The organism is Klebsiella sp. PK18, assembly GCF_057784655.1.
The window spans coordinates 1,996,993-2,112,335 of record NZ_CM173493.1 but is presented as its reverse complement, the minus strand read 5'-3'; the positions used below and the strand labels follow the sequence as shown (position 1 = coordinate 2,112,335).

Sequence of the window (115,343 nt, the reverse complement as noted above, 5' to 3'; positions counted from 1 at the left end):
GCTTCACGTCCCGCTTCGGCTGCTCAACCTTTTTCTCCGGCTTGGGCTTCGGTTTAGGTTTGGGCTTCGGCTTCGGTTCCGGTTTATGGATCACCACCGGCGCCTCTTTCGGCGGTTCAGGCACCACCTCGGGTTCCGGCTCAGGATCAGGTTCGACAACGGGCTCCACGACTGGCTGTGCCGCCGGGGGCGGCTCAAGATCGGCCGGCGCGACCATCGTAATCTCAATCGGCTGCGTCGGAGAAGGCTGTTCAATAACCTGATGTACCGAGGTATAAAGCAGCCCCGCCACAACGGCACCGTGGATAGCCACGGACAGCAGCGTTGGCCACGGGAAGCGGCGAGGTAAATCAAGGGTCATTGCGCTCATAGTCGTTTCTGTTGAAAAATGATGCTCCGATTTTAAATGCAAATAGCAATCATATTCAATAAGGCGTCTTAACCTGAGTCAATTTTTGCCACCATTTGCAGAAAAAAGCCGCGTCGGCAGCGCATTCGACACCGGTATGCATCTTTGCATTGCAGTCCAGGGCGGTTTAACTTAACGTAATTCGCCTGATTATTGATAAGGAGCTTTGCCGTGCTTTACGTTATCTACGCTGAAGATATCGCCGATTCTCTGGAAAAGCGGCTCTCGGTTCGCCCTGCGCATCTCGCGCGTCTGCAACTCTTACACGATGAAGGCCGGCTGCTTACCGCCGGGCCAATGCCGGCCGTTGACAGCAACGAACCGGGCGCAGCAGGGTTCAGCGGCTCAACGGTGATTGCCGAGTTTGAGTCGCTGGAAGCGGCGCAGTCCTGGGCCAATGATGATCCGTATATTGCGGCTGGCGTCTACCGCCAGGTCTCTGTTAAGCCTTATAAGAAAGTGTTTTGATAAATATTCCCTGCTATTTTTCTGGTTAGCCATAAAAAGACACCAGGCCATCAGATTAAAGGGCGCATTTTGGTACACAACATTAAAATGCCGCCCTTTTCCATCACGCGAAAAGTTTGGCTGTTCTCTCACTGACATGTCCTGTACAGGGTCAGATCCCCTCTCCTGCCTCAACATCGACGCCTAACGCAACGCCTCACCATCCCTGCATTAATATGAAAAGCCCCCGCTGTCCGGCGGGGGCCTCTGATCGTTATCGCTGATCCAATTATCTGTTACTTATCGAGCGCATAGGCAATCACGTAGTCACCGCGATCCGGCGACTGGCGGGCTCCACCGGCGGAAATCAGAATGTATTGTTTGCCGGTCTTCGGCGAAACATAGCTGATGGGTCCCCCCTGGCTTCCTACCGGAAGACGGGCTTTCCAGACTTCTTCACCCGTAGATGAATCGAAGGCGCGCAGGTAGTAGTCCTGGGTTCCGGCAATGAACACCAGGCCGCCCTGAGTTGCCAGGGTTCCACCCAGCGTCGGCATACCGATCGGCATCTGAGCACGCATTTTTATGCCAAACGGACCGGTATCCTGGACGGTACCGACCGGCACCTGCCAGACGATTTTCTGTGTTTTCAGGTCAATCGCGGACAGCGTACCAAACGGCGGTTTCTGACATGGGATCCCCAGCGGCGACATGAAACGGTTTTTGTTGACCGAGTACGGTGTTCCTTTCATCGGGACCGCCCCCATCCCGGCGTTCACCGCTTCACCACCGGTGTTAGCCACCGCGCTTTGTGGGTCCTGCTTAATCAGCTGCACCCACAGACCCAGACGCATATCATTGACGAAGATATAGTGGTTGTTCGGATCGGTAGACAGGCTGCCCCAGTTCATTCCTCCCAAAGAGCCCGGGAAGCTGAGGGAAACATCGGTCCCCGGCATGGTGTACAGCCCGTCATAACGCATCGATTTGAAGCTGATACGACAGACCAGCTGATCAAACGGCGTTGCCCCCCACATATCAGATTCTTTCAGGGTTTCCGCCCCAATCTGCGGCATCCCAACAGAGCGCGGCTGCGTCGCCGGATACTGTTCATTGGGGATATCAGCCGGTTTCACCGGGACCTCTTTCACTTCGGTAAGCGGTTGACCCGTCAGGCGATCAAGTACATAGATTTGACCCGCTTTGGTCCCCACCACCACGGCGGGTTTGTTGCCCTCTTTGGTCGGGAAATCGACCAGGCTTGGCTGCATCGGGACATCGAAGTCCCACAGATCGTTACGCACGGTCTTGTATACCCACTTCTCTTTCCCGGTGGTCGCATCCAGCGCCAGGATTGAAGTGGCGTATTTGTGATCGCCCTGAATACGGTCTGCGCCCCACAGGTCAACAGAGGAGCTCCCCATCGGAATAAAGAGGGTATTCATCGACGCATCCCAGGACATGGGCGCCCAGGAGTTAGCGGAACTGCGTTTGTAATGTTCCCCCGGTTGCAGAACATGATTGGGATCCGGATTACGCGGATCAAATGCCCAGCGCTGCTGGCCGGTAATCACGTCATAACCGCGCACCACGCCGCCAGGCATGTCAGTACTGACGTTATCCGCCACGCGGCCTCCAACCACCACCGTGGTGCCAGCCAGCGTCGGGGCTGAAGTCAACACATAGCTTGGATCTGCCGCTGCGCCCATCCCTTCTCGCAGATTCACGCTGCCGTTCGTCCCGAAGTCCGGGCAGAATTGGCCGTTATCTGCGTCTAAGGCGATCAATCTGTCATCAATCGTATTCATCAGGATGCGACGCTGGCATGCTGCACCTGGCGCGACCTGTGCCGGCAGAACCGGTGTGGAGCCTGCCACAGTGGGCTGCGTCAGTGGCTTCGTCGCATCAAAATACGCCAGGCCTCGGCAGCGCATCCAGATGGCGGATTTCGCATTAATTTCCGCTCTCCAGATCTCTTTTCCACTATCAGCATCGACGGCGATCACATTGTTATGCGGGGTACAGAGGAAAACACGATCGCCTACCTGCAGCGGTGTTTGCTGATCTTCTGCGCCATTGCCATCCGGGCTTAACGGGGTGTCGCCAGTATGGAAGGTCCAGACGGGTTTCAGGTTTTTTACATTGTCACGCGTGATCTGGTCCAACGCCACAAAGCGGCTACCGCCGGCAGTATTGCCGTAGTGGTCCCAGTTTTGCTGTTTAGCGTCTTCTTTTACCGGCACCAGCGGTAATTTCTCGCCGCTGAACGCCACTGTGGGATGGGGCTGAAACATCTGAACAAAGGTGACGCCCATGGCGATAACCAGAACAACGCAGACCCCCCATACCCCTTTGGTGCTGTAAGGCTTTCCTTCATGCTTACGTAGCGCAGGCCAGGTGGCCGCCGCCAGCAGCATCAACCCGGCGGGTACCATCAAACGGGAAACGAGCGGCCAGAAGTCGAAGCCGGCATCAAACAGTGCCCAAATCAGGGTACCCACGAATACCAGAGCAAACAGCCACACCGCGGACGACCTGCGGCGGAAAAACTGAATCGCGGCGAGCAGGGTAATAACCCCGGCAATAAGGAAATACCAGCTTCCCCCAGGGAAACCAGTTTATAACCGCCGATGACAAAGAACAGGCCTGTCGCAAGCAGTATCACGCCGACCAGCAGGCACCACAGGCCTAACCAGCCGGATGAGCGGGGATTCGTATCTGACATAATAACTCTCCTGATAACACCATGAAATAAAACTATTTCTTATTTAACTATCGATGTTTTCCCCGCAGTAAGCCAAACGGCATAAATGAAGCATAATGCCGGGATAGAAAATGGCGATAAAGCATCGATGTCGGGAATTATATTTAATTGTTAATAAATTGTGTAAGTCCGTTATGTAAGATCTTGTATTTTATTTATTTATTGATTGTTTTTTGCTCGACACTATTGTGATAAGCTAAAAAAACGCCAGGAAGAATTAAAAGGGAATGACTACAAAAAATAAATAACACAGAATAATATATCGACATTTATTCGTTTCACATCGACATTAGATTGGATAAATGCCTAATTTATGGTTATTGCTCTTTTTTACATTGACTGGATAAGCATGTTGATGCGGGTAATTTATCCCTGCCGATATTAAGCCATGGAATAAACGGGGATTAATGTCCGGTTTTCGCAAGGTACTGAACCGGTCTTAAACAACCTTCCTGCATTCAGGCTCGCGGTGATTTCTCTCCCCCGGAAAATAACCCCGCAATGATATAACCACACACAATATACTGACATGGCCCAATAAAAATCTCACCGTCAGGTTAAAATTGCCGATGATCATTTTTTAACTTCTATTAATTGCCTTGCGTAAAGTTCACGCTGCGTTACTGTAGGGTTATTCGTGCTTGATTAAAAATTTTGAAAGGGAATAACAAATGTTTTCAATAAGACTTCCCTCTTTTTAAGCTACCCTTTGTGTACTTGCCCATTTTGAGGAATTTTTTGTGAACGTTCTGAAAAAAACAGCATTTCTTTCTCTGCTTGCCTTATATATCCCTGTATCACAAGCTGCGGCGACGGAATATAACCTGGATCCGCAGCACACGTCGGTGGTTATTGCCTGGAACCATTTCGGTTTCTCTAACCCTACCGCCTATATCTCTGATGTTTCAGGGAAATTATCTTTTGACAAAGAAAATCCTGAAAAATCTTCTGTTAGCGTTACTCTGCCGGTAAAAACCATTGACACGCATGTCAAAGCGTTAACCGATGAATTTTTAGGCAAAGAATACTTTGATGTCAAAACGTTTCCCGAGGCTACTTTCCGGAGTACCAAAGTGGAAAGCAAGGGCGACAATAAATATGATGTCGAAGGTAACCTGACCATTAAAGGCATCACCAAACCGGTAGTTCTGCATGCAACCCTCAATAAGCAGGACATGCATCCAATGGTGAAAAAAGAGGCGATTGGATTTGATGCAACAGGGGTAATCAAACGTTCAGACTTCAAGCTTGATAAGTATGTGCCCGCGGTAAGTGATAACGTGACCATCACTTTATCCACTGAAGCCTATGCAAAATAAAGTAATGCACGCGTAATAGCGTGCATTTTATTCAGGCGCGTTATCCAGACAACCGTTCTGAAAGGCAAACAAACAGGCGCAGATTATTTAAGACCAGGAGCGGCACGCTTAGCCTCATGCGCCATGATCTGACTGCGCCTGTTTCATCATTCTTCTCAACTTACTTCAGGCTGCATCTGCTGGCCAGTGTGGGCATGCATTCGACAGCGCCGCACCTGTCTGGGTAACAATAAATACTGCATGGCAATTAATTCCTGTGGCGGCAGGAATAGGTTCTGCCTGAAACAAACCGCCCGGAATAACGTGACATGCCTATTTTAATGAGACGTGAAAGCAAGCCAGGCGCAAACTGTCGTTGCACCGCAGTCGAGCAAAATAATGATGTCAAGATGGCAATGATAACGATAATTCAGCGCAGGGCTGAGAAAACGACAACGGCACCGCGTACGGTGCCGTTAGCCTGCTCGCTTAACAGTCGGGAAAAATAAACAGCAGAGCATGACGCTGCCGTTTCACCAGTCCCTTCCTGATAGCAAGGATCCGCATATTGCGGCGCGATTGGGCTTCCAGCCAGCGCGCTTTACGGCGATTCACCTGTCTCAGCATGCGCCAGCGCCCTACTTCCGTTCTACTACGCTTCATTGCAACGACTCTACGAGTGAAAACAGCCTCCATTATAAACCTCTGCCAGCAACTGACTACCGCTTTCGCTGCGTTTTTATTTGCCAGAAAAATACTGATGCGTAAACTCATCACATAACGTCATTCAAAAGGATTTTACATCTATGACAACCTTTTACACGGTGGTGAACTGGCTGGTCATTCTGGGGTACTGGCTGTTGATCGCCGGTGTAACATTACGAATTCTAATGAAACGCCGCGCTGTCCCGTCCGCCATGGCATGGTTGCTGATCATTTATATCCTGCCGCTGGTGGGGATTATCGCCTATCTCTCCTTTGGCGAACTGCATCTCGGCAAACGCCGGGCGGAACGCGCCAGGGCGATGTGGCCCTCGACGGCCAAGTGGTTAAACGACCTCAAAGCCTGCAAACATATCTTCGCGGAAGATAACAGCCCGGTGGCAGAATCCCTGTTCAAGCTGTGTGAACGGCGTCAGGGCATTGGTGGCGTAAAAGGCAACCAGCTGCAGCTGCTGACGGAATCTGATGACGTGATGCAGGCTCTGATCCGCGATATTCAACTGGCCCGCCACAATATCGAGATGGTCTTTTATATCTGGCAGCCAGGCGGTATGGCCGACAGCGTCGCCGAATCGCTGATGGCCGCCGCGCGTCGTGGGGTTCACTGTCGGCTAATGCTCGATTCTGCGGGCAGCGTGGCCTTTTTCCGCAGCCCATGGGCGGCGATGATGCGTAACGCCGGTATTGAAGTCGTCGAGGCCCTCAAAGTTAACCTGATGCGTGTGTTCCTGCGCCGGATGGATTTGCGTCAACATCGCAAGATGGTGATGATCGATAACTATATTGCCTATACCGGCAGCATGAATATGGTCGATCCGCGCTACTTTAAGCAGGACTCGGGGGTCGGCCAGTGGATTGACCTGATGGCGCGGATGGAAGGCCCGGTGGCGACCTCGATGGGCATCGTCTACTCCTGCGACTGGGAAATCGAAACCGGAAAGCGCATTCTGCCGCCACCACCGGACGTCAATATCATGCCGTTCGAAGAGGCCAGCGGGCATACCATCCACACGATCGCCTCCGGCCCGGGCTTTCCGGAAGATCTGATCCATCAGGCGCTCCTCACCGCCGCCTACGCGGCGAAAGAGCATCTGATCATGACGACACCTTACTTCGTGCCCAGCGACGACCTGCTGCACGCAATCTGTACCGCCGCCCAGCGCGGTGTCGACGTGAGTATTATTTTACCGCGCAAGAACGATTCACTGCTGGTGGGCTGGGCCAGCCGGGCCTTTTTCACCGAGCTGCTGGCGGCCGGGGTCAAAATTTATCAGTTTGAAGGCGGATTGTTGCATACCAAGAGCGTGCTGGTGGATGGCGAACTGAGCCTGGTGGGGACGGTGAATCTGGATATGCGCAGCCTGTGGCTCAATTTTGAGATTACGCTGGTCATTGATGACGCCGGTTTTGGCAGCGATCTGGCGGCGGTCCAGGATGACTATATCTCGCGTTCGCGCCTGCTTGACGCCCGTCGTTGGCTAAAACGACCGCTCTGGCAGCGGATCGTCGAGCGACTGTTTTACTTCTTCAGCCCGTTGCTGTAAAACGTGCCCATCAGATACCGAATGAGTAGCAATCATGGATATGGATTTAAACAACCGCCTGACCGAAGACGAAACGCTTGAGCAGGCTTACGATATCTTCCTCGAGCTGGCGGCCGACAACCTCGACCCGGCGGACATCATTCTGTTTAACCTGCAGTTTGAAGAGCGCGGGGGCGCCGAACTGTTCGACCCGTCCGCAGACTGGGAAGAGCATGTGGATTACGATCTGAATCCGGATTTCTTCGCCGAAGTGGTGATTGGCCTGGCGGATACCGATGGCGGGGAAATTAATGACATTTTCGCCCGTGTTCTGCTGTGCCGCGAAAAAGATCATAAGCTGTGTCATATTTTGTGGCGTGAATAACGCTCACTATCCAGTGAAAAGCCTGCCGCGGTTCACCCGGCAGGCTTTTTTTATGCTGGCAGCTTATTTCGGCAACGCATGGCCGCAGGCGTGACAAAAACGGGCGTTATCGTCATGGTCGCCCTGCTGGCACTGCGGACACAGGCGACGCTGACGCCGACGGTTCAGGGCGCTGGTCATATGGGTAGTGATAAGCCCGGTCGGTATCGCAATAATGGAGTAGCCGATCAGGATGAGGATCGACGCCAGAATGCGGCCCAGTGGGGTATGCGGGGTGATATCGCCATAGCCAACGGTGGTGATGGTCACGATGGCCCAATAGACCGAGGCGTTGAGCGTTGTAAAGCCGTACTCCGGCCCCTCGATCAAATACATTAGCGAACCGAAAATTACCATCACAATGGCGATAAACGAATAGAACAGAACCAGCTGGTGACGCGCACTGACGATTGCTCGCCAGAACACGTTGAGCGAAGGCATAAAGCGCAACAGTTTGAGAATACGCAGCGCGCGGATCGCTCGCATTGCTCGCCAGGCAAAGACATAATTCAGACTAATCTCCGGCCACAGCCACATCACATACAGCGGCAAAATCGTCGCCAGGTCAATCAGTCCCCAAAAGCTAAAAATATAGTGGAGCGGATTGGGCCAGGTGGCGATACGCAGCAGGTACTCCACGGTAAAAACCGCGGTCACCAGCAGCTCCAGCCAGACGAAAACATGCCATTCATCTAATGTCAGATGATATTGCGTGCCCAGCCCCGACTCGATAAAAATCACCAGCACGCTGAGCAAGGCGAAAAGTCCGCACAGCCCTTCGAAGCGGCGGCCGGAACGTCGGTTCTGATCGAAAAGTAAATGATAAAGCCGCAGACGAGCGGCAGAAAGCATACCCACTTCGTTAACCTCGCAAAAAAAAGGGCTGACCTGCGTCAGCCCCTGAGATTATAACGGGTCTACCTTAAGGCAGGAAACCGCATGGCGGAAACTGCCCTCCAGTACCGGGCGGGTTTTCGCACACTCTGGCCCGGCGAGCGGGCAGCGGGTGCGGAACACGCAGCCCGACGGAGGGTTAATTGGCGAGGGTAATTCGCCCTCCAGCAACTGAATAGTTTTCGCTTTCTCGAGATCAGGATCGGGGATCGGTACCGCCGACATCAGCGCTTTGGTATAGGGATGCAGCGGATTATGATACACCTCGTCGTAGGTGCCCAGCTCCACCGCATGGCCCAGATACATCACCAGGACGCGGTCGGAGATATGTTTAACCACCGCCAGATCGTGGGCGATAAATATCAGCGACAGCCCCATCTCACGCTGCAGCTGCTGCAGCAGATTGACCACCTGAGCCTGAATCGACACGTCAAGCGCAGATACTGGCTCATCGCAGATAATCAGCTTCGGCTCAAGGATCAACGCCCGCGCGATGCCGATACGCTGGCACTGACCGCCGGAGAACTCATGCGGATAGCGGTTGATCAGGTTAGGCAGCAACCCGACCTTCATCATCATCGCTTTGACGCGATCGCGAACTTCCTGACGCGACATCTTCGGATGATAGGTGCGCAGCGGTTCAGCGATAATCTCCCCGATGGTCATGCGCGGATTCAGCGAGGCCAGCGGATCCTGGAAGATCATCTGGATATCGCTGCGCACATCGCGCCACTCTTCCTGCTTCATACCCAGCAGATCTTTCCCAAGCCAGGCCACTTTGCCATCGGTCGCTTTCACCAGGCCAATAATGGCGCGGGCGAAGGTCGATTTGCCGCAGCCTGACTCCCCTACCACACCGAGGGTTTCCCCCTCATAGAGGCGCAACGTCACGCCATCCACTGCTTTCAGCGTTTTCGACGGCTGCCAGAACCACTGCTTGCCATCTTTGATATCGAAGTGCACCTTCAGGTCGGCAATTTCAAGCAGGACTTTTCGTTGTTCAGTTACGGCGTTCATAGCAGATCCCCCACCGGTTTAAAGCAGGCGCGCAGGCGGCCTGGCGCGAACGACTCCAGCGGCGGTGCGCTGCTACACTGCTCCATGGCGTGCGGGCAGCGCGGCTGGAATGGACAGCCTTTCGGCAATCGCAGCAGGTTTGGCGGGTTGCCAGGGATGGTTAACAACGCATCGCCCTCGGCATCCAGACGAGGAACTGCATTCAACAGGCCAATAGAGTATGGATGTGACGGTTGATAGAAGACATCGCGCGCCTGACCGTACTCCATGGTGCGCCCGGCGTACATCACCAGCACTTTATCGCAGATCCCGGCCACCACCCCGAGGTCGTGGGTGATCATGATGATTGCCGTATTGAATTCGCGTTTAAGCTCATTCAACAGCGTCATGATCTGCGCCTGCACGGTGACGTCCAGCGCGGTGGTGGGTTCATCCGCAATCAGCAGCCGCGGCCGACACAGCAGCGCCATGGCAATCATCACGCGCTGGCGCATCCCGCCGGAAAACTCGTGCGGAAACATCTTCATGCGCTTGCGCGCTTCCGGCATTTTTACCGCATCGAGCATCTTCACCGACTCTTCAAACGCTTCGGCTTTGCTCAGTCCTTTATGCAACATCAGGACTTCCATTAACTGCTCGCCCACCCGCATATACGGGTTAAGAGAGGTCATCGGATCCTGGAAAATCATCGAGATTTGCTCGGCGCGCAGTTTGTTCAGTTCACGCTCGGGCAAATTGAGGATCTGCCGACCGTTAAAGGTGGCGGATCCTCCGATGCGGCCGTTGGCCGCCAGCAGCCCCATCAGAGCGAAGGCGGTTTGCGATTTACCGGAGCCAGATTCGCCCACAATGCCGAGCGTCTCGCCCGCCTGCAGGGTGAAGTTCAGGTCATTGACGGCGGTGACATCGCCATCCGGCGTTTTAAAGGTGACGCGGAGATCTTTCACGTCCAGCAGCAGGCCGCTGTGACTCTGCGCTTGCGGCGCCTTTGCCGTTTCAATCATGGTCATGGCAGCGCTCCTTAGCGGTCTTTCGGGTCGAGGGCATCACGCAGACCATCGCCGATAAAGTTGAAACAGAACAGGGTCACCACCAGGAAACCCGCCGGGAACAGCAGCAGCCAGGGCGAGACTTCCATTGAGTTGGCGCCATCGCTGAGCAATGCTCCCCAACTGCTGAGCGGCTCCTGGGTTCCCAGCCCGAGGAAGCTGAGGAAGGATTCGAAGAGGATCATGCTGGGGACCAGCAGCGAGGCGTACACTACCACCACCCCCAGTACGTTGGGGACGATATGGCGCAGCACGATGCTGGCCGTGGAGACCCCACCGACCTGCGCGGCTTCGATAAACTCTTTACGCTTCAGGCTCAAGGTCTGTCCGCGCACGATACGCGCCATATCCAGCCAGGAAACCATGCCGATGGCAACAAAGATTAGCAGGATATTCTGACCAAAAAAGGTCACCAGCAGGATGACGAAGAACATAAACGGGAAGGAGTTAAGGATCTCCAGCAGACGCATCATCACCGAATCCACTTTGCCGCCGAGATAACCGGAAAGCGAACCGTACAGCGTGCCGAGGATCACCGCCACCAGCGCCGCTGCCACCCCGACCATCAGCGAAATACGCCCGCCGATCGCCACGCGCACCAGCAGGTCGCGCCCGGAGGAGTCGGTTCCGAAGTAGTGGCCTGAAGCCATATCCGGGGCATTGGACATCATGCCCCAGTCGGTATCGAAGTAGGAGAACGACGACACCATTGGCGCAAAGGTGACAAACAGCGCAATAAGCACCAGCATGATCAGGCTGGTCACCGCGGCGCGGTTGTGCATAAAGCGGCGACGCGCATCCTGCCAGAGGCTACGCCCCTCCACTTCCAGCTTCTCACTGAAGTTTTCCAGCGCCTCGCTATTTTTCTTACTTAACATCATGGCGAACTCCGGCTTCAGTAGCGAATCTTCGGATCGATAACGGCGTACAGCACGTCAACGATGGCGTTGAACAGGATAGTCAGGGCGCCAACGAGGATCGTCAGGCTCAGCACCAGCGAGTAGTCGCGGTTAAGCGCCCCGTTAACGAACAGCTGGCCGATCCCCGGCAGGCCGTAAATGGTTTCAATGACCATTGAGCCGGTGATGATGCCCACGAAAGCTGGCCCCATATAGGAGAGCACCGGCAGCAGCGCCGGCTTCAGCGCATGGCGCAAAATAATGCGGCGCATCGGCAGCCCTTTTGCCCGCGCGGTGCGGATAAAGTTAGAGTGCAACACTTCTATCATCGAGCCGCGGGTGATACGGGCGATACTGGCGATATAGGCCAGGGAAAGCGCCACCATCGGCAGGATCATAAATTTCAGCGCTCCGCCGTTCCAGCCGCCGCCCGGCAGCCAGTGCAGGGTAATGGCAAAAATCATCACCAGCAGCGGCGCCACCACAAAGCTCGGAATAACCACGCCGGTCATGGCTACCCCCATCACCGCGTAGTCCCATCGGGTGTTTTGCTTCAGAGCGGCTATCACCCCGGCGGCTACGCCGATCACCACCGCGAGTAAAAAGGCGGCGAAGCCCAGTTTCGCAGAAACCGGGAAGCTGGCGGCCACCAGATCGTTGACCGAATAATCTTTGTATTTAAAGGAAGGACCAAAATCGCCATGCGCCAGTTGCTTCAGATAATTGAAGTACTGCGTCATGATAGGGTCGTTTAAATGGTATTTTGCTTCAATATTCGCCATGACTTCCGGCGGCAGGGTGCGCTCCCCGGTAAAAGGACTTCCCGGTGCCAGACGCATCATGAAGAATGAGATGGTAATAAGAATAAATAGCGTCGGAATCGCTTCCAGACAGCGACGTAAGATAAATTTTAACATTGCCCGTACCTTCTGGCGTGTGCCTTTGCACTGCTCTCAAATAAGACACGATGGAGCGAGCACAGGCCCGCCCCACGTATTGCCATTAATGTTTGATAACGTAGAGATCTTTGGTATAGACGTTATCCATCGGGTCTTTACCGGTATAGCCCCCAACCCACGGTTTCACCAGGCGGGCGTTGACGTAGTAATAGACCGGTACGATCGCGCTGTCTTTGTCCAGCTGCTGTTCCGCTTTCGCATAGGCTGCCGTACGCTGCGCTTCATCAGACGCTTTTACGGATTCAGCCATAATCTTGTCGAACGCCGGGCTCTTATAGTGCGCAGTGTTCATTGAGCTGTCAGAAAGCATGGTATTCAGGAAGGAAGTTGGCTCGTTATAGTCGGCGCACCAGCCTGCGCGTGCCACGTCATAGGTGCCCTGGTGACGGGTATCGAGGAATGTTTTCCACTCCTGGTTAACCAGCTTCACGTCAATGCCCAGGTTTTTACGCCACAGCGAGGCGGCGGCAATCGCCAGCTTCTTGTGCAAATCGGAGGTGTTATAAAGCAGGTTAAAGGTCAACGGTTTATCCGCGGTATAGCCGGCTTCGGCCAGCAGTTTCTTCGCTTCTTCGTTGCGTTTTTCCTGCGACCACGTAAACCATTCCGGCTCGCTCAGCTTCGCGCCATCGGTGTACGGCGGCGTGTAGCCGTAGGCCGGCAGATCGCCCTGTCCTTTCACTTTATTAGCAATAATGTCGCGATCCAGACCCAGCTTCAGCGCGGTACGGACGCGTACGTCGGTAAACGGCGCTTTCTGGTTGTTGATTTCGTAATAATAGGTACACAGATACGGGTCGACGTGCAGCTCGTTGGGGATCTCTTTTTTCAGCTTCTGGAAGAGTTCGATCGGCAGCTGGTTATAGGTCATGTCCAGTTCACCGCTGCGATAGCGGTTAACATAGGTCACTTCGGAAGAGGTCGGCAGCCAGGTAACGGTGTTAATGACGGTTTTAGCATTATCCCAGTAGTGCGGGTTGCGCTCCATCACGATACGTTCGTTGACCACCCAGTCTTTCAGAGTATACGCCCCGTTGGTGACGATATTGCCAGGCTGTGTCCATTTCTCGCCAAATTTTTCAATAGCCGGTTTGTAGACAGGAGACATCGCCGGGTTAACCAGCAGCTTATAAAAATAAGGGACTGGCTCGCTGAGGGTAACTTCCAGCGTGTGGTCGTCAATGGCTTTTACGCCCAGTTCGCTCGGCGCTTTCTTGCCATCAATGATGTCGTCGACGTTAACGATATGACCATATTGCGGATAGCTGGCATAAGGAGAAGCGGTTTTCGGATCCACCAGACGCTGCCAGCTGTAGACGAAGTCCTGAGCAGTAACCGGCTCGCCGTTAGACCATTTCGCATCTTTACGCAGATGGAAGGTCCAGACTTTAAAATCTTTATTATCCCAGCTCTCTGCTACGCCAGGGATCGGGTGGCCATCTTTCGGCGAAGTATTCAGCAAGCCTTCGAAGAGGTCGCGGCTAATATTGGCCTCGGGTACCCCTTCAATTTTATTCGGGTCCAGTGATTGCGGCTCAGCGCCGCTATTTCGCACCAGCGTTTGCTTATCCGACAACTGCACACCGGCCGGGACATCCGCTGCCATAGCCATATTGCCGGCAAGCAGTGCGGATAGCACTCCCGCGGCGATCAAACGTTTTTTAGTGATGATGGTCATTGTGTTGTAACTCCAGTCATTATAATTACTGGTTTTTTAACCAGCCTGTTTTTTTCCCGTTTGCGGGGATCTGTCCAACGCAGGAGCGTTTGCGATTGGCAGATTGCTATCACCGACTTATTTATTACGACCGCTCGAACGGCAGCCTTAACGTCGATTCTTTGCCCCCTCGCTGGAGGGCAGTTCCGGCGCAGTGAGATTATTAATAATAATTCTCATTTACGCATATAATTCAGCAGACGATAACGGCGGAAATTACCAAAAGGTAAACACCTCCGCCAATGCAATTTGCAAATATGTTACCGGATTCTCTTTTATCGCCGATATTGCCCGCGATGCTCAAGATCTTCGCGGACTACCGACAAAAAAATATCATTGTTAATCATAGTGATATGATTTTTTAATCGCGTTGAGAATCGAGTATCGGCTAAAAGATGCTTTTTTGTACAAAAATTTAACAACAGGTTACTTTTTAGCACATTCATCTACTGCCTTGTTAAAATTACTAATATCATTTCGATGATCCGACAGCAAGTGCCAGAGAATGATGTGAAGAAAATAACATCGCAGGCAGGAAGAGCGTGAGGGGAAAACAATGAACAAAAACAGATATCTTAATGAAAAATATGGATTTAAAGATATTATCGCAAAACGTTATCTCAACAGCCGATCTCGCGCTGGTTAATAGGTTTTGCTAATAATCGCGCAAGCGCGAAGTGAAGCCTCCACGCTTGCATGGTGTTCCTCTAATTAAGCAGTCCGGGGAACAGCGCTTTAATACCGGTTACGATAAACTCGATCCCCAGGGCCATCAGCAGCAACCCCATGATACGGGTGATGACGTTGATTCCCGTCTGTCCCAGCAGACGAACCAGCCACGGCGCCATTCGGAAAATGCCCCAGCAGCAAAGAGCGAATACCGCTATCGCCAGTGAGAACCCGACCAGGTGCACCCAGGAATGATATCGGGTGCCCCAGACAATAGTTGAACTGATTGCCCCCGGTCCGGCCATTAAGGGGAGCGCGAGAGGCACGACGCCGATGCTCTCCCGGACCGCCGTCTCCGATTTCTCCTGCTTGTTCTGCTTATCTTCGCCGAGCTTGCCGCTGATCATCGACATCGCAATGGTCACCACCAGGATGCCGCCGGCAATGCGGAAGGAATCAATCGAGATGCCAAAAATCTGCAGAATGCCATCGCCGAGAAACAACGACGTCAGGAGGATGATCGCCACCGACAGGTTTGCGGTCAGGTTGGTCTTGTTGCGCACCGCTGCCGGTTGGTAGCTGGTCATACTGATAAACACCGGAATGATGCCGACCGGGTTGACCAGGGCAAATAAGCCAATGAAAAACTTGAAATAGGTAGCAAAATCGAACAGTGGTTGAGTCACAATGGGCTCCGCAGCATCATCAAAATTGGCGGTTGACTATTAACAGCATAAAATAACTGCGCGAAACATACGCTTTTTGCATGCAATATTCATTATAAATATGCATAACCCGGTGATATGTATCGAATGTTAGTTATTTGTAGCTTTAATGCTAATCGTTTTTTTAATTTCAAAACCCTTCCATTACACTTGATCGAATCGGTTAAAAAGCAGCCAGCTGAAAGGTATCAGCCACGCCAATACTTGATCTAAATCACGTATTTTGTACTCAGAAGTGAGTAATCTTGATGACACCAACAGAGTGGAAGGCAGCATGACCTGAAAGTTAAAGTAATAGAGCTTTTTTAGTAAATCGGTAAAACAGTGTCCTGATTTTTCTACATAAACATTTACATGCAAGCTGTTAACAGCCTGTCTATAATGTCGAATCGAGCGACTGATTTACTAAAAAAGTTTAACATTATCAGGAGAGCATTATGGCTGTTACTAATATCGCTGAACTGAACGCGCTTGTTGAGCGTGTCAAGAAAGCCCAGCGTGAATATGCCAGTTTCACTCAAGAACAAGTCGATAAAATCTTCCGCGCTGCCGCTCTGGCCGCTGCAGATGCTCGAATCCCTCTCGCTAAAATGGCCGTTGCCGAATCCGGCATGGGCATCGTTGAAGACAAAGTGATCAAAAACCACTTCGCTTCCGAATACATTTACAACGCATATAAAGATGAAAAAACCTGTGGCGTCCTGTCAGAAGACGACACCTTTGGTACCATCACTATCGCTGAACCGATCGGCATCATCTGCGGTATCGTACCGACCACTAACCCGACTTCAACAGCCATCTTCAAATCGCTCATCAGCCTGAAGACACGTAACGCCATCATTTTCTCTCCGCACCCGCGTGCAAAAGAAGCCACCAACAAAGCGGCTGATATCGTACTGCAGGCTGCCATCGCGGCTGGCGCGCCGAAAGACCTGATCGGCTGGATCGATCAGCCGTCCGTAGAACTGTCTAACGCGCTGATGCATCACCCGGACATCAACCTGATCCTTGCGACCGGTGGTCCAGGTATGGTGAAAGCGGCGTACAGCTCCGGTAAACCAGCTATCGGCGTTGGTGCCGGTAACACCCCGGTGGTCATTGATGAAACGGCTGATATCAAACGTGCTGTTGCTTCCGTTCTGATGTCTAAAACCTTCGATAACGGCGTTATCTGTGCTTCTGAGCAGTCTGTTGTCGTCGTTGATTCAGTGTATGACGCGGTTCGCGAACGTTTCGCCAGCCACGGCGGCTATCTGCTGCAGGGTAAAGAGCTGAAAGCGGTTCAGGACATCATCCTGAAAAATGGCGCGCTGAACGCTGCTATCGTTGGTCAGCCAGCGGCAAAAATCGCGGAACTCGCAGGCTTCACCGTTCCGGCTACGACTAAGATCCTGATTGGCGAAGTGACCAACGTTGACGAAAGTGAACCGTTTGCTCACGAAAAACTGTCTCCGACGCTGGCGATGTATCGTGCGAAAGATTTCGAAGACGCGGTCACCAAAGCAGAAAAACTGGTTGCCATGGGCGGTATCGGTCACACCTCTTGCCTGTACACCGACCAGGACAACCAGCCGGCTCGCGTGGCTTACTTCGGCCAGATGATGAAAACCGCACGTATCCTGATCAACACCCCGGCTTCTCAGGGTGGTATCGGTGACCTGTACAACTTCAAACTCGCGCCTTCCCTGACTCTGGGTTGTGGTTCCTGGGGTGGTAACTCCATCTCTGAAAACGTTGGTCCGAAACACCTGATCAACAAGAAAACCGTTGCTAAGCGAGCTGAAAACATGTTGTGGCACAAACTTCCGAAATCTATCTACTTCCGTCGTGGCTCCCTGCCAATCGCACTGGATGAAGTGATTACTGATGGTCACAAACGCGCGCTGATCGTGACTGACCGCTTCCTGTTCAACAACGGCTATGCCGATCAGATCACTTCCGTACTGAAAGCAGCGGGCGTTGAAACCGAAGTCTTCTTCGAAGTTGAAGCTGACCCGACTCTGACCATCGTACGTAAAGGTGCCGATCTGGCGAACTCCTTCAAACCAGACGTCATCATCGCGCTGGGCGGCGGTTCCCCGATGGATGCGGCGAAAATCATGTGGGTCATGTACGAACATCCGGAAACCCACTTCGAAGAACTGGCGCTGCGCTTTATGGATATCCGTAAACGTATCTACAAGTTCCCGAAAATGGGCGTCAAAGCCAAGATGGTCGCCATCACCACCACCTCCGGTACCGGTTCTGAAGTGACGCCGTTCGCCGTAGTGACCGATGACGCAACCGGTCAGAAATATCCGCTGGCAGACTACGCGCTGACCCCAGATATGGCCATCGTCGATGCCAACCTGGTGATGGATATGCCGAAGTCGCTGTGTGCGTTCGGTGGTCTGGATGCGGTGACTCACGCCCTGGAAGCTTACGTTTCCGTGCTGGCTTCTGAGTTCTCTGACGGCCAGGCTCTGCAGGCGTTGAAACTGCTGAAAGAGTACCTGCCGGCTTCCTACCACGAAGGTTCCAAGAACCCGGTTGCCCGTGAGCGCGTACACAGTGCTGCGACTATCGCCGGTATCGCGTTTGCGAACGCCTTCCTCGGGGTGTGTCACTCCATGGCGCACAAACTGGGCTCTCAGTTCCATATTCCGCACGGTCTGGCCAACGCCCTGCTGATCTGCAACGTTATTCGCTACAACGCGAATGACAACCCGACCAAGCAGACTGCGTTCAGCCAGTACGACCGTCCGCAGGCTCGTCGTCGCTACGCTGAAATCGCCGATCACCTGGGTCTCTCTGCACCGGGCGACCGCACCGCAGCGAAGATCGAGAAACTGCTGGCATGGCTGGAAAGCATCAAAGCTGAGCTGGGAATTCCGAAATCTATCCGCGAAGCTGGCGTTCAGGAAGCTGACTTCCTGGCTAACGTTGATAAGCTGTCTGAAGATGCATTCGATGACCAGTGCACCGGCGCTAACCCGCGCTACCCGCTGATCTCCGAACTGAAACAGATTCTGCTGGATACCTACTACGGCCGCGAGTTCGTCGAAGGCGAAACTGCTGCGAAAACCGACGCGGCTCCGGTGAAAGCTGAGAAAAAAGCGAAGAAATCCGCTTAATCAACAACGGTAAACATACTGCAAGCCCCGTCACCTGACGGGGCTTTTTTATGCCCGCTTGTCAGCCAATCCCGAGCTCCAGCCTTCCTGAGTATAAAAAAGGCGCCCACAGGCGCCTGTATGAGCTTCTGAGCAACTCAGCAGGAATAACGCTGGTTTTGTACCTGGGTTAAAGAACCCACGCTCAGCGCCTCTTTATAATGCTTACGACAGACGGACACATACCGCTCATTGCCGCCGATGACAACCTGCTCGCCTTCATTATAAGGTCGCCCCTCTTGATCGAGACGTAGCACCATGCTCGCCTTACGGCCGCAGAAGCAAATGGTTTTCAGCTCCACCAGCTTATCGGACCATGCCAGCAAATACTGGCTACCGGTAAAGAGCTCGCCGCGAAAATCCGTCCGCAGTCCATAGCACAGCACCGGAATATCCAGTGTATCGACAACTTCGGACAGCTCATGAACCTGTTCGCGCGTCAGAAACTGGCTTTCATCCACCAGCACGCAGTGAATCGGCTTAAGCTTGTGCTCTGCCGCAATATCGTTAAATAGCGACGTCTGCGGATTATACAACCGGGCCGGCGAGGAGAGGCCGATACGCGAGCTGACTTTTCCAGCACCGAAGCGGTCATCTATCTCAGCGGTATAAACGATGGTACGCATCCCCCGCTCCTGGTAATTGTACGAAGATTGCAACAGAGCGGTCGACTTACCTGCATTCATTGCAGAGTAGTAGAAATAAAGTTGTGCCATCGGCTGCGTGACCCCAATCAAAGTGTTTTATCGCGGCGGCGATTGTACCATATTTTAGGCATACAGCCGCCCTTTCCGCAGGGGTATTGTCGCAGCGCTGAAGGGCATGGAAACGAAAAGGGTGACGTGGATGAATTGAATTTACAGGGCCATTATTTGTACGCCCCGTTACGCTATCGGTGAGGTAACCATTGTCTTTTCGTGCTTATAGGACCAGTATCCATGCACTATAAGCGGGCTTGCGGCTTGTTTTATATTAAGGCGCGTAACCAAAAATGCGCTAATACTGACGAGGGTTATTTACCCATGCAAAGGATAATTTTTCTCACTGAACCTCAGAAAAAGCATATGGTCTCAGTGTTTTAGCTGGCCCCCTACTCATGGCTATAAGGAGCAAAGATGTGAAGCGGCACGAGAATTTTAACTTAAATTAATTAATTCCCGCGACAAATAACCAGTAATTTTGAATTCCTTACATTCTCCCCTATTGCACAACGCATTTTATCGCTCTATTATTAGTTCAACAAACCACCCCACAATATAAGTTTGAGATTACTACAATGAGCGAAGCACTTAAAATTTTGAACAACATCCGTACTCTTCGTGCGCAGGCAAGAGAATGCACCCTTGAAACGCTCGAAGAAATGCTGGAAAAATTAGAAGTCGTTGTTAACGAGCGCCGTGAAGAAGAAAACGCCGCCGCAGCAGAAATTGAAGAGCGTACGCGTAAGCTGCAGCAATACCGTGAAATGCTGATTGCTGACGGTATTGACCCGAATGAACTGCTGAGCACTATGGCTGCCGTTAAAGCCGGTACCAAAACTAAGCGTGCTGCACGTCCGGCTAAATATAGCTATGTAGACGAAAACGGCGAAACCAAAACCTGGACTGGCCAGGGCCGTACTCCTGCGGTGATCAAAAAAGCAATGGACGAACAAGGTAAATCACTGGACGATTTCCTGATCTAATCTCCGTTGTCGCAATATTAAAAATCCCGCTCCGGCGGGATTTTTTTTGCCCTCAGGCTCGATAAACAAAACCGGGAGTCGCTGACGCGCTCCCGGTTTCTGGCTTTTAATCGCGCTGCGGATTACTTCGTCACCGCGGTTTCCAGCCAGGCTTTAAAATCGTCACCAAGCGTCTTGTGACGAATACCATATTCGACAAACGCCTGCATGTAGCCAAGCTTATTGCCGCAGTCATGGCTCTTGCCTTTCATATGATAAGCTTCAACCGTTTCTTTCTCGATCAGCATATCAATCGCGTCAGTCAGCTGAATTTCATCACCGGCGCCCGGAGGGGTCTTCGCCAGCAGCGGCCAAATATCTGCGCTGAGGACATAGCGCCCCACTACCGCCAGGTTGGACGGCGCAACGTCAGCTTTTGGCTTCTCGACCACGCCCACCATCGGCACGCTTTCGCCCGGCTTCAGGGATTCGCCTTTGCAATCGACCACGCCATACGCGGTCACATCCTCGACAGGCTCAACCATAATCTGGCTGGCGCCAGTCTCATCAAAACGAGAGATCATCTCCGCAAGGTTATCACGGCTCAGATCGGACTCAAATTCATCCAGAATAACGTCTGGCAGAATAACCGCTACCGGCTCATCACCCACTACCGGATGGGCGCACAGCACGGCGTGACCAAGGCCTTTCGCCAGGCCCTGACGAACTTGCATAATTGTCACGTGCGGCGGGCAAATAGACTGCACTTCTTCCAGAAGCTGGCGTTTTACACGTTTTTCCAGCATCGCTTCCAGCTCAAAACTGGTATCGAAATGGTTTTCGATAGAGTTTTTCGATGAGTGCGTTACCAGAACAATTTCAGTAATTCCTGCAGCGATACATTCATTAACAACGTACTGAATTAACGGCTTATCTACCAGCGGCAGCATTTCTTTTGGAATTGCTTTGGTGGCAGGCAGCATCCTGGTGCCTAATCCCGCTACCGGGATAACCGCTTTTCTGACTTTAGAATTAAGGGCAGCCATTGAAATCTCCTGGACTGTTTGTTTTTTAAACTTCTCGTTACAAATAACGTGTCGAGTATATCAGTCAACCGCGTATTCACTGGTCTGAAAAGGTTCCGATAGCCTCGAATTAGGACTTTTACGCATAAAACTGCTCGATGGTACCACCAGTATAGGGCTGCAGGTAATGCCGTCTGCTTAGATATAAACGCAATTGCTCATTCCGCAGACAACATTAAGCGTAAACGCCCCCCGGCCCCCCAAATTTGGCACTGCCATGAGGCGCAGCGCTGGCTAATTTGGTTAAGATAGGCATCGCCCAGCGTCCCTAAAGGAACGCCATTACTTATCTGAATTTGATGCTCACCGGTATTCAACGTGCCATTGAGCCCTGCGGACACCAGAATTAAATTTTTCAGTCCACTGTGGTAATAACCCACCAGCAAAGGGAACTGACCGGGAAGATTCGCCTGGCGGAGTAACTGATTGACCTGTTTTAACAGACTCCCCATTTCAGGTAGCCGTTGCCCCTGATGCGCCAGTTGCTCTTGCAGCAGGCTATTGAATAGCGCGCGCAGTAATAAAGCCGCCAGCACACCATTATCCCCTGCTCGTGTGACATCCAGACAATAGAAAGCCAAATCATTTTCCGAGAGCGGCGCAATGTCGAGCACCAGCCCCGGCTTATCCGCCGATACCAGCTGTCGATAATGAATGCGGCAATGTGACATTTCCTGTTGCACCGGAGGCTGTAGCTCCTGCAGCAGTCTCGATGCGGCGGTCGGATTACTGACCAGCGCGTCCCAGTCCTCAAATAAACGCTCTTCCTCTTCCACACGTGAACTAAACATCGCGGGATACAGGCAGGCATAAACAGTCTCACGCAGGCGATCGAAATCTTTCACCGGTTTTAACAGCACATCCTGGACGCCCAGCCGTAACGCTTTGGCAATATCCGCCATGTTTTCGGTGGCGGAAATCATCAGAATCGGTAGCTGCTCGCCGCGGTTACGCAGCGTCTCAACCAGTTCCAGACCGTTCATTCTCGGCATTGAAATGTCGCAAATCATCAGGTCCGGACGCACCTCTGTCATTTTATGCAGGGCATCCATGCCATCTTCCGCCAGCCAGGTCGTTGCTCCCAGCGAGGCCAGCCATCCATGCAAGAGTGAGCGGAAAACGGGTTCGTCTTCAACTATCAGAATCTGTTTTCCCGCCAATGGCTGCGTCATGATATCTCCCCTGGCTGACGATAATTCAATAGTGGCACGCTATTCTCACTATCGCCTGTCAGATTTTACTTAAGTCAGGTACTTGTACGTCAAACCGCTGTACGCACTAAGGGTAATAGTTCATCCATTTTCTTTTCCACGGCCAATTGGCCCGCGGCAATCGCCTCTCCTGCGCGATGGAAGTCGAGCGTCGACACTTGCGGACAGTATGGCTGCAGCAGGATATCCGGCGGGTCGCCCGCCATGCGGTTGCGTTTAAGACGGTTCTCCAGAACCTGGATAGACGTGGTCATGATCTCCATCGCCGTCGGCGTCACGGCCGTACGACGGGAGCTCATTTGCGTCAATCGCGCGCGCAGACGAGTATGCCATGGGCCCTCCTTCTCTTCAGCTTCCGGCCGCGGCGTTTCGAGGGAAAATAAATCTTGCTGCATGAGATGAGCATCATGTTGCAGGTCAACGGCAATCACGATATCGGCCCCCATTGCCCGCGTCAGCGACACGGGAACCGGGTTGACCACTGCGCCATCGACCAGCCAGTAACCATTATGCCTCACCGGCGCCATCAGTCCAGGCATGCTGCAGGAGGCTCGAACGGCTAAATGCAGATCGCCTTCAGTAAACCACAGTTCCCGGCCGGTACTTAAATTGGTCGCGACGGCAGCAAACCGACGCTCGCAGCGTTCGATATCGGTCACCGGCATAATACGACGGTAATGATTGAATACCTTTTCACCGCGCAGCAGGCCCCCACGTCGCCAGGAGAGGTCCATCAGCTTCAGGACATCCCAGTTGCTGAATGAGCAGATCCATGACTCGAGCGCCGGGAGCCGGTTGCAGGCATACGCCGCCCCTACCAGCGAACCGATAGAACACCCCGCGACGATATCAATCTCGATACCAGCCCGACGGAGGGCGTTGATGACGCCAATGTGCGACCATCCTCGGGCAGCTCCCGCCCCTAACGCCAGACCAATTTTAAGCTTTCTCATTATTACTGATAACTATCCTTCCACTCTGAGCGTGGCAACATTGTCACGGCTCAGTTAACATAAACACCTTTGGCGTTGAAGCGCCGTAATTCTTTCTTCCATGGAGGCAGTTTTGTCGCAATTATGCCCCTGTGGCAGCGCACTGGAGTATAGCTCATGTTGCCAGCGATATCTGTCCGGCGCAGAGCTTGCGCCAGGCCCGTCACAGCTTATGCGCTCCCGCTATAGCGCGTTCGTCATGAAAGATGCCGACTATCTGATCAAAACCTGGCATCCGTCCTGTCAGGCGCAGACGTTTCGCGCCGAGCTGGAGAAGGGGTTCAGCCAGACCGAGTGGCTGGGTTTAACCCTATTCGCCAGTGATGAAGGGCGAGTCCCAAATGAAGGCTTTGTCAGCTTTGTCGCCCGCTTTAATGACAATAACCGTCCGGGCGCCATTATTGAACGTTCCAGATTCTTAAAAGAAAATGGACAGTGGTACTATATCGACGGGACACGACCGCTGATTGGTCGTAATGACCCCTGCCCTTGCGGCTCAGGTAAAAAATTTAAAAAATGCTGCGGCCAGTAACGCTGCCGTAGCGCTTGCAAACACTACAGGATTTTCCTCGCGATGCATTCATTACAACGTAAAGTACTACGCACTATTTGCCCTGATCAGAAAGGCCTCATCGCGCGTATCACCAATATCTGCTACAAACACGAACTTAACATTGTGCAGAACAATGAATTTGTTGACCACCGTACCGGTCGTTTCTTTATGCGCACCGAACTGGAGGGCATTTTTAACGACGCTATTCTGCTGGCCGATCTGGATAGCGCCCTACCGGAAGGTTCCATCCGCGAACTGAATCCGGCAGGCCGTCGCCGGGTGGTCATTCTGGTGACCAAAGAGGCGCACTGCCTCGGCGATCTGCTGATGAAAGCCAACTACGGCGGACTGGATGTCGATATCGCCGCGGTTATCGGCAACCATGACACGCTGCGCCCGCTGGTGGAGCGTTTTGGTATTCCGTTTGAGCTGGTCAGTCACGAAGGGTTAAGCCGCGAAGAACACGACAAGCAGATGGGGGATGCCATTGCGGCACATGAGCCGGATTACGTGGTACTGGCCAAGTATATGCGCGTCCTCACCCCGGAGTTTGTCGCCCGCTTCCCGAACAAAATCATCAATATTCACCATTCATTTTTGCCGGCGTTTATCGGCGCCCGTCCTTATCATCAGGCCTATGAGCGCGGCGTAAAGATCATTGGCGCCACCGCCCACTATGTGAATGACAATCTGGATGAAGGCCCAATCATCATGCAGGACGTGATTCATGTCGATCATACCTATACTGCAGAAGATATGATGCGCGCTGGCCGCGATGTCGAAAAAAACGTCTTGAGCCGGGCGCTGTATCAGGTACTGGCGCAGCGCGTCTTCGTTTACGGTAACCGGACGATTATTCTTTAATCGACTGAGAAATGAATTGGTTAGCTTTACGGCGTTACGCGTAAAAATCAGGCAACCAGTTTATTTTTGTCAAACGAATGCTTTACAGGGGCGCATCATTTGGTATGATGCGCCCCGCTTCCCGAGAAGGAAGCAGGCCAGTACCAAGCATTACCCCGTGGTGGGGTTCCCGAGCGGCCAAAGGGAGCAGACTGTAAATCTGCCGTCATCGACTTCGAAGGTTCGAATCCTTCCCCCACCACCATTATTCACTACAGTGATATGGTTTCCCCGACAAGCGTAAACGATGTTTGCACTTTGCGGGAAGGGTAAGAACCTTCGACTAAGGTTCGACTCGAGCGCCAGCGAGAGAACGTTGCCACAGGCAACGGCCCGAAGGGCGAGGAGCGATAGCGACGAGTTATCCTTCCCCCACCACCATTCATTTTGCTGAATAGCCTACAATGTGATTTTACCCCTGGTGGGGTTCCCGAGCGGCCAAAGGGAGCAGACTGTAAATCTGCCGTCATCGACTTCGAAGGTTCGAATCCTTCCCCCACCACCATCCTCTTAAAAAACACCGCAATCCAATTACTCTACGATATTCTATATTCTACCCTACGGGGAAGGATGAGAAGCTTCGACTAAGGTTCGACTCGAGCGCCAGCGAGAGAACGTTGCCGCAGGCAACGGCCCGAAGGGCGAGGAGCGATAGCGACGAGTTATCCTTCCCCCACCACCATTCTCTTAAAAAACACCGCAATCCAATTACTCTACGATATTCTAGATTCTGCCCTACGGGGAAGGATGAGAAGCTTCGACTAAGGTTCGACTCGAGCGCCAGCGAGAGAATGTTGCCAAGGGCAACGGCCCGAAGGGCGAGGAGCGATAGCGACGAGTTATCCTTCCCCCACTACTGTCGCACTATCTTCAGCCACCTGTACTGCTACCTCCTCGCTCGCGCTTCGCTTAGCGAGGCTACAGGCTGTTCAGATCGGTAGCCCGAACAACGCCCCGGGAAAACTCACAGCGGGGGCAGTCGTCTCTTCACCGGCGAGCTTTTCACCACCGAGGTGTTACACTGCGCATACTCGGCCAGACCGTCCAGCAGGGTATCCAGCTGGGCAATATCGCGCACCACGAGGCGCATCACGAAACAATCTTCCCCGGTCACTTTGTCACTTTCAATGCATTCCGGCATCGCCTGGATATATTTATCCACTTTCTGCAGCAGCCCAGGCAGCGGCCGGACCCGCACCAGCGCCTGCAGGCTGTAGCCCAGCGCGGCGAGATTCACCCGCGCCCCATAGCCCTGAATGACGCCTCGCTCCTCCAGGCGCTTCACCCGCTCGGCCGTGCTCGGCGAGGTCAGCCCTACTCGCGCGCTCAATACCTTTAGCGAGACTCTGGCATCCTGAGTCAGGCAAGTGAGGATGGCCCGGTCAATTTCATCAAGTACGTCATTCATGTTTTTCACCTAATTATAAAAGGCATTCGCGTCTTTCTACCTTAATTCAGCCATATCACCCTGTCAGGGTTTTTCGCACAATAACTGAAAAATGATGGAGGTGAAAAATGCAACTTACCCGCGGCGTCTGGCAAATGAGCCTGGCAATGATAATCTCCGGCTCGATCGGCGCGTTCGTGCTGCTCTCTGGTTTGCCGGTGATGGATGTGGTGTTCTGGCGCTGCCTGATTGGCGCGCTAACCTTACTGGTGTTTATCGTGTTAAGCGGCCAGCCCTTCAGCCGGCTAACGCGTTTCACTCTCGCTCTGGCAGTAATTGGCGGCGCGGCGCTGGTCGTCAACTGGCTGCTGCTGTTTGCCGCCTATTCGCGGATCTCAATCGGTATGGCCACCGTGGTCTATAACACCCAGCCGTTTATGCTGGTACTGATGGGGATGGTGCTGGGGGAACGGGTCAGCGCCGTGAAATGGGGATGGCTACTGCTGGCCTTTGGCGGCGTAGTGATCCTGTTGTCAAGCGAGCTGACGTCTGCGCATGGAGAGGGGCTTACCACCGGCGTTTTGCTGGCGCTGGGCGCGGCATTCTTCTATGCCCTGACCGCCATTATCGCGCGCAAATTGCATCCGCTCCCCGCGCAGCATATCGCCTTTATTCAGGTGCTCGTTGGCGTCGTGATGCTGCTGCCGCTGGTGCATGCCCCCGAATGGACGGCCAGCTTCCCCTGGCGCTATCTGCTGATCCTCGGCATCGTCCATACCGGGATCATGTATCAGCTTTTATATAGCGCGATACAGAAACTGCCGACGCCCATTACCGGTTCGCTCTCCTTTATTTATCCGCTGGTGGCAATGGTGGTCGACTATCTGGTCTTCCACCATGCATTGACCCCTGTGCAGTTGATTGGCGGGATGCTTATTCTGTTTGCCGCCGCAGGGAATAACCTCGGCTGGGGCGAAAAAAAACCCCGCCGCGGCGGGGTCATTGAGCAGTCGCGGGCCAGTTAGCGACGGGCGCGGACAATCTGGTATTTGCGCGTCAGGTATTCGACCGGCGCGCTCCAGATATGAACCAGACGGGAGAACGGGAACAGCAGGAACAGGGTCATGCCCAGCACCAGATGAACGCGGAAAATAAATGCCACGCCATCCAGATGCTGCGACGCGCCGCCGTGGAACGTCACCACCGACTGCGCCCAGCCAACCAGCTTCATCATTTCACTGCCGTCCATATGCTGGGCTGAGAATGGGATCGTCAGCAGGCCGAGCGCACACTGCACCATCAGCAAGGAGAGGATCAGAATATCCGCTCCGGTGGTGGTGGCGCGAACGCGCGGGCTGAGCAGACGACGCTTGAGCAGCAGTAACCCGCCCACCAGGGTCATCACGCCGCAGGCGCCGCCGGCGATCATCGCCATCTTCTGCTTGACGTCGATCGGCAGAAAGGACTCATACATCCAGTGCGGGGTCAGCATGCCGAGGAAGTGGCCGGCGAAAATACCCAGGATGCCGATATGGAACAGGTTCGACGCCAGGTTCATCCCCTTACGGTCCAGCATCTGGCTGGAGGCGGCGCGCCAGGTGTACTGGCCATAGTCATAGCGCAGCCAGCTGCCGATCAGAAACACCGAGCCCGCAATGTACGGATAAATGTCAAAGAAGAACATATTCAGGAAGTGCATTATTGCTGTCCTCCGTTAGAGATATTCAGATATTGCGGGGCTACGGCTCCGGCAAAACGACGCTGGTGAGCGGAAATTTCCGACTCGCCGCAGCCCTGGTCGGCAAAGAATTTGACCTGTTCTTCTTCCCAGACCGCGTCCAGCGCCTGCGGCGTATCGTCGCGCGCCTCGTCGGCAATCTTCTCCGCCACCTTCTGACTGTCGACCTGGGTATTGGCCAGCTTCAGCAACAGCTCGAACAGCACCGCATAGCGACTTTCGCGCTGCTGCAGGCGCGCGCTGAGCAGGCCGAGGATCGGCGCGACGTCCCGCAGGCCGCCGAGCGCTTCCTCTTCCGGCAGTTGCGCCAGATACTCAAGGTACAGCGGCAGGTGATCCGGCAGCTCATGGCTATCAAGCAGCAGACCGTGGCGCTCATACTGCGCCATCAGATCCACCATCGCCTGCCCGCGATCGCGGGATTCGCCGTGGACATGTTCAAACAGCAGCAGCGAGGTGGCGCGGCCGCGGTCAAACAGTTCGCTATAGGCCGCCTGGGCGTCCAGCGGATCCTGAGCCACTAAATCGCGCAGGAAAACGCCCAGCGCGTGGGCATCCTCTTTGCTGAGTTTCTCTGATGACGCGAGCGCCTCGAACATCTCCTGCTGATGCTGCCATAAGGCAGCGTCAGGGTATTCGAGCAGACGCGACATAATCACGAGTTCAATCATGCGTGCGGCTCCGTTTTGCTGGTCACGTCGATAGCGTCGATGCGACGGCTGTTGAACAGGTTGAACTGGCTGTCCGAGCCGTGGCAGCCATCGCCAAAGCTGAAGCCGCAGCCGTTTTTCTCCGGAAACGCTTCTCGCGCCTGTTCACGGTGGCTGCTCGGCACCACGAAACGATCTTCGTAGTTAGCGATCGCCAGATAGCGGTACATCTCCTGGGCCTGCGCTTCGCTCAGCCCCACCTCTTCCAGCGCGCGGGTATCGACGACGCCGTCAACGGTTTCCGCACGTTTATAGTGGCGCATCGCCAGCATGCGTTTCAGGGCCAGCAGGACCGGCTGGGTATCGCCCGCGGTCAGCAGGTTCGCCAGGTATTGCACCGGAATACGCAGGCTTTCCACGTCCGGCAGAATACCGTTGCTACCCAATTCGCCAGCGTCCGCAGCCGACTGAATTGGCGACAGAGGCGGCACGTACCAGACCATTGGCAGGGTGCGATATTCCGGGTGCAGCGGCAGGGCCAGCTTCCAGTCCATCGCCATTTTGTAGACCGGCGACTGCTGCGCAGCCTCAATGACCCCCTGCGGTACGCCATCTTTTAACGCCTGTTCAATCACTTTTGGATCGTTTGGATCGAGGAACACATCCAGCTGGCGCTGATACAGATCTTTCTCGTTCTCGGTGCTGGCGGCGTTTTCAATCGCATCTGCGTCATACAGCAGTACGCCAAGGTAGCGGATACGGCCCACGCAGGTTTCGGAGCACACCGTCGGCATTCCGGATTCAATACGCGGGTAGCAGAAGATGCATTTCTCGGATTTCCCGCTCTTCCAGTTGAAATAGATCTTCTTGTACGGACAGCCGGTGATACACATCCGCCAGCCGCGGCACTTGTCCTGGTCGATCAGTACGATGCCGTCTTCTTCACGCTTATAGATAGCGCCGCTCGGGCAGGTCGCGACGCAGGCCGGGTTCAGGCAGTGCTCGCACAAGCGCGGCAGATACATCATGAAGGTGTTTTCGAACTGACCGTACATCGCCTTCTGCATGTTGTCGAAGTTCTGATCTTTGGCGCGTTTTTCGAACTCGCCGCCGAGGATCTCTTCCCAGTTCGGACCGCTGGTGATCTTGTCCATCCGCTGGCCGGTGATCAGCGAGCGCGGGCGGGCGATCGGCTGATGTTTGCTTTCCGGCGCGTTATGCAGATTCTGGTAGTCATAATCAAACGGCTCGTAGTAATCATCGATCCCCGGCAGATGTGGGTTGGCGAAGATTTTACCCAGCAGCATCGCGCGGTTGCCCATGCGCGGCTGCAGTTTACCGTTGATTTTGCGGATCCAGCCGCCCTTCCATTTTTCCTGGTTTTCCCAGTCGTTCGGGAAGCCAACGCCAGGTTTGCTCTCCACGTTGTTGAACCAGGCGTATTCCATCCCTTCCCGGCTGGTCCAGACGTTTTTACAGGTCACCGAACAGGTATGGCAGCCGATGCACTTATCGAGATTCAGCACCATGCCGACTTGTGAACGAATTTTCATTTTACGCTCTCCTGTACCTGGTCGTTGCCTTCGCCGTCTAACCAGTTAATGTTCTTCATCTTACGTACCACTACAAACTCATCGCGGTTGGAGCCGACGGTACCGTAGTAGTTAAAGCCATAGGCCAGGTGGCCGTAGCCGCCGATCATGTGGGTCGGTTTTGGCGTAATACGGGTGACGGAGTTGTGGATCCCCCCGCGCTGACCGGTGATTTCAGATCCCGGCAGGTTCACGATGCGTTCCTGCGCGTGATACATCATGGTCATCCCGGCCGGTACACGCTGGCTCACCACCGCACGCGCCGTCAGGGCGCCGTTGGCGTTAAACACTTCGATCCAGTCGTTATCTTCGATACCCAGATCTTTCGCATCCGCTTCGCTCATCCAGACGATCGGCCCGCCGCGCGACAGGGTCAGCATCAGCAGGTTATCGCTGTAGGTCGAGTGGATACCCCATTTCTGGTGCGGGGTCAGGAAGTTCAGCGCCTTCTCCGGGTTGCCGTTGGACTTCTCGCCCATCACCGCTTTCACCGAACGGGTGTCGATCGGCGGACGATAGACCAGCAGGCTTTCGCCAAAGTCGCGCATCCACTGATGATCCTGATACAGCGATTGACGGCCGGACAGCGTCCGCCACGGGATCAGCTCGTGAACGTTGGTATATCCAGCGTTATAGGAGACATGTTCATCTTCCAGGCCAGACCAGGTCGGGCTGGAGATAATCTTCCGCGGCTGCGCCTGAATATCGCGGAAGCGGATCTTCTCGTCTTCTTTGTTCAGCGCCAGGTGCGCGTGCTCGCGACCGGTGATCTCGCTCAGCGCTTTCCATGCCTTCACCGCCACCTGACCGTTGGTTTCCGGCGCCAGGGTGAGGATCATTTCCGCGGCGTCGATGGCCGTTTCCAGCTTCGGCTGGCCTTTCGCCGGGCCTTCCGCCTTGGTGTAGTTGAGCTTACGCAGCAGGTCCATCTCGCTCTGGGTGTTCCAGGCGATGCCTTTCCCGCCGTTGCCGATGGTTTCCAGCAGCGGACCGATCGAGGTGAAACGTTCGTAAGTCGCCGGGTAATCACGCTCAACCGGAATAATATGCGGCGCGGTTTTCCCCGGGATGAGATCGCATTCGCCTTTTTTCCAGTCTTTGACATCCAGCGGCTGCGCCATTTCCGCGGCGGAGTCGTGCTGGATCGGCAGCGTGACGACGTCGGTTTCTTTGCCGAGGTGGCCGACGCAGACTTCAGAGAATTTCTTCGCGATACCTTTATAGATATCCCAGTCGCTCTTCGATTCCCAGGCCGGGTCAACGGCGGCCGACAGCGGGTGAATAAACGGATGCATATCCGAGGTATTCATGTCGTCTTTTTCGTACCAGGTGGCGGTCGGCAGCACGATGTCGGAGTAGAGACAGGTGCTCGACAGACGGAAATCGAGGGTCACCACCAGATCCAGTTTGCCGTCGAGGCCGTTATCCCGCCATTCGACTTCTTCCGGTTTCACGCCGCCCTGCTTGCCGAGGTCTTTGCCCTGAATGCCGTTCTCGGTACCCAGCAGGTACTTGAGCATATACTCATGGCCTTTACCGGAGGAGCCCAGCAGGTTGGAGCGCCAGATAAACAGGTTACGCGGGTGGTTTTTACCATTTTCCGGCTGCTCGGCCGCAAAGCGAATCGAGCCCTCTTTCAACGACTTCACGGTGTAATCCACCGGGGTCATGCCGGCTTTTTTCGCTTCATCAGCGATACGCAGCGGGTTCACCCCTAACTGCGGCGCAGACGGCAGCCAGCCCATGCGCTCTGCGCGCACGTTAAAGTCGATCAGGTGGCCGCTGTAACGGGATTTATCCGCCATCGGCGACAGCAGTTCCTGCGCGGTCACGGTTTCATAGCGCCACTGGCTGGAGTGGTTATAGAAGTACGAGGTACTGTTCATGTGACGTGCCGGACGCTGCCAGTCAAGGGCGAACGCCAGCGGCTGCCAGCCGGTCTGCGGACGCAGTTTTTCCTGGCCCACATAGTGCGCCCAACCGCCGCCGCTCTGACCGACGCAGCCGCAGAAGACAAGCATATTGATCAGGCCGCGGTAGTTCATGTCGAGGTGGAACCAGTGGTTGAGGCCCGCCCCGACGATAATCATCGAGCGACCATGGGTCTTATCGGCGTTATCAGCAAATTCGCGTGCAGTGCGGATGATGTGCGCGCGGGAGACGCCGGTGATCTTCTCCGCCCAGGCCGGGGTGTAGGCTTTCATGTCATCGTAGCCGGTGGCGCAGTTTTCATCGTTCAGACCGCGTTCCAGGCCATAGTTGGCCATGGTCAGATCGTAAACGGTGGTCACCAGAGCGGTGGAGCCGTCGGCCAACTGCAGGCGTTTGGCCGGCAGTTTGTGCAGCAGAATATTTTCGAGGTCGACTTTATTGAAGTGCTCAGAACCTTCGCCGCCGAAGTACGGGAAGCCGACACTCGCGACCTCGTCATGGCTGCCCAGCAGGCTCAGACGCAGCTCAATCTCTTCGCCAGTTTTACCGTCGCGCTGTTCGAGGTTCCATTTGCCTTTATCGCCCCAGCGGAATCCGAGGGAACCGTTCGGTACGGTCATGTCGCCCTTCTCGTCAAAGGCGACGGTTTTCCATTCCGGATTGTTCTCCTGACCAAGAGAATCCACGAGGTCGGAGGCGCGCAGCGTACGGCCTGCGGCGTAATAACCGTCGCGCTCCTCAAGCATCACCAGCATCGGCATGTCGGTATAGCGGCGCACATAATCGGTGAAATACTGGCTCGGCTTATCGAGATGGAACTCGCGCAGCATCACATGGCCCATCGCCAGCGCCATCGCGGCATCGGTACCCTGCTTCGGCGCCAGCCACAGATCGCAGAGTTTGGCGATTTCGGCGTAGTCCGGGGTGATCGCCACGGTTTTAGTGCCTTTGTAGCGGACTTCGGTAAAGAAGTGGGCATCCGGGGTACGGGTCTGCGGCACGTTGGAGCCCCAGGCGATAATGTAGCTGGAGTTATACCAGTCCGCCGATTCGGGGACGTCGGTCTGTTCGCCCCAGGTCATCGGCGAAGCTGGCGGCAGGTCGCAGTACCAGTCGTAGAAGCTCAGGCAGGTGCCGCCGATCAGCGACAGATAACGGGCGCCGGAGGCGTAGGAAACCATCGACATCGCCGGGATCGGCGAGAAACCGGCCACGCGGTCCGGACCGTAAGTTTTCACGGTATAGACGTTGGAGGCGGCAATCAGCTCATTCACTTCCTGCCAGGAGGAGCGGACAAACCCGCCGCGACCGCGAGCCTGTTTGAAGCTTTTGGCTTTGTCGGCGTCTTCAATAATCGAGGCCCATGCCTCAACCGGATCGCTATGCTGAACTTTCGCTTCCCGCCACATCTTCATCAGACGTTTACGCATCAGCGGGTATTTCAGGCGGTTCGCGCTGTACAAATACCAGGAGTAGCTGGCGCCGCGCGGGCAACCGCGTGGTTCGTGGTTCGGCAGGTCCGGACGGGTGCGCGGGTAGTCAGTCTGCTGCGTTTCCCAGGTCACCAGACCGTTTTTCACATAAATCTTCCAGCTGCATGAGCCGGTGCAGTTGACACCGTGAGTGGAACGCACAATTTTGTCATGCTGCCAACGTTGACGGTATCCATCCTCCCAGTCCCGGTTGGTGTTTAGAAGCTGGCCGTGCCCATCGGCAAAGGTTTCACCCTTCTGTTTGAAGTAGCGAAACCGGTCCAGGAATTTACTCATCGGGTTTCTCCTGATATGGAGCCTGACGGCTCTCTGATAAATCGACATTGCTGGATTTGCAGCGAAGGTAACGCTATGAAAGAGGGCGAGAATTGATGGCGATCAATCCGGACTGGCTTGTCAAAGCGGAGGGAAACCGCAATTACCACCAAGGTGGTATGAGATACTATTTTTTAATTTTATGTTTTATAAGCTTTTTTTCCTAAAAAGCTGTCATCATGGAAGGATTTGTTAACAAAAGAGGTATTAAGGGGTAGAGCCGTTTCGCTGGCAAGCCGTCCCTTCCCGGCTCTGTGGCCAATATGAATCAAATCATCCATTAGTATGTTGTAACTAACGAGTAACGTAAAAAAAGGCGCCGCCCTGGGAGCGCGCCTTTTCAAACGTCATGATTACTACGGCGAATTACTGACGCTTACGGCCGTATACCGCCCAGGTGATGATCACGCAGGCGATATAGAAGATCAGGAAGATTTTCATCGCGCCGGCCGGCGAACCGGTCAGATCCAGCGAGATACCGAACGCTTTCGGGATAAAGAAGCCGCCGATGGCGCCAATGGCGGAGATAAAGCCCAGCGCCGCCGCAGTATCGGTCGCCGCCTCGCGCATCGCTTGCGCTTCGCTGCCGCCCTGGGCCTTCACGCGGTCCATGGTCAGCTTACGGAAAATCACGGAGATCATCTGGAAGGTGGAGGCGCTCCCCAGCCCGGCGGTCAGGAACAGCACCATGAACACCGCGAAGAAGGCGATGAAGTTGCCGCCCTGGCCGTTGGTCGGCAGGGTCAGGAACAGCAGCGCGCAGAAGACAGCCATCACCACGAAGTTGACCAGCGTCACGCGAGTCCCGCCGAGACGGTCGGAAATCGCCCCGCCCATCGAACGCGCCAGCGCGCCAATAAAGGGGCCGAAGAAGGCGTAGTGCAGGATCTGCACGTCCGGGAACTGGGTTTTCGACAGCATGGCGAAGCCGGCGGAGAATCCGATGAAGGAGCCGAAGGTGGCCAGATAGAGCAGCGCCATGATCCACAGGTGCAGGCGTTTGAGCACCGGCAGCTGTTCGCTCAGCGAGGCTTTAGAAGCCGACAGGTCGTTCATAAAGAACCACGCCGCCAGGGTGAAAATAATCAGGAAAGGTACCCAGATCCACGCGGCGTTTTCCAGATACAGCATTGAGCCGTCCGGCTGCTCGCTGCCGGTCCCGCCAAAAATGGCAAACACTGAGACCGACACCACCAGCGGCGCGACCAGCTGCATCACGCTGACGCCCATATTACCAAGGCCGCCATTGACGCCGAGCGCCCCGCCCTGCTTCGCTTTCGGGAAGAAGAAGCTGATGTTAGCCATACTGGAGGCAAAGTTGGCCCCGGCGAAGCCGCACAGCAGCGAGATAATCACGAAGACGCTAAACGGCGTGGAAGTATCCTGAACCGCAAAGCCCAGCCAGACGCACGGAATAATCATGATCCCGGTGCTGAACGCCGTCCAGCGACGGCCGCCGAACAGCGGCACCATGAAAGCGTAAGGCACGCGCAATAAGGCGCCAGACAGCGCCGGCAGCGCGGTCAGCATAAACAGCTGATCGGTCGTAAACTGAAAGCCCACTTTGTTGAGATTAACGGCGACGGCGCTGAACAACATCCATACGCAGAACGCCAGTAACAGACAGGGAACGGAGATCCATAGATTACGGCTCGCCACACGGTGACCGCGCTGTTGCCAGAATTCAGGATCTTCAGGGCGCCAGTCGGTAATGACCGAGCGGTTAGCCTTCTCCGGGAGGGAAGATTGACTCATAGATACCTCTGATTATTCATATTTCCTGCCGCTACCTTAGGGGTTGCCCGGGGCGGTAAGTTGATATAAATCAAAGGAAAAGCGCGCACTAATTTGTGCAAAAATAAACCATGCTCCGAAGTGAGTAGAGAAAGGTGAGGAAAAAAGTGTGGTTTTTCACGCGGCTGCCGGGTTGCGTATAACCCCACCCCCAATAGCGCCTACCACCGACAATTAAGGAGTAACTCTTTAGGGGTATGGGTATACTCCAGGGGATAGCCGAGAATAAGCGCCACTCCCGGAGAGATCACCGGTCAGGAGCCACGCATTCCATGTTAAAACGTCTTTTTACTCCGCTGACGCTGGTCAATCAACTGGCGTTAATCGTGCTGCTCGCCACCATTATTGGCGTCGCCGGCATGGCGATCTCCGCGCGTCTGGTGAACGGCGTCCAGGGCAGCGCCCACGCGATTAACAAGGCCGGTTCATTGCGTATGCAAAGCTACCGGCTGCTGGCGGCGATCCCGCTGAATGAAAACGATCAAAAGCTGGTGGCGGACATGACCGCCACCGTCTTCAGCCCCGAGCTGCAGAATTCCGCCCGCCGCGACGGCCAGGAACAACAGTTAAAAGCGCTGCAGCAATACTGGCAGCAGGCGCTGGCCCCCGGCATGCAGCGTGCGGTTAACCAGGCGGAAGTGGCCCAGGATGTCGCCGACTTTGTCGATCGTATCGACCAGCTGGTCACCGCATTCGACCACACCACCGAGCAGCGTATCGAGCGGGTAGTCTGGATCCATCGCATTCTCGCCATTGGTATGGCGCTGCTGCTGATTTTTACCATCATCTGGTTACGCGCCCGTCTGCTGCGGCCGTGGAAACAGCTGCTGGGCATGGCGCGGGCGGTCAGCCAGCGCGATTTCACCCAGCGCGCGCACATCAGCGGGCGTAACGAAATGGCGACCCTCGGCATGGCGCTGAATAACATGTCGGAAGAGCTGGCGGAAAGCTACGCGGTGCTCGAGCGGCGGGTGCAGGAGAAGACCGCCGGGCTGGAACAGAAGAACGAGATCCTTGCTTTCTTATGGCAGGCCAATCGCCGGCTGCATGCCAGCGCCCCGCTCTGCGAGCGGATTTCACCGGTACTGAATGGCCTGCAGGGGCTGACGCTGCTGCGCGATATCGAGGTACGGGTTTACGACCTGGAAGACGAAGATAATCACCAGGAGTTTACCTGCCACTCGGATGATGAGTGTGATGATAAAGGCTGCTACCTCTGTCCACGCAATCTGCCGCCGCTGCCGGATGGCGGAACAACGCTGAAGTGGCGGCTATCGGATGCGCATAATCAGTACGGCATTCTGCTGGCGACGCTGCCGGTTGGCCGCCATCTCAGCCACGACCAGCAGCAACTGGTGGACACTCTGGTGGAACAACTGACCAGTACCCTGGCGCTGGACCGCCATCAGGAGAAACAGCAGCAGTTGATCGTCATGGAAGAGCGGGCCACTATCGCCCGCGAGCTGCACGACTCCATCGCCCAGTCGCTGTCCTGTATGAAGATGCAGGTCAGCTGTCTGCAGATGCAGGGCGACGCCTTACCGGCGGAGAGCCGCCAGCTGCTGGGGCAGATACGCAACGAGCTGAATACCTCCTGGGCCCAGCTGCGGGAGCTGTTAACCACCTTCCGTCTGCAGCTGACCGAGCCGGGACTGCGCCCGGCGCTGGAGGCCAGCTGTCAGGAGTACAGCGCCCACTTCGGCTTTACGGTACAGCTTGATTATCAGCTTCCGCCGCGCTTTGTGCCGTCGCATCAGGCCATTCACCTGCTGCAGATCGCCCGCGAAGCGTTAAGCAACGCCCTGAAGCATGCCAGCGCGACGGAAGTGACCGTGACGGTGTCACAACGCGATAATCAGGTCCGTCTGGTGGTGGCGGATAACGGCCGCGGCGTGCCGGATCACGCCGAGCGGAGTAACCATTACGGTTTAATTATTATGCGGGATCGCGCCCAGAGCTTGCGCGGTGACTGTCAGGTACGACGCCGGGAAACCGGCGGAACCGAAGTGATCGTCACGTTTATCCCGGAAAAAACGTTTTCCATCCAATAAGGAGACCCCCATGAGTCAACAGGAACGGGCAACCATCCTTCTCATTGACGACCATCCGATGCTGCGCACCGGCGTGAAACAGTTGATCAGCATGGCGCCGGACATCCAGGTGATTGGCGAGGCCAGCAATGGCGCGCAAGGTATCGAGCTGGCGGAATCGCTGGATCCGGACCTGATCCTGCTCGACCTCAATATGCCGGGCATGAATGGCCTGGAAACGCTGGACAAACTGCGTGAGAAATCCCTTTCTGGCCGGGTGGTGGTCTTTAGCGTCTCCAACCATGAAGAGGACGTTGTCACCGCCCTGAAGCGCGGCGCCGATGGCTATCTGCTGAAAGATATGGAGCCGGAAGATCTGCTGAAAGCGCTGCAGCAGGCCGCCGCCGGAGAGATGGTATTAAGCGAAGCGTTAACCCCGGTGCTGGCCGCCAGCCTGCGCGCCAACCGCGCCACCTCCGATCGCGACATCAGCCAGTTGACCCCGCGCGAGCGCGACATCCTCAAGCTGATCGCCCAGGGACTACCGAACAAAATGATCGCCCGTCGCCTGGATATCACCGAAAGCACCGTCAAAGTACACGTGAAGCACATGCTGAAGAAAATGAAGCTCAAATCCCGGGTGGAAGCCGCGGTATGGGTCCACCAGGAGCGAATTTTCTAAGGCGAGTCCGTCCAGGAGACGCCAGGCGTGGTGAACTTGACCAGCGGCTCGGTCAGCGCCAGAGCGATCTCATTGGAGGAGACGCGCTGCCCCTGTTTATCCTCCACCACCACCGACAGGCGCCAGCGGTTCGCGGCGCCCGGTTCACTGTTCCACACCGGCATAATGACGCTCCAGCCATCCGCGCTGCTGGCATCCACCGGCGGCGTCAGGCTGAGGGCCTGGGTGTCACCCTGCCAGTGCAGCGCCTTGATGCCATGCAGACTATGGATCTGCAGCTTCAACTGCACCGTCTCCCCGGACTGCAGATCCCAGGGCGGCGTGGCCAGATAGACCGTCAGATTTTTGCGCTGACGATACTCCACCACCGGCAGATTATCCCGCTCCGGACTATCGAAGCGGCTCCCGCGCAGCGAATTGCTGATCGCTACCTCGTCTGCGGCCAGCTGCTGCTTAAGGGGGACGCCAAAGCGATAGTTTAGCTTCAGGCCCACATTGTTCTGGCTGACACCATTTTCCCCCTGCTTATGCTTAGCGGTAACGGTGACCAGCGGGACCGGGGTGTAATTGAGCCCAACGGAGACGGCTACCGGGTTATGGTAGCCGGTACCGGTCTGAAAAAGATCGACGCTATCGCCGAAGTACTGTTCGACGCTGACGCTGGTATTAATGTGCTGGTAGAACGGTAGCCGCGCCTGGGCGGTGACGTCATACCCCGCGGCCATCCGCTGCTCCTGAGTCTGATTATCGCGCAGTTGCCAGTCGCCCAGCGGATGGTAATAGTTTGCCGACAGGCGAAGATATTCTCCCCACGCCTCCGCGCCGACGCTGCCGCGCGCCAGGCTTTCGCTCAACACTTTGTCGTAAAACGAGTTATAGCCCAGCAGCCAGCCGCCGACCCGCCAGCGCTGACCAAGCCCGATGTTGCCCACCAGATCGTTCTCGCGCCGGGTCACCGAATACTGGTTCCACGTCAGGTAACGGTCGTTATCCTGCAACGGCACGAACCAGCTCCCTTTACTGCCGGTGAATTTGCCCTCTTTATCGACCAGCAGGTCGACATTGGCGTTGCCCCACGGCGAGAGCCAGCTCTCCAGCTGATGGCTCACTTCATTGCCGATTTTACTGATGGCGAACAGCTGCGCCTGCTCGCCCGCCGTCAGGCCGTTATCGCTCATGCTGGCCTCGCCAAACTTCTTCGCCACCTCAGCAAAGTGCCGGGCGTCGTCATCGACCTGGGGAGCAATCCCCATATCGGGCAGCGGATCTTGCGCTGGCGCGGGGCGAGTGGTGTCGCTGGCGGTCAGCGCCCAGACGGGAACGCCCGGCAGCAGCAGGAGAAAGGTCAACGTTGGCAACAAACGGAAGGACACAGGCATCAACAGATTTTGAGCAGGCTCACAAAAATGGGAAGAAATGTTAGTTTATCGTTTTTTCCCTGCTCCCGCAGCCCTGTGGGCAATTCCAGGAATATACTGAAACCGGTTGGGCAAGGTGTCGCCCAACCGGAGCCGTCGCTGCGCGCCACCGTTACGCCTGGGTTCGGGTTCGTTGCGCCGCCAGCAGCGCGTTGAGCTCCGGCACGCAGGAGCCGCAGTTGGTCCCGCATTTCAGCTTCGCTCCCAACGCCCCGACGCTGGCGCAGCCGCTGGCGATAGCCTCGCTAATAGACCGTTCACCCACGCCAAAGCAGCTGCAGACGATCCGCCCCCGCGGGGCGGCGGCGGCGCCCGGTCGGCCGCTAAGCAACGCATGTCGTTGGACGGCATCGGACGGCGGCGCGGCAAAGGCGGCGCTTATCCATGCGCTATCCACCGCCGGCTCGCGCGCATCGCTCCACCAGCCGAGCATCAGCCTCCCCTGATGCCAGGCCAGCAGGTTCCACACCGCGCCGCCGTCCGCCACCTGCAGCTGCCAGCCGCGCCGGGCGCACCACGCGCTGATCCACTGTCGGGCAGACGCCTCCCCGGCCAGCGAATAGTGCAGCACGCCAGGCGCCGCCCGCCGCCGCCAGTGCCAGGCCGCTGGAAACGGCAGCGGTTCGCGACAAAGCAGCTCGCTGTGCCAGGCCGGTTGCCAGGCGGCGATGGCCACCGCCGCCTGTTTACTTTCCGGCTGGCCGGAATACGGGTCGGTGACGGCGGCCAGCAGGTTATTCACCCGCCCCTGACGGGCAAACTGATTGTTCCAGTGCATCGGAACAAACAGCGAGCCGGGGCGCTGCCCTTCACTGATCGTCACTTTCGCCACCATCACCCCATGCCGCGACCAGATCCGCGCCAGCCCGTCGGCGGGAAGCTGGTAGCGAACGGCATCCTGCGGCGCCACCTCCACCACCGGCTCCGCAATATGCTGCATCAGCCGCGGCACCGCGCCGGTACGGGTCATGGTGTGCCACTGATCGCGGATCCGCCCGCTGTTGAGGATCAGCGGATAAAAGACATCGGTTGTCGCCCGGGTCGGTTGAGGCGTCACCGGCACCATCCGCAGCCTGCCATCGCCATGCCAGCCGCGCGCGATATCCCAGGCGGCCTCGCTGCGGCTGACCGGCCAGCGCACCGGCGCCATGGCGTCCCACGCCTCACGGCTGAGATCCGCCAGCGCGCCGATATCAAACGCCCGCTGACCGTCGTTTTCGAAACCGGACAGCGCCGCATGCTCGCGGAAGACGTCATGCGGATGCTGCCAGGCAAACGCCTCGCGATACCCCAGCGCCTGCCCCACTCTGGCGATGATCCACCAGTCCGCTTTCGCCTCCCCCGGCGGCGGCAGGAAGCTGCGCTGACGGGAGATCCGCCGCTCCGAGTTGGTGACCGTGCCATTCTTCTCGCCCCAGGCCAGCGCCGGAAAGCGGATGTGGGCGAAATGTCCGGTATCGGTCTGGGCGGCGACATCCGAGACGATCACCAGCGGACAGGCGGCCAGCGCCTGGCTCACCGCGTGGCTGTCAGGGAGCGACACCACCGGGTTGGTGCCCATGATCCACACCGCTTTGACCTCGCCGCGGCCAATGGCGGCAAACAGCTCCACGGCGGTCAGCCCTGGGGTCTGCGCCAGCCGTTCCGTCCCCCAGAAGCGGGCCAGCCGCTGCAGATCGTCTGGCACAAAATCCATGTGCGCGGCCAGCATCGTCGCCAGCCCGCCGACTTCGCGGCCGCCCATGGCGTTGGGTTGACCGGTCAGCGAAAAGGGGCCGCAGCCGGGGCGGCCATACTTCCCGCTGGCCAGATGGACGTTGATGATGGCGTTACATTTGTCGCTGCCGCTGGCGGATTGATTGATTCCCATGGTGTAGAGGGTGATCGCCCGCGGGGCGGCGATAAACTCGCGATAGAAGGCCGCCACCTCATCGACAGTCAGGCCGCAAAAATCCGCTACCTTCGCCACGTCCCAGCCTCTCGCCTCGGCCAGCGCCTGTGAGCCATCGCGAAAGCCGTCGATGCAGGCTCCGGCCTGCGCCACGGCGTTAAGCAGCCCCACGAACAGCCCACCGTCGCTCCCCGGGGCCAGCGCCAGATGGCGGTCGGCGATCTCGCAGGTGGCGGTGCGCCGGGGGTCGATCACCACGATCCGCAGTCGGGGATTATCCCGCTTCGCCTGCGCCAGCCGCTGGAACAGCACCGGGTGCGCCCAGGCGGCGTTCGAGCCGACCAGCACCACCAGATCGCTGTTTTCCACATCCTCATAGCTACAGGGCACCACATCGGCGCCAAAGGCCCGTTTGTAGCCGGTCACCGCCGACGACATGCACAGCCGCGAATTGGTGTCGATGTTCGCCGCGCCGATAAATCCCTTCATCAGCTTGTTGGCGGCATAGTAATCCTCGGTTAACAGCTGGCCAGAGGCGTAGAAGGCCACCGCCTGCGGGCCGTGCTGGTCGATAACCTGTTGCAGGCGCGCAGCGGTCTCCGCCAGCGCCTGAGGCCAGGCTACTTGCTGGCCGTCCACCTCCGGCGCCAGCAGCCGCCCCGCCAGGCCCGTGGTCTCCCCGAGGGCCGCCCCTTTGACGCACAGGCGGCCGAGGTTGGCCGGGTGCTGATCGTCGCCGCGCACGCTCACCTGCCCCGCATCGTCCACGCTCGCCAGCACCCCGCAGCCTACGCCGCAGTAGGGGCAGGTCGTTCGGATGGTCTGCATCAGGAGGCCTCCGCTCGGGCCAGCAGCTGCTGGCTGCCCACCCACACTTTGCCGTTTTCCACTTTCACCGGCCAGGCGCGTACCGCCTGTTCACTGCCGTCGCACGGCCAGCCGTCGCGCAGGCGGATCCGCTGTTTGTACAGCGGGGAAATCACCACCGGCTCGCCGCCGACGTCCCCTAACAGCCCGCGTGACAGCACGTTGGCCGCGCTGCCCGGCTCGCGGTTGTCCAGGGCGTAGACCCGATCGCCAAAGCGGAACAGGGCAATCTGCCGCTCCCCTAAGCGGGCGCCGATCCCCGCCTGCGCCGGGATGGCGTCAAGGTCGCATACCGCCTGCCACGGCCGGGATGGGAGTTCGCCCTCGGGCAACGTCTCAGTCTGTAACAGCTGCGGCTGACCACGCAGCTCGTGGCGCTGCACCGCCTCGTCCGGCTGGTCGCTGTTCACGAAGGAGCGGAACAGCGCCAGACGCTGCGGATCGTTGAGGGTGGTCTGCCACTCGCACTGGTAGCTGTCGACGATCCGGGCCATCTCCTGCTCCAGCTCCTCGCCAATGCCGAGACTATCCTCCAGCACCACCTGCCGCAGATAGGCGACGCCGCCCTCCAGGTTATCCATCCAGGTGCTGGTCCGCTGCAGGCGATCGGCGGTACGGATATAGAACATCAGCAGACGATCGATGCTGCGGATCAGCGTCGCTTCGTCGAGATCGCTGGCAAACAGGTCGGCGTGACGCGGTTTCATCCCGCCGTTGCCGCAGACGTACAGATTCCAGCCTTTATCGGTGGCAATCACCCCGATATCTTTCCCCTGGGCTTCGGCGCATTCGCGGGTGCAGCCGGAGACCGCCATCTTGATTTTGTGCGGGGCGCGCAGCCCTTTATAGCGATGCTCGAGCCGCACGGCGAGCCCGGTGGAGTCCTGCACGCCGTAGCGACACCAGGTTGAGCCGACGCAGGATTTCACCGTGCGCAGCGACTTGCCGTAGGCGTGGCCGGTTTCAAACCCGGCGTCGGCCAGCTCGCGCCAGATAGCCGGCAGCTGTTCCAGCCGCGCGCCAAACAGATCGATACGCTGGCCGCCGGTCACTTTGCTGTAGAGCTGGTAACGTTTGGCGATCTGCCCGATAGCGATCAGCCCGTCCGGCGTCACTTCCCCCGCCGCCATCCGCGGCACCACCGAATAGGTTCCGTCCTTCTGAATGTTGGCGAAATAGCGGTCGTTGGTATCCTGCAGCGGCAGGTGCGCCGGCTTCAGCAGGTACTCGTTCCAGCAGGAAGCCAGCACCGAGGCCACCAGCGGTTTGCAGACATCACAGCCGTGCCCCTGGCCGTAGCGGCTAATCAGCTGCTCGAAGGTATGGATATGATTGACCCGTACCAGGTGGTAGATCTCCTGGCGCGACCACGGGAAATGCTCGCAGACGTCTTTTTTCACTTCGACGCCCTGCTCCGCCAGCTGGTACTCCATCACCTGTTTCACCAGCGCGCTGCAGCCGCCGCAGCCGGTGGCCGCTCTGGTGCAGCTTTTTATCGCCGCCATATCCCCCGCCCCATTGTTCACCGCCTGGCAGATATCGCCTTTGCTGACATTATGGCAGGAGCAGATCGGCGCGCTGTCGGGCAGCGCCGCGACGCCGAGCGCCTTCGGCGCGGCGCCCTCCAGCGCGGGCAGGATCAGGCTCTCCGGACGCGGCGGCAGCGCCATGCCGTTCAGCATCATCTGCAGCAGCGTGGCATAGTCGCTGGCCTCCCCCACCAGCACGCCGCCAAGCAGGGTTTTGCCGTCCTGACTGACGACGATTTTTTTGTACACCTGCTGCGGACCATCGGTCCATTGATAGCTCTGGCAGCCCGGCGTGCGCCCCTGCGCATCGCCAAATGAGGCGACGTCTACCCCCAGCAGCTTCAGTTTGGTACTCATGTCGGCGCCGCTAAAGCAGGCGTCTTCTCCCGCGAGGGTGGCCGCGGCGATACGCGCCATCTGGTAGCCCGGCGCCACCAGACCGTAAATTTTATTGTCCCACAGGGCGCATTCGCCTATCGCCAGCACGTCCGGGTCAGAGGTGCGGCACTGGCCGTCGATGTGAATGCCCCCGCGTTCGCCCACCTGCAGCATGCAACCGCGGGCCAGCGCGTCCTGCGGACGGATCCCCGCCGAGAAGACCACCATGTCGGTCCGCAGCGCGCCGCCGTCGGCAAAGTTCAGCCGCAGGCCGTCGGCCTCGCGCACGATGGCGGTGGTCGCTTTGCTGGTATGCACCCCCACGCCGAGGGCGACGATCTTCTCCCGCAGCATCGCCGCCCCGCCGTTATCCAGCTGGACGGCCATCAGGTTCGGGGCAAACTCCACTACGTGCGTGTCCAGCCCCAGCTGTTTCAGGGCGTTAGCCGCCTCCAGCCCGAGCAGGCCGCCGCCGATAACCACTCCGGTCTTCGCCGCGGCGGCATGGGCGGCAATACGGTCGAGATCGTCAAGAGTGCGGTAGACAAAGCACCCGTCGAGATCGTTGCCAGGGATCGGCGGAACAAAGGGATAGGAGCCGGTCGCCAGCACCAGTTTATCCCAGTGGGTTTCATGTCCCTCGGCGTCTCGCACCAGCCGCGCGTCGCGGTCGATCGTCGCCACCGCCTCGCCGAGGCGGAGTTCGATGCCGTGCTGGTGAAAGAAATCATCGGCCACCAGCGACAGCGATTGAGCGCTGCGCCCGGCGAAATATTCGGAGAGATGGACCCGGTCGTAGGCGGCGTAACGCTCTTCGCCAAACACCACGATTCGATATTGCTGATGCAGGTTGCGGCTCACGCATTGTTCGAGAAAATGGTGGCCGACCATGCCATGTCCCACCAGCACTAATACAGGTTTCGTCATCGTCATTATTCCTGCAGCCTGCGGCTGCGTTGAAGAGGGGTCAAAAAGCCAGTCCGCGGTGGCGGGCTCGTCGCTTTCCAGGCGCGCGGTGAGCGCGGCGGCGGCGGTGCAGTCGCCCATCAGCAGCACGCCGCGCAGGCGGCCGTCGCGCAGCAGCAGGCGACGGTAGTGGCGATCAATGGGGTCCCAGCTGGTATAGATGTCATCCTGTTCGCCGGCCTGCTGCTCCCCGACGCTAAAGAGTTCAATGCCGGTAACCTTCAGGCGGGTCCCGGCGTCCTGCCAGACAAAGCCCTCGCCGGGGGCGCCGCACAGGCGATCCGCCAGTACCTCGGCCTGGCGCAGGCAGGGAGCTACCAGCCCCCAGGTCTGGCCGTCAATTTCGCAACATTCCCCGACGGCGCTGATCCCCGGCAGCGAGGCGGCCATCTGGCGGTCAACCACGATCCCCCGCTGACACAGCACGCCGCTCTGCGCCGCCAGACGGCTGTTAGGCTGCACGCCGGCGGCCAGCACCACTCTGGCAGCACGGAAAGCGCGCCCGTCCGCCAGCCGCACGCCATCCTCTTCGATGGCGGCGATCCGGCATTCCAGCACACAGCGGATGCCGCGCGCTTCAAGCTGCTGCCTGAGCTCATCGGCGGCAAAAGCGTCGGTCAGCGGCGCCATTAATCCGCTGCCGCGATGCAGAAGAGTGACCTCCCCGCCGTGGCGACGCAGCGCCGCCGCCGCTTCCACACCCAGAACCCCACCGCCAATCACCACCGCCGGCCCGGGTATCGCCAGAATACGTTCCACGTCCGCCAGGGTGCGGAAGGGGATAACCTGCGGACGATCACTGCCCGGCAGCGGCGGGATAAAGGGCCGCGAACCGGTGGCGAACACCAGCTCGTCCCACGGCAGCCAGGTTTCCGCGATGCGCAGCCGCCGTTGCTCAACATCGACTTCATCGACCGCCTCGCCGGACCGCAGGCACACCCCGTGCCGGGTGTACCACTCCGCCGGCAGCAATGGGAGCTGCGCCGCCGTTTTTTCGCCAGCCAGCAGCGGCGAGAGCTGAATGCGGTTATAGGCCGGGTGCGGCTCGTCGCCGACGACAGTAATGGCAAACCGCGCGGGGTCGCGCTCAACCAGTCGCTGCACCAGTCGGGTGGCCGCCATGCCGTTACCGATCACCACCAGTCGCCGCGTCATGACCGCCTCCTTACGCCGCTTTCGGCTGTTTTTCATACAAAAAATGCAGGATCTGCTGGCGCAGATGGTGATACCGGCTGTCGTCCGCCAGCTGAACGCGGTGACGCGGACGCGGCAGATCGACCGCGAGGATCTCACCGACCGTCGCCGCCGGACCGTTGGTCATCATCAGCACCCGATCCGAGAGCAGCACCGCTTCATCAACGTCGTGGGTGATCATGACGATGGTGGTATTAAGCTCCTGCTGGATATGCATCACCGTGTCCTGGAGGTGGGCGCGGGTCAGCGCATCCAGGGCGCCGAAGGGCTCATCAAGCAACAGCACCTTCGGCTTCATCGCCAGCGCCCGGGCGATACCTACCCGCTGCTTCATACCGCCGGAGATCTCCCCGGGACGTTTGTGCAGCGCATGCCCCATCTGCACGCGCGCCAGGTTGTGTTCGATCCACTCCCGGCGCTCACTCTTGCTCATGGTGCGACGGAACACCTGATCCACCGCCAGCGCCACATTATCGAAACAGCTCAGCCACGGCAGCAGCGAGTGGTTCTGGAAAACCACCGCCCGCTCCGGCCCGGGCCCGGCGATTTCCCGGTTATCACACAGCAGTCCGCCCTCGGTGGGCGTCGTGATCCCGGCGATCAGATTCAGCAGGGTCGATTTTCCGCAGCCCGAGTGGCCGATCAGACTGATGGTCTCCCCTTCGACGATATCGAAGGAGACATTCTGCAGCGCCAGGAACTCGCCGCTGGCGGTGTTAAAGCGCTGGCTGACGGCCTGTACCTGAATTAATGGTTTCATGTTGGCTCCTTATTTGTCCTGCCAGCTAAAGCGGCGGGCGAGCAGCATCAGACCCTGCTCCAGCAGCAGGCCGACGACGCCGATAATGACGATGGCGATGATGATGTTTTCCACATTGAGGTTGTTCCACTCGTTCCAGATCCAGAAGCCGATCCCCAGCCCGCCGGTGAGCATTTCCGCCGCCACGATCACCAGCCAGGCGATGCCGATGGAGAGACGCACGCCGGTGAGCACCGCCGGCAGCACCGCCGGAAAGAGAATTTTGCGCATCACCGTCCACTCCGAGAGCTGGAGGACGCGGGCGACGTTGAGATAGTCCTGCGGGATCCGCCGCACGCCTTCCGCGGTGTTGATCACCATCGGCCAGATGGAGCAGATAAAAATGGTCCAGCTGGAGGCCGGCTCCGCCTTCTGGAACAGCAGCAGGCCAATCGGCAGCCAGGCCAGCGGGCTGACCGGGCGCAGCAGGGCAATCAGCGGATTAAACATGCGGGCGAAGAACAACGAACGGCCGATCAAAAACCCCAGCGGAATGCCCGCCAGCGCCGCCAGGCCGAAGCCCACCGCCACGCGCTGCAGGGAGGCCAGCACGTTCCAGCCGATGCCCATGTCATTGGGCCCGTCCTGATAGAACGGATCGGCAAACAGCGTCAGCGCCGAGTCCAGCGTGCTCAGCGGCGTGGGAAAACCTTTGCTGTGCATCGCCGCCAGCTGCCAGGCCAGCAGCAGCACCCCCAACCCCAACAGCGGGGGCAGCAGGCGCTGAATGAGCTCACGCAGCCAGCGCGTGACGGTTGGCGTGGTGCGCCGGACCTGCACCGGCGGCAGGATAATCACTTCGCCAGGCGCGTTCTCCACGCTGACGACCGGTTGCTTACGTTGTGCCTGCTTCATCTCATGCCCCCTTACGTTGAATAGCAAAATGGCGGGCGTAGCCTTCCGGGTCAGACCCGTTCCAGACCGTACCGTCCATCAGTGTGCTGCTGCGCATCGTGGCTGCCGGGGCGCTGATCCCGCCGACCGCCTGGGCGGCAGCCTGCCAGACGTCGATGCGGTTAATGCGCGACGCCACCGCGAGGTAATCCGGAGCCTGCTTCAGCAACCCCCAGCGGCGGAACTGGGTGAGGAACCACATTCCGTCCGACAGCCAGGGGAAACTCACCTCGCCCCCGGCCCAGAAGCGCATCGGATGGGCATCCTGCCAGCGGCGGCCGAGACCGTTGTCATACTCCCCAAGCATCCGGCCGGTGAGGTACTGTTCCTTGGTATTGAGCCAGCCGCGTCTGGCGAGCAGGCGGGCCGTCTCCTGAGTGTTCTCCGGCGAGGCGGCGATCCAGCGCTGCGCCTCCATCAGGGCCGCCACCAGCGCGCGGGCGGTGTTCGGGTTACGTTCCACCCAGTCGCGACGGGTGCCCAGCACCTTTTCCGGATGCTCGGGCCAGATATCCTGGGAAGTGGCCGCGGTGAAGCCAATGCGGTCGTTAATGGCGCGCGCGTTCCACGGCTCGCCGACGCAAAAGCCGCTCATATTGCCGATGCGCATGTTCATCACCATCTGCGGCGGCGGCACCACGACGGTGCGCACATCGTTAAAGGGATCGATGCCGGCGCTCGCCAGCCAGTAGTAGAGCCACATGGCATGGGTGCCGGTGGGAAAGGTATGGGCGAAGGTGTAGCTGCCCGGCGCGCTGCGGTCGATCAGCCGTTTCAGCCCGCCGAGGTCGGTTACCCCTTTCTCCTGCAGTTCGCTGGAGAGGGTGATGGCCTGACCATTGCGGTTGAGGGTCATCAGATTAGCCATCGCCTGCGGCTTGCTGGCGATCCCCAGTTCAAGACCGTACAGCAGGCCGTAGAGAATATGCGCCGCGTCCAGCTCGCCGGCCACCAGCTTGTCGCGCACCGCCGCCCAGCTGGCTTCCTTACTCGCCACCAGGGTGATGCCATACTTTTTGTCAAACCCCTTCGCCGCGGCGATAGCCAGCGGCGCGCAATCGGTCAGCGGAATAAATCCGACCCGCACGCGGGTTTGCTCCGGTTTGTCCGATCCGCCGGCCCATGCGGCCTGCATCACCCCCGGCAGCAGCATCGCGCCGCCCAGCGCGGCCCCTGCCTGCAGCAAGCGCCGCCGGGAAATTGAAAACTTGTCGCTCATATCCGCTCCACCACGCGCAAAAAAAAAAGCGTCCGACAGTGCATACGCACTGCAGGACGCCTTTATCCACGGACACCCGAACCGCCATTGGTTCGTTGTCCGGACTTTTATTCACTCAATAAGTAATGCAAACGGGATGCCAGCTTTGGCAATGGCGCGCTGGCGGGCTTTTTCCCAACGTTGGCCGGTTTTTCACGTAAAAGTGCACCGCCGGCAGGCAAAGAATGCCCATCGATTGTGCATCTACTCCTTTGGTGTTAGCGGCCAAATCGCCTTCACCATCAGCAGCGCGCGGGCTATCTCAACCATGCGCTGGTTTTTGTCCATGGCCATCTTGCGCAGCGTCTGCCAGGCCTGCTCCTCCTGCATTCCCTGGTGCGTCATCAGCAGGCTTTTCGCTTTTTCTATCAGCTTGCGTTCTTCGAGCGCGTCTTTCAGCGAGGCCAGCTGGCTGGAGAGCTGCTGTAGCTCATAGGCCTGCTGGCGCACCAGCGGCAGCAGCTGTTTATCCAGATGCGGCGTCAGGGTATCGACTTCCTCGCCGGGCAGCCAGCCAGGCGCGTCGTCCACTAACAGCGTGTCGGTGGCGTTCAGTAGATCGTCGATCAATTGCTCTTCCACTTCGCGCAGGTGTTCAAGCCGCTGGGTTTGCAGGCCAAACCAGCGCAGCGCCGTTTCCCCGCCGTCGGCGGCCGGCTGGCGGGTGCAGGCGATCCGCCGCAGCTGCTCAATGTCCAGGCCGGCCTGGCATTGGGTGATAAACAGCTGGACGGTCGCCGGGCTGCCCAGCGCCTGAAAGCTATCGAAGCAGGGCTGCTGACCGTCAATACGGTCCACCAGTTGCTGGCGCAGGCTGTCGCTGAACTCGCCGCGGGTAAAGCCCAGAGCGCCCAGCGCGCGCTCCTGACCCACCAGCTCTTTACCCTGCATAAAGCTGTACAGCGCGACCATGCGGCCGGCCACCGGCGGATCGTCAATGCTGTCATTGAGCTGCGGGACGATGTTCAGCAGATGGCGGATGACACGGCTGAACTGCTCCGTCGCGGCTTCCGCGGCAATCTGCCGGCGGGCGATCTGCTCACGCAGCGCCGGAAGCTGCAGCAGATCGCCAACCGCCTTGGCAATGCGCCAGCACAGCGCGCTGCCGGCGACCGTACGTGCCCGTTCGAGGCTGGCATAGAACAGCGCTAACCGCTCATCAACCAGCGCCCCGCCCGCCCGACACTCCGCCGCATACAGTTGGCCGCCCGAGCAAAGAAAAATATTCGATGCCCCGCGCTCACACTGCAGCATATGCACCAGCGCGCTGAGCTGGCTGGCCAGTTCTCCCAGTTGGCTAAGCTGCTGAAGCTGTTGTTTTTGCAGGCGACGCGCCAGCTGCAGCCAGGCCGTCTCATCGTGCGCGTGACCAGTCGTATTATTCATACCCCTCCTCCGGGTTAACGCTTTATACTGCGGTAAAGCAATAACCGTGCCTTTAAGAAGGAGTTTGTATGCAACGTATTGTGATTATCGCCAACGGCGCCGCCTATGGCAGCGAATCCCTGTTCAACAGCCTGCGCCTGGCCATTGCCCTGCGCGAGCAACAGTCCGACCTCGATCTCAAGCTGTTTCTGATGTCCGACGCCGTCACCGCCGGGCTGCGCGGGCAGAAGCCGGCGGAAGGATACAATGTGCAGCAGATGCTGGAGATCCTCACCGCCCAGCAGGTGCCGGTGAAGTTGTGCAAAACCTGCGCGGACGGCCGCGGCGTCAGCGCGCTACCGCTGATTGACGGCGTGGAGGTCGGTACTCTGGTTGAGCTGGCCCAGTGGACGCTGGCGGCAGATAAAGTGCTGACCTTCTGAATGTAGGCCGTCGAACGGGATGAAATGTCACGTATTGGCGCTTGAAGAGACAAAAAAAACGTTAGCTGAATGCTTTCAGGAACAACGTCATTTTTGTTTAATCTTTATCCCTTTTTTTGATCAAAATCAGCATCCCGGCCCGCGCCGTTTGGTGTGATGCACAGAGCAAAGTGTGAACAATATCACGCGAGGACTGGGTGGGCAGGATGCTGTAGCGGGACAGAAACGGGGTACAAAAATGGCGATGGTTAAAGCAAGTTTGACGTTATTTGGTGGTGACACACTGGTGGTGCGGTGTTCAGAGCGCTGCCATATTCATCTAATGAGCGCGAAGGTCCCGGGCGATAGCCATGCGGATATTCTGAGCGTGCAGGATCGGGATAGCGCCTATCTGACGGTGCCCTACAGCGGCACCTGGAACGTGCTTATCGACAGTCACAGCCAGTCACTGGAGCACTCCATCAGCTACGTTCCGGCCTGACAGTTACTATCAGAACACACGCCCGGCCGTGCCGGGCGTGAGATTCATGACAAACCTCATGCAATCATTGTACTTGCAGATTGCACCAGAAAAATAACAGGGAAAATCAATTTATTGATTTTCGGCTGATAACCACCAGTAAGGAAAAACCACGCTTTTTCCTTACTGGTCAGCAATCGGACGCCCGGCCATGCCGGGCGTTTTTCTTTTGCGCGCGCTCAGGCCAGGCCCGGCGTCGGACTCTCGCCCAACAGCGCGCGTACGCTGGCCACCAGGTCATCGAGACTGGCGTCGTGCATCCCCAGCTTGCTTAGCGCCTGCTCGAGCGAAAACAGATACTGGGCGTTGGTGCCGAGCGGCCCGCTGGCTCGAGCGATCAGCGGGGCGATAACCTGGGCGCTGGTATCCGGTTCAAACAGTGGATGGCGCGGATCCATAATAAACACCAGGGCATTCACCGTCCGTCCGTCGTCCAGTTCCAGCTTGCACCAGGTGGGCAGATAGCAGCCGGTGATCATCTCCCGCTTCCACAGCAGGGTCAGTTCTTCTTCCAGCGTGTCGTCAGGCAAACGATAGGCGACGCCGGTGGTTCGGCCGCCCTCTTTGAGAGCCAGCATGCGGCCCGGCTGGCAGGCGCTACCGCGCCCGGCGGTCAACCGCAGGCAAAACGCACGATGCCAGCCCGGCAGCGTACCGGTGCAGGACTCGCGATAATTGAGCGCCGGGTTCCAGATAAGCGAACCGTAGCCAAAGATCCATACTGAGCCATCATCCGGGCGACAGGCCAGCGTCGCCGCCAGCGAGGCTGCACGTTGTTCTGCCGACCAGAGTAGCGATTCCTCAATAGCGCCAAACGCTGTCTTACAATCCGCATTCATTAAGAAATCACGAGTTAACACTGTTTACTACCTCCGCCACTGCCCGCTTCCCGGCGTTCGTCTCATGCATCCGTCAATATTGCTGAAATATTATCCAGCTTTATCCTTCAATAAGCAATCAGCGGGGCGCTGGCAAGCATAAAAGCGGCGTCAGCAATTATTTTTTCTTATGCCACTTATCATCATCGCCTTTCTCGTAGCTGTTCTTCACCGCCGCCCAGGCGACTTTGTGCGCCGTCTCTTCGCGGCTGGCGTCATCGCGCCGCTCATCTTTATCTTTATATTGATCCCAGGCGCTGTTAAACGCTTCTTTATAAATTTCCTGCGCATGAGCAGGCAGAACATGCTGAACGCTGTCGGGGAGTTCTTGTTTATTGCGATAGGGCATACTGACCTCCTGTTTGAGCATTAAATTTAAGTCTGGTACGCAAGCGGCTGGCTATCAAGGTCAAAATGAGTAGAAAAATTATTTTAGTAATTATCTGAATAGTAAGAACTAAATAGTGGTAAACATAAATTATAATAAACTAATCAAGATATCACTCGATACCCGTAAATTTAAGTAAAAAACCAGCGGTAATTTATCAAAATCTGTTACTTTACCGCCCTACGTTTTTATAATTATAACACCTGCATAAATGGAGATGGTTCATGACCCATGCACATGAGGCGGTAAAAACCCGCCATAAGGAGTCTTCCCTCGTCTTTCCGGTGCTGGCGCTGGCGGTGCTGTTTTTCTGGGGCAGCAGCCAGTCACTGCCAGTGGTTATCGCAATTAATATCCTCGCGCTGGTCGGTATTTTAAGCAGCGCCTTCAGCGTGGTCCGCCACGCCGACGTCCTCGCCCACCGCCTGGGCGAACCCTATGGCTCACTGATTCTCAGTCTGTCGGTGGTTATCCTTGAGGTCAGTCTGATCTCCGCCTTAATGGCCACCGGCGACGCCGCGCCGACCCTGATGCGTGATACGCTCTACTCCATTATTATGATCGTCACCGGCGGTCTGGTCGGTTTCTCTCTGCTGCTGGGCGGGCGTAAATTTGCCACCCAATATATGAATCTGTTCGGCATTAAGCAGTATCTTATCGCCCTGTTTCCGCTGGCGATTATCGTGCTGGTGTTTCCGATGGCGCTGCCGGGCGCAAACTTCAGCACCGGGCAATCGCTGCTGGTGGCGGTGATCTCGGCGGCCATGTACGGCGTTTTCCTGCTGATTCAAACCAAAACCCATCAGAGTCTGTTTGTTTATGAGCATGAAGACGACAGCGACGATGACGACCCGCACCACGGTAAACCGTCTGCCCACAGCAGCGGGTGGCATACCGCCTGGCTGCTGGTGCACCTGGTGGCAGTGATCGCGGTCACCAAAATGAACGCCAATCCGCTGGAAACACTGTTGACCAGCATGAACGCCCCGGTGGCCTTTACCGGCTTCCTGGTGGCCCTGCTGATCCTGTCGCCGGAAGGCCTTGGCGCCCTCAAAGCGGTGCTCAACAATCAGGTACAGCGGGCGATGAACCTGTTTTTCGGCTCCGTACTGGCCACCATCTCGCTGACGGTCCCGGTGGTCACCCTCATCGCCTTCCTGACCGGCAATGAGCTGCGCTTTGGCCTTGGCGCCCCGGAGATGGTGGTGATGGTCGCTTCGCTGGTGCTGTGCCATATCTCCTTCTCCACCGGGCGCACCAATGTGCTGAACGGCGCGGCCCACCTGGCGCTGTTCGCCGCCTATCTGATGACCATTTTCGCCTGACCCCGCTTACCCGCCCGGCGGAGTCCGGGCGAAAAAAAAGCCTGCCGGTGTTAACACCGGCAGGCTTTTTCAGTGATGCGGTCAGGCTTACTTGCTGGTATCCAGCTCGTCGAAGCTTTTCACCAGATCGTCAATCGCTTTCATCTGCTTGAGGAACGGCTCCAGTTTATCCAGCGGCAGCGCGGACGGGCCGTCGCATTTCGCGTGGTCCGGATCCGGATGCGCTTCGATAAACAGACCGGCGATACCCACCGCCATACCGGCGCGGGCCAGCTCGCTCACCTGCGCACGACGACCGCCGGAAGCGGCGCCAAACGGGTCGCGGCACTGCAGCGCGTGGGTGACGTCGAAGATAACCGGCGAGTTGTTGGAGGCTTTCTTCATCACGCCGAAGCCGAGCATATCCACGACCAGGTTGTCGTAACCGAAGTTAGCGCCGCGGTCGCAGAGGATCACTTTGTCGTTACCGCCTTCGATAAACTTATCGACGATATTGCCCATCTGACCCGGGCTGACGAACTGCGGCTTCTTGACGTTGATCACCGCCCCGGTTTTGGCCATCGCTTCCACCAGGTCAGTCTGGCGCGCGAGGAAGGCCGGAAGCTGGATCACGTCCACCACGTCAGCCACCGGCTGCGCCTGGCTGGCTTCATGAACGTCGGTGATGATTTTCACGCCAAAGGTCTGCTTCAGCTCCTGGAAAATCTTCATCCCTTCTTCCAGACCCGGACCACGATAGGAGTGGATGGAGGAACGGTTGGCTTTATCAAAGGAGGCTTTGAAGACGTAGGGGATGCCAAGCTTCTGCGTAACGGTGACGTAATGTTCGCAGATGCGCATCGCCAGGTCGCGCGACTCCAGCACGTTCATCCCGCCGAACAGCACGAACGGCAGGTCGTTTGCTACGTTGATATCACCAATGCTAACCACTTTTTGTTTCATAAGTTCGCCTTATCAGGGTGTAACCGGAATGGTTCCAGACTAATGCAATGTAATTTGTTTGTGCGAAATCGTGTTGATCTGCGCGCGGATCATCTCACTGATCGGATCCTCCGGGCACTGCTCAACGAAATAGCTCAGATCCAACAGCGCCACGTGATCGCAGTCCAGCTGGGCGTATATCAGCCCGCGGTCGCGGATCTCATACGGATCTTCCGGGTTAAACTGCAGCAGCGCTTCGCTGGCGCGCAGAGCCAGCTCCATCTGCCGCTCTTCCATCAGCGCCGACTTCAGGGTGTCCAGCAGCTTGCGGATCACCTCGGCGTTATCCGCTTCGTCGAGATCTTCATTAAACAGTTCCGCCACCGGCCCGATGTTGCCCTTCAGCCATACCTCCAGGGTATGTTCGTCGAGGGTCTCGCCGTTAAACGGATTAATCAGCCACATCTCTTCGCTGGTTTCCGGATCCGCACGCAACAGCATTTGGGTCGGGAAGATCACCGGCACCACCGGCAGCGCCAGGCGCTGGGCGATCCACAGCAGGATCGCGCCTAACGACACCGCGCTCCCCTGACGGTTGACCAGCACTTTATCCAGCCATAACGCGTCGGAAAGACGATAAATGCCCTGCGAAGCGCCAAAGCCCCACTCGTCGTAAAACAGCGCCAGCAGGCGTTCTATCTGGCGCTCCTGGTCCCACGACGGCGCAATCTCCTCCTGCGCGAGGCGCAGCAGCCGCTGCAGCTCTTCCTCGACAAAACGCGACGGAAAATCGTCGCGGACCTGTTCAGAAATGAGGACCATGCCATCACACAATGGCGCTTTGTTAAATTCGAAATCCGCTAATGACCCCATGCCCTACCCCAGTATCGGTATTCTTGTGATGGCGAGTTGAATGATAATAAACAACACCACCAGCGCCAGCAGGAACGCGATAAAACGGCTCTGCTGGCTGCGCGGACGACGGCGGCCCAGCGCGATAAAACCTAATGCGATGTAAATGATAACGCCAAACAGCTTTTCAGTCAGCCATGCGCCGTCTTCGGTGAACGGCAGGTAGTGCGTTATCGCCATTAAACCCGCACCGCTGAGAAACAGCAGCGTATCGCTGCAGTGCGGCGCAATTCGCACCCACCGCTGGTTCAGCAGCGGGCTCTGATGATACATCCACCAGTAACGTAAAACGAACAATCCTACCGACACCACCACGCTGGCGATGTGCAGGTAGAGGACAGCCGTGAATAAGTTCATCAGCCAACGTTCTCCATGTCGGGTAAACGTCCGAGAGTCAGACGTTCATTGTCGCCATAGTCGCGACAGGTCGCGACGTCGAGATAGCCCGCTTCGCGGAACAGGGCGCGAACCGCCTCGCCCTGGGTCCAGCCATGCTCCAGCAGCATCCAGCCGCCGGGCAGCAGATACTGCCGTCCCTCGCGGATAATCTGCGCCAGATCCGCCAGCCCCTGATCGGCAGCAACCAGCGCCGTCAACGGCTCAAAGCGCACATCGCCCTCGGCGAGATGCGGGTCGGCGGCGTCGATATAGGGTGGATTACTGACGATCATGGCAAAACGCTGCCCGGCCAGCGCGCTAAACCAGTCGCTTTGCCGTATCGTCACGTTAGCGATGTCCAGATGAGCGGCATTGCGCAATGCCAGCGCCACGGCGTCCGGCATCACATCCACCGCGGTGACCTCGCAATCCGGACGCTCGCTGGCCAGCGCCAGAGCAATGGCGCCGGTCCCGGTGCCGAGGTCGAGAATACGGCACGGCGCGGCAGGCAGTCGCGCCAGCGCCTGCTCCACCAGACACTCGGTATCCGGTCGGGGGATCAGCGTCGCCGGGGAGACGAACAGCGGCAGCGACCAGAACTCACGCTGCCCAACCAGGTGGGCAATGGGTTCTCCGCGCTGACGTCGCTGCAGGAGCGCCTCCAGCGTCGTCGCCTCGTCAGCGGACAGCGTCGTTTCGCCGAAGGCCAAAATCCAGGTGCGCGCCCGGCCGGTAACATGTCCCAGCAGGATCTCGGCATCGCGTCGCGGGCTGTCGCTTTCACGCAGCCGGGCGATCGCCTGCTGCAGCCAGGCCTGAAAGGTCATCATTCCTGCTCGGACAGCGCCGCCAGCTGATCGGCCTGATATTCCTGAACAATTGGCTCAATCAGCATATCGAGTTTGCCTTCCATGGTTTCATCCAGACGATAAAGCGTCAGGTTGATGCGGTGGTCGGTCACGCGCCCCTGTGGGAAATTGTAAGTGCGGTTACGGTCGCTACGATCGCCGCTGCCCAGCAGGTTACGGCGCGTGGAGGCTTCCGCCTGCTGACGCTTGGCCACTTCGGCGGCGCGGATACGCGCCCCCAGCACTGACAACGCCTTGGCTTTGTTTTTATGCTGGGAACGTTCGTCCTGACACTCCACCACGATGCCGGTCGGCAGGTGAGTAATACGGATAGCTGAGTCGGTGGTGTTGACGTGCTGACCGCCCGCGCCGGAGGAGCGGAAAGTATCGATGCGCAGATCCGCCGGGTTAATGTCCGGCATTTCGGCTTCCGGCAGCTCCGGCATCACCGCCACGGTGCAGGCGGAGGTATGAATACGCCCCTGCGATTCGGTGGCCGGCACACGCTGCACGCGATGGCCGCCGGATTCAAATTTCAGCCGACCGTAAACGCCGTCGCCGCTGAATTTGGCGATCACCTCTTTGAATCCGCCGTGTTCACCTTCGTTGGCGCTGAGGATCTCCACCTGCCAGCGGCGCGATTCGGCGTAGCGGCTGTACATGCGGAACAGATCGCCGGCAAACAGCGCCGCTTCGTCGCCGCCGGTTCCGGCGCGCACTTCCACGAAAGCGTTACGCTCGTCATCGGGATCTTTCGGCAGCAGCAGTACCTGCAGCTGTTGCTCCAGCTGGTCGCCTTTTTCTTTGGCGTCACGCAGCTCTTCCTGCGCCATTTCGCGCATCTCCGGATCGTCGAGCATCATCTGCGCAGTTTCGATATCCTCCTGCACCTGACGCCAGTCGGTATAGCAGCGCGCCACATCGCTCAGTTGAGCATATTCCCGCGACAACGCGCGGAATTTATCCTGATCGGCAATCGTCGCGGCATCGCCGAGCAGCGCCTGCACTTCTTCATGGCGCTCGTACAACGCTTCCAGTTTGGCAACAATAGAAGACTTCATAGGCGTGAATTCACCCTGTCCTGAAAATAAGAGAAAGGTGCGCTATTCCAGCCCGAGGCTGTTGCGCAGAATATGCAGGCGTTCGTCGTCCCCGTCACGGGCGGCCTGCTGAAGAGATTTGGTTGGCGCGTGGATCAGACGGTTGGTCAGCTTGCGGGCCAGATCCTGCATAATTTCCTGGGCATCACCGCCCTGCTCCAGCGCGGCCAGCGCCTTCGCGGTCAGCTCCTCACGGACCTGCTCAGACTGAGAGCGGTATTCGCGAATCGTCTCGCTGGCGCTCTGCGCGCGCAGCCAGGCCATAAATTCGCTGGTCTCCTGCTCGACGATCGATTCCGCCTGCACCGCCGCGGCTTTACGCTGCGCCAGGTTATGCTGAATGATGTTTTGCAGATCGTCGACGCTGTAAAGGTAGGCGTTGGCCAGTTTGCCGACCTCTGGTTCGACATCGCGCGGAACGGCGATATCCACCAGCAGCATCGGCTGGTTACGCCGCGCCTTAAGCGCGCGCTCCACCATGCCTTTGCCGATGATCGGCAGCGGGCTGGCGGTGGAGCTGATAATAATGTCGGCCTCTTTCAGCCGTTCGTCGATATCGCTGAGGGCAATCACCTCGGCGCCCACTTCGTCCGCAAGCGCCTGGGCGCGTTCGCGGGTGCGGTTGGCAATCACCATTTTGCGCACGTGATGTTCGCGAAGATGGCGCGCCACCAGTTCGATGGTTTCACCGGCGCCGACCAGTAACACGGTGACGCTGGAGAGCGATTCAAAGATTTGCCGCGCCAGGGTACAGGCGGCGAACGCGACGGAAACGGCGCTGGCGCCGATATCGGTTTCGGTACGCACACGCTTTGCCACCGAGAACGACTTCTGGAACATCCGCTCCAGTTCGCTGACGTTCAGATGACCGCGGCTGGAATCAGCAAACGCTTTTTTCACCTGGCCGAGGATCTGCGGCTCGCCCAGCACCAGCGAATCGAGGCCGCTGGCGACGCGCATCAGATGGCTGACGGCGTCATTATCCTGGTGCCAGTAGAGGCTCTTACGCAGGTCTTCTTCGTTGAGGCCGTGATAGTTGCACAGCCAGCGGATCAGCGCTTCCTGCAGATTGTCCTGCTCTTCGACGCTGAGATAGAGTTCCGTGCGGTTGCAGGTCGACAGCACTACCCCACCCTGCACCATCGGCTGAGCCAGCAAGCTCTCCAGCGCCTGATCGAGCGTTTCCGGCGAAAACGTCACGCGTTCTCGCAGGTCGACCGGCGCTGTTTTGTGATTGATGCCAAGAGCTAAAAGGGTCATTGTGAGGGAGTAGTACCAGCGTTGCTAAGGTTAGTCTGAGTGCATCATACAGGATGCGCGTAATCAATAAAAGAGAGGCTCCCCTTTTGGAGTAATAGCCAAAGCAAGACCGCCATTAACGTTAATTTTTTGATTTCAGACAACTTGAACGTAGACGCTATCGCCCGGCGACGCTAGCATTAAGGGTTATAAATGTAACCTGCTACACAAATCGGCCCGCTATTCCCCTGCCGCCGTTTTTCCCTGTAGACATCAAGGATTTGTCATCATTATGAATCGACTGTTCCGCTTGCTGCCGCTGGCCAGCCTCGTCCTCACCGCCTGTTCTCTTCATACGCCGCAAGGGCCTGGCAAAAGCCCGGATTCGCCGCAGTGGCGTCAGCACCAGCAGGCTGTTCGCAGCCTCAACCAGTTCCAGACTCGCGGGGCGTTTGCCTATCTTTCCGATGAGCAAAAAGTCTATGCTCGCTTCTTCTGGCAACAGACCGGCCAGGACCGCTATCGCCTGCTGCTGACCAACCCGCTGGGCAGCACCGAGCTGTCGCTGACCGCGCAGCCAGGCAGCGTGCAGCTGATCGATAACAAAGGCCAGACCTACACCGCCACCGATGCCGAAGAGATGATCGGCCGCCTGACCGGGATGCCGATCCCGCTGAACAGCCTGCGCCAGTGGATCATCGGCCTGCCGGGCGACGCCACCGACTATTCGCTGGACGATCAGTACCGTCTGCGTGAACTCAACTACACGCAAAATGGCAAAACCTGGCACGTCACCTACGGCGGCTACACCAGCGATACCCAGCCAGCCCTGCCGTCTAATGTCGAGCTGAACAATGGCGCTCAGCGCATCAAGCTGAAGATGGATAACTGGATCGTGAAATGATGAGCCGCTGGCCCTCTCCTGCAAAACTGAATCTGTTTTTATATATCACCGGCCAGCGGGCCGATGGTTACCATACCCTGCAGACGCTGTTTCAGTTTCTCGACTATGGCGACACCTTGACCATCGAACCGCGAACTGACGGTCAACTGCGCCTGCTGACGCCGGTGGCCGGCGTGCCGGACGAGGAGAACCTGATCGTTCGCGCCGCGCGTCTGCTGATGCGTGCCGCCAGCGAAAGCGACCGCCTGCCGGCGGGTAGCGGCGCCGATATCAGTGTCGACAAGCGCCTGCCGATGGGCGGCGGCCTGGGCGGCGGCTCATCCAATGCCGCCACCGTGCTGGTGGCGCTCAACCATCTCTGGGGCTGCGGTCTCTCGGAAGAGGAGCTGGCGACCCTGGGCCTTCAGCTGGGGGCCGATGTGCCGGTCTTCGTGCGCGGTCATGCCGCCTTTGCCGAAGGAGTCGGCGAAATTCTGACGCCGGTGGAGCCCGAGGAAAAATGGTACCTGGTGGCGCACCCGGGGGTCAGTATTCCGACGCCAGTCATTTTTCGCGATCCGGAGCTACCACGAAATACCCCGCGCCGGTCAATTAATACGTTATTAAATTGTGAATTCAGCAACGATTGCGAGCTTATCGCAAGAAAACGTTTTCGCGAGGTTGATGCAGCGCTTTCCTGGCTGTTAGAATATGCGCCGTCACGCCTGACCGGCACAGGGGCCTGTGTGTTTGCTGAATTTAACACCGAATCCGCTGCCCGTCAGGTGCTGGACACTGCCCCGGCATGGCTAAATGGCTTTGTAGCGCGTGGAGTTAACCTCTCGCCGCTCAAGCAGGCCCTGCTCTGAATCCTGCGCCGTGATGGCGCAACGATAACGAGTCAACCGGGGAAATTGAGTTACGGTGACAACGTCACCCTGTTCCAGACGTTGCATCGTGCTCTTTAAATACACCGACTGGATCGAATGGCGCCAGCCCGCACATTATTGGCCCACTCATCCACCACTGGACGCATGCCTGAGGTTCTTCTCGTGCCTGATATGAAGCTTTTTGCTGGTAACGCCACCCCGGAACTAGCACAACGTATTGCCAACCGCCTGTACACTTCTCTTGGCGACGCCGCTGTAGGTCGTTTTAGCGACGGCGAAGTCAGCGTACAAATCAATGAAAACGTACGCGGTGGTGATATTTTCATCATCCAGTCCACTTGTGCTCCCACCAATGACAACCTGATGGAACTGGTTGTTATGGTTGATGCTCTGCGTCGTGCTTCGGCAGGTCGTATCACCGCCGTTATCCCTTACTTCGGTTATGCTCGCCAGGACCGTCGTGTTCGTTCTGCTCGTGTGCCAATCACCGCGAAAGTGGTGGCAGATTTCCTGTCCAGCGTCGGCGTTGACCGCGTGCTGACCGTTGACCTGCACGCAGAACAGATCCAGGGCTTCTTCGATGTGCCAGTTGATAACGTGTTCGGCAGCCCAATCCTGCTGGAAGATATGCTGCAGCTGAACCTGGACAACCCGATTGTGGTTTCTCCGGACATCGGCGGCGTCGTGCGTGCCCGCGCTATCGCTAAACTGCTGAATGATACCGATATGGCTATCATCGACAAGCGCCGTCCGCGCGCCAACGTCTCCCAGGTGATGCATATCATCGGCGACGTGGCTGGTCGTGACTGCGTGATGGTCGACGATATGATCGACACCGGCGGCACCCTGTGTAAAGCGGCAGAAGCGCTGAAAGAGCGTGGCGCGAAACGCGTATTCGCTTACGCAACGCACCCGATCTTCTCCGGTAACGCTATCCAGAACATCAAAAACTCTGTGATTGATGAATTTGTCGTTTGCGATACCATTCCGCTGGCACCCGAAATTAAAGCGCTGGATAAAGTGCGTACTCTGACGCTCTCCGGTATGCTGGCTGAAGCTATTCGCCGTATCAGCAATGAAGAATCTATCTCTGCTATGTTCGAACATTAATCGAGCCGAGCATAAAAACCCGCTGCGGCGGGTTTTTTTGTCTCTGAATTTTTAATTCTTCCACAAAATCATTCGGCATGCGTCAAGGCGGCAAGTGAATGAATCCCCGGGAGCGTACAGGCAGTACGTGACCGGGGTAAATGAACGCAGCCAACACAGAGGCATCCCGAAGGATGACGTGGAAATGACCAATGCCTCCTTCACCTGCCATTTAGTTGACAGATGATGCGCTCATGGATGAAACATTATTGTGAACAGATTATTTTCCTCACATGTGATGCCTTTCCGCGCCCTCATCGACGCTTGTTGGAAAGAAAAGTACACCACCGCCCGCTTTACCCGCGACCTGATCGCCGGGATCACCGTCGGGATCATTGCGATTCCGCTGGCGATGGCGCTGGCGATTGGCAGCGGTGTGCCGCCGCAGTACGGCCTCTATACCTCAGCGGTGGCAGGGATTGTGATCGCCTTAACCGGCGGGTCACGCTTTAGCGTTTCCGGCCCGACCGCCGCCTTTGTGGTGATCCTCTATCCGGTTTCCCAGCAGTTTGGTCTGGCGGGGCTACTGGTGGCGACGCTGATGTCGGGGATCTTTTTAATTCTCTTTGGTCTGGCGCGCTTTGGCCGTCTTATCGAATATATCCCGCTGTCGGTGACTCTCGGTTTCACCTCCGGGATCGGTATCACCATCGGTACCATGCAGATTAAAGACTTCCTCGGCCTGCAGATGCCCCATGTGCCGGAGCATTACCTGCAGAAAGTGGCAGCGCTGGCGATGGCCCTGCCAACGATTAACCCCGGCGATGCCGCCATCGGCGTCGTCACTCTCGGCACTCTGATCCTCTGGCCGCGGCTGGGTATCCGTCTGCCGGGCCACCTTCCGGCGCTGCTGGCCGGCTGCGCGGTGATGCTGGTGGTTAATTTGCTCGGCGGCGATGTCGCCACAATTGGCTCGCAGTTCCACTATCAGCTGGCAGACGGCACTCAGGGCAACGGCATTCCACAGCTGCTGCCGCAGCTGGTACTCCCCTGGGATATGCCGGGTTCAAACTTTACCCTGAGCTGGGCCTCGCTGCAGGCTCTGCTGCCTGCCGCCTTCTCCATGGCGATGCTCGGCGCCATTGAGTCTCTGCTGTGCGCGGTGGTGCTTGATGGCATGACCGGTACCAAGCATAAAGCCAATAGCGAGCTGATTGGCCAGGGGCTGGGCAACATCGTTGCGCCGTTCTTCGGCGGGATCACTGCCACCGCGGCGATTGCCCGCTCGGCGGCGAACGTCCGCGCCGGCGCCACATCGCCGGTTGCCGCCGTGATCCACGCCCTGCTGGTGATCCTGGCGCTGCTGATCCTCGCCCCGCTGCTCTCCTGGCTGCCGCTGTCGGCGATGGCCGCCCTGCTGCTGATGGTGGCATGGAATATGAGCGAGGCGCATAAAGTGATCAACCTGCTGCGCCACGCACCGAAAGACGACATCGTGGTGATGCTGATGTGCATGTCGCTGACGGTGCTGTTTGATATGGTGATTGCCATCAGCGTCGGGATCGTGCTGGCCTCGCTGTTGTTTATGCGCCGTATCGCGCGCATGACCCATCTGGCGCCGGTCAACGTCGAGGTGCCAGACGATGTGCTGGTGCTGCGGGTGATTGGGCCGCTGTTCTTTGCCGCCGCCGAAGGCTTGTTCAACGACCTGGAGACCCGGATCGCCGGCAAGCGCATCGTGGTGCTGAAATGGGACGCGGTGCCGGTTCTCGACGCCGGTGGTCTGGATGCCTTCCAGCGCTTTGTGAACAAGCTGCCGGAAGGCTGTGAATTGCGCGTATCTAACCTCGAGTTTCAGCCGCTGCGCACGTTAGCGCGCGCCGGCGTCAAGCCGCTGCCCGGACGCCTGAGCTTCTACCCCGATCGTCAGGCCGCGCTGGCTGACCTGTGATCACCCGGCGGCAGGCCCCTGCGCCTGCCGCATCAAGGCTCCGGTCGCCTGCTGCAGCCAGCTCAGCACCGCCGGCGTCATCCAGGTGCCCTTCATCAAATGCGGCTCCTGCTCCATTGCCCGACGAAACTTCTGCAACGTCTGCGGCCGGGTACCGGCATAGGACTGAAACAGTTCAAGCCACGCCCGGGCCAGCGCCTGACCCGACGCCGAGTCCGGCGCTACGCCCTCCCGGCACGCCTGATGCAGCTTCGCCACCAGCGCAGGCCACTCCTGTAGCCGGTCGAAATAGTGTCGGCGGGTGAACGCCATCTCCTCGTCGTCGAGGTAACGAGCCCAGATGGCCAGTTTGCTTTCGGCAAAGGCCTCGGTGATAAAGGCGATGATGGCCGGGGTGACGCCGGTCTGTTCAACCATTTGCGGCTCGGCGGCATGCATCTCGTTCAGGCGGGTCAGAAACTCCGGGCGCCCTGCCGTATCCTGCTCCAGGCGCTCCATCCAGCGCGTCGCCAGACTCATCGCCTGCGGACTGTCCGTCGGGCAGCCGCTCGCCATCAGCGTCTGCACCTCCTCTGTTAGCTCGCGCCACGCCTGCGCGCGCTGTTCATCCTGTGCCGCAAACGGCAGCGCGGCTAACTCCTGTTGACTAAACCAACGATCGTACATTTTCATTAACTCCAGCGTCTGTAGCCAGGACTCCAGATCGGGTTCATTGCCGCCCGCCAGCGCCTCGCGCAGCACCAACAGCCGGTCGCGCAGCCTGCCGACATCGCGCAATTGGGCGTTGAGCGTCTCTATCTGCTGCGTCAGCAGCTCGGGTAGCGACAGCGTTTGCCGATCGAGATAGTCCTTGATGGTGGCGAGCGTCAGCCCGGCCTGCGCCAGCGCCTTTATCATATGCAGGCGCTGAACCGCGGACAGGTTATAGAGCCGATAGCCCGCCTCGCTTCTGGCCGAAGGCGTTAACAGCCCCGTCTGTTCATAATGATGCAGCGTACGCACCGTCATTCCGGCGCGCTTCGCCAGCTCTCCCACCTGAATTAACATGACTGCTCCTCTCTGTGGCCAGGTCCGCTACTCTGCTGCCTGACGTAACGTCAGGGTCAAGCGAAAACCTCATTAGCTATTCATTTTGGTGGCAACCTTAGCAGCACGGAGGTCAGGACGGAATGGGGTCGTATGGTGATGGGGAAAAGAGGAGGAAATAACGAGAGTCACAGGAAAACGCATCGGCCTTCAGGGGCCGATGCGGGAAATCATGCTACGGTTAGCTGTGGCGATGCTGATTACGACGGCAGCGTTTATCATAGTGGCGCACCCACCAGTAGCGGTCGCTGACCTGCTCGTGGCCGCCAATACGGGCACCGGCCAGCCAGAGCACGGCGCCAACGAAGATGCTTAAGATTGCGCCATGTGCAAAGAATTGCGGCAGGTTAAGCTGCGGAAGCTGGTTCAGAATGGAGTAACCTACCCCCACAACCATCACCACCAACCCTAACCCCATGAGTACGTTACCGAGTAACGAAGCGTTTTTGCGTTTCATGTGTCACCTCCGGACTTTGGGTTGCCAGGGAATATCCCCAAATCTTATAGGTGTAGTATAGACAGGGTCCCTGCCCTGGAGTGCGCCCACGATCACATTAGTGAACACCGATTAGACAAATATTTACAAATAAGCCTCTGAACAATATCAAATTCTAATGATTCAGGTGGGTAATCATCAATGCTGGTATTGTCTCGTGGGCAGAACTTTGTCAAGCGCGCCCGCAGACAGTACACTACGCGGCAGAGAATGCCCCATGCAGGAAAGAAAACGTGACCATTAAACTGATTGTCGGCCTGGCCAACCCCGGTGCGGAATATGCCGCCACCCGGCACAACGCTGGCGCCTGGTATGTAGATTTACTGGCGGATCGCCATCGTGCGCCGCTGCGCGAAGAGAGCAAGTTCTTCGGCTACACCTCGCGCATCAATCTGGCGGGCGAAGACGTTCGCCTGCTGGTTCCTACGACGTTTATGAACCTCAGCGGTAAAGCAGTGGCTGCAATGGCGACCTTTTATCGCATTAACCCGGATGAAATTCTGGTCGCCCATGATGAGCTGGATTTGCCGCCCGGGGTGGCGAAATTCAAGCTTGGCGGTGGCCATGGCGGCCACAACGGCCTGAAGGACATCATCAGTAAGCTCGGCAATAACCCGAACTTTCACCGCTTACGCGTCGGGATCGGCCATCCGGGTGACAAAAACAAGGTTGTCGGCTTTGTACTCGGCAAACCGCCGGCCAGCGAGCAGAAACTGATTGATGATGCTGTCGACGAAGCGGCGCGCTGCACCGAAATCTGGTTAAAGGACGGGCTGACCAAAGCCACCAACCGCTTACATGCCTTTAAGGCGCAATAAGCCGTTGTCGTGCGGCATTTTTGCCGCGCACCGTGTATAATAGGCAAAGCTATTCAATTTTCTGCAATCTGTTGCTTATAACAGATTGATTATCCAAAGATTAAGGTGATTTAAATCATGGGATTCAAATGCGGTATCGTCGGTTTGCCCAACGTCGGCAAATCCACCCTGTTCAATGCGCTCACCAAAGCGGGTATTGAAGCGGCCAACTTCCCCTTCTGTACCATTGAGCCGAACACCGGTGTCGTACCGATGCCCGATCCGCGTCTGGACAAGCTGGCTGAAATCGTCAAACCGCAGCGCATCCTGCCGACGACGATGGAATTCGTTGATATCGCGGGCCTGGTGAAAGGCGCGTCCAAAGGTGAAGGTCTCGGCAACCAGTTTCTGACCAACATCCGTGAAACCGAAGCCATCGGCCACGTAGTTCGCTGCTTTGAAAATGACAACATTATCCACGTTAACAACAAAGTGGATCCGGCTGACGACATCGACGTTATCAACACCGAGCTGGCACTCTCCGATCTGGACACCTGCGAGCGCGCTATCCACCGTGTGCAGAAGAAAGCTAAAGGCGGCGATAAAGACGCTAAAGCTGAGCTGGCGGCGCTGGAAAAATGCCTGCCGCAGCTGGAAAATGCCGGCATGCTGCGTTCACTGAAAAACCTGACCGACGAAGACAAAGCAGCGATTAAATACCTCAGCTTCCTGACGCTGAAGCCGACCATGTATATCGCCAACGTCAATGAAGACGGCTTTGAGAATAACCCTTATCTCGATAAAGTCCGTGAAATTGCCGCCGCCGAAGGTTCTGTGGTCGTCGCCGTTTGCGCCGCCGTTGAGTCCGATATTGCCGAGCTGGACGACGCTGACCGCGACGAGTTTATGGCCGAGCTGGGTCTCGAAGAGCCAGGCCTCAACCGCGTGATCCGCGCCGGTTACGAGCTGCTGAATCTGCAGACCTACTTCACCGCAGGGGTGAAGGAAGTTCGCGCATGGACCATCCCGGTCGGGGCAACCGCCCCGCAGGCAGCCGGTAAGATCCACACCGACTTCGAAAAAGGTTTTATCCGCGCGCAGACCATCGCCTATGAAGACTTTATTACCTACAAAGGCGAACAGGGTGCAAAAGAAGCCGGTAAAATGCGTGCTGAAGGTAAAGACTACATCGTGAAAGATGGCGATGTGATGAACTTCCTGTTCAACGTCTGATCCCGCTGGCTGGCATTTTCGCCACCACCGCGTCATAAAAATCCACGCAGCGGCGTGGATTTTTTTTACCCGGACGACACGCTACTCCACAATATGGGTCTCTTCAGCCGCCTCATAGCCATCAACGATCTGCACAATTTTCTTTAATTCGCCCTCGATGAAAGCCGGGGTGGCGCTTTCCCCTGAGGCCGGGTGATGAAGCTCGACCGAGATGCCGCTGGCGGCATTGGTCAGTGACAGGCTGATCTCCTGCTGGCTCGCTGCGGACGATGGTCGCCCGATTTGCTGCACGATGGCCGCCGCCGCCGCGCGCGTATCAACGTCTGCGAGATGCCCCCACCTCATTTCAACATGTCCCTGCTGCCCTGCCTTTATCACCTGCAGCGTATAGCCGCTTCTTGCCGTTGCCATGTCTTTTCCTCCGGTTTCGTTGCCCGGGCGTCACATTATCAGCCCGGTTCTATCAGCAAAGTTCGTTCACGTGCGCCTTGCCGTTAATGACTCTTTTCCACATAGGTCTGCATGTTTTCTTTGGTCACTAACTCAAACGGGATCCAGACATGAGACTCGACCTTTTCTCCTTTAATCAGCTTCAGCGCTACCGCTAAGGCCGTTTTGCCCTGACCGACGGCGTCCTGGAAGACCGTCACCTGGATCTTATCGCTGGCCAGGGCTTTCAGCCCGTCCGGCGTGGCGTCGATCCCACCGATCAACAGCTTCTTCTGGCTCTTCTCCAGCGCCATCGCCGCGCCAATCGCCATCTCATCGTTGTTCGCCGCCACAATATCAATCGCTTCCCCGTTGCCTGTCCAGTTCTGCATCAGATCCATTCCCTCGCTGCGGGAATAGTTGGCCGGCTGTTTCTGCACCACTTTCATTGCCGGATATTTGGCCACCACCTGCTCGACGTCTTTGGTGCGCTGCAGCGCGCCGGCGTCAGTGAGATTGCCGATCATGATGGCGACATTGCCTTTGTAGTTCGCCAGCTTCGCCAGCGCCTCCATCTGCAATGTGCCGGACTCCCGCTCGTCCGAACCGACAAACACCACGCCAGGCGGTAACGTTTTATCCCCCGGCGTCCGGTTCACATACACCAGCGGCATTTTGGCCTGCTGCGCCATCTTCGTCAGCTGCGGGGTGCTGGCGGAGTCCACCGGGTCGACGATGATCGCGTCCACGCCGGAGGCGATAAAGCTCTGCACCTGATCGGCCTGACGTCCGGTATCGCCGCGGGCGTCTTCAAACTGCACGTCGACGTGGCGGGCTTGAGCTTCTTTCTCAATGGACTGGCGGATAATGGTGAGAAAGTTTTGATCGAAGTAGGCCATTGAGACGCCGATCTTCTCCGCCAAAGCCGAGGCGGAACAGGCCAGTAACCCCACTAACAGGATGATTTTACAGTGCTTCATAGCATGCTCTCAGCGGTTGAAATAAAATTTTCAATACAAACACAAACGGTATATTTAAATCATTTTCAGACTACGAAGGGCGTTCGGTTCTTGCAATCATGATGTAAAGAAAATGTTGCCATGCGCACACTTTATTTAACCGCCTCACTCACCGAGGGCTTACCGGTAGGGGGATCTCAGCGGGCGGCGACTGCTTTCGCTTCAGCAGGGCATACTCCACGATCAGCTGTTGCAGATGCAGCTCCGCGAGGCTTCCCCGGGCGGCAGGCCAGGGTTGCTCAACGGGAAGCACGGCCAGCTGGCGTAGCTCCTCCTCCAGCGGAACGGCGCGGTTAAACGACTGCATGATGGCAAACACTGCGGTTTTCAGTTCGCTCACCGTGAGGTATCTCCCCTTCTGCTCGTCGAGGGCATTGAGCTGGCCGGCGAGCCGCTGCAGCTGCTGCATTCCCTCGGACCAGCCGGTGAGGTTTTCCGCGGGCAATGCGGCAGCGCTCAACTGCTGCCGCCACTGCTGCGCCAGCGGTTGTGCTTGATCCGGCCAGCGACTCAGGGCCTGCCGGACCAGCTGGTCGCCGTAGCTTACCGCCCAGTCCGGCGCCAGGCGGGCGAGCTCGCCAAGCTGGCGCTGCGTCTGAGGCAGATCCACCGGCATCAGGGGAGATGCCCCCGGCAGGCCCGGTATCACATTTTGGGTCACCGAAATGGGCGGTAAATCGGACTGACGCAACGCCAGCCATCCACCGACGGCGATGCCCGTCACCGCCAGCATGGTGACCATCCCGGCGACAAACGGCTTCCAGCGCGGCGCGGTTGCCGGAGAAGACGCCACCACTGGCGCGGGCCGCTTTGCAGGTAAAGGCGGCGCAAGCGGCTCAGCCTTTGGCCTACGTTTTAGTTCTGGCACGGGTTCAACCTTCGCCGCATCCTCTTCGCTGACCAGAGCGCCGGGAAGTTCCGCGTCAGACACCGCCACCGGCGGCGCGGTGGGGAGCGCTGGCGCAGGGTCGAGATGCTCGAAGCGGCTTACCGTGCTGTGCAGCAGCGCCCGCAGGTCGCTCAGCGGGTTTTCAGGCGCGATCTTAAGGCGCTGGAGCACTGCGTCGAAGCTTTGCAGCGAACGTTCAGCCTGCCCAAGCGATTCGAGATCCGCCGGGGCGAGACTCAGAGTGCGGATCACCTGCCGCAGCCGCTTGCTCAGGGTGCGGAAGATCTCTGTCCGGGCCGGGAGCGCCTGCGGCCACAGGTTTTTCCCCTGGTGGGCCAGCAGCGACTCCATTAGCGACAGCCCCTCGTGGATCCCTGCCAGCCCGCCCAGCCTGGCGCGGGCCAGCGTATACCAGGCGACAGTCTGCAGATCCGCGCCGTGATGCTCCAGCAGCGAGCGGGCAAGCTGCTCGGCATACGGCCAGTTAATATCCGGCCGCGCCGGGTGGCTGAGCTTGTTCATTTCCGCACGCAGGGCAATAAAATCAGCCAGCGTGCGCGGGTCGCCACCGGTTTTATAGTGGCGTTCGTCGTGTGTTGTCATCATGATGTCTTTCAGCGAGAGATTAGAGGGCGGAGCGGGCGTCAAGATACTGCTGGCGTTTGAGGTGGCGGATCAACACCCTGCCCTCGGGCATAAACTCTGTGCCGTAACGCACCAGGCCAATATCCTTCAGCTCCGCATCAATGGCATAGCGCAGTTCGCCGGGCACATGCTGATCGAGCATCACCACCGCGATCCGCTGCAGGCGCGGTTCGTATTTCAGCAACACCGCCGATAACGTGCTCATCAGCTGATGCGCCGACGCCGGCATGCCCTGGAGGATAGCGGTCATATCCGGCAGGCCGTAGTCCGGCAGATGCGCCAGCGTTCCAGCCCGACAGTTGAGGATGCGCTGCATGTTATCGAGCACCGACAGGATGACCTGATCCGTTTCGCTGACAGTATTCAGGTCAAGCCCGCCGGCGAAGTTGCCGTACAGGATGTCATACAGGGAGGGACGAGGCATTTTCACTTCTCCTTAAGCGGGTGCAGCGTCAGTTGATTTTGGCTGGCTTCGATAATGCGCGGCCTCGCCGGGTCAAGATCGTCCCGGGTGAGTACCAGCCGCCAGCTGTTTTGCGTCAGGTCTGGATCGATAAACATGGCCGCCACCGCCACAAACTGCGCGCTGGTTTCCATAGGCATATCGACGGTCACCGATTCGCCCGGACGCAGGCGAACATCTTTTTCCGCCACCCGGTCCGCCTGCAGCGCCTGGCCATCGCCAGCAAACAGCGACGGGTAGTCAGTATTGTCGAACGCCTGCCGGTCCTTAAGCTGGTAAATACGCACTACCGTCGCCAGGGAGGCGCCTTTGGCGTTGTTATTCACCCCTTCCCGGGCGCGAAGATCCAGATGAAGCGTTTTCACCTGGGGGTAAAAAATGGACTGGGTCACGGAAACGGCGCCGTCTTTCACGGTCTGCGTCAGGCCGCAGCCGGTTAAGACGGTAACCATAAGGAATGCCAGCAACCTGGCGGAGGGTTTAACTGCGGTAATCGCCATCTTCATCGCTCTCCCTGCGGTAGATATTTTCCCGGACGCGCTGATAGCGCCCCAGATAAATCGTGATCCTGTCGTCAGCCTGTTTTTGCGCATCCAGCGGACGCAGCACAGCGGTACGGCCAAGCTGGACGGCATGCGCCTGCTGGCAGCAAAGTTGCGCATCCGGCAGTAAATGGCGGGCGACGCAAAGCTGCAGCCGCACGTCGAGATGAGATCCGAGCCAGACGTGCAGGAGCGCCATCAGGTCGCTGAACAGTTCGCCGCCGGGCAGCCAGCCGCGGACCTCATCAGGCTTTTCCGTCGCCAGCTGCAGCAACACCTGACCGTTCACATCCGTGGCGTGGGTTCCCATCACTGGCCTATGTTGCAGGCTAACCGGCTGGCGGACGCTCATCGTTAACGGCTGCGACAAGGGGATCCGGCAGGGATCGTGGTGGTACACCGTCGCCCGGGTCCCCGGGGCCAGGAGCGCCACCAGCGCCTCCATACCTTCCCCGGATCTCCCCGGCAGCATCATTACCGGCAGCAGCGCCAGAAATCGCGACAGCGGCGCTGCGGCAACGGCGGCACATCCCGGTATGCCCAGCCCCGCCAGGCCCAGCAGATACTGCGAGGTGTTGTCCGTGCCCCCCGCCCGAAAGGTTGCCGGGTAGGAATATTTGCGCCAGATACGGTAATACTGGGCGATCAGCCGATGGTTAAAGATATCGAGAAAATCCTCGGTCGCCTCGACGCCTTCCCGCCGTTGCGCAATGTCATCGCTATAGTGGGTCGGCAGCGGGGATTCCACGCCATAGAGCCCCATAAAAGCAACGCGCACCGCCGGCGGTCGGGGCGGTTCAGGATCGTCCATTCCACGGATTTCGCCGGCCGGGAAACCCATCCCCGGATGCGGGCGAAAGCGTATGGGCTCATCACCCAACTGCCAGTCGCTGCCGATGACCGGCGCCTTCGGCTGGATCTCCTCCAGCAACTGGCAGAAGCGGTAAAAATTCATGTAGGGCAACTGAGGCCGGAGCTGATCCATCAGCCGGGCAGGCGCAGACTGTGATTCTCTTTCCACCGGATACATTTCCCTTCAGGTTGAACGATGAGCGTCAGCTGGTTGAACTGATTCATATCGGCATACAGCGCGAAAAAGCGGTTGAGCATGTCGCCAAACAGGTGGACATCGCCCGCGCCGGTAAATCCGCTACCGTCGAGCGTCACTTCGATATCCAGCCCGCGCAGCAGGAATCCCTGTTCGAAACGCTGAATTCGGTGATGGCTGACCGCCAGAATAGCGTCCAGACGACGGTTATTGAGCTCATCCTCCCGCCAGTTGTAGAGCGACAGCGTACCGCGCAGTACCTCGGCGCTGCTCATCATATTGAGAAAACGGGTGCCCAGATGGCTCATGACCCGCCAGTGGTAGCGGTCTTCCGCCGGGGGATATACCGGCAATGTGGGCTTACAGAGATTGCGGACGGTAAGCGGCGTGGCTGATATCGACTCACAGCGATCCAGCAGCGTGCTCTGTAGCGCCCGGCGCGGCAGCTGGCCGTTAGTGCCGGTGATGCGCAAGGAGACCGTTTCCCGCGCCAGCGCCCGGTCAGCCTCCCATTGCTGTCCGCCGAGGATAAGCCAGGTATCGTGCATGCCGGTGACGCCCCGTTTGACGCGGGTGTGGTAGTAGCGCTCCGGCGCATGGCGACGCATCATTCCCCCCTGGTGACGAAAGCGGGTGAAAGGCACATAGCGCGCCTCCCCGGTGCGCCCGGAGCCGGTCACGCTGTCGACAGAATAGATTTCGGTATGCCCGTCCTGCAGGCGCTTCGGACGCAGGAGGTATTCGCTCTCCAGCCCGCTGATGGTCAACGGATCGGCCTCGAGGGTAAACAGGTTAATCACCGGCACACAGTGCAGGCGCAGGCTGCTTGCGCTGACGGGTAAATCGCTTTGCCAGACCTCGCTGAACACCACCTCAAGCGTGAAATGCGATATCCCCGCCGGCAGGGTGATGTTTTCCAGGCCATTTAGCTGCACGAACATAAATTTTTCGCGAAAGGTGAAATACTCGAGCAGCAACTGATAGCCGCTGAAAGCGCTCTCCCCCTTCGGCCATAAACGATCCTCCTCGCTGAATCCCCCCGGGGAAAAATAGCCGTCGAGGCTTACCCGCTCTGTCTGACCCGGCAGGCGCAGGTACAGCGCGGCCTGGCTTCGGGTCAGCCACAGATGGAGGGCGCTGCCGGTAACGGCGTCTTCCCCCAGGTACAGCGCCAGGCGGCGGAGATCGGTCTGCGACCAGTCCGCCAGCTCGCTACAGGTGAAGCGTAGCCGCAGGACCGAACGTCCGTCCGGCTCCGCCGTCATCACCGCCTCCTCTATCGCCAGCGGATTAAGCGTCAGATCGCGGGTGGTTCGGTACCGGCACACGGTATTTTTCGGCCCCAGTGGGCGGGAGCTAATCTCAAACCCGGCGGGCACCGTTTCCGCCATCTTCATCGCCGGCAGCGTTGGGGTCAGCGCCACGATCGATAGCGATGGAATGGTGCGCAAATAGTGCGGCCACAGCATGCTGACCAGCCCCTCGGTCAGCTCCGGCAGATCATCATCAATTTTTTCGCGCAAGCGACCTACGGAAAAGGCAAAGCCTTCAAACAGGCGCTCAACGTAAGGGTCCGGCGTACCGGCTTTATCGAGATCCAGCATCGCCGCCCGATCGGGGTGAGCCTGCGCGAACGCTTTTGCCGCCTCGCGCAGGTAGCGCATTTCAGCGTCAAAATATCGCAGGGTTAAATCGTCCATTATGAATATTCCATTATTCGTCTACAGGGAGACACGCAGTATGGCTGCGCGGTCAGATTAGTTGGCCGCCGGGCGGCCATGAGCAGAGGAGGCCTGGCGTTGCAGGTCAACGCCAATCAGTGAGGGAGAAGGTTCAGTATCCCTCTTCGCCGGGTATATCGTCGGTCAGCGGAACACGCTCAGCAGGCGCGCGCACGCTGAATATCGTCTCCGGTAGCGTAAAGTTTCGCAGGGCCAACAGCGCCAGCGGTCCTTCCCCCGCCTCGGTACGCAGGGTGTAGTTCAGCAACAAACCATCCGGTGCTTTCCAGCTCAGGCTCCAGCTGCTGCTCGTTCCGGGATAAGCGCTGACTACCGCCTTATCCAGCAGTCGGATCCACCCCCAGGCGCCCGGGAAATCGCCATACTGGCGGGTGCCCGCCCGGGTACTGATCCAGCTCAGACTAGCGCCCGGCGCTTCGGTGTCGGCGGGCCAGCTGAACCGCCGCCAGGCCGGCATCTGGTTCATATAGACAAGTTTCTGACTGTCGATGACCAGCTCCGTCTGCATCACACCGTCCGCCGTGCCGGGGCGTAGCGCAAAATGCAATCCCGCTTCGCCGTTAGCGAACGCGACGTCGGAGAGATGGCTCAGGGTATTCATCGCCTGCAGAAAGGCCGGGTTAAATGTCAGTCCCTGAGCATTGATACTGTCCGCCATCCAGCGGCTCCCCTCTTTATGCAGCACACCGTTCAGCCGGGTCTGCAGAAAGCGGGCGATGCGCCCGGTCTCGCTATTGAGATATTTTGCCAGCAGCGGCAGAGAGACTTCACTGCTGGTATTTTTAAAGGGGTAGCGACCGCCAAAAGCGCTATTCCAGTCCTCCACCACCGCACTGCGCCACTGGGCGTTGAGACTTTCCGCCGCCGGGGTCAATACCTGCTGCCAGGCCTGCTCCATCGGGCGAACAAACAGCGTCTGCCCAAATCCACTCCACTCCTGGCCCAGTCCCGCCGCCACCAGGCTGCCGTAGTCGCGCGTTTCGGTTAGATCCACAGCCTTGCCCTGAAACACCGTCTGCGCAAGCAGGCGGGTCATCGCCTGCGGGTCGGTGGCGTTGGTGACCTGCTGCAGGCGCAGACGCACCTGAGTGACGCGGGTCAGGAAGGTCTGCAGGCTAAGGCGGCTGGTGGGCGTCCCGCCGTCGCGATTGTCCAGCAGCGCCAGCACGGGCCCGAAGGTGGCATCCAAAGGACCGCGCGCGCCGGACCGTTGATCGATGGCGGGCGGGTTATCACGGTTAAACAGCTGCCTGGCCGATTTGACCAGCGAATCGGCGATGGCTTCCCCGGTCTGGCCGGTTCGCCCCTGCACGCTCAGGGTGTTCATCAGCGCCACCAGCGGCGACTGGCGCACATCGGCCATCAGTGTCAGCTGGTCGATAGCATCGGAGAGGGTCGCCGCGCGCTGCCAGCGCAGACTGTTGAGGAAATCCAGCCAGGCGCCGCTGAAATCAGCGAAATAACGCTCCGCCAGCCGGGCTCGCAAGGCTTCCGGCGACGTCGACTGCGCGGCAGGCTGCTTCGTGTCGCTCAGCACCCAGTCCATTTCATCGCGGCGTTCCACGACCACTTTCTCAATGGCCGGCTGCACGGCCTGCTCCCAGGCCTGACGGGTAAACATTCCCGGCACCACCTCATCAGTGCTGAACAGACGCGAAGCATCGGTATCCGCAGTCATATCCGCCAGACGCATATCGGCATACTGATTCGCCACCTGCGCGAGCATCTTCTGATAAAGCGTGGACTCACTGTTGCGCTGGCCCAGCTGTCGAATTAACCGTGTGCGCACCTGGCTGACCAGACCGTCATCGACAGACAGACGCCACTGCGGATGCGACACCAGACTGGCGGCATAAAATGCCAGCAGCGAAGGGCCGCTACCCTGCCAGACGCCGTCCGCCACGCCGGAACGCTGCGGCCACTCGCGCATCAACGCTCCCGCAAACCACGCAGCATCCATTCTCTCCGGGCGGGCCAGCATCAGGTACAGTTTCAACTGGTCGTAAGCGGTCTTCGTCATCTTCTCACGCAGCGGGCTGTCCGGCGGCAGCTGTACGAAGGCGGTGAGCTGCTCTTCCAGATGACGCGCCGCCGCATCACGCAGCAGCGGCTGCGCCCTTTCTCCGTAGCGCGGAAACAGCGCCGCCAGCAGGTCATCGTTCTGACTGAGGCCAGCGCGGAAGTACCACGGCGCGCCGTGCTGCGAGCGGTATTCCAGTTGAGAAAGCGTTTTCTGTAACGCGGAGAGCGCATGCAGGCGTACGGCCAGCGGTTGTTTTCCCGCCGAGGCCTGCTGCACCTGCTGCTGTGCGGTCGCCACCAGCTCGCGGTTGGCGATAAAAGAGACTGTCATTGAGGCGGCCCAGAGTAACATCAGGGCGGCAGTGGCCACGCTCATCCCACGCATCCAGTTGACTCCCTGTTTGCGCGGACGTAGACCTGCGGGTAATTCCGTCATCCTGTCCGGCAGAATATCCCAGCGGTTATCCCGGCCCCAGTGATGGCTGATGCTGCGGCCGGCCTCCGCCGACGGCGCGCTGAACACCACTCCGGCCAGCGGCTGCGGGCGGTAAGGATTAAGCAATACCGATAACGGCTCCGTCACCGTTTCCGGTTTACGGGTCAACTGATCGGCCAGCGCGAGTAAAAAATTGTGCTGTGGCTGACCGCAGACCTGCTGTATGCCTTGCGCGGTCAGCTGCGGTATCAGCCCGGTAAGCTGTCCGGCGAGCGTCTGCGGTGAACAATTCGCAGGCAACAGGCACCCCACTGGCTGGGTGACGCGCCCGGCCTGTTCTCCGGCGCGCGGATGCAGCGACCAGACGTACAGTGGCAGCTTCCAGCCCAGAGCCTCATAGCGAAGCTTTAAAGCATGAGACACGCTATCCATTGCATCTGGCGTGAGACCTGAGGTTGCGCTGTTTTCCGTTGCCGGCAGACCGTCCAGCGCTGAGGTCACCCAGACCATTCCGTCCACCGCACGGCGGCGCAGTTTACGCAACACAGCCAGCCAGTCTGCATCGGCCGGAGTCGCAGGATCGCCACCCCACAGCAGCACAGTCCCCCGGTCTTCCTGCCAGAGTTCCCTGGTGAGTTTTGGGGCCAGTTGTTCCACATCACTGACTGAGCCGGTCATCAGCAGGATGCGGACTTTGCTATGCCAGAAATGACCGTAAGTATGTCGCAGAACTTGTTGTACGTCGTTTATTATCTTTTTACTTATGTCTACCTGTTTCAAATGAGCACTATTGTTTGACCAAGTATTCTGTTTATCATTTAACTTACGGAAAAAACGCAATCTTGATGCAAACGCAACAAGTGAGTACCGACTGACTAGCAACAAAGAGAGGAAAACAGGAACTGCGAAAATAGTACAGAGCACCCGAAATTTTTCTGCTGGTTCCATCCATCCCAGGGATGGTCCCCACAGGTAATATAGTAGAAACAAAATAACAGTAATAATAACGACAAAAAAAACGCCAGAAAATTTAATAAGGATTTTCTTCATGTTATAATAAACCTCTAAACACTGGCAACCGAGTTAAACAAATGAGAGTTCAAAACATCATTATTTTTATTTACCAATAAATACTGTCCTGGGGGAAGATGCTCATTTACATAACTCAATTGCAAAAACTCGGTAAGAGGCGGGCATTTACATAAATAGTTGTCTGAATCAACGTATATATACGACGAAAGTGCACTTTCCGACATTACATCTGTTGTTTTTAACACCACTTTTTTAAGCTCTTCTTCATTCAACCCAGAATATATAACACCAGATAGCCGCCTCCCTTCATTAACCCTTCCCCAAAGGAGCGATTTATCTATTCCTACCCAATCACATTCTGGTCGAAAAAAAGCCCCTAAAGATGAGTGACCAACAGTCTCACCATCATTTCTCAGTCTTCCCAACAAAAACATCACAGATTCAGATTTATCGTCGATTTCATCGTCAAGTAATTCTGCGCCATAAAAACTGGCGGCAATAAGAACTATATATTCATCAGAAGAGCTATCTAGCAAGTTATCGATGGATTCAGATAAGTTTCTACTAAACTCAATATCCCCCCCCGGATATATATTATCAAGTCGTTCTTGCCAAATCTTTTCCATCAAAGGTTTTAAATTATCATTAAGAGCGCATATCACTTTTACCCTAACATATTTAGGCAAAAGGGTTATATGCATATGGATATCATTAATTAGAAATCCCATTATTTTATTAAATAAAATAGCATTTCTATCCTGTATTTGATGAATGCTATTTAATTCATTTATTGGGGAATTAAAACTAAGATATCTGGACATATGCGTTAACTTTGGTGCATAGCGAACAGGCAATAAATTTCCCTCTATGATATTAGTCACATCTCCATTTAAATCAGGCAATCTGATCTGTAACTCAATGATCTCAAGATAGGCCCTTCCTTTTTGAAGCAACTCCTGATAATAATCCAGGCGAGTTTTATTCCAGTAAACTGTTTCGATATTCTCATTATTCCACATTATAACTCTGAAGAAAAATACAGCCCCGCCTAAGAGTAGCGGCACCAGCAATAACTCAGACCAGAAAACATAATTATTTTTTGATAAATACTCAGAAAAATAAACCAAGAAAACACATACATATACAGCAAGAATACAAACACAAATTCCGAATTCAACCCATAGTGATAATGCTTTTTGGGATGTTTTCTCTTCCGAAGGAATATCAAAAATATTTACTGGCATAAGTTCATTCCTTTAAAACACGCGAACCGGCGGAAATCAGAATAGCGCCACATGAACAGCGGTGCCCTTCTAACGCAACAGCTAACCCGTTATCGCAATGTTTTTCATCTCCCTCACTTATACTATTTACACCGTGTGTTGGACATGAGACTAGATCAGACTTACGTGCCACAGATTTACCATCAATGATTATCTGAGATGAGCCCGTTAAGACAGATCCACCATGAGATGTTTTATCACCTACACAAATAGTTTTTTTCATATTCTAATCTATTCAGTCTGATATATTAATTGGCAATAGTAACTTCAGGAAGTCTTTTTAAAATGACAGGTTGGAATCCATCGGGATCATCAACCATAACCGGTTCACCATTTTTCATGACAGGATTTCCATTATCATCTGTTTCCTGAACCTTCTCCTGAGGTTTTCCAGTTTTTTCATCAACAACGATAACCTGATCTGGACCTGTAAACTTAAATGCCGACTCGATACTATAATCGATATAGTAATCTTTAACTTTTTCAATAGATGTTTTGAAAACATTGATACTTTCGCCCTGCAATGCAGAATCAGGGAATTCATCAAGCTGCAATATAGTATCAAAAACCTTACTATAAAACAGAATATTATAAAAAACACTTAATTTCTTAGAAGTTAAATTATTATAAGCACAACCAACATAAAAAACCATATAATCTTCAGCATCAGACAACACCCCATCCATTCGATTAACACAAACGGACGGATATTTACCATTGCTATTCAGTAATGAAAATTGAGATATTTTACTGCTTTTTTTTATTCGAATCACACTTTCAGGAAACAATATTTCATTAGGAATATGAACATAAGTACCCTCAGGTATTTTTACATATTTACCATTGAATACTCCAACCCAGAGATCTTGTTTTTTATTTATCAACCAATATTCATTAGTTCTTAAGAGCTTTGATCTTTCAGTATCAGGAAGGTTATTTTGTTTGCTTTTGAATTCTATATAATCTTCATGTTGCTCTTGATCAAAAATTTCTTGACGAGTTCTCCACGATTGCTCAGAAGATATAGTTTCTGCTTTAGTTAAAGGCGATGTTATTGCATAAAAGAAAATCAGAAATTTAACTAATTTAGTCATCATGAATTCCTTAAGGATAGTTAAATCCATCAATAAATGGCACTGGATCAATACGGCCAACGATCCCTCGACCTGGTCTCTCAATTTTTCTTACTTCAAAATGTAAATGTGCACCAAGCTCAATTGTAGTCATACCAGCAGCATTCCCTGTACATCCTGTTTTCCCCAGAACATCCCCACATTTCACCGATGAATTATGAGAAATATCAGAAGTGATCTCTGATAAATGCGCATAAAAAAAATAAATATCCCGCAATTGATCTCCCTCATGTCGACACAAAGAAGCTTTATTAGCAGGTAAATCATCTACTTGTATGATAATACAAAGTTGTTTTCCATAATCACCGTTATCTCTTATCATCGCCACACGTCCATCAGCTACTGCATAAATAGGAGTACCGGGAAGAGCCTCAATATCTACTCCCTGATGAGGTTTCGGTACTCCGTGAACATGCCTGACATCCCTTCCAAAACTTGCAGCTCTGGGGCCACTCAGGCCGTATGTTCTGATTTTACATATTTCCAAAGGATTATGCCATTTACCAGAATGACCTGACATTGTATCAGCACCAACAGTTTGAACAGTTAATGAATATTCTGATGTATGCGCCGGTAATTCAGTATTTAAATCAAAATTTGGATTAAGTTTCTTAATAATATCTTTAAGATCATAATCTTTTTCTTTTGGTATCACCCGATAATCATCTGGAACAATAATAGCTCTGTAGTAAGAAACTAACCAAGCCACATATGCAGTCCGGCCTTTCCCATCTATAGAAAGATACTTCTTTGCATCAGCATCATTGACATTACTTTCAAGTCTTGATTTTAAATTTTCGTTCGTATAGACCCTATATTTCTTCTCTGTGCCCGCTCCATTCATAATAATGTCGTAGGCTCCACTCTCACCATTATGATGGATAAGATAAGATAATTTAACAAGTTCATCTGGTTCTAATGAAGACACGCCAATTAAAACATCACAAAGATTATTTACCCCCTGTCTATCATACAAACCAATCATATCAATACTGTATTCTGCATTAACCCGCAAAGATAAAACAGTATCTTTATCGATTTCCGTTATAGTTCCATCGACCAATTCACCAAAAAGTTTTCTATTTTTATAGACCAGTTTCTGGTAGGAATATTTTCCTGTTATAAGCTGATATATTTTAGACTCCGATTCTGCACATAGGGATAGCCATGTATCAGGTTTAAACTGTCCTAACCCTACCGCTCCAGAACCAGTAGGATTGGTCGCATTTGCTTTCCATCTTGACTCTGCATAAATTAATGCAGCAAGTCCCTCTGGCTGGAATTCATATTTTTTAGCTGTTTCAATGATATAATCTCGATATTGTTCTGCCTCTGGAGGAAGGCGTAACCCTTCACTGACATTACCGATATTACTCACACTGGTGGGTGCGCCGCCTTCAGTCCTGGTGGTCTGGTTTACAGAAGGAGTCTGTCTTTCTTTGGTTTTGTTTTCTGATGGACTGGAAGCAGATGAGCCACCTTTCTGTTTCGCTTTTTCTTTTTCCTGTTGCTTACTCGATTGTTGGGTGCCCTTTTTAACACTGGTACTCCCTTTGATTATCATTTCCCTGGACGAGATCCGCAGGCTTAACGTCCCCAAAGGCAATTTTTTATGGTCGGCAATCAGAATGTATTCTTTTTTATTTAAATGTTGCAGTTCAACCTTTATACCTTTGGTACTGTCTTCAATAAGCAGACCAGCGACAACACCAGTGCTGTCTGTTACGTAATCATACGTCTTACCATCAAAAGTGAGTCTGAGTTTTGCATCGCCAAGCGGGCGCCAGACGAGATCGCAAATCCTCAAAGTCAATTGAGTATCATAAACTTTGTCTTTTGATGGTAAACTCAATACCTGACCGGGCTGGATAATATGCTGCTCTGCTTTAGTGAGAAGACCGTTAATATTGGCCAGTTCATTAACATCAATTCCGAATTTACGACTGATTTTCCACAGGCTGTCACCCTTCTGAACTGTATACTGTTCCATGGCTATTCCTTATCTTGTTCGTTTAATTCACCATCATATTGCGGACCATGTTCATCGAAATCCAGGTCATCATCAGTCTCATCCTCAATATCATGCTCATCGTTATAAGAAAAAAGGCTCGTCCATTTATCATCGCCAATTATTGCATGAAAATTTTCACTTTCAGGCGGTTCAAAACAACCTGACTCTCCATCATTAAAAGCAGAACTCCATATTTGTTCTTTTGATTTACTATCAAAAAGACTCACTTTCATAGTAGATGGCGCAGCATTACCAAGAGCATCTAACAGCATAAAACTCATTGACTGTGGACCACTATCAGGAAGTTCTGGAATATTTGACTGCATAGAAGCTGGGCCACTGTAGAGAAGCTTACTTTGCTTCATCATAATATCACCAGGGCAGCCTAACTCGATGTTTCCTCCGGACAGGCGAATGTATGCCCCGCCAGCACAGGTAAACGTTAAAGTTTTTGCCGCTGTAAAAGTCATCCCCTCTGTTGTACTGGTCAGCGAAATATTTTGCTTAGCTATTACTTCAATATTTCCTGACTGAGCCTGTGATATTAGATCGCCTTTGGCTACAATAGCTTCTATGCCCTCAGTTTCGGTAAAGATTGATATTTTTTCAGAAGCGGCAAGAGTAATATTTTTCTTTGCTCCCAGTTCAACATTTTGCCCTGCAGTCATATAAATATTTTCGCTTGCAACTGCCTGAAGATGACTTCCACTGGCTAAAGCAATACCTTCTGGTGCACTCATCAGTAATACAGCCTGCTTTAGCGCAAGTAACTTCTCTTCCATCAGTGCCTGTTGTTGCTCATATTGCAAGAGCTGTGCTTTTGCTGCTGATGCTGCCTGTGAAAGAGACTCCATTTGACTAACGGCTTGCGTCAACAAGGAATGTACCGCAGCCATATCCAGCACTTTCCCTTGTGCCTCAGTCTGGCTGTCCGCAGTAATGAATATCCCTTTCCCCGCCCGGATCCCTCCCCACGAATCGGTACGCAGTTCAAACCCTTCCCCCCTAAGCTTGCGGCTGGCATCAACGTTATGTCCTAAATTCAGCTGCGTCTTGCCGCCGTACTCGGTGCTGAGCTTGATATGCTCCTCGCCGCGCTTATCCTCCATTCGCAGCTTATTATTGGCCGGAGTACGAATCACATTGCGGGTGCTGTTTTTCTCCGTCACAGGGTCGACATGCCGCGAGTCGTGCAGCGCATGCGCAATATACGGCCGGTCAGGATCGCCTTCGTGGAAAGCAATCGCCACCTCCGTGCCCTGGACCAGCGGGAAGTGAAAGCCGTACACGTCGCCGCCGTAGGGTTTGGCGAGACGCACCGGCATGCTTTCCTGACCCTGCCCTTTCTCCTCTCTGTCAGCGTCAAATTTCACCCGGTACAGGCCGGACGCATCCTGCCAGGCGTAGATATCATTCGCCTTCGCGCTGGTCACCCGCGCCGTCATGGTGCCAGTCACCTTCGGGCGCGGCAGCAGCGGCGGACGCCAGCACAATGTTTCGCTGTAGGGCACCGCCAGCAGGGTCACCCGCAGCGCCTCCCGGCGGCTGGCGGTAAAACCGGTGCCGGTGATTAACAGCGGATCCTGCACGGGCGCAGGCAGGGTCGATGGGAGGCTGTCGGTAACGGTCAGCACCTGGGCCGGCGCCAGCCAGGCTGCAGTACTGCTCGCGGTAATAAGCGTCTGGTGAGCCAGAAAACGCTCATGGTCGAGACGGGCATAGAAGTTGGCGGTCTCCGTCTGCGGGTCGATTTTATCGCCACGCGCCAGGTGGCGAAGCTTATAGTGGTATACCTCACCGTAAGTGAGGCCTTCACCATTTCCCCGGGTCATATCCGCTGTTGCCGACTGGAGAACGCTCTGCGCATCGCGGGGGTTATAATCCCGGGTAGTGACGTTCGCCTCTACGACGTTATGCGTGATGCTCAGACCCCATATCGATTCCGTACCGCTGTCGCTCATCCCGGACGGGCTGTTTACAGGAAGTGTTTTATCGAACATCAGCGCCCGCTGCGCGTCGGCGAAGTGGACCACTTCGCTCTGCGCCTCTTCCTGCAGGGTGAAGAAATAAAATATCCCCACCTCTGCCAGCAGGCGCTGGATAAATGCCAGGTCGCTCTCCTGATACTGATTAATTTGCTCGCGCCGCGGATAGTGTTGCTTGAGATTAAACTCATACTCCCAGTCATGCAGATGATGTTCCTGCAATACCTGCTCCACCACCTCCGGCACCGATTTGTTGACGAAAAAACGGTGACTGCGAAACTGTTTATCCAGCAGGGAGAGAAACGGCTGGAGGGTTATCTGATAGGTCGACTGATCTTCTGAACTGCTGATACGCCGGAAGGCAGTCACCACGCCATGGACGCGTTTGCAGTCCGCCAGCTGCTGCAGTGCGCCGCCGCCCATCGTCAGCATGGCGGGTTTGCTCAGGAGCTGTGCGGCATCAATGTTTTTCTCTGCGCTGGTAAACGTAATGGTGTAATAATAAAGTTCACTCAGCTTTTCTGCCCCACTGAATTCTTCCACATCCAGCGATGCGGTACATGAAGGAATATCCAGCTGGTAACGGTTAAGGGTGGTGCCGGTAATCATTGAAAAGGTATCCATTATATTCCTGTTTTACTCCGCAGTAATGACCACCAAAAATCAATTAACAGGATGCACTGTTTAATTTTGTTTAATGATAATCATCTCATTCATCATAAATATATTTATGTGCATATCGATATCTCAGATACCCCACCAGGAATTTCATAACTAAAAGGAAACCCCAGAGATATTTATATTCACTGACTGAGAAATAAAAAAAGCAGCCAGAAACCGGAATCTTCAACGTTTATCGCCGCCAGCATTTCTCTGGCAATGTCCTTAGCGCTATCTATGCTGAGCGCCTTTATCCCCTCTTTCCTGCGCTTCATCCCCGCAGAGGCCCCGCTTTGCCGACAAGATTGACTGGCTGCAGGCACGCTACCGCCCATCGCTGTTTCCTGTTTATCAGGAACCCGTAGCGCACAGGGTCAGGCAGGCAGATTGTTATTCAACGTCCGCGATCGGGTTCGCGGGTTACTCGGTTTCGTTTTTTAAGGCGTCAGCCCCGGCTCCTGACGTATTAGCCGTGCCCGGCGTCAGACAGGCGTCCTTCTGCGGGACCAGACTGATCTCCACCCGGCGATTTTGCGCCCGCCCCTCTGGCGTCTCGTTGCTGGCGACAGGGCGACTTTCGCCGTAGCCCTGCACCGCAAAGCAGCTCTCCGGCACATCGCCGGTATCGCGCATCCAGTCGCGGACCGCCTCGGCACGCTTCAGGGAGAGCTGTTGATTGGATTTATCGTTGCCGATGCTGTCGGTATGGCCTGCCACCACGATCAGCCAGCCGGGTTTGGCCTTAATGCCCAGCAGCGAGTTCACCAGCAGCTTTGTCGAACCCGGTTTCAGCGTCGATTTGCCGGTATCGAACAGCGCCATGCTATCGAGGCGGATCGTCTGCGGCCCCTGCACAACCGGCTTAATGACCGGACGCACCGGCGGGGGCGGCGCCCAGTCATTGATAGCGGCTTCCACGAAGGGGATCAGCCGCATCCCCTGATACAGCCCCAGCCGGTAACGCAACGGCTCTCCCCGGCGCAGCCAGTCATCCAGCTGGCGGCTGTCGGCACGCAGACGCTGCTGCGCCTGCAGCTTCGGCGTCGGCGGCGTGCCGCTGAGGCGGTGATACACCGCCAGATGATCGCCGACGCTGCGCACCAGGCGCTGGTTGTTGATAAAGGAAGCCAGCATCGCCAGCGCCAGAAAGAGGAAGCCCACGCCAGCGGCAAGACCGGCATCGCGCATCCGGCGGCTGACCCCGTGGCGGTGCGGCAGTGACGACAGCAGAAGATCCGGCAGCGGGTGAGGACCTAGCGCCGCGGCGTTGCCCGGGGAGAGCGTGGTGATCCCGGCGATTTGCTGTTGCCAGAGGTTATTTGCCACCGCCGCCACCGGTGTCAGGCAGATGCCCGCGGCACACAGGTTCAGCGGAGGAAGTTCCGCCTGCCGGGCGCGGAATGGCCGGAAAAGAGCGTTTTCGGCCAAGGTCAGAATGCTCTCCAGCCACAGCGACTGATGCAGGCGTGAGGCAGGGCTGCCCTCCCGCTGCCACTCGGCAACCGACTGGGGCGCTTGTCCTTTCTGCTGCACCTGGAGACCAGGCCTCTCCGGCGTGACGGTAAACCAGCGGCTTTCCCCTGCCTGGCCGCCAGGCGGCGTCACCCAGAACACGCTCCACACCGGCGGCAGACCGTTTAGCCAGGTTCGGCACTGAACGATACTCCGCCGCCAGTCGCGTAGCGACTGCGCCAGTTGCTCCCCGGAGGGGTGATGCTCCGGTACCACCGCCAGCAGCACGGAAACCTGCGATACCAGCGCCGGACGCGCCGCCGCCAGGTACTGGGCCAGCCGCGGCAACTGCTCCGCGCTGTCTCCCCGTAGATACCAGCCGTGACGGGTTTCGCAGTGCGCCGAACGCCCGGGAAACAGACCGTCGGTATCCCCGCAGACCAGAACCACCGCCCCCTGAAAATCCTCGGGCGGCAGGACGATTTCCGATCGCTGACGGCTGACTGCCCGGCGACGCTGACGCCAGAGCGCCGCGCCGCCCGCCAGCAGGATGCACAGACTGAAGATCACCTGGTTGCCGATGGACAGCGGCCAGAAGCCCAGCACCAGCCACAGGGCCAGGATGACGGTCAGTAGCGTAAGCAGACGACGGGCGTTATCACGCATCTCTTATCCCTGCCCTGCTATCTTCGCCACCATCTGTGACAGCACGGCGGAGAAGGTCAACCACAGCGCGGCCAGCGCCACAATGCCAACCGCCCAGCCGCACCAGTACATCCGCCGTCCGCTGCGCAGCCGGGAGGCACGAACCACCACCGGCGCCTCCTGGGTCAGGCTGAACGGCGGGACCCGTGCGCCAAGCGCATGCGCCACGTCCTCACGCCGTTCGTCATCCTGGGCGCGGTACTGCCCGACAAACCCCAGTTGCAAAGTACGATAGAAACAAGTCAGCACTGCCGCATCCGCCGTGGGCTCTCGCAGCAGCTGGCGGATCCGTTCCCAGAGCTCTTCCCCGGCGTTGAGAGTGCTGAAAAAACGCGCCTGCAGCGGATCCTTGCGCCACCTGCGGTAGCCATCATCCTGACTGGCGCGGTTGAGGACGCTCTCATCCAGCAGCGCGCAGTAGGCATAGAGCATCTGCTCAGCGCTGGTGTCACTGATTCCTGCCGCCGTCAGCGCCTCGCGCGCCTCGGTCACCCATCGACAGGCCTGACGATAGAGCGCCTCGCCATCGGTCACCGGCTGGCCGCAGCGTAACTGGCTGACCATCAGCCAGCCCGGGTAAAAAGTTTTGTTGATCAGATCGCTTTCAGAGGTATTCATGAGCGCAGTACCGCAAAGAGTTCAAGTTTCACGTCGCCAAGCGATTCCGGGGTATAGAAGGTGCAGTTGCCGGCCTCCAGCATCGCGCGGGCGGCATCGGTGGAGAGATCCAGAGCGAAATATTGGTTTTCCAGACGTAGCGGAATCGCCGCCGGCACGTGGCTCAGCGGTTTGATCGCGATGCCGCTGAGGGCAATGTTGACGACCTCGGCGACATCATCATGGCTACCCGCCTTACAGAGCTGCGGAAAGCGGCTCTGTAGCTGGTGAGGGGGGAGTGAAGAGCGCACCGACAGATAAAAATCCGCCCCCTCGCGCAGTCGCGCATCGTGTAGCCTGCCCCGCCAGATCTCCCGGTCGGCGCCCTGCTCCAGAGCGATGGCGATCACCCTTGAGGGCAGGCTGACTTCGAGCAGCGTATCCAGCAGGGCAAACAGCGGCGGGAATACCTGCTCCGGCGAGGCATGCCGGTAGCCGGGGATTGCTTCCAGATGATGTTCAAGGGAGAAAGTCAGCAGACTGCCGGCCAGCCTGGCCAGTTCACGATAGAGCAGCTCCGGATGGCGCGAAGGGTCCTGATGCAGCTCGCTGAGCACCGGCTCGGCGCTGTTCAGCGCGTTGAGCAGCCAGAACAGGGAAACATCCGCCACGGCAAAATCAGCCATCCGCGCATTGCTTTCACGGCGCATGGCCATCAGGCGTCTGCGTCGGGCCTGCAGGCGATGTAACAGCTCGCCCAGCTCGCTGACCAGCGTCGGGCTTGCCGCCAGCGACAGCAGCGGCGGGATGAATTCCGGGTCAACGATCCACTGCCCCTGGGCATCGCGCACCAGACGCGCTACCGGGCAGGTAAGGAAGGCCGCATTTTCCTCGGTGGAGAGACGCAGCGTCAGCGCGTGCCGCAGAACGGCCAGTTCGCTACGTTCATGGCCGGCCAGCTCCTGCACGGTCACCTGCTCGGCGCGCCAGCGGCGCGGGCGGGCGCTCTCCTGGCCGTCATCAAGATTGCCGCCGCTGGCGCTGAGCAGCGGCAGAGCAAGCACAACCTCCACGCTGTCCAGCATCACGCCCGAGACATCACGGACCGGTGGCAGAGTATCCGCCAGCTCGGTGTCAATCAGCGTTCCGTCGGCGAAACGCACGATCAGCCGGGTGGCGTTGAGCCGGGAAAGGGTGAGCGCGCTGGCGTCAAACTCCGCGCGCAATACCCCCCACGGGTGGGCGAGCGCCATGCGGGAGACCGTATCGGCGACGTGCGCATCCCAGCGAGCCTGTTGCTGAAACTGCTGCGGGACCAGAAAAGCCCCGTCGCGCCATAATGGGCGGAAAATCTTCATTGCACCTCCTGTGCCTTTCGCTTTCATTGGTCTGCAGACAGGACCAAATGCCCGGTCGGATATCCTTCATCCGCCGTGCGTTCGCCTCAGCCTCTGCCTTTGCTCTGGCCTGTTCATCACTAGCGGTTTTTCTCCCGAACGTCGTTCGGCACGATGTATTGCCTGCCGCTTCAGGGAAAGGAAATATCAACTCTGCCCGCGAGGGTTTCGAAGTCAGATGGTATTCTTTGTACAAGGGAGGTTTATCATAAAGCGAAAAAGCCAGGGGAGGTAACGCCTGGCCCTAAATAATATCTGAATTCAACCTACGGCTGCTTTTATGGCTCTTGTTTAATTCATTGAGAAGGAGTATTCCATAAGCTATCGTTTTATTATTTCCCCATTGAATGTTAATTAGCGAATTAGTCTCTCCGTCAGGCTTATTTACATTAACCTTAATTATAAATAATAATAAAAATATCATCGCAATCGATATAACTTCATTAGCGCCGAGGCCAAAGCGTTCCCCGGCATCAGAGAGATGCCCGGAGGAGTGCCCCGCCCCACCCGGCCATTGCCAGGCGCTGAATTACCCCGTATTTTGGTTTTCCGCTCCGCTGTGGGCGGGTATCAGGGCGAACGAGAGAGAGAAAATGAAACCGCTATTTGTCTATGGGACGCTCTGTCCCGGTCGCAGCAATGCGCACATTCTGGAGGCGATCGGGGGCGAGTGGCGTCCCGGCTACGTCACCGGCACCTTTTACGCGTGCGGCTGGGGCGCAGCCGCCGATTTTCCGGGGATCGTCCTCGACGCTCACGGCCCGCGGGTCAACGGCTATCTGTTCCTGTCCGATCGGCTGGCGGCGCACTGGCCCATGCTGGACGACTTTGAGGAGGGGTACGATCGGGTGCCGGTGGAGGTGAGCACCGACGATGGACAGCAGGTCAGCGCCTGGATTTATCAGCTTCAGCCCCGGGAGTAATCCCCGCCGCGAACGCGCTGTACAATACAGCAGCCCAGCGCGTTCCGGCTTTGCGGTCAGTCCGCCAGGCTTTCCGCCACTGGAGTCACCAGCGCCTTCTTTTCAGCCCAGCAGGCGACGTTATCGAGCACCAGTTGCGCCATCGCCGCGCGGGTGCTCCAGGTGGCGCTGGCCATATGCGGTGTGACGACCACATTACTGCGCTGCAGCAGCCCGGCCGGTACCGCCGGTTCATGGCTGAAGACATCCAGCCCCGCCCCGGCGATAATCCCGCTCTCCAGCGCGGCAACCAGCGCGGGCTCATCAATCACGCTGCCGCGCGAGATATTGATGAGGATCCCTTTCTCCCCCAGCGCCGCCAGCACCGGCTGGTTAATGAGCCCCTGGTTTGCCGCCGTTCCCGGCGTGCAGATAACCAGAAAATCACTCTCCGCGGCCAGGGTCAGCAGATCTTCCCGCCAGGCATAATTTAGCGCCGGGAGACGCTTGCGGTCATGATAAGCAATCTGCATGGCGAACCCCTCGCAGCGCCGGGCGATGGCCTGGCCGATGCGCCCCATGCCCACGATGCCGACCCGCGAACCGGAGACTTTTTGCGTCCACGGAAAACCGCCCGCCGCCCACTCGCCCGCTTCGATAAACTTGTGGGCGGCGACGATCTGCCGCGAGGTCGCCAGCATCAGGCCCAGCGCCAGATCCGCCACATCGTCGGTTAACACCCCCGGCGTATGGCTGACCCGCACCTGGTGCTCTGCAGCCGCCTGCACATCCACGCCATCGTAGCCGACGCCAAAGACGGCGATCAGCTCCAGCGCAGGCAGGCTGGCGATCAGCTCTCGCGTCACGGTGGCTTCGCCGTTGGTGATGAGCACGGTAAAGGTGCCGGCCAGCGCGCGAAAGTCGGCGTCAGTGAGTGCGGTCAGCTCCACGAGGTGATAGCGTCGCGCCAGTTCCGCAGTCAGGGCATCCGGGAGCGAAGCCTGTTTTAACACGTTCAGTTTCATAGCTTATCTTCTTTCAGAGTGTGGAAGGCGGAGGGTTTCTGGCCGCTCCGGGAGACGATGATGCCGATAATCCCGCCAAGGGCCAGCGCCACGGCGACGATCAGCAGTCCGGAGTGATAGCTGTTGGTCAGGTCCTTAATCTTCCCGAGCAGCGGCGGCAAGCCTAAGCCGACAAAATTGGCGATGGTGTTGATAAATGCAATGGAGGCCGCGGCCGCCACGCCCGCCAGCTTCTCGGTGGTCACCGCCCAGAACACCGGCGTTAGCGCGAAATTAAAGCCCACGGTGAGCACCAGCAGCAGATAGGCAACCAGCAGGTTGCCGGCATAGATGGCGACAGCCAGCGAGAGACCGGCCAGAATCAGCGGCAATCCCATATGCCATGCCCGCTCGCCGGTCAGATCCGAATGACGGCCATTGAGGTACATAAACAGGCAGGCGAAAATAAACGGCACCGCGGACAGCAGACTAATGACCACATCGCTCTGCTCGCTGACCATACTTTTGAGGATCAGCGGTAAGAAAAGCGTGATACCGATGGAGCCGAACGCCTGCAGAAACCAGACCAGACTCAGCAGGAGTACCACTTTATTTTTCAGCGCACTGAACCAGGAGGCGTGTTGATTAACTACCGCGCCGCGGTTATCAGCGGCAATCTGCGCCGTCAGCCAGCCTTTCTCCGCCTCAGAGAGCCAGGCCGCCTTTTGCGGGCTGGAAGGTAGCAGCCAGAGCACCAGCGCCCCCAGCACGATGGCGGGAACCCCTTCAATGGCGAACAGCCAGCGCCAGCCGGCAACATCGGCAATGCCATGCATATTTAAAATCAGCCCCGAGACGGGCAGCCCGATGATCGACGCCAGCACCGATCCCATATAAAAGAACGACATCGCCCGCGCCCGGTTGCGCTTCGGAAACCAGCAGGAGATATAGTAAATAATCCCTGGGGTGAATCCCGCCTCCGCCATGCCGAGTAAAAAACGCATAATATAGAGCTGGGTCGGCGTCTGGACGAACGCCATGCCGGCGCTCACCATTCCCCAGGTGATCATTATTCTGGCGATCCAGATCCGCGCCCCCACCCGGGTCATGATCAGGTTGCTGGGAATTTCGAAAATAATATAGGAAATATAAAACATGCCGACCCCAAGGCCGTACATGCTGGCCGTTAATCCCAGATCGGCGTTCATTTGCAGCGCGGCAATGGAAATATTGGTTTTATCAAGATTGGCGACAAAATAGCAGATAATAATAAAGGGGATGATTTTGCTGTTTAGCTTTTTTAATGTAGAAGTACAGAGTTCAATGCTCATAATAATAACCCCATGACTTTGCCTCGGGCAGGGGAAGACCGCCCGCGCCAGGCAAAGATTGATATTAAGAATCGCAGCAGGTATTAACCGGGGACTACCACTCGGCGACCACGCCATCGGCAAGGCGCCAGACGGGGTTCCGCCAGTCAGGAGCGCGTCGGCTCATCTCAATCACTTTCTCTTCGTCGATATCGACCCCCAGCCCCGGCTTCATTAACGGCTTAAAGTACCCCCCCTCCATATTGAAATCGGCTTTGTTTTTCACGAAGTCGAGTAACTCGGCGCCCTGGTTATAGTGGATCCCCATGCTCTGCTCCTGGAAGACAGCGTTGTAGGAAACAAAGTCCACGTGCAGACAGGCGGCCAGCGCGATGGGGCCTAACGGGCAGTGCGGAGCCAGCGACACGTCCGCCGCTTCCGCCATACCGGCGATTTTGAAGCATTCGGTGATGCCGCCAGCGTGAGAGAGATCGGGCTGCAAAATAGCCAGGCCGCCGGCCTCCAGCACCCGCTTGAACTCAAAGCGCGAGAACATGCGCTCGCCGGCGGCCAGCGGGATCGCGGTTTGCGCCGCCAGCCGCGGGTAGTACTCCGCCTGCTCGGCCAGCACCGGCTCTTCGATAAACAGCGGCCGATAGGGTTCCAGCTCTTTAATCAGCAGTTTCGCCATCGGCGCGCTGACGCGGCCATGAAAATCGAGGCCAAATTCAATGTCGTTGCCAAATGCTTCGCGGATCTGCGCCACCGTGTTCACCGCCGCATCCACCGTGCGCGAACTGTCAATCATCCCCATTTCCTGACAGCCGTTGAGTTTGAAGGTATCAAACCCCATCCCGCGCAGCGTCTTAATCCCGGCAATGACCTCGGCAGGCCTGTCTCCTCCTACCCAGCTGTAGGCTTTGATTTTATCGCGCACCAGGCCGCCCAGCAGCTGCCAGACCGGCGCATTTAACGCCTTCCCTTTGATGTCCCACAGCGCCTGGTCAATACCGGCGATCGCGCTCATCAGGATCGGTCCGCCGCGATAAAAGCCGGCGCGGTACATGACCTGCCACAGATCGTTGATCCGCGCCGGATCCTGGCCAATCAGATAGTCCCCCAGCTCATGTACCGCCGCCTCCACGGTGCGCGCCCGGCCTTCGACGATCGGCTCGCCCCAGCCGACTATCCCCTCGTCGGTTTCAATCTTGAGGAACATCCAGCGCGGGGGTAAACGCCAGGTGGTCAGTTTGGTTATTTTCATTTCACAGCCTCTTGATACGCCCTAACAAATGCGGCGGCCTGCTCTGCGGTCCGCGTTACCGGCTGACCGGCGCGATAGAGATCGCTGCCCAGCCCCGCGCCCGCACAACCGGCCTCGATCCATTGCGCCAGGTTTTCCGGCGTGACGCCGCCGACCGCAAATACCGGCACCGACGCGGGCAAAACCGCTTTCAGCGCCCTGATGTAGTCGGGGCCAAACGCCGAAGAGGGAAAAATCTTCAGCGCCTGCGCCCCGGCCTCCAGCGCGGTAAACGCCTCGCTTGCCGTCGCGCAGCCGGCGCAGACGGTCATCCCGTGCCCGACGGCCCGGCGGATCACCGCCGGCTGCACATTGGGGGTCACCACCAGCCGCGCCCCAAGCTGCGCCAGCCGATCGACCTGCGCTTCCTGCAGCACCGTTCCGGCGCCAATCAGCGCCTGCGCGCCGTAGGCCTCGACCACGGCCGGGATGCTCTGCTGCCATTGCGGTGAATTGAGCGGGATCTCCACGGTGTCGAACCCGGCGGCGATCGCCGCACCGACGTGCGCCAGCGCCTCGTCAGGGGTGATGCCGCGCAGAATAGCGATCAGCGGAAGTGAGGTTTGCCACTGCATGTACGATGCTCCTTATACCAGCCAGAAAGGCATCGTCGCCCGACACTGTCGTCACCTGGCGGCCCAGCAGCTGAAATGCCTGCTGATAGCGCGCGGAGAGGGACGGGCCGGCAACGATCGCGATAGCCTGTTCGTCGGCAATGAAGGCGCGCATGCTGGCCACCTCCGCGCCAATTAACAGGCCGGATAGATACTCGCTCACCTGCTCCCGGGCCAGCGCCCCCAACAGGTGCGCGGCGCGGGTCTCAAAAAGCTGTGGCAACACCGCGGGCGCGGCCAGGCCGCGCGCCAGCCCGGCGTGAAACGCCGCCGGCGCAGCCTGCTGCTCGGGTAATCCCGCACCGATCAGGGAGTGCGTCAGCAGCAGATGGTGCAGTTCGCCGGTCATCACCGTGCGAAAGTCTTCAATCCGCCGGCCGTCGGTTTTGACCCATTTGCAATGGGTGCCGGGCATGACGTACACCGCCGCAGGGGCCAGCAGGCGTGCGCCGAGGAGCTGTGTCTCTTCGCCGCGCATGACGTTGTGGTGGTCTTCGCGGGAAGTGCAAAGCCCGGGGACAATCCAGATCCCTTCATCTACGGCGGTCAACTGGTTGCCAATGGCCGTGAAATCGGCGGGAAGCGGTAAATAGGGCGCGTTCTTCCAGCCCACGTTGCTGCCTACCATTCCCGCCATGACCACTGGGGTACGCCCCTCGCGCCAGCCATGGATTTGTGTCGCTAACACCGCTGCCGGCGATTGACCGTTCAGGCGGGCGATCCCCGCCGCCGACTGTCGGCTGTCGAGGCAGCGTTCGCCCTCAAACAGCCAGGCGCGAAAATTGGTCGATCCCCAGTCAACAGCGATGTAGCGAGATGTCATGTGATTTCCTTCAGTCTTCGTGTCGAGCTGGCGATCATGGTGAGCGCCGCCTGCTCTGCCGCGTTGCTGTCCTGATGGCGAATCGCATCGAACAGCGCTTTATGTTCCTGGAGCGTTTGCGGCATGTTGGCCTCATCCCCCATCCAGGTCCGTTCAAATATCGCGCGCTGCAGCGAGCTAATCGCCACGCTGAGCTGCTGCAGCACCGGGTTATGCACTGACGCCAGCACCGCTTCGTGATAGCGAATGTCGGCTTCATTAAAGGCATCGCGCTGCTGGTTGTTGGCGATCATGTCATTCAGCGCCGCCTCAATCTGCGCCAGATCGCTGGAGGTGGCCCGCTCTGCCGCCCAGCGGGCTATCGCCGGCTCCACCAGATTACGCACTTCGCTCATCGCCGCGATGAGCCCCGGGTCTTCATCCTGTTCCAGCGCCCATTGCAATACGTCGCTGTCGAGGAAATTCCACTGGCTGCGCGGCGCGACGAAGGCGCCGCGATAGCGTTTCATCTCAATCAAGCGCTTCGCCTCCAGCGAGCGAAAGACTTCGCGGATGATGTTGCGGGAGGTGGCAAACTCCTCGCACAGGTCAGCCTCCGCCGGCAGCGCCGCGCCGGGAAGATATTTGCCGCTCACAATCTGGCGGCCCAGGGTCACCATCAGCCGATCGGTTTTAGTCAGGTTCATAGCGTGTCCTTAACGGGGTTATGCCCGGTTACTTTACTCCGTTCAGCGCGTTTCCACCCAGTCTGGTAGTACAAACGTGAACCTGTTCATCCTTGCCTGTGACACATAGTAGTACTATTAATAAAAATTGTACTACAATTCAGATCACAAAAAAGACAATCCATCACAAAAAAGGATCGTCGGCATGCCAAAAATGGTGGCGACGATCCTTCGCCGGGGACGGGAAAGATGGGCCTGCGAGGCTGGGTTAACGCGGCTTCGGCGGGGGGCTGTCAGGCTAATCGGGGTAACGAACAGTGGGTAGTCTGGCGTCGTTTCGGCCAATGCAGGTATACTTGGCAGATGTTTCCTCAGTTTCAGACACGCAGATGACAAAACTCACCTTACAAGAGCAGATGCTCAAAGCCGGCCTGGTCAGCAGCAAAAAAATGGCTAAAGTCCAGAGGACGGCAAAAAAATCCCGCGTTCAGGCCCGTGAGGCCCGGGAAGCGGTGGAAGAAAATAAAAAAGCTCAGCTGGAGCGCGATAAGCAGCTCAGCGAGCAGCAAAAGCAGGCGGTGCTGGCGAAAGAGTATAAAGCCCAGGTGAAGCAGCTGATCGAGATGAACCGCATTACGGTCGCCCGGGGCGATATCGGCTTTAACTTCACCGATAATAATCTGATCAAAAAAATCATGGTCGACAAGACCACCCAGACCCAGCTGATTAACGGCCGTCTGGCGATTGCCCGCCTGGCGGTGGATAACAAGCCCGAAGGTGAATATGCGATTATTCCGGCGGTGGTGGCCGAGAAAATCGCCCAGCGCGACGCCAGCAGCATCGTGTTGCACAGCGCCCTGAGTCAGGATGAGCAGGATGAAGACGATCCGTACGCCGACTTTAAGGTGCCCGACGATCTGATGTGGTAACCCCGGTTCTCTCGCCGCAGGCGATCAGAACGGGCTCGCCTGCTGGATATGCATCGGCTCATGGCTGACGGGGTGGACAAAGCGCAGTTCGCTGGCGTGCAGCATCAGCCGCGGAGCGTGTTCCGTGCCGGGCAGCTCCCGGCCACCGTACAAATCGCAGCCAAGGATCGGATAGCCCAGCAGCTGGCAGTGGATGCGCAGCTGATGGGTGCGCCCGGTCTCCGGGGTAAGCGCCACCCAGGTTAACGCCAGCGCCCTCTCCCCATCCCGTGACTGATACAGGCGGTCAATGACCCGATAGCGCGAACGCGCCGGTTTGCCGTGCCGGGCGCAGAGCGACATGCGCGGGAAACGGGCCGGATCTTTGGCGATTGCCGCCTCCACGATCCCCTCGTCTTCCGCCAGGTGGCCGCACAGCAGCGCCGTATAGACCTTTGCCACCGTGCGCTGGCTGAACTGCTGACACAGCAAGGCGTTAACGTCTTTGTTGCGGGCCACCACCATCAGACCGGAGGTACCGAAGTCCAGGCGGTGCACCAGGGTGCAGCCCGGAAAGCGCTGAACCAGCCGGTGATGCACGGAGTCAAGGTTGCGCGGATCTTTGCCCGACAGGCTCAGCAGCCCGGCGGGTTTATTGATCAACAGCAGGTGTTCGTCCTGATACAAGAGGGTGATCTGTTCGCGGCACGGCGGCGCGACAAAGGTATCGATAATGGTGGACATCAGGCGGCCCGAAGAAGGAGTGGCTGGCGATAGTACCCCATTTTGGCCGCCGGCACGATGCTGGCGCACAATCCGCCCTCGCGGCGGCGTCATTTATCACCCACACTTATCGCAAAGGCATGGCCTGCACAGGCAATGTGCTTTACACTGCGCGCTGCAAAATTTGTGTTAACCAACGAGTAATACGGTAATGGCGATGAACGGAACAATCACAACGTGGTTTAAAGATAAAGGTTTTGGATTTATCAAAGATGAAAACGGCGAAAATCGTTATTTTCACGTGATTAAGGTCGCCAATCCTGATCTTATCAAGAAAGACGCGGCGGTGACTTTCGAACCTACCACCAACAATAAAGGGCTGTCGGCCTACGCGGTGAAGGTCATTCCGGAGAGCAAATATATCTATATCGCCGGCGAGCGGCTGAAGCTGACCTCCATCAAATCCTATGTGGTGTACCATGAGGAGGAGCCGGTCGAGACCCGCGTCGATAAAGAAAACGCGGTGCTGTCGGTCGGGCTGCTGATGAACAGCATCCGGCCAAAATCCACAGTGCAGCCGGGAGAGATGCGTTCGGTGAAAAAGCTGGCGATCACCACCTTTCAGGGGACAACCCTGATCTTCTCGGAAGACGAAATCGATATCGATGCCACGGTAAAACTGCTTAAGGTGTAAGCCCCGGCGCGCGGTTTCCCGCGCGCCCGAAGACCTGCCCGATAGACTAGCCGCCATCGCCCCTCGCCGGACGGGGCGATGGCGCCAGACAGCCGATAAGGATGCCGCCGCCATGCCCGTAAATTTTGACTTCAACGATCTCTACGCCTTTCGCGCCCTGATGGAATATGGCAGTTTTCGGCTGGCCGCTGAATCCATCTGCCTGTCGCAGTCGGCCCTTAGCCGACGCATCGAAAAGCTGGAGACGGCGCTGGGCAACCGGCTGTTCGAACGTACCACCCGGCGGGTGACCCTCACGCTGTATGGGCAAAATTTTGCCGAACGTTCGGAGCAGCTGCTGGCCCATGTCGAGACGGTGCTGGCGGATATCAGCCAGGTCAGCAAGGCGCGCACCGGGCTGGTGACGGTGGCGACGGTGCCCTCCGCCGCCTACTACTTTATGCCGGAAATCATCCGCAGCTTTCAGGCGCGTTATCCCCAGGTGCGCATCCGGTTGATTGACAGCAGCGTCGGGAATGTGATTGAGGCCGTCAGCAGCGGACAGGCTGACTTTGGCCTCTGTTTTGCCAAAAACCTGCCAGCCAGTCTCGAATTCACCCCACTGGCCGACGACCGCTATGTGGCCGCCTGTCGGTACGATCATCCGCTGGCGCGCAAGACGCACCTCAGCTGGCAGGCGTATTTTGAACAGGATTATATTGGCCTGGATCGGGTCTCGGGCAACCGGACGCTGCTCGACCGGGAGCTGGCGCATCTGACGCCGGCGCGGCCAAGTATCTGCGAAACCCGCCACGTCACCACGATGCTGGGGATGGTGGAAGCGGGCATCGGCATTGCCGCCGTGCCCGCGATGTCGATGCCCGCCGGGGAGCATTCCGTTCTCCGCGCTGTGCCGCTCACTGACCCGGTGGTCACGCGCACGGTAGGCCTGATCCGCCTCAGCGGCCGTATTCAGTCCTACGTGGCGGCAGAGCTGGAGAAGCTGATTATTGAACAGTATCCTTCTGGCTGACCGGCGTGGTGGCGGCCACGCTTCGCATGCCGGTGGCGTGGATGGTCTCCTGCGCCGCCGGTGAGGCCAGATACGCCAGCAGCGCTTTGCCTTCCTGCGGGTGGTCGGCGCTGATAGTCACCGCCCCGGCAAAGCGGGTGATGTACTGCAGGTTATCCGGCAGTTCGCCAACGAAGGTCACGCCGGGTACCGGCAGCAGTTCGCTCACCTGCTGAAAACCGATCGCATACCGTCCCTTCGCCACTTCCGAGGCTACCGGAATGCGCTCCACCATCTGCGCTTTGCTCTGCATCGCGTCATCAATGCCCAGGGTGTGGAACAGCGTCGAGCTAACATAGCGTCCGCTGGCGCTGTCGGAGTACGCGACCGACGGCGCCGCCAGCAGCGTCGCTCGCAGCTGGTCTGCGCTATGGATAGCCGGCAGCGGCGCCCCCGCCTTCACCACCACGCCGATCGGCGAGTCGGCCAGCTCCCGACGCGAACCCGGTTGCGTACGGCCCGCTTTTTCGAGGCTGGTTAGCGCATCCCCGACCATAATCACCACGTCCGCGTGTTCGCCCCGCGCCAGGCGGTTAGGGATCGCCTGCGGCGTTTTCCCCATCGACGGGCCGGGGATCACCACGAGGTGGTTGCCAGTTTGTTTTTCCCACGCCGGGGCCAGCTTTTCCAGCGCCGCTTTGAAGCCGCCGGAGATCATCACGGTGACCTCTGCGGCCAGCGCGCTGCCGCCGGTGGCGGCCAGCAGCAGCGTGGCCAGCAGGGTTCCTGTCGTTTTACGCATCATCTTCTCCCTGATTAACGTGCCGTCTGCAGCGCAACGGCGCTACGGCGATAGAGGTAGCAAGTGGCCAGCAGGCCGCAGATGGCGGCAAAGCTCATCCAGTAGCCGGGAGACGCTTTATCACCGGTATACTCGATCAGCGCCGTGGAAATCACCGGCGTGAAGCCGCCAAATACCGCCGTCGCCAGGCTGTAGGCCAGCGAGAAACCTGCCACGCGCACTTCGGCAGGCATAATTTCGGTCAGCGCCGGGATCATCGCCCCGTTGTACATGCCGTAGATAAACGACAGCCACAGCAGCACGCTCAGCATCATCAAAAAGCTCGGCGCGTTCGCCAGCAGGGTCAGTGCAGGCCAGGCGGTAGCCAGCGCCAGCAGGGTCATGGCAATCAGCACCGGCCGGCGGCCAAAGCGGTCAGACAGCGCCCCGCCCACCGGCAGCCAGAAGAAGTTGGAAATCGCCACCAGCAGCGTAACCAGCAGGCTGTCAGAGGCGCTGAGCATCAGCACCTTTTTACCAAAGGTCGGCGCATAGACGGTGATCAGATAGAACGCGGTGGTGGTCATCGCCACCATCATCATCCCGGCGATAACCACCTGCCAGTTCGCCAGCAGCGTGGCGAACACCTGGCGCATCGCCAGATGATGGCGGCGGGCGGTAAACTCCTGGGTCTCCTCCAGCTTACGGCGCAGGATGAAAATGAACGGAACGATCAGGCAGCCGAAGACGAACGGAATGCGCCAGCCCCAGTCGCTGATGGCGCTCTGCTCCAGCACCGCGTTGAGGGCAAAGCCCATCGCGGCCGCCACCATAATGGCAACCTGCTGACTACCCGACTGCCAGCTGGTGTAAAAGCCTTTGCGGCCCGGCGTGGCGATCTCGGCCAGATAGACCGACACCCCGCCCAGCTCGGCGCCAGCGGAAAAGCCCTGCAGCAGACGGCCGATCAGCACCAGCAGCGGTGCCCACAGGCCAATGGTCTGGTAAGAGGGGATCAGCACGATCAGAAAGGTGCCGGTGGCCATGATCGACAGGGTGACGATCAGCCCCTTGCGCCGCCCCACCTTGTCGATGTAGGCGCCAAGCACGATAGCGCCGATGGGGCGCATCAAAAAGCCGGCGCCAAAGACCGCGAAGGTCATCATCAGCGAGGCGAATTCACTGCTCGCCGGAAAAAAGGTATGTGCGATGTAGGTGGCATAAAACCCGAACAGGAAAAAGTCGAACTGTTCGAGAAAGTTACCGGACGTGACGCGCAGGATGGCGCCGATCCGGTCACGGGTACTCATCAGTGAGGTTGTCGAATGCATGCAGGTCTCCAGTTTGTTATCCACGCGTTGTCGCGCGCCTGTTGCTGAAGACTGAAACAGAACCGGGAACGAAATAAGCGTAATAAACGCATCCATTAATGCATTTTACGCATGAATAACATTTAACTAATTAACATTACTTTTACATACAACCATTTAACACATCCCGTGCTAACCACGCCGCGGGTGACGGCGAAAAAGTCAGTTTTCCGTTTTGTGACCGAGGCCAGGGTACGTCGCCGCGGGTTGACGGCATAAAAACCCTGGCCTTAGGTGAGGATACACGCTGCCGGCCGCAAAGCGCGTCAGGAAGCGGAAGCGGCAGACTCCCCTACCAGCGTCTGCAACAGAGCGATCAGCCAGCGGGTAGCTTCGCGTTTCCCGCTGCGTTGGTGGGCGTAAATCTTGACGTCAAACGGCGGAACCGGAAACGGCAGCGGGAAAATGGTCAGCCGGGCGGCGCGGGCCATCGTCTCCGCCGCTCGCCGGGGCAGCGCCATCAACAGGTCGCTCTGCTCAATAATGAAGGGCGCGCTCAGCATCGAGGGGGTTTTCATCGCCACCTGCCGCGAATAGCCCTGCCGCTCCAGCTCACAGTCCAGCACCCCCTGCTGCTCATTCCACGGGGTCACCACCAGATGACGGGCAGCAAGGTAGGCGTCCAGGGTCAGCGCCGTCCGGTCGGCCTGGCTGATGACCACATATTCGTCCCGCAGCCAGTTAATCTCCTCAAGATCGGGATGGGCTGGCTCGTCAGGGGTATTGAACCCGAGGGCCAGGTCGACCTCGCCCGCCAGCAGCTCGGTCAGCGCCGGGCTGTGGGGCAGATAACGGAGTTCAAACCGCAGCCCGGGCGCCTCACGCTGCAGGTGGTGCATCAGGGTCGGAAAGACGCAGAACGCGGTGAAATCGGTGATCGCAATCTGCATGCAGTCGGTGCTGGCGGCCGGCACAAACGCCGCCGGCGGCGTCAGCTCCTGGTTGAGAAACTTCAGCGCCGAAGCAATAGAGGGCGCCAGCTGGCTGGCATAGACGCTGGGACACATCCGGTGGCCTTCGCGATAGAACAGCGGATCGTTGAGGGCGCTGCGCAGCCGGGAAAGCGCATGGCTCAGCGCCGAGGTGCTCATTGCCAGCTCTTCCGCCGCCAGGCGCACCGAGCGGGAGCGATAGACCGCGTCAAAGACTGGCAGCAGGTTGAGGTCAATCCGGCGCAGGACAGGATGCATAATATTCATCGTTTGCTGATTTCATTGCACTTAATTCTTTTCACAATACCGCTTATCCTCAGGGTCAGCAATTTTGCTCTCTTTTGACTATTGATACAGGACGCCCCATGAGCATCACGATCCGCCAGGCCACCCCGGACGACGCCACCGCTATTTACGACATGATTTATGAACTCGCGGTCTACGAGAAAGCCCCTGAAGAGGTGGTGACGACGGCAGAGGAGATCAGAGAGACGCTGTTTGCCAGCGGCAGCAAAACCGAAGCGCTGATCTGCGAGGTGGCGGGCAAAGCGGTGGGCTACGCGGTGTTCTTCACCAGCTATTCCACCTGGCTTGGACGCAATGGTATCTATATGGAGGATCTGTACGTCACCCCCGACTTTCGCGGGATAGGCGCCGGAAAAGCGCTGCTGAAAACCATCGCGCAATATGCTGTACAGCGTCAGTGCGGGCGTCTGGAGTGGAGCGTGCTCGACTGGAACCAGCCGGCGATTGATTTCTATCTGAGCATTGGCGCGCAGCCGCAGGATGAGTGGGTGCGTTATCGACTCACGGGCGATGCGCTGCGGGCCTTTGCGGAGTAAAGCGGCTCGCCAGCAGGTCGGCGCAAGGCGTCGACCTGCTGGCCGCGGATCAGGCTTCGACCGCGCTATTCTGCAGCTGCGGACCGGCCAGCGCCAGACGCGCGCCCGCTTCGGTATCGCTGTACTGCTTAAAGTTATCCATAAACAGCTGAGCCAGGCTCTCGGCCTTCTCCTGCCACTTATCCGCTGAGCTCCAGCCATTACGCGGATCCAGCACCGCGCTGTCTACCCCTGGAATGCTCTGCGGGATCGCAAGACCGAACACCGGGATGGTCTCATCGCGCAGCGGGCCGGTAGTGCCGTTGAGGATCGCGCTAATGATGCTGCGGGTATCGCGCAGCGACAGGCGTTTGCCCTCGCCGTTCCAGCCGGTGTTGACCAGCCAGGCTTCCGCACCGGATTCCGCCATCTTCGCCGCCAGGACGCTGGCGTACTGGGTTGGGTGAAGCAGCAGGAACGCCGCGCCATAGCAGGCGGAGAAGGTCGGCGTCGGCTGGGTAATGCCGCGCTCGGTACCCGCCAGCTTCGAGGTGAAACCCGACAGGAAATGGTACTGCATCTGCTCGGTGGTCAGACGGGAGACCGGCGGCAGGACGCCAAACGCATCGGCGGCAAGGAAAATCACCTTCGACGGATGGCCCGCGCGGGATACCGGCTTGACGATATTGTCGATATGCGACAGCGGATAGGAGACGCGGGTGTTTTCGGTTTTGCTGCCGTCGGCATAATCCACGCTGCCGTCAGCGCGCACCACCACGTTTTCCAGCAGCGCATTGCGGCGGATGGCGCCATAAATCTCCGGCTCCGCCTGCGGGTCGAGATTGATGGTCTTGGCGTAGCAGCCGCCTTCAAAGTTAAACACGCCGTCATCGTCCCAGCCGTGCTCGTCATCGCCAATCAGCTGACGATGCGGATCGGTCGACAGGGTGGTTTTGCCGGTACCGGAGAGGCCGAAGAACAGCGCCACGTCCCCTGCTTCGCCACGGTTGGCCGAGCAGTGCATCGACGCGATGCCTTTCTGCGGCAGCAGGTAGTTCATGACCGAGAACAGCCCTTTCTTCATTTCGCCGCCGTACCAGGTACCGCCGATGAGCTGAATACGCTCGCTGAGATTAAAGGCGACGAAGTTCTCGGAGTTCATCCCCTGCGCCTGCCAGTTGGCATTGGTGCAGCCCGCGCCGTTGAGCACCACGAAGTCTGGCGTAAAGCTGGCCAGCTCGTCGGCGCTCGGCACGATAAACATGTTTTTGACAAAGTGAGCCTGCCACGCCACCTCGGTAACGAAGCGTACGCCAAGGCGGGTATCCGGGCTGGCGCCACACCAGGCGTCGATGACATACAGTTTTTTACCGCTCAGCTGGCCCGCCACCAGGCTTTTCAGGCTGCGCCACACGTCTGGCGATAACGGTTTGTTGTCATTGCGGCCGAGGCCGGAGTCTGCCCACCAGACGGTGTCGCGAGTCTGTTCGTCGCGGACGATGTATTTATCGCGCGGTGAACGGCCGGTGAAGATCCCGGTATCAACAGCCACAGCGCCAGAGTCGGTCATCACGCCGCGGGCCGCGCCGGTCAGTTCAGGAGCGGTTTCATGTGCAATAAGCAAATCGTAATCAGGGTTGTAAAAGAATTCGCCGCTTGCATTAATCCCCAGCTCCTGCAGAGCCATTTTAACTGATTCAATTTGTTGTGACATGGAACTCCTGACAAACTATTTAAGGTAAGAGGCCTGGGTTATTCATTGCTTTCGTCATCGTCGCCGGCGATTTAATAAGATAAGTCCTGGACAATAAAATAAAGCAATAAATAACCGTGAGTCGCGATTTCATATCGTGCTCATGTAGGGTCGCCGATATGCATTCATAAATCTCAACTTTCCAAAAAATGTTAACACCTGTCGATAATTATGTTAATTGCATAGTTTCTATGCGCTATGCTAAAATTGCATAGCCTTTATTGCGTTTTTGAGGACTGGATCGGTGTTGGCAAATCTGGAAGTTAAATGGCTGTATGATGTGATTGCCCTTGAGGAGTCACGCAGCTTTACCCTGGCGGCCAAAGCCCGCAACATCTCTCAGTCCTCGTTCAGTCGACGCATCCAGTCGCTGGAGGCCTCCCTCGGATTCAGCATCTTCGATCGTAGCGCCAACCCCCTGCAATTGACCAACCGCGGGAAAATTTTTGTCGGCTATGCGCGAAATATGCTCGATGACATGGATTTTCAGATCAGTCGTATTAAGGGTTTAAATAACACGACCCAGAAAATAAGAATCGACGCGGCCCCTTCGCTGTCGGTGTTATTACTGCCGGAAATCATCGCCGGTTACACCGACCGTAAAAATAAGACTTTTCATGTTGAATCGATTAACGTCAACGACGCCGTATTTAACCTGAAAGAGGGAAAAAGCGATTTTATCCTCTCCTTCTATAATGAAGAATTAATGAACTATCCGTTTATTAATCATAAAATTTTTGATTCTTACCTGCACCTGGTCTCCCCCTGCGACGAACATGGCCGCCCGCTGTTTCATTTACATCGCGGCGTGCTGCCGCTGATGAAATACGCCAACGACAGCTATATGGGGCGCCAGGTGAACCAGGTGATCGACCGCACGCCGGAGATCACCTTCTCCCTCACCTTCGTCTCTTCCATGAGCGAGCTGCTCAAGCGCATGATCCTCAATGGCGACGGCGTGGGCTGGCTGCCGCAATACTCTATTCAGCGCGAACTGGACGAAGGCCGACTGACGATCCTCGATGACCGCCTGTCGCTGCCGATCGGCGCCTGGCTCTACCGCTCCGGCTCGCGGCTTAACCAGGCCGCCGAACGTTTCTGGCAGCACATTAAAACCCGTAACGAACCGCGGGAATAACCCCCTCAGCCGCTGATCCCCAGATATGCCTTACGCACCTCCGGGTCGTTGAGCAGCGCCTGGCCGCTGCCGCTCAGGCGGATCTGACCGTTCACCATCACATAGGCGCGGTCCGACAGGTTGAGGGCATGGCGGGCATTCTGCTCCACCAGAAACAGCGTCATCCCCTGGGCCGTCAGCTCGCGCAGGATCTGAAAAATCTGCTTCACCACCAGCGGCGCCAGCCCCAGGCTCGGCTCATCCAGCAGCAGCAGGCGCGGTCGGCTCATCAGCGCCCGGGCGATGGCCAGCATCTGCTGCTCGCCGCCGGAGAGGGTCATCGCCCGCTGTCCCCGCCGTTCTTCCAGCCGGGGGAACAGCTGATACATCCGCGCCTTGTCTTCGGCCTGATAGCGGTTGCCAATAGCAATGGTCCCCATCAGCAGGTTCTCCTCGACGGTCATATCGGGAAAGATGCGCCGCCCTTCCGGGGCCTGGGCGATGCCGTTACTGGCGATAAAGTGGGTCGATTTCCGGCTGATCGCCTCCCCGCGATAGAAAATCTCCCCGCCGGCAATGCGCGGCTGGCCGAAGACCGACATCAGCAGCGTTGATTTACCGGCGCCGTTGGCGCCGATCAGCGCCACCGTCTCTCCCTCGTTGACGGTGAGGGAGACCTGCTTCAGGGCCTGGATCGGCCCGTAGAAGACATCCACCTCATTAAAGGCAAGCAATGGCTGGCTCATCGGCGCGTCTCCTCTTCCTCAGCGCCAAGATAGGCGGCAATCACGCTGGCGTTAGCCTGGATCGCCTGCGGCACGCCGCGGGCGATGACGTCCCCGTGATCGAGGACGATGATATGATCCGAAATCTCCATCACCATCCCCATATCATGCTCGATCAGTAGCACCGTGATGCCGTGCTGCTGGCGCAAAAAGCGAATAATCCGGCTCAGCGCCTGGGTTTCCACCGGGTTGAGGCCGGCGGCCGGCTCGTCCAGACAGATCATCTCCGGGCGGGTACACATGGCGCGGGCGATCTCCAGCCGCCGCTGCTGTCCATAGGAGAGGGTCCCCGCCAGACGGTTGGCGCAGTCCACCATCTCCACCACCTCCAGCCAGTAAAAAGCGCGATCCAGCGCCTGACTCTCCGCCTGCCGATACCCACGAGTATTGAGGATCCCGGCCAGCAGATGGCGGTTAACCTGGGTATGCTGGGCCACCAGCAGGTTCTCAATCACCGACATCTCGCGGAATAAACGTATATTCTGGAAGGTGCGCGCCAGGCCAGCGCGGTTCACCAGATGGGTGCCACCGAACATCTTGTAATAGATCCGCCGCCCCAGCTGCGCCGGGTGGAGAAAATCGTCCGGGTGAAGCTTCTGCCCCAGCACCTGAATGACATCGGTAACCTTTTCCCGCGCCCGCAGCACGATGCTCCCCCCCGTCGCCCGGTAAAAACCGGTCAGGCAGTTAAACACCGTGGTCTTGCCCGCGCCGTTGGGGCCGATCAGGGCGGTGATCGACCCCCGCTCCACCTCCAGATTGACATCATTCAGCGCTTTGATGCCGCCGAAATGCATCATCAGATGCTCAACGCGTAAGATGCTGTCGGTCATGGCGCGACTCCTTTTCGCAACGCAACCCCGCTGCGGCTGGTGCGCACCAGGCCGCGCGGCCGCCAGATCATCATCACCACCATCAGCACGCCGAACAGCAGCACCCGATATTCGTCAAAACCGCGCAGCAGCTCCGGGGTGACCGTCAGGACAAACGCCGCCAGCACCACTCCCAGGGTGGAGCCCATTCCCCCGAGCACCACAATCGCCAGGATCAGCGCCGACTCAAAAAAGGTGAACGACGTCGGGTTAACAAACCCCTGATAGCTGGCGAAGAACACCCCGGCGATGCCGGCGGTCGACGCGCCGAGCATAAACGCCGAGAGCTTCACCAGCACGTGGTTGAGCCCCATCGCCCGACAGGCGATCTCATCCTCGCGCAGCGCCTCCCAGGCGCGGCCGATGGGCATCCGCGTCAGACGATGTTTCACCAGCAGCACCAGCATCACCACCAGGCACAGCACGGCGTAGAGAAAGATGAATTTCAGGTTGGGGTTGTAGCTGACGTGGAAAAACTCATGGATGGGGATGCCGCCATCCCTGGCCCGGCGGGTAAACTCGAGGCCAAACAGCGTGGGCGACGGCACCGGTACGCCGTTGGGCCCCCCGGTGAAGCTCACCCAGTTGTTAAGCACCAGGCGAATGATTTCGCCAAAGCCGAGGGTGACGATGGCCAGGTAGTCGCCATGCATGCGCAGCACCGGAAAGCCCAGCAACGCCCCGGCGAGGGCCGCCATCACCGCCCCCAGCGGCAGCATCGCCCAGAAGCCGAGGCCCAGGTACTGGTAGCCCAGCGCCAGGCCGTAGGCGCCGATGGCGTAGAACGCCACATAGCCCAGATCGAGCAGGCCCGCGAGGCCCACCACAATGTTCAGCCCCAGGCCGAGCAGAACGTAGATCAGGCCGAGGATCGCCACGGTCAGCAGGTATTTGCTGGCGAGAAATGGAAAGGCAATGGCCAGGACCGCCAGCAGCGGCATTATCCAGCGCAGCCGCGAGCGGTATCCCGGCGGCCGGACGTACACCCCGTCATCCGCCCCCTCAAAGCGGGCAATAAAGGCTTTTCCCCGACGGCTCTGCAGCAGCAGGCTGAGCGCCAGCCTGCCGGCCATCACCACCGCCACGAGGATCGCCACCCGCGCGGGCGCGAGGGTAAAACCATACCCTTTGAGCACCACGCCGACGATCGGGCCAAAGACAATTAACGCGCAAAGACCGGCCAGCACGCTGTCGATCAGCGCGCTTTTGATATCCCGCGCAGGCTGGCGCGTAAATTCACCCATAAAGCCTCCTTAGACCTTGGCCACCAGCGGACGTCCCAGCAGCCCCTGCGGGCGAAAAATCAGGATCGCCACCAGCAGCGCAAAGGAAAAGACATCTTTGTAATCCGAATTCACCAGCCCGGCGAACTGGGCTTCGGCCACCCCGAGCAGCAGTCCGCCCAGCATCGCGCCAGGCAGCGAGCCGATCCCGCCCAGCACCGCGGCGGTGAAGGCTTTGATGCCGATAATAAATCCGATATAGAAGTCGAAGGTGCCGTAGTTCATGGTCACCAGCACGCCGGCCAGACCGGCCATCGCCGCGCCGATGACAAACACCAGGGAGATCACCCGGTCGGTATTGATGCCTAGGATCGCCGCCATACGCCGGTCCTGCTGGGTAGCGCGACAGATGCGCCCCAGCCGGGTGTACTGGATAATCCAGGTCAGGGTCAGCATCCCCACCAGCGCCGCGACGAGAATAAACACTTTGGTCCAGGTGATCTGCACCACCCCATCGCCCACCGTCATGCGCAGCGCGCCGCTGAGCAGCGTCGGGATCCCCTGCTGGTTCGGCCCCTGGCTCAGCTGGACATAGTTCTGCAGGATCAGCGACATCCCGATAGCCGAGATCAGCGGCGCCAGTCGCGTCGAGTTGCGCAGCGGCCGGTAGGCGATGCGCTCGATCGCCCAGCCATATACGCCAGTGACCACGATGGTGAACACCAGGGTGGCGAAAATCAGCAGCGGAAAGGAGTGGATCCCGAAGAAAGAGAGCAGCGCCAGGCCGATGGCGCACAGATAGGCGGAGACCATATACACCTCGCCGTGGGCGAAGTTGATCATGCCGATGATCCCATACACCATGGTGTAGCCGATGGCGATTAAGCCGTACACTGCGCCCAGCGTCAGCCCATTGATCAGTTGTTGCAGAAAAAACGCCGTCATAGCCCCTCCAGCCGCCAGGCAGACGGCCGCCGGGTTCCGTTCCCGGTCGACCGCCGTGATGTGACGATTCGCAAGTCAAAAGGACAGAGCGTCCTCAGGTCGTGGCCGATCAGAGCTGATGATATTTGCCCTTGTCGTCCCACTGATAGACCACGTAGTCGGACACCTTGAGGTCGCCTTTGCCATCCCAGGCTTTCTTACCCATTACCGTATCGACGTCGTGGCTCTTCAGCCAGTCGCTGGCTTTGGCGTTATCGGTACCCACGGCGTTCCAGGCCGCGGCAATGGCCTGAATGGAGGCGTAGGCGTAGAGGGTATAGCCTTCTGGTTCAAAGCCGCTGGCGCGGAACTTCTCGATCACCGCTTTGCCTTCCGGGAGAGTGCGCGGGTCCTGACCAAAGGTCATCAGCACGCCGTTGGTGAACTGCGGCCCGCCGGCGGCCGTCACCAGCTCCTCGGTGACGATACAGTCGCCGGAGAAGAATTTAGCCTGCACCCCCTGCTCGCGCATCTGACGCACCAGCGGGCCCGCTTCCGGATGACAGCCGCCAAAGTAGACCACGTCCGGCTTGAGGGCGCCGATCTTGGTCACCAGGGCGTTAAAGTCTTTTTCACCGCGGGAGAGGCCTTCGTACAACACTTCTTTGGTGCCCCGCTTCGCCAGCGCCGCGCGGGTGGCATCGGCCAGCCCCTGACCATAGGTGTCTTTATCGTGGATGACGGCAATTTTCTTCGCCTTCAGCACGTCCAGCATATAGTTGGCGGCAATCGCCCCCTGCTGATCGTCACGACCACACATGCGGAAAAGGTCCTTCATGCCGCGCTCGGTGATCTGCGGGTTGGTCGAGCCGGGGGTAATGGTCAGGATCCCGGCTTCGTCATATACCTCGGAGGCCGGCATCGTTGAGGAAGAGCAAAAGTGCCCCACCACGGCGGAGACTTTCGCTTCATCCATCAGCCGGTTGGCCACCGCCACCGCCTGCTTCGGTTCGCACGCGTCATCCCCCTGCACCAGCACAATCTTTTCGCCTTTGATACCGCCGGCGGCATTGATATCGGCCACCGCCTGTGAAGCCCCTTTCCAGTACTGGGCGCCGTAGGTGGCGTTGGGTCCGGTAAAGGGCCCGGCGACGCCGATCTTCACGTCTGCCTGGGCGTAAAAGGCCATGCTCATACAACCTGCTATCACAACATGAAGCGTCATTGTTTTCAGTTTCAAAGACATTCGGATATTCCTCAGCGATGTAAAGCCTGGCGTCATGGAATGACGCAGAAAATATCACTTACCGTGTGGTGCCGACGTTGGCGCAGCGCCAGGACGGCCAGGGTGGAAGAAGCAAAAATCCCGCCAGGTAGAGAGGTCGCGCCAGAGAGCGGACGCCCCGGTCAGTGCGCACGCGACGGCAACCCGTGCCGCATCCGGCAAGGGCGCATTCCCTTTCAGGTCAGGAGATCGGTTGCCATCACGTGGCGAGCCGGACAACGCGGTATCCGTACCGACCCGTGAGCTAAACATAGATGCAGTTAGCGGTCGCTGCGCGCCAGCGTGGTGCAAAAATGCGAATATGATCAACAGTGGTGATTATTTTGTTGCGGTAATGTGAAGATGATAACAGGAGAGCCCGTTAAAGGCTCTCCTGTGGCCTGGCGGCCGCTCAGAGTTGACTGGTGAACGTTCGGGAGATCACATCCTGCTGCTGCTCGCGGGTCAGCGCGTTAAAGCGGACCGCATAGCCGGAGACGCGGATCGTCAGATTCGGATACTGCTCCGGGTGTTCTATCGCATCGAGCAGCTTTTCCCGGTTCAGCACATTGACGTTAAGATGCTGTCCCCCCTCCACCGTCTCCTCGTGGTGGAAGTAGCCGTCCAGCAGCCCCACCAGGTTGTTTTCCTGCGCCGACGGGGCTTTGCCGAGGGCCGCCGGCACGATGGAGAAGGTATACGAGATGCCATCTTTGGCGTAGGTAAACGGCAGTTTCGCCACCGAAGTCAGCGACGCCACCGCCCCTTTGCGGTCGCGGCCATGCATCGGATTGGCCCCCGGGGCGAACGGCGTCCCCGCCCGACGTCCGTCCGGCGTGTTGCCGGTTTTCTGCCCGTACACCACGTTGGAGGTGATGGTCAGGATCGACTGGGTCGGCACCGCCTGACGCCAGGTGGGGAGCGCCTGAATTTTGCGCATAAAGCGCTCCACCAGGTCGCAGGCGATGGCATCGACCCGATCGTCGTTGTTGCCGTACTGCGGATAGTCGCCTTCAATGACAAAGTCCACCGCCAGCCCGTGGTGATCGCGCACCGGCTTCACCCGGGCGTACTTTATCGCCGACAGCGAATCCGCCGCCACCGACAGGCCGGCGATGCCGCAGGCCATCGTGCGGTAGACGTCGCGGTCGTGCAGGGCCATCAGCGCCGCCTCGTAGCTGTACTTATCATGCATACAATGGATGATGTTCAGCGCGCTGATGTACTGCACCGCCAGCCAGTCCATAAAGTGGTCGAGGCTCGCCATCACGGTGTCATAGTCCAGCACCTCATCACGCAGAGGGTCGGTTTTCGGCCCCACCTGGATCTTCAGTTTCTCATCCACCCCGCCGTTAATCGCGTAGAGCAGCGTTTTGGCGAGATTGGCGCGGGCGCCGAAGAACTGCATCTGCTTGCCGATCACCATCGGGCTAACGCAGCAGGCGATGGCGTAGTCGTCGCTGTGAAAATCGCTGCGCATCAGATCGTCGTTCTCATACTGCAGCGACGAGGTGGCGATAGAGACCCGGGCGGCATATTTTTTAAACGCCACCGGCAGCGCCTGCGACCAGAGCACGGTCAGGTTCGGCTCCGGCGCCGGCCCCATGGTGTGCAGGGTATGCAGGTAACGGAAGGTGGTTTTACTGACCAGGGTGCGGCCATCCAGCCCCATACCGCCCAGCACCTCCGTCGCCCAGATGGGATCCCCGGAGAACAGCGTGTCAAATTCCGGGGTGCGCAGGAAACGCACCATGCGGATCTTCATGATGAAGTGGTCAATGAGCTCCTGGGCCTGCTGTTCATTGAGCCGACCCGCCCGCAGATCGCGTTCGATATAGATGTCGAGGAAGGTGGCCGTGCGCCCCAGCGACATGGCGCCGCCGTTCTGCGACTTCACCGCCGCCAGGTAGGCGAAGTACAGCCACTGCACCGCCTCCCGGGCAGTGCGCGCCGGGTGGGCGATATCGCAGCCGTAGCGGGCCGCCATCTCCTGCATCTGCTGCAGCGCGCGCCGCTGTTCGGCCAGCTCTTCGCGCAGGCGCAGGGTGGCCTCCAGCGCCTCGCCGCGCTCAAGGGCTGGCTGCAGGTCGGCAAACTGCAGCTCACGTTCGCGAACCAGATAGCGGATGCCGTACAGCGCGACGCGGCGGTAATCGCCGATGATCCGTCCGCGGCCATAGCCGTCCGGCAGCCCGGTCAGCACCCCCGACTTGCGACAGCGCAGCATATCCGGGGAATAGACGTCAAATACCCCCTGATTGTGGGTCTTGCGCAGCGCCGTAAACTGATACTCAAAGGCGGGATCCATTTCGCGGCCATAGGCCTCGAAGGCGCTTTTGATCATATTGATGCCGCCAAAAGGATGCAGGGCGCGCTTCAGCGGCTGGTCCGTTTGCAGGCCGACGATCTTTTCCAGCGGCTGGTTGATATAGCCCGCCGCGTGGGCGGTGATGGAGGTGGCGACATTGGTGTCGAAATCCACCGGCGCATGGGTGGCGTTCTCGACGCGGATCCCGGCCATCACCTGCTCCCAGAGGGCGGTGGTCGCTGGCGTCGCGTCGGCGAGGAAAGACTCATCGCCCTCGTAAGGGGTGTAGTTATGCTGAATAAAGTCGCGGACGTCGATCTGCGTTTGCCACGCCGTACCGCGAAAGCCCTGCCAGGCGTCGGCGTATTGTGCGTCGTGGGTGTCGATATCTACTTTCATGAACATCGTCTCTCTACAGAATAAAAAGTCAGGCCAGCGCCGCCGCCGTGTGGATCCGACCTAAGCGGATCGCATCGAGGGCAATCATGCGCTCTTCATTGGTAGGAATAACCGCGCAGCGCACCCGGCTGCCGTCGGCGGAGATCAGGCGCTCGCCGGCCGAATTCGGCTGCTGGTTGCGGGCGACGTCCATCTCAAGGCCAAATACCGCCAGCCGCTCGCTTACCAGCCGACGGATCAGCACCGAGTTCTCGCCAATCCCGCCGGTGAAAATAATGCCGTCGAGACGCTGCAGCGCCGCGGCGTGACCGGCAATATGACGGGCGATGCGATGGACAAAGGTTTTAATTGCCAGGCGGGCGCGGGCATGGCCCTCATGCCACGCCTGCTCCAGCACCCGCAGGTCGGAGGAAAGGCCGGAGATCCCCAGCAGGCCGGAGGCGGTGTTGGCCACCCGCTCCAGGTCGCTGAGGGTCTGCCGGGTCTCCCCGGCAATCCACGCCATGGCGCCGAAGTCGACATCGCCGCTGCGGGTGCCCATCATCAGCCCCTCCAGCGGCGTCATCCCCATCGAGGTGTCCACGCTGCGGCCGTTGCGCACCGCGCAGATCGAGGCGCCATTGCCCAGGTGGGCGATCACCAGGCCGCTCTCCTGCTCCGGCAACCCGAGCAGCGCCAGGGCGCGCCGGGACACATAGCGGTGCGAGGTACCGTGGAAACCGTAGCGGCGTACCCCGAGGTT

General features: G+C 57.6%; 97 protein-coding genes, 2 tRNA genes, 3 other RNA genes and 3 pseudogenes (2 of these 105 only partly in view). 32 read left to right on the top strand and 73 right to left on the bottom strand.

Features of this window, described 5'->3' with window-relative positions; genetic code table 11:
* A protein-coding gene (gene tonB / locus AC3EMD_RS10245) for a TonB system transport protein TonB (protein WP_022065331.1) crosses the window boundary here: on the bottom strand, positions 1–370 show its 5' portion. Its footprint begins 377 nt before the window's first position; 370 of the gene's 747 nt are visible here — the first part of the coding sequence; it begins with the start codon at positions 368–370; the stop codon falls past the left edge of the window.
* Between the two features lie 210 nt (positions 371–580).
* Between tonB and AC3EMD_RS10240 the strand changes: the two genes are divergently transcribed.
* Positions 581–877, top strand: a complete 297-nt coding sequence (locus AC3EMD_RS10240; RefSeq protein WP_008804420.1) for a YciI family protein — start codon at positions 581–583, stop codon at positions 875–877.
* 275 nt (positions 878–1,152) lie between these two features.
* Here the strand turns inward: AC3EMD_RS10240 and AC3EMD_RS10235 are convergent.
* Positions 1,153–3,581 (bottom strand): annotated as a pseudogene (locus tag AC3EMD_RS10235) (glucose/quinate/shikimate family membrane-bound PQQ-dependent dehydrogenase).
* 779 nt (positions 3,582–4,360) lie between these two features.
* Between AC3EMD_RS10235 and AC3EMD_RS10230 the strand changes: the two are divergent.
* Positions 4,361–4,939, top strand: coding sequence for a YceI family protein (locus AC3EMD_RS10230; RefSeq protein WP_008804418.1), 579 nt, complete (start codon positions 4,361–4,363; stop codon positions 4,937–4,939).
* 468 nt (positions 4,940–5,407) lie between these two features.
* Here AC3EMD_RS10230 and AC3EMD_RS10225 read toward each other — a convergent pair whose 3' ends face one another.
* Entirely contained in the window at positions 5,408–5,581 is a 174-nt protein-coding gene (locus AC3EMD_RS10225) for a YciY family protein (RefSeq protein ID WP_023290120.1), read from the bottom strand.
* A 143-nt stretch (positions 5,582–5,724) separates the two neighbouring features.
* Here AC3EMD_RS10225 and cls point away from each other — a divergent pair, with 143 nt between their 5' ends.
* Positions 5,725–7,185 carry a cardiolipin synthase gene (gene cls / locus AC3EMD_RS10220; protein WP_008804416.1) on the top strand — a complete coding sequence of 487 codons (1,461 nt, stop codon included), beginning with the start codon at positions 5,725–5,727 and terminating at the stop codon, positions 7,183–7,185.
* 34 nt (positions 7,186–7,219) lie between these two features.
* Positions 7,220–7,549, top strand: a complete 330-nt coding sequence (locus AC3EMD_RS10215) for an HI1450 family dsDNA-mimic protein (protein ID WP_002910079.1) — start codon at positions 7,220–7,222, stop codon at positions 7,547–7,549.
* A gap of 63 nt (positions 7,550–7,612) precedes the next feature.
* On the opposite strand, the gene AC3EMD_RS10210 is transcribed toward AC3EMD_RS10215, so the two are convergent.
* The 8 genes from AC3EMD_RS10210 to AC3EMD_RS10175 form a co-directional block, all read right to left on the bottom strand.
* A complete protein-coding gene (locus AC3EMD_RS10210; RefSeq protein ID WP_302074061.1) occupies positions 7,613–8,440 on the bottom strand; it encodes an ion transporter in 828 nt (275 codons plus the stop codon).
* Positions 8,441–8,494: 54 nt separating this feature from the next.
* On the bottom strand, positions 8,495–9,499 hold the full coding sequence (gene oppF, locus AC3EMD_RS10205; protein ID WP_008804414.1) for a murein tripeptide/oligopeptide ABC transporter ATP-binding protein OppF: 1,005 nt from the start codon (positions 9,497–9,499) through the stop codon (positions 8,495–8,497).
* Positions 9,496–10,509: an ABC transporter ATP-binding protein gene (gene oppD, locus AC3EMD_RS10200; RefSeq protein ID WP_004151853.1), complete on the bottom strand. Its 1,014-nt coding sequence runs from the start codon at positions 10,507–10,509 to the stop codon at positions 9,496–9,498. Before oppD ends, oppF begins: the two co-directional genes overlap by 4 nt.
* Positions 10,510–10,520: 11 nt before the next feature.
* Complete coding sequence (oppC, locus tag AC3EMD_RS10195) at positions 10,521–11,429, bottom strand: oligopeptide ABC transporter permease OppC (protein ID WP_004145396.1); 909 nt, start codon at positions 11,427–11,429, stop codon at positions 10,521–10,523.
* 14 nt (positions 11,430–11,443) lie between these two features.
* Complete coding sequence (oppB, locus tag AC3EMD_RS10190) at positions 11,444–12,364, bottom strand: oligopeptide ABC transporter permease OppB (protein ID WP_002910089.1); 921 nt, start codon at positions 12,362–12,364, stop codon at positions 11,444–11,446.
* Positions 12,365–12,449: 85 nt separating this feature from the next.
* The gene (oppA, locus tag AC3EMD_RS10185) at positions 12,450–14,084 is read right to left on the bottom strand and encodes an oligopeptide ABC transporter substrate-binding protein OppA (RefSeq protein WP_008804413.1); all 1,635 of its coding nucleotides are present in this window, start codon (positions 14,082–14,084) and stop codon (positions 12,450–12,452) included.
* A gap of 746 nt (positions 14,085–14,830) precedes the next feature.
* On the bottom strand, positions 14,831–15,478 hold the full coding sequence (locus AC3EMD_RS10180) for a YchE family NAAT transporter (RefSeq protein WP_008804412.1): 648 nt from the start codon (positions 15,476–15,478) through the stop codon (positions 14,831–14,833).
* 183 nt (positions 15,479–15,661) lie between these two features.
* Positions 15,662–15,877 (bottom strand): hypothetical protein, encoded by a 216-nt coding sequence (locus AC3EMD_RS10175; protein WP_012541357.1) that lies wholly within the window; start codon positions 15,875–15,877, stop codon positions 15,662–15,664.
* A gap of 77 nt (positions 15,878–15,954) precedes the next feature.
* On the opposite strand from AC3EMD_RS10175, the gene adhE reads away from it, so the two are divergent.
* Positions 15,955–18,630 (top strand): bifunctional acetaldehyde-CoA/alcohol dehydrogenase, encoded by a 2,676-nt coding sequence (adhE, locus tag AC3EMD_RS10170; protein ID WP_008804411.1) that lies wholly within the window; start codon positions 15,955–15,957, stop codon positions 18,628–18,630.
* Between the two features lie 137 nt (positions 18,631–18,767).
* Here adhE and tdk read toward each other — a convergent pair whose 3' ends face one another.
* Positions 18,768–19,385, bottom strand: a complete 618-nt coding sequence (gene tdk, locus AC3EMD_RS10165) for a thymidine kinase (protein WP_008804410.1) — start codon at positions 19,383–19,385, stop codon at positions 18,768–18,770.
* 560 nt (positions 19,386–19,945) lie between these two features.
* On the opposite strand from tdk, the gene hns reads away from it, so the two are divergent.
* Positions 19,946–20,353 (top strand): histone-like nucleoid-structuring protein H-NS, encoded by a 408-nt coding sequence (gene hns / locus AC3EMD_RS10160; RefSeq protein WP_002910103.1) that lies wholly within the window; start codon positions 19,946–19,948, stop codon positions 20,351–20,353.
* A 122-nt stretch (positions 20,354–20,475) separates the two neighbouring features.
* Here hns and galU read toward each other — a convergent pair whose 3' ends face one another.
* From galU to rssA, 3 genes are all read right to left on the bottom strand, one after another.
* The gene (gene galU, locus AC3EMD_RS10155; protein ID WP_008804409.1) at positions 20,476–21,378 is read right to left on the bottom strand and encodes a UTP--glucose-1-phosphate uridylyltransferase GalU; all 903 of its coding nucleotides are present in this window, start codon (positions 21,376–21,378) and stop codon (positions 20,476–20,478) included.
* Positions 21,379–21,575: 197 nt separating this feature from the next.
* The gene (gene rssB / locus AC3EMD_RS10150) at positions 21,576–22,589 is read right to left on the bottom strand and encodes a two-component system response regulator RssB (protein ID WP_008804408.1); all 1,014 of its coding nucleotides are present in this window, start codon (positions 22,587–22,589) and stop codon (positions 21,576–21,578) included.
* A gap of 89 nt (positions 22,590–22,678) precedes the next feature.
* Positions 22,679–23,581 (bottom strand): patatin-like phospholipase RssA, encoded by a 903-nt coding sequence (gene rssA, locus AC3EMD_RS10145; protein ID WP_008804407.1) that lies wholly within the window; start codon positions 23,579–23,581, stop codon positions 22,679–22,681.
* A 112-nt stretch (positions 23,582–23,693) separates the two neighbouring features.
* Here rssA and AC3EMD_RS10140 point away from each other — a divergent pair, with 112 nt between their 5' ends.
* The 7 genes from AC3EMD_RS10140 to AC3EMD_RS10110 all read left to right on the top strand — a co-directional run bounded on the left by AC3EMD_RS10140 (position 23,694) and on the right by AC3EMD_RS10110 (position 25,935).
* Positions 23,694–24,152: a YchJ family protein gene (locus tag AC3EMD_RS10140; protein WP_008804406.1), complete on the top strand. Its 459-nt coding sequence runs from the start codon at positions 23,694–23,696 to the stop codon at positions 24,150–24,152.
* Between the two features lie 42 nt (positions 24,153–24,194).
* On the top strand, positions 24,195–25,037 hold the full coding sequence (gene purU, locus AC3EMD_RS10135) for a formyltetrahydrofolate deformylase (RefSeq protein WP_004203178.1): 843 nt from the start codon (positions 24,195–24,197) through the stop codon (positions 25,035–25,037).
* Between the two features lie 159 nt (positions 25,038–25,196).
* Positions 25,197–25,281 (top strand) — tRNA-Tyr (locus AC3EMD_RS10130).
* A 43-nt stretch (positions 25,282–25,324) separates the two neighbouring features.
* Positions 25,325–25,457: non-coding RNA, RtT sRNA (locus tag AC3EMD_RS10125), on the top strand.
* A 39-nt stretch (positions 25,458–25,496) separates the two neighbouring features.
* Positions 25,497–25,581, top strand: a tRNA-Tyr gene (locus AC3EMD_RS10120).
* 44 nt (positions 25,582–25,625) lie between these two features.
* A non-coding RNA gene (locus tag AC3EMD_RS10115) (RtT sRNA) lies at positions 25,626–25,758 on the top strand.
* 44 nt (positions 25,759–25,802) lie between these two features.
* Positions 25,803–25,935, top strand: a non-coding RNA gene (locus tag AC3EMD_RS10110) — RtT sRNA.
* A gap of 105 nt (positions 25,936–26,040) precedes the next feature.
* On the opposite strand, the gene AC3EMD_RS10105 is transcribed toward AC3EMD_RS10110, so the two are convergent.
* A complete protein-coding gene (locus AC3EMD_RS10105; protein ID WP_004152249.1) occupies positions 26,041–26,484 on the bottom strand; it encodes an Lrp/AsnC family transcriptional regulator in 444 nt (147 codons plus the stop codon).
* A gap of 107 nt (positions 26,485–26,591) precedes the next feature.
* Here AC3EMD_RS10105 and AC3EMD_RS10100 point away from each other — a divergent pair, with 107 nt between their 5' ends.
* Entirely contained in the window at positions 26,592–27,488 is an 897-nt protein-coding gene (locus tag AC3EMD_RS10100; protein WP_032754690.1) for a DMT family transporter, read from the top strand.
* Here the strand turns inward: AC3EMD_RS10100 and narI are convergent.
* The 5 genes from narI to AC3EMD_RS10075 form a co-directional block, all read right to left on the bottom strand.
* A complete protein-coding gene (gene narI, locus AC3EMD_RS10095; protein WP_002910189.1) occupies positions 27,485–28,162 on the bottom strand; it encodes a respiratory nitrate reductase subunit gamma in 678 nt (225 codons plus the stop codon). The two genes, AC3EMD_RS10100 and narI, sit on opposite strands and share 4 nt — an antisense overlap.
* Positions 28,162–28,872: a nitrate reductase molybdenum cofactor assembly chaperone gene (narJ, locus tag AC3EMD_RS10090; protein ID WP_012541353.1), complete on the bottom strand. Its 711-nt coding sequence runs from the start codon at positions 28,870–28,872 to the stop codon at positions 28,162–28,164. Before narJ ends, narI begins: the two co-directional genes overlap by 1 nt.
* Positions 28,869–30,404, bottom strand: coding sequence for a nitrate reductase subunit beta (narH, locus tag AC3EMD_RS10085; RefSeq protein ID WP_002910193.1), 1,536 nt, complete (start codon positions 30,402–30,404; stop codon positions 28,869–28,871). Before narH ends, narJ begins: the two co-directional genes overlap by 4 nt.
* The gene (locus AC3EMD_RS10080; protein WP_023322851.1) at positions 30,401–34,144 is read right to left on the bottom strand and encodes a nitrate reductase subunit alpha; all 3,744 of its coding nucleotides are present in this window, start codon (positions 34,142–34,144) and stop codon (positions 30,401–30,403) included. The genes narH and AC3EMD_RS10080 overlap by 4 nt, the downstream gene beginning before the upstream one ends.
* 405 nt (positions 34,145–34,549) lie before the next feature.
* Positions 34,550–35,938, bottom strand: a complete 1,389-nt coding sequence (locus tag AC3EMD_RS10075; RefSeq protein WP_008804402.1) for a NarK family nitrate/nitrite MFS transporter — start codon at positions 35,936–35,938, stop codon at positions 34,550–34,552.
* A 311-nt stretch (positions 35,939–36,249) separates the two neighbouring features.
* Between AC3EMD_RS10075 and narX the strand changes: the two genes are divergently transcribed.
* Together narX and narL are read left to right on the top strand one after the other, a co-directional pair.
* Entirely contained in the window at positions 36,250–38,028 is a 1,779-nt protein-coding gene (gene narX, locus AC3EMD_RS10070) for a nitrate/nitrite two-component system sensor histidine kinase NarX (RefSeq protein ID WP_008804401.1), read from the top strand.
* A 10-nt stretch (positions 38,029–38,038) separates the two neighbouring features.
* On the top strand, positions 38,039–38,689 hold the full coding sequence (gene narL, locus AC3EMD_RS10065) for a two-component system response regulator NarL (RefSeq protein ID WP_002910198.1): 651 nt from the start codon (positions 38,039–38,041) through the stop codon (positions 38,687–38,689).
* On the opposite strand, the gene AC3EMD_RS10060 is transcribed toward narL, so the two are convergent.
* From AC3EMD_RS10060 to nasR, 7 genes are all read right to left on the bottom strand, one after another.
* Positions 38,686–40,068, bottom strand: coding sequence for a YchO/YchP family invasin (locus AC3EMD_RS10060; RefSeq protein WP_302074060.1), 1,383 nt, complete (start codon positions 40,066–40,068; stop codon positions 38,686–38,688). The two genes, narL and AC3EMD_RS10060, sit on opposite strands and share 4 nt — an antisense overlap.
* A 151-nt stretch (positions 40,069–40,219) precedes the next feature.
* Complete coding sequence (locus AC3EMD_RS10055; RefSeq protein WP_302074059.1) at positions 40,220–42,826, bottom strand: nitrate reductase; 2,607 nt, start codon at positions 42,824–42,826, stop codon at positions 40,220–40,222.
* On the bottom strand, positions 42,826–46,893 hold the full coding sequence (gene nirB / locus AC3EMD_RS10050; protein WP_023322855.1) for a nitrite reductase large subunit NirB: 4,068 nt from the start codon (positions 46,891–46,893) through the stop codon (positions 42,826–42,828). Before nirB ends, AC3EMD_RS10055 begins: the two co-directional genes overlap by 1 nt.
* A gap of 10 nt (positions 46,894–46,903) precedes the next feature.
* Positions 46,904–47,692: an ABC transporter ATP-binding protein gene (locus tag AC3EMD_RS10045; protein ID WP_004145418.1), complete on the bottom strand. Its 789-nt coding sequence runs from the start codon at positions 47,690–47,692 to the stop codon at positions 46,904–46,906.
* A gap of 9 nt (positions 47,693–47,701) precedes the next feature.
* On the bottom strand, positions 47,702–48,586 hold the full coding sequence (gene ntrB, locus AC3EMD_RS10040) for a nitrate ABC transporter permease (RefSeq protein ID WP_008804396.1): 885 nt from the start codon (positions 48,584–48,586) through the stop codon (positions 47,702–47,704).
* A gap of 1 nt (position 48,587) precedes the next feature.
* Positions 48,588–49,844, bottom strand: a complete 1,257-nt coding sequence (locus AC3EMD_RS10035; RefSeq protein WP_064142536.1) for a CmpA/NrtA family ABC transporter substrate-binding protein — start codon at positions 49,842–49,844, stop codon at positions 48,588–48,590.
* Positions 49,845–50,087: 243 nt separating this feature from the next.
* A complete protein-coding gene (gene nasR / locus AC3EMD_RS10030) occupies positions 50,088–51,269 on the bottom strand; it encodes a nitrate regulatory protein NasR (RefSeq protein WP_302074058.1) in 1,182 nt (393 codons plus the stop codon).
* Positions 51,270–51,337: 68 nt separating this feature from the next.
* On the opposite strand from nasR, the gene AC3EMD_RS10025 reads away from it, so the two are divergent.
* Positions 51,338–51,691 (top strand): DsrE/DsrF/TusD sulfur relay family protein, encoded by a 354-nt coding sequence (locus AC3EMD_RS10025; protein WP_012541343.1) that lies wholly within the window; start codon positions 51,338–51,340, stop codon positions 51,689–51,691.
* 238 nt (positions 51,692–51,929) lie between these two features.
* On the top strand, positions 51,930–52,172 hold the full coding sequence (locus AC3EMD_RS10020; RefSeq protein ID WP_002910387.1) for a DUF1883 domain-containing protein: 243 nt from the start codon (positions 51,930–51,932) through the stop codon (positions 52,170–52,172).
* A 218-nt stretch (positions 52,173–52,390) separates the two neighbouring features.
* Here the strand turns inward: AC3EMD_RS10020 and AC3EMD_RS10015 are convergent, their stop codons facing one another.
* The gene (locus AC3EMD_RS10015) at positions 52,391–53,071 is read right to left on the bottom strand and encodes a gamma-glutamylcyclotransferase (RefSeq protein ID WP_004203203.1); all 681 of its coding nucleotides are present in this window, start codon (positions 53,069–53,071) and stop codon (positions 52,391–52,393) included.
* A 136-nt stretch (positions 53,072–53,207) separates the two neighbouring features.
* Positions 53,208–53,438 (bottom strand): putative cation transport regulator ChaB, encoded by a 231-nt coding sequence (gene chaB, locus AC3EMD_RS10010; RefSeq protein ID WP_008804392.1) that lies wholly within the window; start codon positions 53,436–53,438, stop codon positions 53,208–53,210.
* Between the two features lie 263 nt (positions 53,439–53,701).
* On the opposite strand from chaB, the gene chaA reads away from it, so the two are divergent.
* Positions 53,702–54,802, top strand: coding sequence for a sodium-potassium/proton antiporter ChaA (chaA, locus tag AC3EMD_RS10005; protein ID WP_008804391.1), 1,101 nt, complete (start codon positions 53,702–53,704; stop codon positions 54,800–54,802).
* 87 nt (positions 54,803–54,889) lie between these two features.
* Here chaA and kdsA read toward each other — a convergent pair whose 3' ends face one another.
* The 6 genes from kdsA to hemA are packed head-to-tail and all read right to left on the bottom strand — an operon-like array spanning position 54,890 to position 60,221.
* Positions 54,890–55,744, bottom strand: coding sequence for a 3-deoxy-8-phosphooctulonate synthase (gene kdsA / locus AC3EMD_RS10000; protein WP_002910393.1), 855 nt, complete (start codon positions 55,742–55,744; stop codon positions 54,890–54,892).
* Positions 55,745–55,783: 39 nt separating this feature from the next.
* Positions 55,784–56,596, bottom strand: coding sequence for an invasion regulator SirB1 (sirB1, locus tag AC3EMD_RS09995; RefSeq protein ID WP_008804390.1), 813 nt, complete (start codon positions 56,594–56,596; stop codon positions 55,784–55,786).
* Between the two features lie 3 nt (positions 56,597–56,599).
* Positions 56,600–56,992: an invasion regulator SirB2 gene (gene sirB2 / locus AC3EMD_RS09990; RefSeq protein ID WP_008804389.1), complete on the bottom strand. Its 393-nt coding sequence runs from the start codon at positions 56,990–56,992 to the stop codon at positions 56,600–56,602.
* A complete protein-coding gene (gene prmC / locus AC3EMD_RS09985; RefSeq protein ID WP_032735945.1) occupies positions 56,992–57,840 on the bottom strand; it encodes a peptide chain release factor N(5)-glutamine methyltransferase in 849 nt (282 codons plus the stop codon). Before prmC ends, sirB2 begins: the two co-directional genes overlap by 1 nt.
* Positions 57,840–58,922, bottom strand: a complete 1,083-nt coding sequence (gene prfA, locus AC3EMD_RS09980) for a peptide chain release factor 1 (protein ID WP_008804387.1) — start codon at positions 58,920–58,922, stop codon at positions 57,840–57,842. Before prfA ends, prmC begins: the two co-directional genes overlap by 1 nt.
* Positions 58,923–58,964: 42 nt before the next feature.
* Positions 58,965–60,221, bottom strand: a complete 1,257-nt coding sequence (hemA, locus tag AC3EMD_RS09975; protein ID WP_012541339.1) for a glutamyl-tRNA reductase — start codon at positions 60,219–60,221, stop codon at positions 58,965–58,967.
* Between the two features lie 271 nt (positions 60,222–60,492).
* On the opposite strand from hemA, the gene lolB reads away from it, so the two are divergent.
* From lolB to dauA, 4 genes are all read left to right on the top strand, one after another.
* The gene (lolB, locus tag AC3EMD_RS09970; RefSeq protein WP_008804385.1) at positions 60,493–61,104 is read left to right on the top strand and encodes a lipoprotein insertase outer membrane protein LolB; all 612 of its coding nucleotides are present in this window, start codon (positions 60,493–60,495) and stop codon (positions 61,102–61,104) included.
* Complete coding sequence (gene ispE, locus AC3EMD_RS09965; protein ID WP_012541338.1) at positions 61,104–61,952, top strand: 4-(cytidine 5'-diphospho)-2-C-methyl-D-erythritol kinase; 849 nt, start codon at positions 61,104–61,106, stop codon at positions 61,950–61,952. Before lolB ends, ispE begins: the two co-directional genes overlap by 1 nt.
* A 183-nt stretch (positions 61,953–62,135) precedes the next feature.
* Positions 62,136–63,083, top strand: a complete 948-nt coding sequence (gene prs, locus AC3EMD_RS09960) for a ribose-phosphate diphosphokinase (protein WP_002910407.1) — start codon at positions 62,136–62,138, stop codon at positions 63,081–63,083.
* Between the two features lie 250 nt (positions 63,084–63,333).
* Complete coding sequence (dauA, locus tag AC3EMD_RS09955; RefSeq protein WP_071787626.1) at positions 63,334–65,013, top strand: C4-dicarboxylic acid transporter DauA; 1,680 nt, start codon at positions 63,334–63,336, stop codon at positions 65,011–65,013.
* On the opposite strand, the gene AC3EMD_RS09950 is transcribed toward dauA, so the two are convergent.
* Both AC3EMD_RS09950 and ychH read right to left on the bottom strand, forming a co-directional pair.
* Positions 65,014–66,060: a MerR family transcriptional regulator gene (locus AC3EMD_RS09950; protein WP_012541336.1), complete on the bottom strand. Its 1,047-nt coding sequence runs from the start codon at positions 66,058–66,060 to the stop codon at positions 65,014–65,016.
* 220 nt (positions 66,061–66,280) lie between these two features.
* Positions 66,281–66,556, bottom strand: a complete 276-nt coding sequence (ychH, locus tag AC3EMD_RS09945; RefSeq protein WP_002910437.1) for a stress-induced protein YchH — start codon at positions 66,554–66,556, stop codon at positions 66,281–66,283.
* Positions 66,557–66,828: 272 nt separating this feature from the next.
* On the opposite strand from ychH, the gene pth reads away from it, so the two are divergent.
* The gene (pth, locus tag AC3EMD_RS09940) at positions 66,829–67,413 is read left to right on the top strand and encodes an aminoacyl-tRNA hydrolase (RefSeq protein ID WP_004180389.1); all 585 of its coding nucleotides are present in this window, start codon (positions 66,829–66,831) and stop codon (positions 67,411–67,413) included.
* 117 nt (positions 67,414–67,530) lie between these two features.
* The gene (gene ychF, locus AC3EMD_RS09935) at positions 67,531–68,625 is read left to right on the top strand and encodes a redox-regulated ATPase YchF (protein WP_008804380.1); all 1,095 of its coding nucleotides are present in this window, start codon (positions 67,531–67,533) and stop codon (positions 68,623–68,625) included.
* A gap of 81 nt (positions 68,626–68,706) precedes the next feature.
* Here the strand turns inward: ychF and AC3EMD_RS09930 are convergent, their stop codons facing one another.
* From AC3EMD_RS09930 to tssK, 17 genes and pseudogenes are all read right to left on the bottom strand, one after another.
* The gene (locus AC3EMD_RS09930) at positions 68,707–69,036 is read right to left on the bottom strand and encodes a DUF1869 domain-containing protein (RefSeq protein WP_008804379.1); all 330 of its coding nucleotides are present in this window, start codon (positions 69,034–69,036) and stop codon (positions 68,707–68,709) included.
* A gap of 83 nt (positions 69,037–69,119) precedes the next feature.
* A complete protein-coding gene (locus AC3EMD_RS09925; RefSeq protein ID WP_012541334.1) occupies positions 69,120–70,034 on the bottom strand; it encodes a sugar ABC transporter substrate-binding protein in 915 nt (304 codons plus the stop codon).
* A 131-nt stretch (positions 70,035–70,165) separates the two neighbouring features.
* A pseudogene (locus AC3EMD_RS09920) lies at positions 70,166–71,568 on the bottom strand (VasL domain-containing protein).
* 19 nt (positions 71,569–71,587) lie between these two features.
* Positions 71,588–72,031 carry a type VI secretion system baseplate subunit TssE gene (gene tssE, locus AC3EMD_RS09915; RefSeq protein ID WP_064176232.1) on the bottom strand — a complete coding sequence of 148 codons (444 nt, stop codon included), beginning with the start codon at positions 72,029–72,031 and terminating at the stop codon, positions 71,588–71,590.
* Between the two features lie 2 nt (positions 72,032–72,033).
* Positions 72,034–72,570, bottom strand: coding sequence for a type VI secretion system lipoprotein TssJ (gene tssJ / locus AC3EMD_RS09910; protein ID WP_016161331.1), 537 nt, complete (start codon positions 72,568–72,570; stop codon positions 72,034–72,036).
* The gene (tssG, locus tag AC3EMD_RS09905; RefSeq protein ID WP_302074057.1) at positions 72,551–73,567 is read right to left on the bottom strand and encodes a type VI secretion system baseplate subunit TssG; all 1,017 of its coding nucleotides are present in this window, start codon (positions 73,565–73,567) and stop codon (positions 72,551–72,553) included. Before tssG ends, tssJ begins: the two co-directional genes overlap by 20 nt.
* Positions 73,568–73,596: 29 nt before the next feature.
* Entirely contained in the window at positions 73,597–75,360 is a 1,764-nt protein-coding gene (tssF, locus tag AC3EMD_RS09900) for a type VI secretion system baseplate subunit TssF (RefSeq protein WP_064176231.1), read from the bottom strand.
* Between the two features lie 133 nt (positions 75,361–75,493).
* The gene (locus AC3EMD_RS09895; protein ID WP_302074056.1) at positions 75,494–78,910 is read right to left on the bottom strand and encodes an ImcF-related family protein; all 3,417 of its coding nucleotides are present in this window, start codon (positions 78,908–78,910) and stop codon (positions 75,494–75,496) included.
* 14 nt (positions 78,911–78,924) lie between these two features.
* Positions 78,925–80,136 (bottom strand): hypothetical protein, encoded by a 1,212-nt coding sequence (locus AC3EMD_RS09890; RefSeq protein WP_302074055.1) that lies wholly within the window; start codon positions 80,134–80,136, stop codon positions 78,925–78,927.
* 4 nt (positions 80,137–80,140) lie between these two features.
* On the bottom strand, positions 80,141–80,398 hold the full coding sequence (locus AC3EMD_RS09885) for a PAAR domain-containing protein (protein ID WP_004899008.1): 258 nt from the start codon (positions 80,396–80,398) through the stop codon (positions 80,141–80,143).
* Positions 80,399–80,423: 25 nt separating this feature from the next.
* Complete coding sequence (locus AC3EMD_RS09880) at positions 80,424–81,272, bottom strand: hypothetical protein (protein WP_227500877.1); 849 nt, start codon at positions 81,270–81,272, stop codon at positions 80,424–80,426.
* 7 nt (positions 81,273–81,279) lie between these two features.
* Complete coding sequence (locus AC3EMD_RS09875) at positions 81,280–83,298, bottom strand: peptidoglycan DD-metalloendopeptidase family protein (protein WP_032733238.1); 2,019 nt, start codon at positions 83,296–83,298, stop codon at positions 81,280–81,282.
* A gap of 2 nt (positions 83,299–83,300) precedes the next feature.
* Positions 83,301–85,928, bottom strand: coding sequence for a type VI secretion system Vgr family protein (locus AC3EMD_RS09870; RefSeq protein ID WP_302074054.1), 2,628 nt, complete (start codon positions 85,926–85,928; stop codon positions 83,301–83,303).
* 150 nt (positions 85,929–86,078) lie between these two features.
* Positions 86,079–86,203: pseudogene (locus tag AC3EMD_RS09865) on the bottom strand (hypothetical protein).
* A gap of 181 nt (positions 86,204–86,384) precedes the next feature.
* Positions 86,385–88,082 (bottom strand): OmpA family protein, encoded by a 1,698-nt coding sequence (locus AC3EMD_RS09860; protein WP_302074053.1) that lies wholly within the window; start codon positions 88,080–88,082, stop codon positions 86,385–86,387.
* Positions 88,083–88,085: 3 nt separating this feature from the next.
* The gene (gene tssL / locus AC3EMD_RS09855) at positions 88,086–88,739 is read right to left on the bottom strand and encodes a type VI secretion system protein TssL, short form (RefSeq protein WP_012541320.1); all 654 of its coding nucleotides are present in this window, start codon (positions 88,737–88,739) and stop codon (positions 88,086–88,088) included.
* Positions 88,736–90,076 carry a type VI secretion system baseplate subunit TssK gene (tssK, locus tag AC3EMD_RS09850; protein ID WP_072125851.1) on the bottom strand — a complete coding sequence of 447 codons (1,341 nt, stop codon included), beginning with the start codon at positions 90,074–90,076 and terminating at the stop codon, positions 88,736–88,738. The genes tssL and tssK overlap by 4 nt, the downstream gene beginning before the upstream one ends.
* A gap of 632 nt (positions 90,077–90,708) precedes the next feature.
* Here tssK and AC3EMD_RS09845 point away from each other — a divergent pair.
* Entirely contained in the window at positions 90,709–91,038 is a 330-nt protein-coding gene (locus AC3EMD_RS09845) for a gamma-glutamylcyclotransferase family protein (protein WP_032754702.1), read from the top strand.
* Between the two features lie 56 nt (positions 91,039–91,094).
* Here the strand turns inward: AC3EMD_RS09845 and AC3EMD_RS09840 are convergent, their stop codons facing one another.
* The 6 genes from AC3EMD_RS09840 to dgoR all read right to left on the bottom strand — a co-directional run bounded on the left by AC3EMD_RS09840 (position 91,095) and on the right by dgoR (position 96,757).
* The gene (locus AC3EMD_RS09840; protein WP_008804356.1) at positions 91,095–92,042 is read right to left on the bottom strand and encodes a 2-hydroxyacid dehydrogenase; all 948 of its coding nucleotides are present in this window, start codon (positions 92,040–92,042) and stop codon (positions 91,095–91,097) included.
* Positions 92,039–93,352, bottom strand: a complete 1,314-nt coding sequence (locus AC3EMD_RS09835; protein WP_012967807.1) for an MFS transporter — start codon at positions 93,350–93,352, stop codon at positions 92,039–92,041. The genes AC3EMD_RS09840 and AC3EMD_RS09835 overlap by 4 nt, the downstream gene beginning before the upstream one ends.
* Before the next feature lie 94 nt (positions 93,353–93,446).
* Positions 93,447–94,595: a galactonate dehydratase gene (gene dgoD, locus AC3EMD_RS09830; protein WP_023322864.1), complete on the bottom strand. Its 1,149-nt coding sequence runs from the start codon at positions 94,593–94,595 to the stop codon at positions 93,447–93,449.
* Positions 94,592–95,209, bottom strand: a complete 618-nt coding sequence (locus tag AC3EMD_RS09825) for a 2-dehydro-3-deoxy-6-phosphogalactonate aldolase (protein WP_023340379.1) — start codon at positions 95,207–95,209, stop codon at positions 94,592–94,594. Before AC3EMD_RS09825 ends, dgoD begins: the two co-directional genes overlap by 4 nt.
* Positions 95,154–96,071, bottom strand: a complete 918-nt coding sequence (locus AC3EMD_RS09820) for a 2-dehydro-3-deoxygalactonokinase (protein WP_012541312.1) — start codon at positions 96,069–96,071, stop codon at positions 95,154–95,156. Before AC3EMD_RS09820 ends, AC3EMD_RS09825 begins: the two co-directional genes overlap by 56 nt.
* On the bottom strand, positions 96,068–96,757 hold the full coding sequence (dgoR, locus tag AC3EMD_RS09815; RefSeq protein WP_022066201.1) for a D-galactonate utilization transcriptional regulator DgoR: 690 nt from the start codon (positions 96,755–96,757) through the stop codon (positions 96,068–96,070). Before dgoR ends, AC3EMD_RS09820 begins: the two co-directional genes overlap by 4 nt.
* Positions 96,758–97,125: 368 nt before the next feature.
* On the opposite strand from dgoR, the gene AC3EMD_RS09810 reads away from it, so the two are divergent.
* Positions 97,126–97,665 carry a DUF2058 domain-containing protein gene (locus AC3EMD_RS09810; protein WP_012967804.1) on the top strand — a complete coding sequence of 180 codons (540 nt, stop codon included), beginning with the start codon at positions 97,126–97,128 and terminating at the stop codon, positions 97,663–97,665.
* Positions 97,666–97,689: 24 nt separating this feature from the next.
* On the opposite strand, the gene AC3EMD_RS09805 is transcribed toward AC3EMD_RS09810, so the two are convergent.
* On the bottom strand, positions 97,690–98,388 hold the full coding sequence (locus tag AC3EMD_RS09805; protein ID WP_302074052.1) for an RluA family pseudouridine synthase: 699 nt from the start codon (positions 98,386–98,388) through the stop codon (positions 97,690–97,692).
* Between the two features lie 190 nt (positions 98,389–98,578).
* Here AC3EMD_RS09805 and AC3EMD_RS09800 point away from each other — a divergent pair, with 190 nt between their 5' ends.
* Positions 98,579–99,061, top strand: a complete 483-nt coding sequence (locus AC3EMD_RS09800) for a cold-shock protein (protein WP_012541308.1) — start codon at positions 98,579–98,581, stop codon at positions 99,059–99,061.
* Positions 99,062–99,173: 112 nt separating this feature from the next.
* Positions 99,174–100,073: an L-proline-binding transcription factor PsrA gene (psrA, locus tag AC3EMD_RS09795; protein ID WP_008804348.1), complete on the top strand. Its 900-nt coding sequence runs from the start codon at positions 99,174–99,176 to the stop codon at positions 100,071–100,073.
* On the opposite strand, the gene AC3EMD_RS09790 is transcribed toward psrA, so the two are convergent.
* The 3 genes from AC3EMD_RS09790 to AC3EMD_RS09780 all read right to left on the bottom strand — a co-directional run bounded on the left by AC3EMD_RS09790 (position 100,048) and on the right by AC3EMD_RS09780 (position 103,402).
* Positions 100,048–100,857, bottom strand: a complete 810-nt coding sequence (locus AC3EMD_RS09790; protein WP_008804347.1) for a substrate-binding domain-containing protein — start codon at positions 100,855–100,857, stop codon at positions 100,048–100,050. The two genes, psrA and AC3EMD_RS09790, sit on opposite strands and share 26 nt — an antisense overlap.
* Before the next feature lie 11 nt (positions 100,858–100,868).
* The gene (gene tcuC, locus AC3EMD_RS09785; protein ID WP_032432118.1) at positions 100,869–102,164 is read right to left on the bottom strand and encodes an MFS transporter; all 1,296 of its coding nucleotides are present in this window, start codon (positions 102,162–102,164) and stop codon (positions 100,869–100,871) included.
* Between the two features lie 305 nt (positions 102,165–102,469).
* Complete coding sequence (locus AC3EMD_RS09780; protein ID WP_012541307.1) at positions 102,470–103,402, bottom strand: LysR family transcriptional regulator; 933 nt, start codon at positions 103,400–103,402, stop codon at positions 102,470–102,472.
* 98 nt (positions 103,403–103,500) lie between these two features.
* On the opposite strand from AC3EMD_RS09780, the gene AC3EMD_RS09775 reads away from it, so the two are divergent.
* Positions 103,501–103,977: a GNAT family N-acetyltransferase gene (locus tag AC3EMD_RS09775; RefSeq protein ID WP_012541306.1), complete on the top strand. Its 477-nt coding sequence runs from the start codon at positions 103,501–103,503 to the stop codon at positions 103,975–103,977.
* Between the two features lie 49 nt (positions 103,978–104,026).
* On the opposite strand, the gene pckA is transcribed toward AC3EMD_RS09775, so the two are convergent.
* On the bottom strand, positions 104,027–105,670 hold the full coding sequence (gene pckA, locus AC3EMD_RS09770) for a phosphoenolpyruvate carboxykinase (ATP) (RefSeq protein WP_012967799.1): 1,644 nt from the start codon (positions 105,668–105,670) through the stop codon (positions 104,027–104,029).
* A gap of 283 nt (positions 105,671–105,953) precedes the next feature.
* Between pckA and AC3EMD_RS09765 the strand changes: the two genes are divergently transcribed.
* The gene (locus AC3EMD_RS09765) at positions 105,954–106,847 is read left to right on the top strand and encodes a LysR substrate-binding domain-containing protein (RefSeq protein ID WP_008804342.1); all 894 of its coding nucleotides are present in this window, start codon (positions 105,954–105,956) and stop codon (positions 106,845–106,847) included.
* A gap of 5 nt (positions 106,848–106,852) precedes the next feature.
* Here AC3EMD_RS09765 and AC3EMD_RS09760 read toward each other — a convergent pair whose 3' ends face one another.
* The 5 genes from AC3EMD_RS09760 to AC3EMD_RS09740 form a co-directional block, all read right to left on the bottom strand.
* Positions 106,853–107,572 carry an ABC transporter ATP-binding protein gene (locus AC3EMD_RS09760; protein WP_008804341.1) on the bottom strand — a complete coding sequence of 240 codons (720 nt, stop codon included), beginning with the start codon at positions 107,570–107,572 and terminating at the stop codon, positions 106,853–106,855.
* Entirely contained in the window at positions 107,569–108,444 is an 876-nt protein-coding gene (locus AC3EMD_RS09755; RefSeq protein WP_008804340.1) for an ABC transporter ATP-binding protein, read from the bottom strand. The genes AC3EMD_RS09760 and AC3EMD_RS09755 overlap by 4 nt, the downstream gene beginning before the upstream one ends.
* Complete coding sequence (gene livM / locus AC3EMD_RS09750; protein WP_012967797.1) at positions 108,441–109,727, bottom strand: high-affinity branched-chain amino acid ABC transporter permease LivM; 1,287 nt, start codon at positions 109,725–109,727, stop codon at positions 108,441–108,443. The genes AC3EMD_RS09755 and livM overlap by 4 nt, the downstream gene beginning before the upstream one ends.
* Before the next feature lie 9 nt (positions 109,728–109,736).
* A complete protein-coding gene (locus AC3EMD_RS09745) occupies positions 109,737–110,651 on the bottom strand; it encodes an ABC transporter permease subunit (RefSeq protein ID WP_008804338.1) in 915 nt (304 codons plus the stop codon).
* A gap of 109 nt (positions 110,652–110,760) precedes the next feature.
* Complete coding sequence (locus tag AC3EMD_RS09740) at positions 110,761–111,819, bottom strand: branched-chain amino acid ABC transporter substrate-binding protein (protein WP_302074183.1); 1,059 nt, start codon at positions 111,817–111,819, stop codon at positions 110,761–110,763.
* Between the two features lie 289 nt (positions 111,820–112,108).
* Between AC3EMD_RS09740 and AC3EMD_RS09735 the strand changes: the two genes are divergently transcribed.
* On the top strand, positions 112,109–112,255 hold the full coding sequence (locus AC3EMD_RS09735; RefSeq protein ID WP_032431965.1) for a hypothetical protein: 147 nt from the start codon (positions 112,109–112,111) through the stop codon (positions 112,253–112,255).
* 51 nt (positions 112,256–112,306) lie between these two features.
* Here AC3EMD_RS09735 and pflB read toward each other — a convergent pair whose 3' ends face one another.
* Both pflB and tdcD read right to left on the bottom strand, forming a co-directional pair.
* Complete coding sequence (pflB, locus tag AC3EMD_RS09730) at positions 112,307–114,601, bottom strand: formate C-acetyltransferase (protein WP_022065994.1); 2,295 nt, start codon at positions 114,599–114,601, stop codon at positions 112,307–112,309.
* A gap of 28 nt (positions 114,602–114,629) precedes the next feature.
* A protein-coding gene (gene tdcD / locus AC3EMD_RS09725) for a propionate kinase (RefSeq protein ID WP_008804335.1) crosses the window boundary here: on the bottom strand, positions 114,630–115,343 show its 3' portion. 495 nt of this gene lie beyond the right edge of the window; 714 of the gene's 1,209 nt are visible here — the last part of the coding sequence; its start codon lies off the right edge, out of view; it ends in the stop codon at positions 114,630–114,632.

Coding starts and splice junctions, on each gene's coding strand:
- AC3EMD_RS10075 (WP_008804402.1), bottom strand. CDS start 35,938: ATGAGTCAATCTTCCCTCCCGGAGAAGGCTAACCGCTCGGTCATTACC.
- hns (WP_002910103.1), top strand. CDS start 19,946: ATGAGCGAAGCACTTAAAATTTTGAACAACATCCGTACTCTTCGTGCG.
- dgoD (WP_023322864.1), bottom strand. CDS start 94,595: ATGAAAATAACCAAACTGACCACCTGGCGTTTACCCCCGCGCTGGATG.
- AC3EMD_RS10215 (WP_002910079.1), top strand. CDS start 7,220: ATGGATATGGATTTAAACAACCGCCTGACCGAAGACGAAACGCTTGAG.
- chaB (WP_008804392.1), bottom strand. CDS start 53,438: ATGCCCTATCGCAATAAACAAGAACTCCCCGACAGCGTTCAGCATGTT.
- AC3EMD_RS10055 (WP_302074059.1), bottom strand. CDS start 42,826: ATGCAGACCATCCGAACGACCTGCCCCTACTGCGGCGTAGGCTGCGGG.
- narX (WP_008804401.1), top strand. CDS start 36,250: ATGTTAAAACGTCTTTTTACTCCGCTGACGCTGGTCAATCAACTGGCG.
- tcuC (WP_032432118.1), bottom strand. CDS start 102,164: ATGCATTCGACAACCTCACTGATGAGTACCCGTGACCGGATCGGCGCC.
- AC3EMD_RS09810 (WP_012967804.1), top strand. CDS start 97,126: ATGACAAAACTCACCTTACAAGAGCAGATGCTCAAAGCCGGCCTGGTC.
- sirB2 (WP_008804389.1), bottom strand. CDS start 56,992: ATGAACTTATTCACGGCTGTCCTCTACCTGCACATCGCCAGCGTGGTG.
- AC3EMD_RS10045 (WP_004145418.1), bottom strand. CDS start 47,692: ATGAAACCATTAATTCAGGTACAGGCCGTCAGCCAGCGCTTTAACACC.
- cls (WP_008804416.1), top strand. CDS start 5,725: ATGACAACCTTTTACACGGTGGTGAACTGGCTGGTCATTCTGGGGTAC.
- prfA (WP_008804387.1), bottom strand. CDS start 58,922: ATGAAGTCTTCTATTGTTGCCAAACTGGAAGCGTTGTACGAGCGCCAT.
- ychH (WP_002910437.1), bottom strand. CDS start 66,556: ATGAAACGCAAAAACGCTTCGTTACTCGGTAACGTACTCATGGGGTTA.
- oppB (WP_002910089.1), bottom strand. CDS start 12,364: ATGTTAAAATTTATCTTACGTCGCTGTCTGGAAGCGATTCCGACGCTA.
- tssK (WP_072125851.1), bottom strand. CDS start 90,076: ATGAAGATTTTCCGCCCATTATGGCGCGACGGGGCTTTTCTGGTCCCG.
- pflB (WP_022065994.1), bottom strand. CDS start 114,601: ATGAAAGTAGATATCGACACCCACGACGCACAATACGCCGACGCCTGG.
- AC3EMD_RS10025 (WP_012541343.1), top strand. CDS start 51,338: ATGCAACGTATTGTGATTATCGCCAACGGCGCCGCCTATGGCAGCGAA.
- AC3EMD_RS09805 (WP_302074052.1), bottom strand. CDS start 98,388: ATGTCCACCATTATCGATACCTTTGTCGCGCCGCCGTGCCGCGAACAG.
- AC3EMD_RS10225 (WP_023290120.1), bottom strand. CDS start 5,581: ATGAAGCGTAGTAGAACGGAAGTAGGGCGCTGGCGCATGCTGAGACAG.
- AC3EMD_RS09885 (WP_004899008.1), bottom strand. CDS start 80,398: ATGAAAAAAACTATTTGTGTAGGTGATAAAACATCTCATGGTGGATCT.
- tssJ (WP_016161331.1), bottom strand. CDS start 72,570: ATGGCGATTACCGCAGTTAAACCCTCCGCCAGGTTGCTGGCATTCCTT.
- AC3EMD_RS09870 (WP_302074054.1), bottom strand. CDS start 85,928: ATGGATACCTTTTCAATGATTACCGGCACCACCCTTAACCGTTACCAG.
- pckA (WP_012967799.1), bottom strand. CDS start 105,670: ATGTCACAACAAATTGAATCAGTTAAAATGGCTCTGCAGGAGCTGGGG.
- oppF (WP_008804414.1), bottom strand. CDS start 9,499: ATGAACGCCGTAACTGAACAACGAAAAGTCCTGCTTGAAATTGCCGAC.
- nasR (WP_302074058.1), bottom strand. CDS start 51,269: ATGAATAATACGACTGGTCACGCGCACGATGAGACGGCCTGGCTGCAG.
- AC3EMD_RS09930 (WP_008804379.1), bottom strand. CDS start 69,036: ATGGCAACGGCAAGAAGCGGCTATACGCTGCAGGTGATAAAGGCAGGG.
- narJ (WP_012541353.1), bottom strand. CDS start 28,872: ATGATTGAACTCGTGATTATGTCGCGTCTGCTCGAATACCCTGACGCT.
- AC3EMD_RS10035 (WP_064142536.1), bottom strand. CDS start 49,844: ATGAGCGACAAGTTTTCAATTTCCCGGCGGCGCTTGCTGCAGGCAGGG.
- nirB (WP_023322855.1), bottom strand. CDS start 46,893: ATGACGCGGCGACTGGTGGTGATCGGTAACGGCATGGCGGCCACCCGA.
- AC3EMD_RS09880 (WP_227500877.1), bottom strand. CDS start 81,272: ATGATGACTAAATTAGTTAAATTTCTGATTTTCTTTTATGCAATAACA.
- AC3EMD_RS10100 (WP_032754690.1), top strand. CDS start 26,592: ATGCAACTTACCCGCGGCGTCTGGCAAATGAGCCTGGCAATGATAATC.
- AC3EMD_RS09840 (WP_008804356.1), bottom strand. CDS start 92,042: ATGAAACTGAACGTGTTAAAACAGGCTTCGCTCCCGGATGCCCTGACT.
- chaA (WP_008804391.1), top strand. CDS start 53,702: ATGACCCATGCACATGAGGCGGTAAAAACCCGCCATAAGGAGTCTTCC.
- AC3EMD_RS09820 (WP_012541312.1), bottom strand. CDS start 96,071: ATGACATCTCGCTACATCGCTGTTGACTGGGGATCGACCAATTTTCGC.
- AC3EMD_RS09755 (WP_008804340.1), bottom strand. CDS start 108,444: ATGACCGACAGCATCTTACGCGTTGAGCATCTGATGATGCATTTCGGC.
- prmC (WP_032735945.1), bottom strand. CDS start 57,840: ATGACCTTTCAGGCCTGGCTGCAGCAGGCGATCGCCCGGCTGCGTGAA.
- AC3EMD_RS09780 (WP_012541307.1), bottom strand. CDS start 103,402: ATGAATATTATGCATCCTGTCCTGCGCCGGATTGACCTCAACCTGCTG.
- livM (WP_012967797.1), bottom strand. CDS start 109,727: ATGGGTGAATTTACGCGCCAGCCTGCGCGGGATATCAAAAGCGCGCTG.
- AC3EMD_RS10020 (WP_002910387.1), top strand. CDS start 51,930: ATGGCGATGGTTAAAGCAAGTTTGACGTTATTTGGTGGTGACACACTG.
- AC3EMD_RS09895 (WP_302074056.1), bottom strand. CDS start 78,910: ATGAAGAAAATCCTTATTAAATTTTCTGGCGTTTTTTTTGTCGTTATT.
- sirB1 (WP_008804390.1), bottom strand. CDS start 56,596: ATGGGGTCATTAGCGGATTTCGAATTTAACAAAGCGCCATTGTGTGAT.
- oppC (WP_004145396.1), bottom strand. CDS start 11,429: ATGATGTTAAGTAAGAAAAATAGCGAGGCGCTGGAAAACTTCAGTGAG.
- dgoR (WP_022066201.1), bottom strand. CDS start 96,757: ATGAACCTGACTAAAACCGATCGGCTGATGGTGACCCTGGGCCGCCAG.
- AC3EMD_RS09790 (WP_008804347.1), bottom strand. CDS start 100,857: ATGATGCGTAAAACGACAGGAACCCTGCTGGCCACGCTGCTGCTGGCC.
- AC3EMD_RS09825 (WP_023340379.1), bottom strand. CDS start 95,209: ATGCAGTGGCAAACCTCACTTCCGCTGATCGCTATTCTGCGCGGCATC.
- tssG (WP_302074057.1), bottom strand. CDS start 73,567: ATGAATTTTTACCGCTTCTGCCAGTTGCTGGAGGAGATCCAGCCGAAG.
- AC3EMD_RS09890 (WP_302074055.1), bottom strand. CDS start 80,136: ATGCCAGTAAATATTTTTGATATTCCTTCGGAAGAGAAAACATCCCAA.
- narH (WP_002910193.1), bottom strand. CDS start 30,404: ATGAAAATTCGTTCACAAGTCGGCATGGTGCTGAATCTCGATAAGTGC.
- AC3EMD_RS09875 (WP_032733238.1), bottom strand. CDS start 83,298: ATGGAACAGTATACAGTTCAGAAGGGTGACAGCCTGTGGAAAATCAGT.
- kdsA (WP_002910393.1), bottom strand. CDS start 55,744: ATGAAACAAAAAGTGGTTAGCATTGGTGATATCAACGTAGCAAACGAC.
- purU (WP_004203178.1), top strand. CDS start 24,195: ATGCATTCATTACAACGTAAAGTACTACGCACTATTTGCCCTGATCAG.
- ispE (WP_012541338.1), top strand. CDS start 61,104: ATGAGCCGCTGGCCCTCTCCTGCAAAACTGAATCTGTTTTTATATATC.
- tssL (WP_012541320.1), bottom strand. CDS start 88,739: ATGAATACCTCTGAAAGCGATCTGATCAACAAAACTTTTTACCCGGGC.
- lolB (WP_008804385.1), top strand. CDS start 60,493: ATGAATCGACTGTTCCGCTTGCTGCCGCTGGCCAGCCTCGTCCTCACC.
- ntrB (WP_008804396.1), bottom strand. CDS start 48,586: ATGAAGCAGGCACAACGTAAGCAACCGGTCGTCAGCGTGGAGAACGCG.
- tssE (WP_064176232.1), bottom strand. CDS start 72,031: ATGCCTCGTCCCTCCCTGTATGACATCCTGTACGGCAACTTCGCCGGC.
- tdk (WP_008804410.1), bottom strand. CDS start 19,385: ATGGCACAACTTTATTTCTACTACTCTGCAATGAATGCAGGTAAGTCG.
- oppA (WP_008804413.1), bottom strand. CDS start 14,084: ATGACCATCATCACTAAAAAACGTTTGATCGCCGCGGGAGTGCTATCC.
- AC3EMD_RS09800 (WP_012541308.1), top strand. CDS start 98,579: ATGGCGATGAACGGAACAATCACAACGTGGTTTAAAGATAAAGGTTTT.
- AC3EMD_RS09740 (WP_302074183.1), bottom strand. CDS start 111,819: ATGGCCTTTTACGCCCAGGCAGACGTGAAGATCGGCGTCGCCGGGCCC.
- AC3EMD_RS10210 (WP_302074061.1), bottom strand. CDS start 8,440: ATGCTTTCTGCCGCTCGTCTGCGGCTTTATCATTTACTTTTCGATCAG.
- galU (WP_008804409.1), bottom strand. CDS start 21,378: ATGGCTGCCCTTAATTCTAAAGTCAGAAAAGCGGTTATCCCGGTAGCG.
- ychF (WP_008804380.1), top strand. CDS start 67,531: ATGGGATTCAAATGCGGTATCGTCGGTTTGCCCAACGTCGGCAAATCC.
- AC3EMD_RS09925 (WP_012541334.1), bottom strand. CDS start 70,034: ATGAAGCACTGTAAAATCATCCTGTTAGTGGGGTTACTGGCCTGTTCC.
- AC3EMD_RS09950 (WP_012541336.1), bottom strand. CDS start 66,060: ATGTTAATTCAGGTGGGAGAGCTGGCGAAGCGCGCCGGAATGACGGTG.
- hemA (WP_012541339.1), bottom strand. CDS start 60,221: ATGACCCTTTTAGCTCTTGGCATCAATCACAAAACAGCGCCGGTCGAC.
- AC3EMD_RS10105 (WP_004152249.1), bottom strand. CDS start 26,484: ATGAATGACGTACTTGATGAAATTGACCGGGCCATCCTCACTTGCCTG.
- adhE (WP_008804411.1), top strand. CDS start 15,955: ATGGCTGTTACTAATATCGCTGAACTGAACGCGCTTGTTGAGCGTGTC.
- AC3EMD_RS09760 (WP_008804341.1), bottom strand. CDS start 107,572: ATGAGCCAGCCATTGCTTGCCTTTAATGAGGTGGATGTCTTCTACGGG.
- AC3EMD_RS09745 (WP_008804338.1), bottom strand. CDS start 110,651: ATGACGGCGTTTTTTCTGCAACAACTGATCAATGGGCTGACGCTGGGC.
- AC3EMD_RS09775 (WP_012541306.1), top strand. CDS start 103,501: ATGAGCATCACGATCCGCCAGGCCACCCCGGACGACGCCACCGCTATT.
- tssF (WP_064176231.1), bottom strand. CDS start 75,360: ATGGACGATTTAACCCTGCGATATTTTGACGCTGAAATGCGCTACCTG.
- narI (WP_002910189.1), bottom strand. CDS start 28,162: ATGCACTTCCTGAATATGTTCTTCTTTGACATTTATCCGTACATTGCG.
- rssA (WP_008804407.1), bottom strand. CDS start 23,581: ATGAGAAAGCTTAAAATTGGTCTGGCGTTAGGGGCGGGAGCTGCCCGA.
- narL (WP_002910198.1), top strand. CDS start 38,039: ATGAGTCAACAGGAACGGGCAACCATCCTTCTCATTGACGACCATCCG.
- AC3EMD_RS09845 (WP_032754702.1), top strand. CDS start 90,709: ATGAAACCGCTATTTGTCTATGGGACGCTCTGTCCCGGTCGCAGCAAT.
- oppD (WP_004151853.1), bottom strand. CDS start 10,509: ATGACCATGATTGAAACGGCAAAGGCGCCGCAAGCGCAGAGTCACAGC.
- AC3EMD_RS10080 (WP_023322851.1), bottom strand. CDS start 34,144: ATGAGTAAATTCCTGGACCGGTTTCGCTACTTCAAACAGAAGGGTGAA.
- AC3EMD_RS09860 (WP_302074053.1), bottom strand. CDS start 88,082: ATGCGTGATAACGCCCGTCGTCTGCTTACGCTACTGACCGTCATCCTG.
- psrA (WP_008804348.1), top strand. CDS start 99,174: ATGCCCGTAAATTTTGACTTCAACGATCTCTACGCCTTTCGCGCCCTG.
- AC3EMD_RS09835 (WP_012967807.1), bottom strand. CDS start 93,352: ATGAGCATTGAACTCTGTACTTCTACATTAAAAAAGCTAAACAGCAAA.
- rssB (WP_008804408.1), bottom strand. CDS start 22,589: ATGACGCAGCCATTGGCGGGAAAACAGATTCTGATAGTTGAAGACGAA.
- AC3EMD_RS10060 (WP_302074060.1), bottom strand. CDS start 40,068: ATGCCTGTGTCCTTCCGTTTGTTGCCAACGTTGACCTTTCTCCTGCTG.